The 115,343-nt window shown below is 41.4% G+C and carries 114 protein-coding genes and 3 pseudogenes (2 of these 117 running past the window's edge); 75 read left to right on the top strand and 42 right to left on the bottom strand.

Translation table 11 applies throughout. The features are described 5' to 3' along the window. The 3 genes from dacB to NST01_RS09350 all read left to right on the top strand — a co-directional run. Positions 1-1,186: the 3' portion of a D-alanyl-D-alanine carboxypeptidase/D-alanyl-D-alanine endopeptidase gene (gene dacB / locus NST01_RS09360; protein WP_341041823.1), read on the top strand. 299 nt of this gene lie to the left of the window's left edge; the window shows 1,186 of its 1,485 coding nt (coding positions 300-1,485); its start codon lies off the left edge, out of view; its stop codon occupies positions 1,184-1,186. Between the two features lie 19 nt (positions 1,187-1,205). Further along, positions 1,206-2,573, top strand: a complete 1,368-nt coding sequence (locus NST01_RS09355; protein ID WP_017358860.1) for an MATE family efflux transporter — start codon at positions 1,206-1,208, stop codon at positions 2,571-2,573. A 64-nt stretch (positions 2,574-2,637) separates the two neighbouring features. Next, complete coding sequence (locus NST01_RS09350) at positions 2,638-3,198, top strand: CatB-related O-acetyltransferase (protein ID WP_008346603.1); 561 nt, start codon at positions 2,638-2,640, stop codon at positions 3,196-3,198. 31 nt (positions 3,199-3,229) lie between these two features. On the opposite strand, the gene NST01_RS09345 is transcribed toward NST01_RS09350, so the two are convergent. Beyond that, positions 3,230-8,935 (bottom strand): BclA C-terminal domain-containing protein, encoded by a 5,706-nt coding sequence (locus tag NST01_RS09345; protein WP_445662195.1) that lies wholly within the window; start codon positions 8,933-8,935, stop codon positions 3,230-3,232. A 184-nt stretch (positions 8,936-9,119) separates the two neighbouring features. Between NST01_RS09345 and NST01_RS09340 the strand changes: the two genes are divergently transcribed. Next, a complete protein-coding gene (locus tag NST01_RS09340) occupies positions 9,120-10,139 on the top strand; it encodes an LLM class flavin-dependent oxidoreductase (protein ID WP_039963626.1) in 1,020 nt (339 codons plus the stop codon). A gap of 38 nt (positions 10,140-10,177) precedes the next feature. Here NST01_RS09340 and NST01_RS09335 read toward each other — a convergent pair whose 3' ends face one another. Continuing rightward, positions 10,178-10,798, bottom strand: a complete 621-nt coding sequence (locus NST01_RS09335) for an acetate uptake transporter (RefSeq protein WP_007499188.1) — start codon at positions 10,796-10,798, stop codon at positions 10,178-10,180. A 148-nt stretch (positions 10,799-10,946) separates the two neighbouring features. Between NST01_RS09335 and NST01_RS09330 the strand changes: the two genes are divergently transcribed. Next, the gene (locus tag NST01_RS09330; protein ID WP_017359503.1) at positions 10,947-11,768 is read left to right on the top strand and encodes a uroporphyrinogen-III synthase; all 822 of its coding nucleotides are present in this window, start codon (positions 10,947-10,949) and stop codon (positions 11,766-11,768) included. Between the two features lie 39 nt (positions 11,769-11,807). Here the strand turns inward: NST01_RS09330 and NST01_RS09325 are convergent, their stop codons facing one another. The 3 genes from NST01_RS09325 to NST01_RS09315 are packed head-to-tail and all read right to left on the bottom strand — an operon-like array spanning position 11,808 to position 13,769. Further along, on the bottom strand, positions 11,808-12,410 hold the full coding sequence (locus NST01_RS09325; RefSeq protein WP_007499192.1) for a DedA family protein: 603 nt from the start codon (positions 12,408-12,410) through the stop codon (positions 11,808-11,810). 53 nt (positions 12,411-12,463) lie between these two features. Next, positions 12,464-13,345 (bottom strand): UTP--glucose-1-phosphate uridylyltransferase GalU, encoded by an 882-nt coding sequence (gene galU / locus NST01_RS09320; RefSeq protein WP_017359504.1) that lies wholly within the window; start codon positions 13,343-13,345, stop codon positions 12,464-12,466. 4 nt (positions 13,346-13,349) lie between these two features. Then, the gene (locus NST01_RS09315) at positions 13,350-13,769 is read right to left on the bottom strand and encodes a GtrA family protein (protein ID WP_341041817.1); all 420 of its coding nucleotides are present in this window, start codon (positions 13,767-13,769) and stop codon (positions 13,350-13,352) included. A 155-nt stretch (positions 13,770-13,924) separates the two neighbouring features. On the opposite strand from NST01_RS09315, the gene NST01_RS09310 reads away from it, so the two are divergent. Continuing rightward, positions 13,925-14,155, top strand: a complete 231-nt coding sequence (locus NST01_RS09310; protein WP_341041815.1) for an excisionase family DNA-binding protein — start codon at positions 13,925-13,927, stop codon at positions 14,153-14,155. Between the two features lie 43 nt (positions 14,156-14,198). Here NST01_RS09310 and NST01_RS09305 read toward each other — a convergent pair whose 3' ends face one another. The 6 genes from NST01_RS09305 to NST01_RS09280 form a co-directional block, all read right to left on the bottom strand. Beyond that, the gene (locus NST01_RS09305) at positions 14,199-15,299 is read right to left on the bottom strand and encodes a Ger(x)C family spore germination protein (protein ID WP_341041813.1); all 1,101 of its coding nucleotides are present in this window, start codon (positions 15,297-15,299) and stop codon (positions 14,199-14,201) included. A 10-nt stretch (positions 15,300-15,309) separates the two neighbouring features. Further along, positions 15,310-16,395 (bottom strand): GerAB/ArcD/ProY family transporter, encoded by a 1,086-nt coding sequence (locus tag NST01_RS09300; RefSeq protein ID WP_341041811.1) that lies wholly within the window; start codon positions 16,393-16,395, stop codon positions 15,310-15,312. 12 nt (positions 16,396-16,407) lie between these two features. Continuing rightward, the gene (locus tag NST01_RS09295; RefSeq protein ID WP_144741037.1) at positions 16,408-17,895 is read right to left on the bottom strand and encodes a spore germination protein; all 1,488 of its coding nucleotides are present in this window, start codon (positions 17,893-17,895) and stop codon (positions 16,408-16,410) included. Positions 17,896-17,973: 78 nt separating this feature from the next. Beyond that, complete coding sequence (locus NST01_RS09290; protein WP_019743947.1) at positions 17,974-19,320, bottom strand: (Fe-S)-binding protein; 1,347 nt, start codon at positions 19,318-19,320, stop codon at positions 17,974-17,976. Then, a complete protein-coding gene (gene glcD, locus NST01_RS09285; protein ID WP_019743948.1) occupies positions 19,317-20,726 on the bottom strand; it encodes a glycolate oxidase subunit GlcD in 1,410 nt (469 codons plus the stop codon). Before glcD ends, NST01_RS09290 begins: the two co-directional genes overlap by 4 nt. A gap of 77 nt (positions 20,727-20,803) precedes the next feature. Beyond that, positions 20,804-21,937, bottom strand: coding sequence for a CdaR family transcriptional regulator (locus NST01_RS09280; RefSeq protein ID WP_046527664.1), 1,134 nt, complete (start codon positions 21,935-21,937; stop codon positions 20,804-20,806). A gap of 125 nt (positions 21,938-22,062) precedes the next feature. Between NST01_RS09280 and NST01_RS09275 the strand changes: the two genes are divergently transcribed. Beyond that, the gene (locus NST01_RS09275; RefSeq protein ID WP_017367394.1) at positions 22,063-22,617 is read left to right on the top strand and encodes a hypothetical protein; all 555 of its coding nucleotides are present in this window, start codon (positions 22,063-22,065) and stop codon (positions 22,615-22,617) included. Positions 22,618-22,651: 34 nt separating this feature from the next. Here NST01_RS09275 and NST01_RS09270 read toward each other — a convergent pair whose 3' ends face one another. Together NST01_RS09270 and NST01_RS09265 are read right to left on the bottom strand one after the other, a co-directional pair. Beyond that, entirely contained in the window at positions 22,652-23,041 is a 390-nt protein-coding gene (locus NST01_RS09270) for a tautomerase family protein (protein WP_341041809.1), read from the bottom strand. A 122-nt stretch (positions 23,042-23,163) separates the two neighbouring features. Then, the gene (locus NST01_RS09265) at positions 23,164-23,916 is read right to left on the bottom strand and encodes a DeoR/GlpR family DNA-binding transcription regulator (protein WP_017359514.1); all 753 of its coding nucleotides are present in this window, start codon (positions 23,914-23,916) and stop codon (positions 23,164-23,166) included. A gap of 90 nt (positions 23,917-24,006) precedes the next feature. Here NST01_RS09265 and NST01_RS09260 point away from each other — a divergent pair, with 90 nt between their 5' ends. The 10 genes from NST01_RS09260 to NST01_RS09215 all read left to right on the top strand — a co-directional run bounded on the left by NST01_RS09260 (position 24,007) and on the right by NST01_RS09215 (position 36,213). Continuing rightward, entirely contained in the window at positions 24,007-24,894 is an 888-nt protein-coding gene (locus NST01_RS09260) for a tyrosine-protein phosphatase (protein WP_017367392.1), read from the top strand. A gap of 24 nt (positions 24,895-24,918) precedes the next feature. Beyond that, a complete protein-coding gene (locus NST01_RS09255; protein ID WP_341041807.1) occupies positions 24,919-26,454 on the top strand; it encodes a glycoside hydrolase family 10 protein in 1,536 nt (511 codons plus the stop codon). A gap of 159 nt (positions 26,455-26,613) precedes the next feature. Then, positions 26,614-27,756 carry an acyl-CoA dehydrogenase family protein gene (locus NST01_RS09250; protein WP_008346640.1) on the top strand — a complete coding sequence of 381 codons (1,143 nt, stop codon included), beginning with the start codon at positions 26,614-26,616 and terminating at the stop codon, positions 27,754-27,756. Positions 27,757-27,798: 42 nt separating this feature from the next. Next, positions 27,799-29,436: an AMP-binding protein gene (locus NST01_RS09245; RefSeq protein ID WP_341041805.1), complete on the top strand. Its 1,638-nt coding sequence runs from the start codon at positions 27,799-27,801 to the stop codon at positions 29,434-29,436. Between the two features lie 8 nt (positions 29,437-29,444). Continuing rightward, on the top strand, positions 29,445-30,794 hold the full coding sequence (locus tag NST01_RS09240) for an acetyl-CoA carboxylase biotin carboxylase subunit (RefSeq protein WP_008346644.1): 1,350 nt from the start codon (positions 29,445-29,447) through the stop codon (positions 30,792-30,794). Beyond that, positions 30,791-31,006, top strand: coding sequence for an acetyl-CoA carboxylase biotin carboxyl carrier protein subunit (locus NST01_RS09235; protein ID WP_008346646.1), 216 nt, complete (start codon positions 30,791-30,793; stop codon positions 31,004-31,006). Before NST01_RS09240 ends, NST01_RS09235 begins: the two co-directional genes overlap by 4 nt. Before the next feature lie 12 nt (positions 31,007-31,018). Continuing rightward, positions 31,019-31,924, top strand: a complete 906-nt coding sequence (locus tag NST01_RS09230; RefSeq protein ID WP_008346649.1) for a hydroxymethylglutaryl-CoA lyase — start codon at positions 31,019-31,021, stop codon at positions 31,922-31,924. 15 nt (positions 31,925-31,939) lie between these two features. Then, positions 31,940-32,722 carry an enoyl-CoA hydratase gene (locus NST01_RS09225; protein ID WP_008346651.1) on the top strand — a complete coding sequence of 261 codons (783 nt, stop codon included), beginning with the start codon at positions 31,940-31,942 and terminating at the stop codon, positions 32,720-32,722. An 18-nt stretch (positions 32,723-32,740) separates the two neighbouring features. Then, complete coding sequence (locus NST01_RS09220) at positions 32,741-34,264, top strand: acyl-CoA carboxylase subunit beta (RefSeq protein ID WP_341041803.1); 1,524 nt, start codon at positions 32,741-32,743, stop codon at positions 34,262-34,264. 14 nt (positions 34,265-34,278) lie between these two features. Continuing rightward, entirely contained in the window at positions 34,279-36,213 is a 1,935-nt protein-coding gene (locus tag NST01_RS09215; protein ID WP_341041801.1) for an AMP-binding protein, read from the top strand. A gap of 27 nt (positions 36,214-36,240) precedes the next feature. On the opposite strand, the gene cysI is transcribed toward NST01_RS09215, so the two are convergent. From cysI to NST01_RS09200, 3 genes are all read right to left on the bottom strand, one after another. Then, positions 36,241-37,959: an assimilatory sulfite reductase (NADPH) hemoprotein subunit gene (cysI, locus tag NST01_RS09210; RefSeq protein ID WP_017359524.1), complete on the bottom strand. Its 1,719-nt coding sequence runs from the start codon at positions 37,957-37,959 to the stop codon at positions 36,241-36,243. 33 nt (positions 37,960-37,992) lie between these two features. Then, positions 37,993-39,804: an assimilatory sulfite reductase (NADPH) flavoprotein subunit gene (locus NST01_RS09205; RefSeq protein ID WP_041092786.1), complete on the bottom strand. Its 1,812-nt coding sequence runs from the start codon at positions 39,802-39,804 to the stop codon at positions 37,993-37,995. Positions 39,805-40,017: 213 nt separating this feature from the next. Then, positions 40,018-41,445, bottom strand: a complete 1,428-nt coding sequence (locus tag NST01_RS09200; protein ID WP_008343682.1) for an aldehyde dehydrogenase family protein — start codon at positions 41,443-41,445, stop codon at positions 40,018-40,020. 212 nt (positions 41,446-41,657) lie between these two features. Between NST01_RS09200 and NST01_RS09195 the strand changes: the two genes are divergently transcribed. The 3 genes from NST01_RS09195 to NST01_RS09185 are packed head-to-tail and all read left to right on the top strand — an operon-like array spanning position 41,658 to position 43,290. Further along, entirely contained in the window at positions 41,658-42,083 is a 426-nt protein-coding gene (locus NST01_RS09195; protein ID WP_008343684.1) for a DMT family transporter, read from the top strand. Positions 42,084-42,096: 13 nt separating this feature from the next. Further along, a complete protein-coding gene (locus tag NST01_RS09190; protein WP_025207452.1) occupies positions 42,097-42,783 on the top strand; it encodes a Crp/Fnr family transcriptional regulator in 687 nt (228 codons plus the stop codon). A 21-nt stretch (positions 42,784-42,804) separates the two neighbouring features. After that, positions 42,805-43,290 (top strand): DMT family transporter, encoded by a 486-nt coding sequence (locus tag NST01_RS09185; RefSeq protein ID WP_046343697.1) that lies wholly within the window; start codon positions 42,805-42,807, stop codon positions 43,288-43,290. A gap of 12 nt (positions 43,291-43,302) precedes the next feature. On the opposite strand, the gene NST01_RS09180 is transcribed toward NST01_RS09185, so the two are convergent. Continuing rightward, on the bottom strand, positions 43,303-44,709 hold the full coding sequence (locus NST01_RS09180; RefSeq protein WP_241511930.1) for a phospholipase D-like domain-containing protein: 1,407 nt from the start codon (positions 44,707-44,709) through the stop codon (positions 43,303-43,305). 160 nt (positions 44,710-44,869) lie between these two features. Between NST01_RS09180 and NST01_RS09175 the strand changes: the two genes are divergently transcribed. From NST01_RS09175 to NST01_RS09155, 5 genes are all read left to right on the top strand, one after another. Continuing rightward, positions 44,870-45,646 (top strand): MurR/RpiR family transcriptional regulator, encoded by a 777-nt coding sequence (locus tag NST01_RS09175; protein ID WP_007499235.1) that lies wholly within the window; start codon positions 44,870-44,872, stop codon positions 45,644-45,646. Positions 45,647-45,776: 130 nt separating this feature from the next. Further along, on the top strand, positions 45,777-46,691 hold the full coding sequence (gene pfkB, locus NST01_RS09170) for a 1-phosphofructokinase (protein WP_056703182.1): 915 nt from the start codon (positions 45,777-45,779) through the stop codon (positions 46,689-46,691). Between the two features lie 12 nt (positions 46,692-46,703). Then, positions 46,704-48,119, top strand: a complete 1,416-nt coding sequence (locus NST01_RS09165; RefSeq protein WP_035704496.1) for a PTS fructose transporter subunit IIC — start codon at positions 46,704-46,706, stop codon at positions 48,117-48,119. Positions 48,120-48,134: 15 nt separating this feature from the next. Beyond that, positions 48,135-48,593 carry a PTS sugar transporter subunit IIA gene (locus tag NST01_RS09160; RefSeq protein ID WP_025207448.1) on the top strand — a complete coding sequence of 153 codons (459 nt, stop codon included), beginning with the start codon at positions 48,135-48,137 and terminating at the stop codon, positions 48,591-48,593. Positions 48,594-48,595: 2 nt separating this feature from the next. Then, on the top strand, positions 48,596-49,465 hold the full coding sequence (locus NST01_RS09155; protein ID WP_073414085.1) for a class II fructose-bisphosphate aldolase: 870 nt from the start codon (positions 48,596-48,598) through the stop codon (positions 49,463-49,465). A gap of 43 nt (positions 49,466-49,508) precedes the next feature. On the opposite strand, the pseudogene NST01_RS09150 reads toward NST01_RS09155, so the two are convergent. After that, positions 49,509-51,030, bottom strand: a pseudogene (locus tag NST01_RS09150) (MDR family MFS transporter); the annotation flags it as partial. A gap of 119 nt (positions 51,031-51,149) precedes the next feature. On the opposite strand from NST01_RS09150, the gene NST01_RS09145 reads away from it, so the two are divergent. The 4 genes and pseudogenes from NST01_RS09145 to NST01_RS19365 all read left to right on the top strand — a co-directional run. Beyond that, complete coding sequence (locus NST01_RS09145) at positions 51,150-51,620, top strand: MarR family winged helix-turn-helix transcriptional regulator (RefSeq protein ID WP_074042006.1); 471 nt, start codon at positions 51,150-51,152, stop codon at positions 51,618-51,620. A gap of 35 nt (positions 51,621-51,655) precedes the next feature. Beyond that, positions 51,656-51,791: pseudogene (locus NST01_RS09140) on the top strand (DUF6262 family protein); the annotation flags it as partial. 118 nt (positions 51,792-51,909) lie between these two features. Next, positions 51,910-52,383 carry a GNAT family N-acetyltransferase gene (locus NST01_RS09135; RefSeq protein WP_017359536.1) on the top strand — a complete coding sequence of 158 codons (474 nt, stop codon included), beginning with the start codon at positions 51,910-51,912 and terminating at the stop codon, positions 52,381-52,383. Between the two features lie 143 nt (positions 52,384-52,526). After that, a pseudogene (locus tag NST01_RS19365) lies at positions 52,527-52,628 on the top strand (contact-dependent growth inhibition system immunity protein); the annotation flags it as partial. A gap of 39 nt (positions 52,629-52,667) precedes the next feature. Here NST01_RS19365 and pdxR read toward each other — a convergent pair. Next, entirely contained in the window at positions 52,668-54,044 is a 1,377-nt protein-coding gene (gene pdxR, locus NST01_RS09130; RefSeq protein WP_056703187.1) for a MocR-like pyridoxine biosynthesis transcription factor PdxR, read from the bottom strand. A gap of 108 nt (positions 54,045-54,152) precedes the next feature. Between pdxR and NST01_RS09125 the strand changes: the two genes are divergently transcribed. From NST01_RS09125 to NST01_RS09050, 16 genes are all read left to right on the top strand, one after another. Continuing rightward, on the top strand, positions 54,153-54,596 hold the full coding sequence (locus NST01_RS09125) for a GNAT family N-acetyltransferase (RefSeq protein WP_008343718.1): 444 nt from the start codon (positions 54,153-54,155) through the stop codon (positions 54,594-54,596). A 199-nt stretch (positions 54,597-54,795) separates the two neighbouring features. Next, positions 54,796-55,236: a hypothetical protein gene (locus NST01_RS09120; protein ID WP_008343720.1), complete on the top strand. Its 441-nt coding sequence runs from the start codon at positions 54,796-54,798 to the stop codon at positions 55,234-55,236. Positions 55,237-55,520: 284 nt separating this feature from the next. Further along, positions 55,521-57,593 (top strand): BglG family transcription antiterminator, encoded by a 2,073-nt coding sequence (locus NST01_RS09115; RefSeq protein ID WP_282900616.1) that lies wholly within the window; start codon positions 55,521-55,523, stop codon positions 57,591-57,593. A gap of 15 nt (positions 57,594-57,608) precedes the next feature. Next, entirely contained in the window at positions 57,609-57,875 is a 267-nt protein-coding gene (locus NST01_RS09110; protein ID WP_017359544.1) for a PTS sugar transporter subunit IIB, read from the top strand. Between the two features lie 26 nt (positions 57,876-57,901). Further along, a complete protein-coding gene (locus tag NST01_RS09105; RefSeq protein ID WP_135227035.1) occupies positions 57,902-59,164 on the top strand; it encodes a PTS ascorbate transporter subunit IIC in 1,263 nt (420 codons plus the stop codon). A 17-nt stretch (positions 59,165-59,181) separates the two neighbouring features. Further along, positions 59,182-59,874, top strand: a complete 693-nt coding sequence (gene alsE / locus NST01_RS09100) for a D-allulose 6-phosphate 3-epimerase (protein ID WP_008343724.1) — start codon at positions 59,182-59,184, stop codon at positions 59,872-59,874. 183 nt (positions 59,875-60,057) lie between these two features. Beyond that, positions 60,058-61,098, top strand: coding sequence for a LacI family DNA-binding transcriptional regulator (locus NST01_RS09095; RefSeq protein WP_008343725.1), 1,041 nt, complete (start codon positions 60,058-60,060; stop codon positions 61,096-61,098). Between the two features lie 217 nt (positions 61,099-61,315). After that, complete coding sequence (locus NST01_RS09090; protein ID WP_326114526.1) at positions 61,316-62,572, top strand: ABC transporter substrate-binding protein; 1,257 nt, start codon at positions 61,316-61,318, stop codon at positions 62,570-62,572. A 30-nt stretch (positions 62,573-62,602) separates the two neighbouring features. Continuing rightward, a complete protein-coding gene (locus NST01_RS09085; protein ID WP_116306933.1) occupies positions 62,603-63,535 on the top strand; it encodes a carbohydrate ABC transporter permease in 933 nt (310 codons plus the stop codon). Then, positions 63,535-64,365 (top strand): carbohydrate ABC transporter permease, encoded by an 831-nt coding sequence (locus NST01_RS09080; protein WP_216895934.1) that lies wholly within the window; start codon positions 63,535-63,537, stop codon positions 64,363-64,365. Before NST01_RS09085 ends, NST01_RS09080 begins: the two co-directional genes overlap by 1 nt. Before the next feature lie 31 nt (positions 64,366-64,396). Further along, the gene (locus NST01_RS09075) at positions 64,397-65,728 is read left to right on the top strand and encodes an alpha-glucosidase/alpha-galactosidase (protein WP_007499268.1); all 1,332 of its coding nucleotides are present in this window, start codon (positions 64,397-64,399) and stop codon (positions 65,726-65,728) included. Positions 65,729-66,100: 372 nt separating this feature from the next. Beyond that, positions 66,101-67,561, top strand: a complete 1,461-nt coding sequence (locus NST01_RS09070) for a CoA-acylating methylmalonate-semialdehyde dehydrogenase (RefSeq protein WP_249476589.1) — start codon at positions 66,101-66,103, stop codon at positions 67,559-67,561. 223 nt (positions 67,562-67,784) lie between these two features. After that, a complete protein-coding gene (locus tag NST01_RS09065) occupies positions 67,785-69,329 on the top strand; it encodes a glycoside hydrolase family 43 protein (protein WP_249476590.1) in 1,545 nt (514 codons plus the stop codon). Positions 69,330-69,370: 41 nt separating this feature from the next. Then, entirely contained in the window at positions 69,371-70,636 is a 1,266-nt protein-coding gene (locus tag NST01_RS09060; protein ID WP_081038966.1) for a glycoside hydrolase family 30 beta sandwich domain-containing protein, read from the top strand. Between the two features lie 131 nt (positions 70,637-70,767). Continuing rightward, complete coding sequence (locus tag NST01_RS09055) at positions 70,768-71,475, top strand: response regulator transcription factor (RefSeq protein WP_008343743.1); 708 nt, start codon at positions 70,768-70,770, stop codon at positions 71,473-71,475. A 2-nt stretch (positions 71,476-71,477) separates the two neighbouring features. Continuing rightward, entirely contained in the window at positions 71,478-72,881 is a 1,404-nt protein-coding gene (locus tag NST01_RS09050) for a sensor histidine kinase (protein WP_326114522.1), read from the top strand. Between the two features lie 54 nt (positions 72,882-72,935). Here the strand turns inward: NST01_RS09050 and NST01_RS09045 are convergent, their stop codons facing one another. Beyond that, positions 72,936-73,244 (bottom strand): DUF4870 domain-containing protein, encoded by a 309-nt coding sequence (locus tag NST01_RS09045; RefSeq protein ID WP_007499277.1) that lies wholly within the window; start codon positions 73,242-73,244, stop codon positions 72,936-72,938. 374 nt (positions 73,245-73,618) lie between these two features. On the opposite strand from NST01_RS09045, the gene NST01_RS09040 reads away from it, so the two are divergent. The 6 genes from NST01_RS09040 to NST01_RS09015 all read left to right on the top strand — a co-directional run bounded on the left by NST01_RS09040 (position 73,619) and on the right by NST01_RS09015 (position 80,164). After that, the gene (locus tag NST01_RS09040; RefSeq protein WP_341041794.1) at positions 73,619-74,461 is read left to right on the top strand and encodes a PRD domain-containing protein; all 843 of its coding nucleotides are present in this window, start codon (positions 73,619-73,621) and stop codon (positions 74,459-74,461) included. A 118-nt stretch (positions 74,462-74,579) separates the two neighbouring features. Further along, positions 74,580-76,472, top strand: coding sequence for a beta-glucoside-specific PTS transporter subunit IIABC (locus NST01_RS09035; protein WP_048001469.1), 1,893 nt, complete (start codon positions 74,580-74,582; stop codon positions 76,470-76,472). A gap of 14 nt (positions 76,473-76,486) precedes the next feature. Continuing rightward, entirely contained in the window at positions 76,487-77,962 is a 1,476-nt protein-coding gene (locus NST01_RS09030) for a glycoside hydrolase family 1 protein (protein WP_048001470.1), read from the top strand. A 235-nt stretch (positions 77,963-78,197) separates the two neighbouring features. After that, positions 78,198-78,599 (top strand): MerR family transcriptional regulator, encoded by a 402-nt coding sequence (locus NST01_RS09025; RefSeq protein WP_017359557.1) that lies wholly within the window; start codon positions 78,198-78,200, stop codon positions 78,597-78,599. Positions 78,600-78,625: 26 nt separating this feature from the next. Then, positions 78,626-79,552, top strand: coding sequence for an alpha/beta hydrolase fold domain-containing protein (locus NST01_RS09020; protein WP_008343757.1), 927 nt, complete (start codon positions 78,626-78,628; stop codon positions 79,550-79,552). A 189-nt stretch (positions 79,553-79,741) separates the two neighbouring features. Further along, entirely contained in the window at positions 79,742-80,164 is a 423-nt protein-coding gene (locus tag NST01_RS09015; protein WP_008343759.1) for a cytidine deaminase, read from the top strand. Between the two features lie 43 nt (positions 80,165-80,207). Here the strand turns inward: NST01_RS09015 and NST01_RS09010 are convergent, their stop codons facing one another. From NST01_RS09010 to NST01_RS09000, 3 genes are all read right to left on the bottom strand, one after another. Further along, positions 80,208-80,975, bottom strand: coding sequence for a pentapeptide repeat-containing protein (locus tag NST01_RS09010; protein WP_019744143.1), 768 nt, complete (start codon positions 80,973-80,975; stop codon positions 80,208-80,210). 93 nt (positions 80,976-81,068) lie between these two features. Beyond that, positions 81,069-81,236, bottom strand: a complete 168-nt coding sequence (locus tag NST01_RS09005) for a YdhR family protein (RefSeq protein WP_341042548.1) — start codon at positions 81,234-81,236, stop codon at positions 81,069-81,071. Between the two features lie 108 nt (positions 81,237-81,344). Next, positions 81,345-81,533 carry a hypothetical protein gene (locus NST01_RS09000; protein WP_191219239.1) on the bottom strand — a complete coding sequence of 63 codons (189 nt, stop codon included), beginning with the start codon at positions 81,531-81,533 and terminating at the stop codon, positions 81,345-81,347. A 256-nt stretch (positions 81,534-81,789) separates the two neighbouring features. On the opposite strand from NST01_RS09000, the gene NST01_RS08995 reads away from it, so the two are divergent. The 6 genes from NST01_RS08995 to NST01_RS08970 all read left to right on the top strand — a co-directional run bounded on the left by NST01_RS08995 (position 81,790) and on the right by NST01_RS08970 (position 86,390). Then, positions 81,790-82,959 carry an FAD-dependent oxidoreductase gene (locus NST01_RS08995; RefSeq protein WP_341041789.1) on the top strand — a complete coding sequence of 390 codons (1,170 nt, stop codon included), beginning with the start codon at positions 81,790-81,792 and terminating at the stop codon, positions 82,957-82,959. 63 nt (positions 82,960-83,022) lie between these two features. Continuing rightward, on the top strand, positions 83,023-83,682 hold the full coding sequence (locus tag NST01_RS08990) for a TetR/AcrR family transcriptional regulator (RefSeq protein ID WP_034646467.1): 660 nt from the start codon (positions 83,023-83,025) through the stop codon (positions 83,680-83,682). 162 nt (positions 83,683-83,844) lie between these two features. Continuing rightward, positions 83,845-84,495 (top strand): helix-turn-helix transcriptional regulator, encoded by a 651-nt coding sequence (locus NST01_RS08985; RefSeq protein WP_017359563.1) that lies wholly within the window; start codon positions 83,845-83,847, stop codon positions 84,493-84,495. 11 nt (positions 84,496-84,506) lie between these two features. Continuing rightward, a complete protein-coding gene (locus NST01_RS08980) occupies positions 84,507-84,881 on the top strand; it encodes a RidA family protein (protein ID WP_017367342.1) in 375 nt (124 codons plus the stop codon). A gap of 72 nt (positions 84,882-84,953) precedes the next feature. Next, a complete protein-coding gene (locus tag NST01_RS08975; RefSeq protein WP_341041785.1) occupies positions 84,954-86,057 on the top strand; it encodes a threonine synthase in 1,104 nt (367 codons plus the stop codon). 78 nt (positions 86,058-86,135) lie between these two features. Next, positions 86,136-86,390, top strand: a complete 255-nt coding sequence (locus NST01_RS08970; RefSeq protein ID WP_039963535.1) for a hypothetical protein — start codon at positions 86,136-86,138, stop codon at positions 86,388-86,390. A 62-nt stretch (positions 86,391-86,452) separates the two neighbouring features. Here NST01_RS08970 and NST01_RS08965 read toward each other — a convergent pair whose 3' ends face one another. Next, a complete protein-coding gene (locus NST01_RS08965) occupies positions 86,453-86,797 on the bottom strand; it encodes a winged helix-turn-helix transcriptional regulator (protein WP_007499303.1) in 345 nt (114 codons plus the stop codon). A 123-nt stretch (positions 86,798-86,920) separates the two neighbouring features. On the opposite strand from NST01_RS08965, the gene NST01_RS08960 reads away from it, so the two are divergent. Next, a complete protein-coding gene (locus tag NST01_RS08960; protein ID WP_017359568.1) occupies positions 86,921-87,502 on the top strand; it encodes an NAD(P)H-dependent oxidoreductase in 582 nt (193 codons plus the stop codon). A 364-nt stretch (positions 87,503-87,866) separates the two neighbouring features. Here the strand turns inward: NST01_RS08960 and NST01_RS08955 are convergent, their stop codons facing one another. Then, the gene (locus tag NST01_RS08955; protein WP_039167767.1) at positions 87,867-88,454 is read right to left on the bottom strand and encodes a TetR/AcrR family transcriptional regulator; all 588 of its coding nucleotides are present in this window, start codon (positions 88,452-88,454) and stop codon (positions 87,867-87,869) included. 225 nt (positions 88,455-88,679) lie between these two features. Between NST01_RS08955 and NST01_RS08950 the strand changes: the two genes are divergently transcribed. The 7 genes from NST01_RS08950 (at position 88,680) to arsC (ending at position 94,353) form a co-directional block, all read left to right on the top strand. Continuing rightward, positions 88,680-89,324, top strand: coding sequence for an NAD(P)-dependent oxidoreductase (locus tag NST01_RS08950; protein ID WP_046343647.1), 645 nt, complete (start codon positions 88,680-88,682; stop codon positions 89,322-89,324). Between the two features lie 127 nt (positions 89,325-89,451). Further along, positions 89,452-90,072, top strand: coding sequence for an FMN-dependent NADH-azoreductase (locus tag NST01_RS08945; protein WP_058337567.1), 621 nt, complete (start codon positions 89,452-89,454; stop codon positions 90,070-90,072). A gap of 125 nt (positions 90,073-90,197) precedes the next feature. Next, positions 90,198-90,911 carry a DsbA family oxidoreductase gene (locus NST01_RS08940; RefSeq protein WP_341041784.1) on the top strand — a complete coding sequence of 238 codons (714 nt, stop codon included), beginning with the start codon at positions 90,198-90,200 and terminating at the stop codon, positions 90,909-90,911. A gap of 201 nt (positions 90,912-91,112) precedes the next feature. Then, a complete protein-coding gene (locus NST01_RS08935; RefSeq protein ID WP_017359572.1) occupies positions 91,113-91,565 on the top strand; it encodes a VOC family protein in 453 nt (150 codons plus the stop codon). Positions 91,566-92,260: 695 nt separating this feature from the next. Next, positions 92,261-92,608, top strand: a complete 348-nt coding sequence (locus tag NST01_RS08930; protein ID WP_017359573.1) for an ArsR/SmtB family transcription factor — start codon at positions 92,261-92,263, stop codon at positions 92,606-92,608. 12 nt (positions 92,609-92,620) lie between these two features. Further along, a complete protein-coding gene (locus NST01_RS08925) occupies positions 92,621-93,919 on the top strand; it encodes an arsenical efflux pump membrane protein ArsB (protein WP_017367334.1) in 1,299 nt (432 codons plus the stop codon). 14 nt (positions 93,920-93,933) lie between these two features. Next, positions 93,934-94,353 (top strand): arsenate reductase (thioredoxin), encoded by a 420-nt coding sequence (gene arsC, locus NST01_RS08920; RefSeq protein ID WP_326114504.1) that lies wholly within the window; start codon positions 93,934-93,936, stop codon positions 94,351-94,353. Between the two features lie 210 nt (positions 94,354-94,563). On the opposite strand, the gene NST01_RS08915 is transcribed toward arsC, so the two are convergent. Beyond that, positions 94,564-95,118, bottom strand: a complete 555-nt coding sequence (locus NST01_RS08915; RefSeq protein WP_048001478.1) for a sugar O-acetyltransferase — start codon at positions 95,116-95,118, stop codon at positions 94,564-94,566. A gap of 2 nt (positions 95,119-95,120) precedes the next feature. After that, complete coding sequence (locus NST01_RS08910; protein WP_056703236.1) at positions 95,121-96,284, bottom strand: isocitrate/isopropylmalate dehydrogenase family protein; 1,164 nt, start codon at positions 96,282-96,284, stop codon at positions 95,121-95,123. A gap of 77 nt (positions 96,285-96,361) precedes the next feature. Here NST01_RS08910 and NST01_RS08905 point away from each other — a divergent pair, with 77 nt between their 5' ends. From NST01_RS08905 to NST01_RS08895, 3 genes are all read left to right on the top strand, one after another. Continuing rightward, positions 96,362-97,534 (top strand): MFS transporter, encoded by a 1,173-nt coding sequence (locus NST01_RS08905; RefSeq protein ID WP_056703239.1) that lies wholly within the window; start codon positions 96,362-96,364, stop codon positions 97,532-97,534. A 195-nt stretch (positions 97,535-97,729) separates the two neighbouring features. Then, positions 97,730-98,077 carry a hypothetical protein gene (locus tag NST01_RS08900; RefSeq protein ID WP_048001481.1) on the top strand — a complete coding sequence of 116 codons (348 nt, stop codon included), beginning with the start codon at positions 97,730-97,732 and terminating at the stop codon, positions 98,075-98,077. Positions 98,078-98,106: 29 nt separating this feature from the next. Beyond that, positions 98,107-98,232, top strand: a complete 126-nt coding sequence (locus NST01_RS08895) for a hypothetical protein (RefSeq protein ID WP_008343787.1) — start codon at positions 98,107-98,109, stop codon at positions 98,230-98,232. A 52-nt stretch (positions 98,233-98,284) separates the two neighbouring features. On the opposite strand, the gene parC is transcribed toward NST01_RS08895, so the two are convergent. The 3 genes from parC to NST01_RS08880 all read right to left on the bottom strand — a co-directional run bounded on the left by parC (position 98,285) and on the right by NST01_RS08880 (position 103,525). Next, positions 98,285-100,726 (bottom strand): DNA topoisomerase IV subunit A, encoded by a 2,442-nt coding sequence (gene parC / locus NST01_RS08890; protein WP_159145707.1) that lies wholly within the window; start codon positions 100,724-100,726, stop codon positions 98,285-98,287. A gap of 2 nt (positions 100,727-100,728) precedes the next feature. After that, positions 100,729-102,696, bottom strand: coding sequence for a DNA topoisomerase IV subunit B (gene parE, locus NST01_RS08885; RefSeq protein WP_007499323.1), 1,968 nt, complete (start codon positions 102,694-102,696; stop codon positions 100,729-100,731). Between the two features lie 415 nt (positions 102,697-103,111). Continuing rightward, the gene (locus NST01_RS08880; protein WP_017359577.1) at positions 103,112-103,525 is read right to left on the bottom strand and encodes a CoA-binding protein; all 414 of its coding nucleotides are present in this window, start codon (positions 103,523-103,525) and stop codon (positions 103,112-103,114) included. Positions 103,526-103,679: 154 nt separating this feature from the next. Between NST01_RS08880 and plsY the strand changes: the two genes are divergently transcribed. Beyond that, entirely contained in the window at positions 103,680-104,261 is a 582-nt protein-coding gene (gene plsY / locus NST01_RS08875; RefSeq protein WP_019744131.1) for a glycerol-3-phosphate 1-O-acyltransferase PlsY, read from the top strand. Positions 104,262-104,357: 96 nt separating this feature from the next. Next, the gene (locus tag NST01_RS08870) at positions 104,358-104,645 is read left to right on the top strand and encodes a HesB/YadR/YfhF family protein (RefSeq protein WP_008343795.1); all 288 of its coding nucleotides are present in this window, start codon (positions 104,358-104,360) and stop codon (positions 104,643-104,645) included. Between the two features lie 41 nt (positions 104,646-104,686). Here NST01_RS08870 and NST01_RS08865 read toward each other — a convergent pair whose 3' ends face one another. The 7 genes from NST01_RS08865 to acnA all read right to left on the bottom strand — a co-directional run bounded on the left by NST01_RS08865 (position 104,687) and on the right by acnA (position 109,479). After that, a complete protein-coding gene (locus NST01_RS08865; protein WP_019744130.1) occupies positions 104,687-104,995 on the bottom strand; it encodes a hypothetical protein in 309 nt (102 codons plus the stop codon). Positions 104,996-104,998: 3 nt separating this feature from the next. After that, positions 104,999-105,421, bottom strand: coding sequence for an acyl-CoA thioesterase (locus tag NST01_RS08860; RefSeq protein WP_008343800.1), 423 nt, complete (start codon positions 105,419-105,421; stop codon positions 104,999-105,001). A 103-nt stretch (positions 105,422-105,524) separates the two neighbouring features. Then, the gene (gene tlp, locus NST01_RS08855) at positions 105,525-105,767 is read right to left on the bottom strand and encodes a small acid-soluble spore protein Tlp (RefSeq protein ID WP_017359579.1); all 243 of its coding nucleotides are present in this window, start codon (positions 105,765-105,767) and stop codon (positions 105,525-105,527) included. Positions 105,768-105,782: 15 nt separating this feature from the next. Continuing rightward, entirely contained in the window at positions 105,783-105,926 is a 144-nt protein-coding gene (locus NST01_RS08850) for an acid-soluble spore protein N (protein ID WP_008357830.1), read from the bottom strand. Positions 105,927-105,977: 51 nt separating this feature from the next. Further along, on the bottom strand, positions 105,978-106,103 hold the full coding sequence (locus NST01_RS08845; protein WP_003211002.1) for an FbpB family small basic protein: 126 nt from the start codon (positions 106,101-106,103) through the stop codon (positions 105,978-105,980). Positions 106,104-106,179: 76 nt separating this feature from the next. Next, the gene (locus tag NST01_RS08840) at positions 106,180-106,683 is read right to left on the bottom strand and encodes a TlpA family protein disulfide reductase (protein WP_008343807.1); all 504 of its coding nucleotides are present in this window, start codon (positions 106,681-106,683) and stop codon (positions 106,180-106,182) included. A gap of 66 nt (positions 106,684-106,749) precedes the next feature. Then, positions 106,750-109,479, bottom strand: a complete 2,730-nt coding sequence (gene acnA / locus NST01_RS08835; RefSeq protein WP_008343808.1) for an aconitate hydratase AcnA — start codon at positions 109,477-109,479, stop codon at positions 106,750-106,752. 220 nt (positions 109,480-109,699) lie between these two features. Between acnA and sspO the strand changes: the two genes are divergently transcribed. The 4 genes from sspO (at position 109,700) to NST01_RS08815 (ending at position 111,189) form a co-directional block, all read left to right on the top strand. After that, positions 109,700-109,846: a small acid-soluble spore protein O gene (gene sspO / locus NST01_RS08830; RefSeq protein WP_008343809.1), complete on the top strand. Its 147-nt coding sequence runs from the start codon at positions 109,700-109,702 to the stop codon at positions 109,844-109,846. A 17-nt stretch (positions 109,847-109,863) separates the two neighbouring features. Next, positions 109,864-110,010, top strand: a complete 147-nt coding sequence (locus NST01_RS08825; RefSeq protein WP_003211331.1) for a small acid-soluble spore protein P — start codon at positions 109,864-109,866, stop codon at positions 110,008-110,010. Between the two features lie 102 nt (positions 110,011-110,112). Next, positions 110,113-110,502, top strand: coding sequence for an Hsp20/alpha crystallin family protein (locus NST01_RS08820; protein ID WP_008343811.1), 390 nt, complete (start codon positions 110,113-110,115; stop codon positions 110,500-110,502). 258 nt (positions 110,503-110,760) lie between these two features. Next, a complete protein-coding gene (locus tag NST01_RS08815) occupies positions 110,761-111,189 on the top strand; it encodes a DUF2621 domain-containing protein (RefSeq protein ID WP_007499335.1) in 429 nt (142 codons plus the stop codon). Between the two features lie 21 nt (positions 111,190-111,210). Here NST01_RS08815 and NST01_RS08810 read toward each other — a convergent pair whose 3' ends face one another. Next, positions 111,211-111,693 (bottom strand): CcdC family protein, encoded by a 483-nt coding sequence (locus tag NST01_RS08810; protein WP_056703240.1) that lies wholly within the window; start codon positions 111,691-111,693, stop codon positions 111,211-111,213. 94 nt (positions 111,694-111,787) lie between these two features. Beyond that, a complete protein-coding gene (locus NST01_RS08805) occupies positions 111,788-112,495 on the bottom strand; it encodes a cytochrome c biogenesis CcdA family protein (RefSeq protein WP_008343813.1) in 708 nt (235 codons plus the stop codon). Between the two features lie 208 nt (positions 112,496-112,703). Here NST01_RS08805 and NST01_RS08800 point away from each other — a divergent pair, with 208 nt between their 5' ends. Continuing rightward, complete coding sequence (locus NST01_RS08800) at positions 112,704-112,877, top strand: aspartyl-phosphate phosphatase Spo0E family protein (protein WP_369810454.1); 174 nt, start codon at positions 112,704-112,706, stop codon at positions 112,875-112,877. A 268-nt stretch (positions 112,878-113,145) separates the two neighbouring features. Here the strand turns inward: NST01_RS08800 and NST01_RS08795 are convergent, their stop codons facing one another. The 3 genes from NST01_RS08795 to tkt form a co-directional block, all read right to left on the bottom strand. Beyond that, positions 113,146-113,364 carry a YneF family protein gene (locus NST01_RS08795; protein ID WP_003212379.1) on the bottom strand — a complete coding sequence of 73 codons (219 nt, stop codon included), beginning with the start codon at positions 113,362-113,364 and terminating at the stop codon, positions 113,146-113,148. A gap of 84 nt (positions 113,365-113,448) precedes the next feature. Beyond that, positions 113,449-113,895 carry a sporulation inhibitor of replication protein SirA gene (gene sirA, locus NST01_RS08790; RefSeq protein WP_007499339.1) on the bottom strand — a complete coding sequence of 149 codons (447 nt, stop codon included), beginning with the start codon at positions 113,893-113,895 and terminating at the stop codon, positions 113,449-113,451. 198 nt (positions 113,896-114,093) lie between these two features. Beyond that, on the bottom strand, positions 114,094-115,343 hold the 3' portion of the coding sequence (tkt, locus tag NST01_RS08785; RefSeq protein ID WP_025207397.1) for a transketolase. The gene runs 754 nt beyond the window's last position; the window shows 1,250 of its 2,004 coding nt (coding positions 755-2,004); its start codon lies beyond the right edge, outside the window — the gene reads right to left on this strand; it ends in the stop codon at positions 114,094-114,096.

Here is a 115,343-nt window from a genome sequence, read left to right as displayed (position 1 = left end):
ACACACTTTTCCAACAGACGTTTGGATAGATGGTTCAATTCACAAAAAAACATTGCACGGCAATCTTTATCTCCGAGGCTCTGGAGACCCGACATTGTTAGAAAGCGATTTTGCCGCATTAGCCAAACAAGTCAAAAAGGCCGGAATACATACGATTCGTGGACAGCTTGCAGCTGATGATACTTGGTTTGATGACACAAGGTATTCCATCGATCTGCCGTGGAGTGATGAAGATCAATATTACGGCGCTCAAATATCTGCTCTTACTGCTTCACCGAATGAGGATTATGATGCAGGGACGATCATTCTCGAAGTTAAGCCGGGAAAGAAAGCAGGGCAGAAGGCCAGCTATGAGATGATCCCGAAGACTGACGTCGCTCAAGTTGTCAATCAAGTGAAAACTGTGCCAGAAGGCGGAAAGAAGAAAATATCTTTTAAACGCTCTCACGGTACAAACAAAATTACACTGACTGGAACGATTCCGCTAAAAGCATCCTCGTCTAAACAATGGGTCGCATTATGGGAACCGACAACGTATGCTTTAGACTTAATGAAACGAGCATTAAAGGCTGAGGGGATTGAGCTGAAAGGATCACTTAAAACAAAACAAGTTCCTAAAAAATCGAAAAAAATCGCTTCCCATTCATCAATGCCTTTATCCGATCTTCTTGTTCCGATGATGAAATTAAGCAACAATACACATGCAGAAATTCTGTTAAAAGAACTTGGGAAGCGGGTAAAGAACAAAGGGAGTTTTGACAAAGGGCTTGACGTGCTGAATGAACGTCTTCCTGCCTATGGCATAGATGCATCTATGACTGTGTTGAGAGACGGATCAGGCATATCACCGATTAACCTTGTTTCTGCAAATCAATTCACGTTATTTTTGACAAACATTCAAAAGGAAAAATGGTTTAACACCTATGTCCATGCACTTCCGTTAGCTGGGGCAAGTGAGCGTATGGTGGGAGGTACATTAAGAAATAGATTGAAAGAACCAGCTACACTAGAAAAAGTGCGTGCAAAAACAGGTACACTATCAACGGTCAGCACACTATCTGGATATATTGAAACGCAGAGTGGAAAAACGCTTGCTTTTTCCATCTTATTGAATCATCTCGTTGATGACGAAAAAGGAAAAGAGATAGAAGACCGAATTGTCAGCATGTTAGCTGAGGATCTTTAGACAGAGAAGGAGAACCATCATGACGTTAGATAATAATCAATCTTTAGTAAAAACCATGTCGATCTTTCTAATTCCACTTTTATTAAGCAATATTTTGCAATCAATTGGACAGCTTGTTTCCATTGTGCTTGTCGGTAGATGGATTGGAGAGGATGCAGTAGCTGCGATTTCGGCATTCTTTCCACTTTTCTTTTTACTTGTTTCTTTTTCCATTGGGATTGGATCAGGGAGCTCGATCCTGATTGGACAAGCATACGGAGCAAAAAATGAGCAGAGGTTAAAGGAAATTATCGGTACAACGCTTTCGTTCACCTTTTTAATCGGACTTTCTTTAGCTGTCATTGGAGGTTTTTTTGCCACAGATATTTTACATTTGATGGGGACACCTGCAAATATTGTGGAGGAAAGTGCGGCATATGCCAGAATCCTATTCATCTCCATGCCCATCTTATTTCTTTATTTTGTCTATACAACTTTTTTACGAGGAACAGGAGATTCGAAAACTCCATTTTATTTCTTAATGATTAGTACAGGAACAAATATTTTACTGCTACCGATCTTATTATTCGGCTGGCTTGGTTTACCGGCATTTGGTTTATATGGTGCTGCGTATTCTTCTGTGATTTCTACAATCGTTACGTTTATCATTCTTCATATCTACCTTTATAAAACAAAGCACCCGCTGCGCATTGATGCGTCGGTTAGAAAGCATCTATTGATGAAAGGGGATTTATTAAAAACGCTATTAAAGTTAAGTATCCCTTCTAGTATTAATATGATTCTCATTTCTTTATCAGAAATTGCTGTCATTTCTTTTGTCAACGATTATGGATCACAGGCGACCGCAGCTTATGGCGTTGTTAACCAAGTCGTAAGTTATGTACAGATGCCCGCAGTGAGCCTTGGTATTGCTGTTTCTATCTTCGCCGCACAATTCATTGGCGCAGGAAACATGAATCGTTTGAAAGATGTCATTAAAATTGGGCTGGGGCTAAACTTTGCGATAGGCGGATTGATTATTATTTTCGTCTATATTTTCGCACCACAAATTTTATCTATCTTTTTAACAGATCCTGCAACAATTGATGTTGCATATAGTTTGGTCGTGATCACCCTATGGAGCTATCTCATTTTTGGAACAGCACAAATCGTTGCAGCCACAATGAGAGCAAGTGGCACAGTTCTATGGCCGACCATCTTTAGTATTTGTTCCATTTGGCTTGTTGAAGTACCAGTGGCTTATGTGCTATCACACCATACATCGCTTGGGATCAAAGGAATATGGATAGGATATCCTGCAGCCTTTTTTGTAAACTTATTGCTCCAATACGGCTATTATCGACTGGTATGGAAGAAAAAGCAGATCGTTGCACTTGTCCAATCATAATGTGAGCCTATCATCTGGCATATACATACGAAGATCGATTACTTTGTAGGGGGTCTGATCTTCTATGTTTTTAAATCAAAGAAGTGAGCTCAGTTCGTATGATATCGGTGACTTCACTTATGCCGGACCAGATTTTCAAGTCTTGACGTGGGGAGAAGGAACAACGCTGAATGTAGGGAAGTTTTGTTCCATCGCAAACGAAGTAAAAGTTTTTCTTGGTGGTGAACACCGAACAGATTGGGTCACCACATATCCCTTCAATCAAATTTTCACAGATGCTGCCCATATTAAAGGACATCCACGATCAAAAGGGGATGTGTGTATAGGGCACGATGTTTGGATTGGATATGGAGCAACAATCATGTCAGGAGTACAGATAGGAAACGGGGCAGTCATTGGAGCAAATAGTCTGATTACAAAAGATGTGCCTCCATATGCGATTGTCGCAGGGAACCCGCAGCGGCTCATGAAATATCGGTTTTCTTCGGATATCATTGAAAAACTTCAGTTATTAGAATGGTGGAATTTAGAGTTTTCTTTCATACAGTCTATTTTTCACCTTTTGCAATCTCCTGATATTGACCATTGTATAAGCGTAATTGAAGATAGAAAAAAGAAAGGCTGACAGAGCCTTTCTTTTTTTATCTTCGTCTCACTTAGCTGAGTCTAATGATGGTAAGCGATGCACCGGTTGCACCACCACCTATTAGAATGGCTGTTACAACCGCTCCGAAAAATTGTAATGAAATTGTATTTCCTGCTGTTAAATTGACAATAACTGTATTGCTCATAAAAGTTGTGGATACGGCAGAGGACTGAATTGAACCTGGAATAGCAGTTGATCCATTCAACCATAGCCTTGTGCTCACTAAAAGTGCAGTAGTGGTATTTACTTGATATGTGATATAGTATTTACCTGTTTGCTGGACTGTGAATGTATCATTTGAACCATTCGGCGTAAATCCATTAATATTTTGATTACTTGGTAAAGCAATGTTCGTACCACCAGCAATAGTAATGATTGTAGGACCTGTTGTATTTCCAGCATAAAGTGCCGTATCAGTTGGACCGCTAGCTCCAGTGGCACCAGTGATTCCGGTAGCTCCAGTTGGACCGGTGCCTCCAGTGGCACCAGTGATTCCGGTAGCTCCAGTTGGACCGGTGCCTCCAGTGGCACCAGTGATTCCAGTAGCTCCAGTTGGACCGGTGCCTCCAGTGGCACCAGTGATTCCAGTAGCTCCAGTTGGACCGGTGCCTCCAGTGGCACCAGTGATTCCAGTAGCTCCAGTTGGACCGGTGCCTCCAGTGGCACCAGTGATTCCAGTAGCTCCAGTTGGACCGGTGCCTCCAGTGGCACCAGTGATTCCAGTAGCTCCAGTTGGACCGGTGCCTCCAGTGGCACCAGTGATTCCAGTAGCTCCAGTTGGACCGGTGCCTCCAGTGGCACCAGTGATTCCAGTAGCTCCAGTTGGACCGGTGCCTCCAGTGGCACCAGTGATTCCAGTAGCTCCAGTTGGACCGGTGCCTCCAGTGGCACCAGTGATTCCAGTAGCTCCAGTTGGACCGGTGCCTCCAGTGGCACCAGTGATTCCAGTAGCTCCAGTTGGACCGGTGCCTCCAGTGGCACCAGTGATTCCGGTAGCTCCAGTTGGACCGGTGCCTCCAGTGGCACCAGTGATTCCGGTAGCTCCAGTTGGACCGGTGCCTCCAGTGGCACCAGTGATTCCGGTAGCTCCAGTTGGACCGGTGCCTCCAGTGGCACCAGTGATTCCGGTAGCTCCAGTTGGACCGGTGCCTCCAGTGGCACCAGTGATTCCGGTAGCTCCAGTTGGACCGGTGCCTCCAGTGGCACCAGTGATTCCGGTATCACCAGTTACACCAGTCGCACCGGTAGGCCCAGTATCACCAGTTACACCAGTAGGACCGGTATCTCCAGTAGCTCCAGTAACTCCGGTGGCACCAGTAGGACCGGTATCACCAGTTACACCAGTAGGCCCGGTAGGACCGGTATCACCAGTTACACCAGTAGGCCCGGTAGGACCGGTATCACCAGTTACACCAGTAGGCCCGGTAGGACCGGTATCACCAGTTACACCAGTAGGCCCGGTATTACCAGTTGCACCAGTATCACCTGTTGGACCAGTAGGTCCGGTATCACCAGTTACACCAGTGGCTCCGGTAGGTCCGGTATCACCAGTTACACCAGTGGCTCCGGTAGGGCCAGTATCTCCAGTTACTCCAGTCGCACCGGTAGGACCGGTATCACCAGTTACACCAGTGGCACCGGTAGGCCCAGTATCTCCAGTTACTCCAGTGGCACCCGTAGGCCCAGTATCACCAGTTACACCAGTGGCTCCGGTATCTCCAGTATCTCCAGTAACTCCGGTGGCACCAGTAGGCCCGGTATCACCAGTTACACCAGTAGGTCCGGTATTTCCAGTGGATCCAGTAACTCCGGTGGCTCCGGTAGGCCCAGTATCACCAGTAACTCCGGTGGCTCCGGTAGGCCCAGTATCACCAGTAACTCCAGTCGCACCGGTTGGACCAGTAGGTCCGGTATCACCAGTTACACCAGTCGCACCGGTTGGACCAGTAGGTCCGGTATCACCAGTTACACCAGTCGCACCAGTAGGCCCAGTATCACCAGTTACACCAGTGGCTCCGGTAGGCCCGGTATCACCAGTTACACCAGTAGCACCTGTTGGACCAGTATCACCAGTAACTCCAGTCACACCAGTAGGTCCGGTATCACCAGTTACACCAGTGGCACCAGTAGGCCCGGTATCTCCAGTAGCTCCAGTAACTCCAGTAACTCCGGTGGCACCAGTGGCACCAGTAGGTCCAGTATCTCCAGTTACACCAGTCGCACCGGTAGGCCCGGTATCACCAGTTACACCAGTAGCACCTGTTGGACCAGTATCACCAGTAACTCCAGTCACACCAGTAGGTCCGGTATCACCAGTTACACCAGTGGCACCGGTAGGCCCAGTATCTCCAGTTACACCAGTGGCACCAGTAGGTCCGGTATCACCAGTGGCACCGGTAGGCCCACTATCTCCAGTTACTCCAGTCGCACCGGTAGGTCCGGTATCACCAGTTACACCAGTGGCTCCGGTAGGGCCGGTATCACCAGTTACACCAGTGGCTCCGGTAGGCCCAGTATCTCCAGTTACACCAGTGGCTCCGGTAGGCCCAGTATCACCAGTTACTCCAGTGGCTCCGGTAGGGCCAGTATCTCCAGTTACTCCAGTGGCTCCCGTAGGGCCAGTATCTCCAGTTACACCAGTAGCACCGGTAGGTCCGGTATTACCAGTTGCACCAGTCGCACCGGTTGGACCAGTAGGTCCGGTATCACCAGTTACACCAGTGGCACCAGTAGGTCCGGTATCACCAGTTACTCCAGTGGCTCCGGTAGGGCCAGTATCTCCAGTTACTCCAGTCGCACCGGTAGGTCCGGTATCTCCAGTTACACCAGTGGCTCCGGTTGGCCCAGTATCTCCAGTGGATCCAGTAACTCCGGTGGCACCGGTAGGCCCAGTATCACCAGTAACTCCAGTCGCACCTGTAGGCCCGGTATCACCAGTTACACCAGTAGCACCGGTATCTCCAGTTACTCCAGTATCTCCAGTTGATCCTGCTGCAGCCAGTAATGTGTAGTCTGGGGAAGTATCTGGTGTACCTGTCGGTGGTGCAGTATTTACTACATACGTACTGCCATTAAAGGTCACTACTTGCCCTACCGGGTAAGTAGGACTTACTACCGGATCAAACGCTTCAATTCCTGTTAATCCTACACCGGTATCTCCAGTAACTCCAGTCGCACCAGTAGGACCGGTATCACCAGTTACACCAGTAGCACCGGTAGGCCCAGTATCTCCAGTTACACCAGTGGCACCGGTAGGTCCAGTATCTCCAGTTACACCAGTGGCACCGGTAGGTCCGGTATTACCAGTTGCACCAGTATCACCGGTTGGACCAGTATCTCCAGTTACACCAGTGGCACCAGTAGGACCGGTATTTCCAGTTACACCAGTATCACCGGTTGGACCAGGTCCGGTATCACCAGTTACACCAGTAGCACCGGTAGGTCCGGTATCTCCAGTTACTCCAGTATCTCCAGTTGATCCTGCTGCAGCCAGTAATGTGTAGTCTGGGGAAGTATCTGGTGTACCTGTCGGTGGTGCAGTATTTACTACATACGTACTGCCATTAAAGGTCACTACTTGCCCTACCGGGTAAGTAGGACTTACTACCGGATCAAACGCTTCAATTCCTGTTAATCCTACACCAGTAGGCCCGGTATCTCCAGTGGATCCAGTAACTCCGGTGGCTCCAGTAGGCCCAGTATCTCCAGTTACACCAGTGGCACCGGTAGGTCCGGTATCACCAGTTACACCAGTAGGCCCAGTATCTCCAGTTACACCAGTGGCACCAGTAGGCCCGGTATCTCCAGTATCTCCAGTAACTCCGGTGGCACCGGTTGGACCAGTAGCTCCAGTTACTCCAGTAGCACCAGTAGGCCCGGTATCTCCAGTCGCACCAGTCGCACCGGTTGGACCAGTAGGCCCGGTATCTCCAGTAACTCCGGTGGCACCGGTAGGCCCAGTCGCACCAGTTACTCCAGTAGCACCAGTAGGCCCGGTATCTCCAGTTACACCAGTCGCACCCGTAGCACCGGTAGGCCCGGTATCTCCAGTATCTCCAGTAGCACCGGTAGGTCCGGTATCTCCAGTTACTCCAGTATCTCCAGTTGCACCAGTATCACCGGTTGGACCAGTAGGTCCGGTATCACCAGTAGCACCAGTGGCTCCGGTATCACCAGTTACTCCAGTATCACCGGTAGGACCGGTATCTCCAGTTACACCAGTCGCACCGGTAGGCCCAGTATCTCCAGTGGATCCAGTAACTCCGGTGGCACCGGTTGGACCAGTCGCACCAGTTACTCCAGTAGCACCAGTAGGCCCGGTATCTCCAGTAGCACCAGTTGCACCAGTGGCTCCGGTAGGCCCGGTATCTCCAGTTACTCCAGTCGCACCAGTAGCACCAGTAGGCCCGGTATCACCAGTTACACCAGTAGGCCCAGTATCTCCAGTTACACCAGTGGCTCCGGTAGGCCCGGTATCTCCAGTGGCACCAGTAGGCCCGGTATCTCCAGTTACACCAGTCGCACCGGTAGGACCAGTATCACCAGTTACACCAGTAGCACCGGTAGGTCCGGTATCTCCAGTTACTCCAGTATCTCCAGTTGATCCTGCTGCAGCCAGTAATGTGTAGTCTGGGGAAGTATCTGGTGTACCTGTCGGTGGTGCAGTATTTACTACATACGTACTGCCATTAAAGGTCACTACTTGCCCTACCGGGTAAGTAGGACTTACTACCGGATCAAACGCTTCAATTCCTGTTAATCCTACACCGGTAGGCCCAGTATCACCAGTCGCACCGGTAGGTCCGGTATCTCCAGTGGCTCCGGTAGGCCCGGTATCTCCAGTTACACCAGTCGCACCGGTAGGACCAGTATCACCAGTTACACCAGTAGCACCGGTAGGTCCGGTATCTCCAGTTACTCCAGTATCTCCAGTTGATCCTGCTGCAGCCAGTAATGTGTAGTCTGGGGAAGTATCTGGTGTACCTGTCGGTGGTGCAGTATTTACTACATACGTACTGCCATTAAAGGTCACTACTTGCCCTACCGGGTAAGTAGGACTTACTACCGGATCAAACGCTTCAATTCCTGTTAATCCTACACCGGTAGGCCCGGTATCTCCAGTAACTCCAGTCGCACCAGTAGGCCCGGTATCTCCAGTGGATCCAGTAACTCCGGTGGCACCGGTAGGCCCAGTCGCACCAGTTACACCAGTCGCACCAGTAGGCCCGGTATCTCCAGTAGCTCCAGTAACTCCGGTGGCACCTGTTGGACCGGTATCACCAGTTACACCAGTGGCTCCAGTAGGCCCGGTATCTCCAGTGGATCCAGTAACTCCGGTGGCACCTGTTGGACCAGTAGCACCTGTTACACCAGTGGCACCAGTTACTCCAGTATCTCCAGTCGCACCAGTAGGCCCGGTATCACCAGTTACACCAGTCGCACCCGTAGCACCGGTAGGACCAGTAGCTCCAGTAACTCCGGTAGGCCCAGTATCACCAGTAGAACCTCTTTTTACAATCTTATTATTTGCTTTTTTTCGTCCTTTTGCTTTAGCACAAGTGCTGTGATGTTTAACAACTTTTTTCTTTTTACATTCTCGTTTAAGAAGAGGGCAATCATCAAATGTAGGTCTATCGTGACGAGATTTTCTGTAATGAGGTTGCCAATCATGATTTTTTCCGCAAAAGGGACATTTGTTATCGTACTGGTTATACAAATTCCCCATCTCCTAAAAGTTAATATTTTATTCTATGTGGAAATTTAAAAAGCGGAATTGAGCTTAATGATATTTTTTAGTTCGAAGTTCATCGAATCAAATCATTTAAAAGTTAAATCGTTTTATGTTATGGTGTTGAAAGAATGAAACTAGTATGATTTTTGAAAGAAATGGGGCAGCATGTATGAGTCAATCAGTTTTACAACACACAGCATATTCCGTGTTAAATTTATCCTCTGTAACAGAGGGGGGCACAATTAAAGAATCATTTGAGCATAGTATGGATTTAGCAAAAAAAGCTGAGAAGTGGGGCTACCATAGATATTGGCTTGCGGAGCATCATAATATGGAAGGGGTTGCGAGTTCAGCAACATCCGTCTTGATTGGACATATTGCTGGAGGGACTGAAAAGATCCGGGTTGGTTCTGGGGGGATTATGCTTCCAAACCATTCTTCACTCGTCATTGCAGAACAATTTGGAACACTGGAGACTTTGTATCCAGGGAGAATTGATTTAGGTCTTGGCAGGGCACCAGGAACAGATCAGTTAACGGCAAGGGCACTTAGACGTAATCTTCATAATGGTGAGGATTTCCCTGAGCAGCTTGAAGAACTTCGGCAATATTTCAAACCGACTGGTCAGATCAAAAAACATGTAAGAGCCGTTCCGGGAGAAGGATTGGATATCCCGATTTGGCTTCTTGGTTCAAGTGGTTTTAGTGCAAGGCTTGCAGGAGAACTGGGACTGCCATTTGCCTTTGCGGCACATTTCTCCCCTAAAAATACCATTCCTGCTTTAGAATTATACAGACAGTCATTTCAACCTTCAGATGTGTTAAAAGAACCTTATGCGATGGTTGGTGTGACGGTTTTTGCTGCTGATCAAACAGAGCGGGCTGAATATTTGGCGACGTCTCATTATCAGCGCTTCTTGAGCCTCATTCGCAATACACCAGGAAAACTCAAAGCCCCTGTTGAAAGTATGGATGGGTTATGGAGTCCATATGAGAAGGCGATGGTGGACGAACAATTAAGTTCGACGATGATCGGGGATAAACAAAAGGTGAAAAAAGAGTTAGAAGCCTTTATTGAGGCGACTCAAGCAGATGAAGTCATGATTAATTCTGATATGTTTGACCATCAAGAAAGAATGCGTTCTTATGAAATCATTGCAGAGATATTTCAAGAGGAACAAGAAAAATAAGAATAAAAAAAGAACTGCCAAGAGCAGTTCTTTTTTATTTATGCTTTAGTAAACACGCGAAATGGTTGTCCAACTGGCAGTACTGTACGACCAAAATGTGTATTCAGCACAACAGCTGCAGAACCATAAAATGAAAGAAGAGAAATAATCAATTCTGCAATACCAGCCATCGTATGAGTCACATCGTACATCACACCAAACGAGCTTAGGGACAGGCCAATGAATAAGAAATCAATAAAGACGAAAATCAAAAACAATACTTTATGTGTTTCCATTGCACCGATCGTCATAAATAAGCTGAAAATCAAATAACCAATAAAAGCAAAACCTAGTTGTTTTGGGTCCGCAGCTCCCGCAAGCGTTTTCCCAAAAACGCCAGCTTGAATGAGCCAAGTGGTTCCAACACCCATCCAAAAAAGACCGAATGCGCCGAAGGCAGTGGCTCCAAAAATATTATGATGCTTTGAATCTTGTATGGACGCGATCAGCTGCGCGATTCCTCCAAGGAAGATAGCCCAAGGTAAAATAAGAGATGTGCCATCTGTGATTCCTAGTTTTTGTGAAGACGCAACAAGCGTCACCATTGCTAAACCAAACAAACCAAGTGGTGTTGGGTCAGCGATTGATAATCGAATTGCTTGAACATTCTGTTTTTCCATAATGACCTCCTACAATTTGCACTTACAAAAGATACTCGAATTCGATAGAAACGTCAAGCTCTTTTTTAGTAGACACTTGCAACGTCTTCCAAATAAATCTATATTTAATACAATACATCATACATGTGATAGAAAAAGAGGGATGAGAATGAGTAAAGGCTTAGCTGGAAAGACCATTGCCATATGCGGAACAAGAAAAACAGAAGAAATGCGTACACTTGTTGAAAAGCAAGGAGGACAAGCTGTTATTCGTTCTCTTCAGGGCACTGTATTTTTAGCCAAAGAGGAATTGAAGCCAGGCATAGAAACCTTTGTAAAGAAGGGAGCTGACTGGGTCATTTTAACAACGGGTATCGGCACAGACACATTAATTGAAAGTGCAGAAGAGCTCCAGCTTGGAGAAGCATTTATGAACATTTTATCAAGTGCCCATATCGCTTCAAGAGGATACAAAACGTTTGCGGCTCTAAAAAAACACGGCATTCAGCCAGATGTTTCTGATGAAGATGGAACCGTTCGTGACCTCATTTCAAAGTTAGAAGACAAAGAACTTCAAGGTAAACGGGTCATGGTACAGCTTCACGGCGAAAATGCACCAGCTCTCATTGATTTTTTACATCACAAGGGAGCAGACGTTTTGCAGCTCATGCCATATCAGCATACGCCCCCTGAACCAGAGGCGGCGGACACTTTGCTTCAAGAAATGAAAGAAGGGAAGGTCCATGCCGTTTGTTTTACAACTGCTGTTCAGGTTCATGCCTTTTTCAAACTAGCAGAAGAATGGGGCAAAAAAGAAGAACTGCAACTTCTATTCGAGCAGCATGTATTAGCTGTAGCTGTTGGAAAAGTCACAGCTGAAGCTTTAAAAGAAGAGGGGATAAGCCGAATTCTAGCCCCTTCACTTGAAAGAATGGGTGCAATGATTATGGAATTATCTCAATATATGAAAAAACAATCGACGCACGCATAGAAAAAACGCCTTTCACATGACGAGTGAAAGGCGTTTTCGTTAGATTGTCCGTTTTCGATTTGTGCGAATTTTTTTCAAAACGAAATACAGTACGATGAGAACGATGGCAATGACCATAATTGGTGTTGTATACGTGTGAGCGACACTTTGAATGTGGTCCCATTTTGTCCCAAGCTGCATTCCAAGGTAAATAAATAGGATGGACCAAGGGATGGCGGCTAATCCGGTCAAAAGAACAAATTTGAGAAATGGCATCTTTGCAATACCAGCTGGAATTGAGATCGCGTGGCGCACGACTGGGATAAAACGAGCTGTAAATACGACACCAGTTCCATATCGGTCAAACCAGCGTTCTGCCGTGGCAATATGATGCTCATGGATGAATAAATACTTCCCATACTTTGTTAAAAAAGGTCTTCCGCCGTAAAGGCCGATCCAGTAAATAAAGCACTGGGCAAGTGTTCCTCCAATCACCCCAGCGATGACGGCTCCAACAAATCCTATGCTTCCTGTTGACACCATATATCCGCCGTAGGCAAGTACAATTTCACTCGGGATAATTTCAATCATCAGTCCAAGTGCAACACCTGCGTAACCAAGGCTTGTCAGCCAGGTTAAAATTTCATTAAACAAGGTTCCCATTCATTTCACTCTGCCTTTAAATACGAATTTTCTTCAAGCATCCTTATAAGAGCCTATGCTTGTTTTGCTTCTCTCATGAGTATGCTTTGCATATATGCTAGCATGGCTGTCCGCATATCATGACGCATCAATCCAATTTCAGCCGCTGCCTTAAATGAGCCCAGCTTATCACCAACGTCAAATCTCATCCCATCTAATTGTTTTGCATAAATGGGTGATTCATGTGCAATGATTTTCAGCGCATCTGTCAGTTGGATTTCGTTCCCGGCACCTCTCTCAATTCCTTGTAGAATAGGAAAAATCGATGGTGTTAACAGATACCTGCCCATCACGGCTAAATCGGAAGGAGCTTCATGAATAGCTGGCTTTTCCACTAAGTCTGTGACTTCAAACACTTGACCGTCTACTCTAGCTGGTCTTATCATACCATACTTACTGACATCTAGACGATCCACTTGCTGGACGCCAATGACCTCTCTTTGTTTGTCTTCAAAGACTTCCATGAGCTGAGAGAGTGCAGGTCTTTCTGACACCATGACATCATCACCTAAAAGGACCGCAAAAGGATCATTGCCAGTAAAATGACGTGCACATAATACCGCATGTCCAAGACCTAAGGGCTCCTTTTGACGAATATAATGAATATTGGCCATATCCGCAATATGTTTGATTTCAGCTAACTGTTCATTTTTCCCTTTTTCAAGCAACGTGTGTTCTAGCTCAATCGAACGGTCAAAGTGATCTTCAATCGATTTTTTATTTCTTCCTGTGATAATTAGTATATCTTCAATGCCTGATTGAACAGCCTCCTCAACTATGTATTGAATGGCGGGTTTGTCGATAATCGGCAGCATTTCCTTTGGCTGTGCTTTCGTTGCGGGTAAAAAACGTGTGCCTAATCCGGCTGCTGGTATAACGGCTTTTTTGATATTCATTGAATCATCGCTCCATTTCTGATGGTTTATTTTCTGATGGAAACACCCATAGGCGGCTTCCAGTAAAAGTGATCATCATGCCAAGAAGGGTACCAATCGCTTTACTAATGAATAATGAGAAGCCTGCTTGCTGCATGACATATAAGACAACATAGGTGAGGAGACACGCGACGCCGTTGACTGTGGCCCACTTGATCCATTCCCACCTATCCGCTTTCTTTTTTACTTGGAACGTCCATTTTCGATTCCAAACATAACTGTTCAGCATTCCTGCTGTATAGGACAGGCACTGTGCAAGAAAAGAGGGAACAAAGCAAGCAGTGAAAAAAAAGAAGAACAGAAAGTCAATCATCGTATTGCTTGCGCCTATAGTTAAAAATGTGACATAGGTCCGAATATTTTTCTTTGTCATGCGAAGGATCATCACCTCCTAGTGTTTGAGTGGGTGTATGAATACTGTACAAAAGCGAGTTGACGAATCAGTGAAGAAAAGATGAAAAAAACATGAACAAGCGATATCTGTTTTTTCACCAGCTCGTGATATAATTTGTAAGATGAAACGAACGGTGGTGCACATGCATGTATTTAACAATTGGAGAAACAGCTGAATACTTAGAAGTATCAGAAGCATATGTTGAAAAATTAATCCAGCAAAAAAAGATTCGTTACGTATTTGACAGGGAATCGTATCTCATTTATCAAGGGCAGTTTCAAACCCATATGAAACAGCTAGAACAATATAAAGAGCTCATTCAAGACATCTTAAATGAACCAATCCCTGAGGACCCGGACGTAAAAGATGAAGATTAAAAAAGACTGTACGAGAAGGGAGAACCTTTTCATACAGTCTTTTTTATTGGCTGACACCCGTTTGAACAATGTTCATATGACAATTCACTTGAACATCTGCATCTGGGTAGAGTTTTTGCCATTTCTCCGGTGTCATGGCTTTATCTTTAGAGCGATATCTCAAACCAAGTCCAAGTGGATCAATTTTTTGCTTTTTAAAGGATTGAACAAGGTCTCTTCCTTGCTGGGCCACACGCTTCTCCACTTCTTTTTCAACATGCTGCAAGATAGAAGGCGTATCGATTTTTTTTGATTTCATAAATTCTTTTAACTCACCTTTCAGCTTGATATCAATGGTGATATGAGGCTTTTTTGAAAGGTTTTCAGTTGGTTTAATGTGATAAGACACATGTGATTTGATATTTTCAATGACAACATGGGTTTTCTTTGTGTCATTAAATCGAAACTCATAAATCCCATTTTTATGATTTTCAATCATCGCTTTAAACGTAAATGTATCTTCCCCTGGAATATGCCCAACCATTTTTTCTTGATCAAAAAGAGCGACACCTGACACTTTAATAGAGTTGCTTGTATTTTTAATGTAAGGGAGGTAGGCATCCACGCCTTTTGCCATCATCTGATTCATAAAAATATGCTGATTGGTCACAGGTTGATTGCCATTTCGCATGTTTTGGGCCAGCAAATCTGAAAGATATACACCGATATTTAAGTTGGTTTGATTCATCTTTGTATACAACAAATTTTCAACTTCTCCGCCTACTATGGCAAATACTTGACGGGACCCAATGATCGGATCACGATAAATGTAATTCATCAAATCAATCATACCCACTTCTTTCGCCAGCTTTTCACTTATTAAAATCACGAGTACTTGTCCCATGACAACGGGGAAAGGCGATTTTTCCGACACAAGAAACTGAATATTACTAATGGTATTTGACTTAGCACTTACAATTTGGTAACTGCCTTGTTCTTCGCTTTTAAAAACAGGGAAAACAAAGAAGCCCTTCATTTCTCCATCATCCAATAAGTCAAATCCCGCTGCCTGCGAGATACTTAATTCATCTAAGAGACGAGGCTGTGCACAGCTCGTTAAGAAAAGGCTCAATAACATGAGACACACGAGAATATAATGTTTCATGCGCGTTTTTTCACCCACCTTTTTTTAGCAGCAGCCCAATGATCATACATCCAGTCAATCCATATATGAGGATATATCCGCTATATTCCACCCATTTATTAAACGTCTCAAAAGAGGTGGCCTCGATCAAAAATGAAAACATGACGAGAATGAGAAGGCTGAGAACAATTAACGTCATGCGTTGGCTCGTGTGAAACACTTGTTTTGCCATTCTACTGGCTGCCCATAATGGAATGGCGATATTTGGAACGATAAGCAAAAGCCATAGGGACACTTCAATAAATTCAAAGCGCTGGATAAACGGAAGTTTGACAATGCTGGTTAATGTCAATGTTGGCCATTTCGTTAGTTCGAGCTGAGCACTTGAGTAGTACGCTATAGAGACGAGAAATACAAGCAAATTCAGGCATGTAGTCAGCAACACTCCCATATGTGCAAATTTTTGCGACGTTTGTGCTTTTTTAATAAAGGGATAATAGACAAGCAATGTTCCAAAACCAAACATGGATAAAGAGGCATCTTTGACCCCCATCATGAGTTGTGAAAATGAATGATCAAACATGGGGAACATAAAGCGGATGTGACTATATTTCATGACATAAAAGCAGATAAAGGTCATCCAGTACGTTAGGACAATGCTAAAGAATGCCCAGCCAGCGATTGTTCTAAATCCGCCTGTGTGAATGTAATAGACGAGGATGAGCAGCACTGATGCAAATAGAAGACCGGGAATTTCTTTAAACAGCCAAACATGGATTACATCCATATAATGAACAAGCACAATCAAAGATAATGAAGAAAAATACAAAATGTAGAGAATGTTGATGAATTGTCCAAGCCATTTACCAAACACAGATTGCGTAATGTCACTAAATTCGTCAGTAGGTGCTTTTTTAAACAAAAAGTAAATGAGGAAGATCATCAAATTGACGCTTGCACCAGCAATTAAAATGGCGATCCACCCATCATTATTAATCGTCCGGACCAGATTCGTCTGGAAATTTAAAATACCAACACCAACTTGATTGGCATTGATCAGAAAAAACACAAAAAAAGGGGATACTTGAAATTTTTCTTTCACAGAAGAAGAGCTCATGCCTTCACTTCCTTATTCATAAAAATCATTTTTCCCCTTACGGCCTTGCTTTGGCTTTTGGCGGTGTATCGTTTCATTTTGCGGCCGTAAATTTTCTGGACGTTTTTTCAAAAAGCGGAGCTGGGGACGAATCAAACTACCCTTTAAATCGGCCAATCGAAGTGGAAAGATTGGCTCTAAGTAAGGTTGTCCTATAGACGTTAATTTCATTAAATGTGTAAGAAGAAAAGCCCCCATTAGCGAAATCCCTAGCGCTCCCCACACTTGTGCAGCAAAAAGAAATGGGAAACGTAAGAGACGAATGGTCGTCCCCATTTTATATATAGGGGTGACAAAAGAGGCAAGAGCTGATAATGCGACAATAATGAGCAGGATATTACTTGTTAATCCCGCTGCAACCGCAGCCTGTCCGATCACAATACCTCCAACAATCCCGAGCGTCTGTCCGACTTTTGCAGGAAGGCGAGATCCGGCTTCCCTAAGTAGCTCAATCGATATCTCTAAAAATAATGCTTCAATAATAGGCGGAAAGGGCACGAGATAGCGTGATGCTACGATCGTTTCTAATAAGTCCTTAGGAATCAGTTCATAGTGAAACGTTAAAACAGCTACATACAAAGGGGTTGCAAAAATAGAAAATATCACAGCAAAAATGCGTAACAGCCGAAAGGAGGATGCTGCGATCCAAGACATGTTATAGTCTTCCATTGTTGAAAAATACTCGAGTAAAATTGTAGGTGCAAGCAGGGTATGAGGCGAACCGTCAACCATAATGGCTATTTTTCCTTCCGTTAAACCTGAGGAAACCCTGTCTGGTCGTTCTGTATTTAAAAACAATGGAAAGATTGTATTGGACACATCATAAAGCATTTGCGCAAGATAATTAGAATCTAGAATTTGGTCATAGTCAACATCTTGAATCCGCTGAAGAACGGTTTCAATGTTTTGCGGGTTGGCGATATCCTCTATGTATACAACGGCTACTTTCGTTAGAGAAAGGGTACCGACTGTGTGTTCAACTACTTTAAGGTCAGGAGTGGGCAGCCTGCGTCTGAGCAAGTTTAAGTTTGTGTCCAGCCCTTCCACAAAGGCTTCCTGCGCACTGATAATCCCGAATTCAATCTCAGGTTGGCTCACTTGTCTGCCTTTCTTTTCTTCAATCGGCAAAAGGAGCGCTTTGCCCCAGTCTGTCTCAATTCGAACAGCAATACTGCCTCGATGAAGAGCTTCTTCCACTTTTTGAAGGTCCCTCGTAATCACAGCTTGTTCAATTGGGATGTGTTCTTTCAGCTCTTCAAGGGTGGGGGTTAGATGCAATTGCTGAATAAAAGGCAAGATTTGTTCATGAAGGAGATTGCCATTAATTAAAGATCGAAAAAAAGAAATTCTGTAAAGAAAACCTCCGGAACTTGATAATTCATTGATAAAATCAGAAGAGCGCGATAATGCTTCAAATACTGAATTCGGGTCTTTCTGTTTTGATTTGTTTTTCTTCAGCACTTGAACCATCTCCTTCCGCGATTTGCCTCTATTATCCAACCGATCTTCTGAAGATATGCATAAAAAAAGCGTTCAGCTTCATGAACTGGACGCTTTTTTTCCATATTGAACGGCTTCTAATAAAAAGTCAGCCAGATGAATCGCTCTCATGCTAGGCATATGTCCTGCCTTTTTGACGCCTGCTGCCATTTGTAGTTGACAGCCTGGATTCGACGTCACAATGGCAGCTGCAGCTGTGTTGTTCGCTTCCGTCATTTTATGATCTAAAATTTGCATCGACATGTCTGGCTGCAAGATATTGTAGATTCCTGCAGATCCGCAGCAGCGGCCAGCATCTTTCATTTCTTTAAACGTTACCCCTTGAATGGCTTTCATGAGCACCCTCGGCGCCTGTTGTACATTCATCCCATTTCGTAAATGACAGGAGTCTTGATAGGTGATCACTTGCGCTGGCAAAGCCAGTGGCAAGTGGCGGTGAAATTCCAGCTCTACAAGGATGCTTGAAATATCGGTTATTTTCTGTGAGAAGGCTTTACTTCGTTTTTGAAAATCTGGGTCATCCTGAAGCAAATGACCGTAATCACTTAAAAAGGCGCCGCAGCCGCCCGCGTTCATGACAATCGCATCGGCATCTGTTTCCTCGAATGCTTCAATATTCCGCTTGGCTAACTGTTTTGCTTGGTCTTTTTCTCCGCTATGACCATGTAGCGCGCCGCAGCACGTTTGTATAGGAGGAACGATCACATCGCAGCCTGCCAGCTGTAAGAGATGAATGGTCGCTTTGTTTGTGTTTGAGAAAACTGTATCCATTAAACAGCCAGTAAAAAACGCCACCCGTTTTTTTGCCTGACCAATGGCTTTATATTCATTCAAACGTTTTTTCTTTTTCTTTTGAGGCGGCACCTTTGGAAGTGCCTGTTCCATCAACTGTAAATGGGAGGGAAGCACCTTCAGTATGCGCGTCTTTCTGGCGGCTGTTTGCAGACCAGATGTTTGATAAAATCGAAGAAAACTAGCAGCTTGTCGCATACGACTTTGTGACGGAAAGAGACCTTTAAACACAACACGTCTCATCAATTTGACGGGAAACGATTGTTTTTTATGTTGTTGAATAATGTCTCTTGCATCTTCTAGCAGCTGTCCATACTTGACGCCAGAAGGGCAGACTGGTTCACATGCACGGCAGCCAAGACAAAGATTAAGGGAATGTTCAACATCTTCATCTGGCTCAATGACGCCATCTCTTACAGCTTTCATTAACGCAATTCGGCCCCGAGGGGAGTGCGTTTCTTGTTGTCCAGATTCAATATAAGTAGGGCAGGAAGGGAGGCAGAATCCGCAGCGCATGCAATTAAGCAGCTCCTTTTCATCCATTTGCTCCTGAAACTGCTGCTGGATCTCTTTTTGCTTAGAAGAAGAACTCATGAGACCACCACTCGCTTTCTTGAGGCTTTTCCAAACACTTTATCTGGGTTCATGATATGTGCAGGGTCAAGTGCCTGTTTAATCGCCTTCATGGCAGCGATTCCTTCTTTTTTGACCTTCAGCTCCAAATAGGGCGCTTTCATAAGACCCACGCCATGTTCGCCTGTAATCGTGCCGCCAAGTGCAACGGCTTTTTCAAAAATGGCCTGAAAGGCAGCTTCTACCCGTTTCATTTCTTCTTCATTTCTTGCATCTGTCGCACAAGTGGGGTGTAAGTTGCCATCACCTGCATGACCAAACGTACAAATGTTCACCTTATACTTTCGTGCAATGTCTTCAATTGCACGAACCATATTGGCAATTTCAGACCGGGGAACGGTAGCATCTTCTAAAATCGTTGTAGGACTTAATCGAGCGAGGGCAGATAAAGCAGAGCGTCTCGCTGTTAAGAGAGCACTTGCCTCTTCTTCTGAATGTGCAATCTTGACGCTTGTAGCCCCGTGTTGCTCACAGACTTCTGCGATTTTTTGGATATCACGAGAAACAGCTTCAGGGTTGCCGTCCTGTTCAATTAATAACACAGCTTGAACGTCAGTAGGCAGGCCGATGTTTGCAAAATCTTCAACGACTTCAAGGGTCGGCTGATCCATAAATTCTAATGTAGCAGGAATGATACGCTCAGCAATGATGGCCGATACAGAAGTCGCAGCTTCTTCAAGGCTTTCGTATAAACAAAGCATTGTTTGTTTCGTTTCTGGGAGCGGTAGGAGCTTTAGCACCGCTTCTGTGACAATCCCGAGTGTTCCTTCTGAACCAACGAACAATCGAGTCATATCATATCCAGCGACATCTTTTGCAAGCTTTCCGCCTGTTTTGATGATGTCACCGTTTGGCAAAACCACTTCAAGCCCAAGGACATAATCCCTTGTCACTCCATACTTTAATCCCCGCAGTCCCCCTGAATTTTCGTTAATATTGCCGCCTAATGTGGAAATTTTCATAGAGCTTGGGTCTGGCGGGTAGAAAAGACCTTTTTCCTCTACTTGATGAATCAATTCCTGCGTAATTAAACCAGGCTGCACCGTTGCGGTTAAATTTTCTTCGTCTATTTCTAATAATTGATTCATTCTAGTAAAGAGAATTACCAATCCGCCCTGAGTAGGGCATGTTCCTGCGCAAAGATTCGTCCCTGAGCCTCTTGGGACGATCGGCACCTTGTATGAGGCGCACAGTTTCACAATTTGCTGCACTTCTTCAGCCGTGTGAGGCCGCACGATCGCATCTGGCATCTGTTGAAAATTTGGTGTCGCATCATAAGAGTAGGCAAGACGATCCGCCTTGCTGTCTTGGACATTGGGCGCACCGACAATCTCTTTTAATTGATTTGAAAATTCTGAATCTAGCATATACAATCACTCCCGCTCATTTAACAACTCGTTTCTACCAGTATAAAAAAAGAACCGTCACATGACTATAGACGATTCTACAAAATATCAGGCTGTTTTATCGTATTTTTTGTATCATGATCTAAAAGCAGCAAGGCCAAATAAAAAAGCATCGCATCTTGCATACGCTTTGGATCAAGTGTCGTTAAATCCTGGATTCGTTTTAATCGGTAATGAAGTGTATTAATATGGACATGCATGGCTTCCGCTGTATGTTTCAATGAGTAATCCGAAGCGATGAGTACCCGCAATGTTTTCACTAGTTCAGGATAGGGGAAAAGGGACGCAATCGTTCGATCAAGAAACGCATCTTTTGTTTCCTGACTGATTTCCTCCATAAAAAGTTCAAGCGTCAAATCTTCATCAAACACAATGGGTGTTTCAGCATGCGCCAATTTTAAAGCGCGAAAAGCTTGATGAAAGGACTGCTTCATGACATGAGAAGCTGCTGGTTTTCCTGCCCCCATTAAAATCCTCGATGGTGACAGCGCTGTGAGCGCAGCATGAATATGGAACAAGCGCTTGTGCCATGTATCACGACCATCTGGTGTGGCTTGTAGCATGAGCAAAAAACGTGCATGCCCCCAGCGCACAATGATCTCCTGATTGGTGAGTTGCAATTTGTCCTTCATCAGTTTGTATTGATCCTGCTTCATAAACGATTCGTCTTGACAATCAATGAGAATAGCGACACGCTGCTTGTTGACATCAAGGCCAAGCCGCTGCGCTTTCTCGGTCATATCAACCGCTGTCTCTGGCAGATGAAGCCAGTCGAATACAAATGCTTCAAGCTGCCGTTCATCTGTTTCCGTTTCTTGAAAAAATTCATGTTCTTGAATGAGCAGCTCCGTCATTTTACGTAAAATGTCGCCAAAAGGGGAGACATGCCTAGGATCACCTGTCATTCCAATGACCCCAATGACTTCTTGTTTAAAATAAATAGGCAGATTGATACCGGCTTTGACGCCTTTCATCTGCAGCACATCATCCTTTGTGAGAATTCGTTTCTGCCCTTCTAAGGATGTGACATATGCTCCTTCATGAAATTGACCAATGCGTGCTGGATCTGTTGCAGCAATAATGGTACCGTTTGTTTGTGTGATGATGATTTCTTCCGTCAGTACCTTTTTGACCTCATCTACGATTTTTTCTGCCAGTGTCATTGTGAGCAAAACGGTCCCCTCCGAGATGTTTCTTTTTCCACTATCATACCATCATATGCTCAGGCATATCTTTCTTTTCATGTGTTATGCTAAAATAAAAAACGCATATGAAGTAGATGAAAGGAGATACAGTCATGTCACTGCAAAATCGCTTACAAGATTTATTGAAAGAAGGGCAGGCGCTCACCGACTTTGAATATAACAAAGCCGCAAGTCAAAATTGGCCGCTAGAAGGGGCAAAAATGACAGAAGAAGCACGCTTTGCTGATGTTTATATAGAACGTGTAGACAAGGAATCGGAGGAAATGATCCAAACAGAAAATGCTTCCTTTTTAAATACACCTCTTACATACGTAAAAAAACAACAAAAAGAATTCATTTACATCGAGTCGAAGTGGTTTGATGTGGTGAGAGCCGACGGACTTGCCATTGAATGGGATGAAGTATTTCAGACGTATACCGTGTTATTCGGATTGAAGCGTCCTAAAAAAGATACTGGATTACTAAAAGAGATGCTCTCAACATTAAATGGTGCTCAGCTTCAATTTAATGGGCAAGACGGGTTATTTGATATCAACATTCCGCTTCTTGAACTAGAGGACATCAAAGAAGATACACCTTTGATTGGTGTGATCTCAGCAGTGTACCGCTATTTATTCAACTTGCTCATGCAGCTTGAAAATGAATGAATCAAAAAACGGCTCACATTCCTGAGCCGTTTTTTTAGAGCCATCCTCTTATGAATTGAGCCTCACCCATCCCGAAGCTCCAATCGGCGTCTCCATTTTCCACGATGGAGATCATCACATCCGTCTTGGCAACCCCGCATTCTTTTTCTATACGTTCTGCGATTTGTGCATAAAGCTGTTCCTTTTGCTCTTTCGTCCGCTTTTTACTGACAACACTAATGACAACAAGATCCTTTGTTCTCGGATAACCAAGCCCAGTGTCTTCAATCATCATCTCTTCAGGGCGGTGCTGATGAACAATTTGATAGCGATCTCGTTCAGGTACCCCAAAGGCATCAACCATTGCTTCATGGCAGGTGTCCAGCAGTTTTTTTAATTCCTCTTTTGAACGGCCTTCTATCACGTCAAATCGTAACAACGGCATCAGGTCAACCTCCAAATATGTGTTTAATATACAATCATAATGTAACCAACACTTCGCCGTTTCACTCTTTTGCGACATAAGAAAAAAGCCAAAACATTGGCGCTTGGCTTTTTCGCTCTGGATTAAGGCGTGACAAACTTCACATCATGCTCTTTTCCATATTGAAGGTAATCTTCATTTGGTTGTTCATTCGTCACGACGATGTCTATGTCTTTTAAGTCACAAAACGTGGTCAAGGCATAATGGTCAAACTTACTATCATCGACTAATAAAAAGGTTTTGGCGTTTTTTTCAACGAGCGTTTTTTTAATATCTGTCTCAAGCGGGGAGGAATTCGTGACGCCATGATCAATGGATAAACCAGTTGATGCAATAAATGCTTTATTGACATTGTATGCTTTGAGACGCTCAACACTTTGATAACCAACGAAAGAATTTGTTTTTCGCTCTAGCATACCCCCGGTTGAAAAGATGGTGAGGTGTTCATAAGGCATAGCCTGTGTAATGAAATCCACGTTATTTGTCACAACGGTAATCCGTTTCTCCTTCAAATAGGGAAGCATCTCCAGTGTCGTTGTACCAGAATCAACAAAAATCATATCACCATGTTCAACAAAAGCGGCGGCAGCCTGTCCGATCAATTGTTTTTTACTCAGCTGACGAGTCTTTCGCTCCTGATACACCACCAATGTTGAGTGATTCACAGCGACGCCGCCGTACACTTTCTTTAGCACGCCGGATTCTACCAATGCTTGTACATCTCGGCGTATGGTGTTTTTTGAGACGCCAAAATGCGTCACAAGCTCATCAAGAGAGGCAGATTCCCGGTCAAATACATACTCTTTTATTTGCTGAATACGTTTTGTTTTTATCATGCTACAATCTCCAATCAATACGAATATGCTGATTCTATTATAACAATAATTCCACGTAAAAGATGTCACTGATCAACATGGGAGAATCGAATGATCTTTTTCTCTTATCTTTTCTCATTTTTCATAAAAGCGTATGATAGAGAAAAGAGGATAGAAAGGATTTTCACTTCTATGAATCAGCACAACATACAATTTTCAAAGCTTGCAAATTTTAGAGAAGTAGGGGGACTCCAAACAACGGATCAGATGGTCATCAAACAAGGAATGATTTATCGATCTGCCGATTTATCACGTCTCACGAAGCAAGACATATTGACGTTCTCAACACTTGGAATTCAAACGATTTGTGACCTGCGTACAAGCTCAGAACGAAAATCACACCCGCCAAAGATCATGGAGCATGACAAAATTGTTCATATCCCTATGCAGCCTGACAGCATGATGCCTAGCAAATGGACCATGTTTCGTATGCTAATAGCAGAAGGAAAATCTCTATCCTTTACACCGATCATGAAAGAAGTATATCAAAGCATGCTCTATGAGCGAAAAAAAGAGATTCAGCAATTGTTTACATTACTGTCCGATGAAAAAAATTATCCGCTTATGCTTCACTGTACAAGCGGAAAAGACCGTACAGGCTTTTTATCTGCTCTTATTCAATTAGCAGCGGGTGTGCCGGTGCATACCGTTTTAAGTGAATACATGCGTTCCAATGAAGGCGTGAAAATGCTAGTGAAAAGACAAGAACGATTTGTTCGCATGATGAGTTTATATCGGGTGTCAAAAGAACAAATTCAGCCCCTGCTCGGTGTGCAGCAAGATTATCTTGAAGATGTACTGAATGAGATGATGGATACATACGGAAATGCAGAGCGGTATTTAGTAGAAGCCTGCGACGTCCCTAAAGCTCAGCTGCTTAAAGTAAAAAACATCTTGCTTACACCATCTGCTGGCATTCCATCACAAAACGCAGAATAAACTTAATATGAGGTGATGCAAAACATGCTGAAAAAGATCAGTATGACGGTTCTGACACTAGTTTTCATGGGTGTCTTCTTATTGATTCCGTCTAGCAGTCTAGCTCGTTCGATGCCAAAAGGGAAGCTTGAGAGCACAAGAGAGATGCGTGCAGTGTGGGTCGCATCAGTTTATAACTTAGATTGGCCTTCAAAGAAAGGACTGCCCGCAGATGAGCAGAAACAAGAGTTCATTCAACTGTTAGACGATATCAAAGCGATGAATATGAACGCCGTCATCATGCAAATTAAACCAACAGCAGATGCCTTTTATCCATCGAAATTCGGGCCATGGTCTGAATATTTGACTGGTACACAAGGGAAAGACCCTGGATATGACCCGCTTGAATTTATGATAGAAGAAGCACATAAACGCGGTCTTGAATTTCATGCTTGGTTTAACCCTTATCGAATCACTATGAATCATACCGATCTCAACCGGTTATCAGCCGATCATCCTGCAAAAGCACACCCTGAGTGGACCATCGCCTACGGAAATCAGCTTTACTTTAATCCAGGCATTCCTGATGCTCAGGACTTCATTGTTGACGGGATAGAGGAAGTAGTGAAAAACTACAATATTGATGCGGTGCATATGGATGATTATTTTTACCCGAATAAAATCGCTGGTGTGCCATTTCCAGATCAAGAAACGTATGAAACTTACGGGAAGAAGTTCACTCATATAGAAGATTGGCGAAGGGATAATGTGAACGAGCTAGTGAAGCAGATCAATGACACCATTAAGAAAGAAAAACCGTATGTGAAATTTGGCATTAGCCCATTTGGTGTATGGCGCAACATAAAAGATGACCCAACCGGTTCAAACACAACTGCAGGGATGACCAATTATGATGATTTGTATGCTGATACAAGAGAGTGGATACAGCAGCACCATATTGATTATATCACCCCGCAAATTTATTGGAGTATCGGCTTTCAGCCCGCTGCCTATGATGTGCTGACGAAATGGTGGTCAAATGAAGTGAAGGGGCAGCCTGTTCACTTGTACATTGGTCAAGCGACGTATAAAATCAATCAAAACAGTGATCCTGCTTGGTCTGATCCTGAGGAGTATTTTCGCCAGATCGAGCTGAACAGGCAGTCACAGCTCGTACAAGGAAGCATGCATTTTAGTCTGAAAGATATCAATCGGAATCCCTTGAATGTAAAGAAACGATTAATAGAAGAAACCTATAGCAAACCGGCTCTCATACCAGAGGTGCCATGGCTTCATCAAAAAGCGCCAAAAAAACCAATCATTCAATCTGTGAAAAAGACAGAGGATGGTGCAGTTTTACAGATACAAAATGATCCGCACTCTAGTGCATCCTATTATGCAGTCTATCGCTTGTCGAATAAAGGAACATACGAATTTGTGCAAACGGTCAGAAAAGAAACAGGTTCCTTCACACAAACGAAAGACATTTTAGCCAATCAAAAGAAGAGCTATACCTATAAAGTGACGGCACTCAATCGCCTTCATCATGAAAGCAAACCTTCTACAAAAACAGTAAAATAACAAAGACAGCATAAATGAGGGTTTTCCTCCATTTATGCTTTTTTGCTTTCTCTATTTTTCTACTATTTTTATTTTAATTTTCTGAATTCAATCAAGCTTGGCATGAAGCAGCTATTTCAATAATAAATATGATAGAAAAGCGCCAAAGGGGGAAGCAAAATGGATTTTGAATTAACGAAAGAGCAGCAAATGATCCGTCAGATGGTCAAAGAATTTGCAAAAACAGAAATTGCACCGCACGCTCAAACTGTTGATGAACAGGCAGCATTTCCCGTAAAAACATTTCAAAAAATGGGGGAGCTCGGTTTTATGGGTATACCCTTTCCAGAGAAATATGGAGGATCTGGAGGAGATACGATCTCGTATGCACTGGCAGTCGAGGAAATTGGAAAACAGTGTGCGAGTACAGGTTTAAGTTATGCCGCAGCGGTTTCCTTAGGCGCAAGTCCACTTTATTACTTCGGGACGGAGGAGCAAAAGATGGACCATCTTGTTCCATTAGCCTCTGGAACAGCGCTTGGCTCCTTCGGATTAACAGAACCAAACGCCGGATCAGATGCAAAAGGAACAAAAACAAAAGCCATTCAAGACGGACAAGAATATGTCATCAGTGGGGAAAAGTGCTGGATCACAAATGCCAATTATGCCAGAACGATTATTGTCACCGCTGTAACAGATCATGATGAAAACGGACGTCCAATCATCTCTGCCTTTATTGTGGAGAAAGGGCAAAAGGGACTGTCGATTACAAATCCATATGACAAAATGGGGGTTCGCGGTTCAGATACGGCTGAAATCATTTTAGATGAAGTGCGTGTACCAGCGCATCATATATTAGGAGACAAATCGAAAGGATTCAAGCAATTTTTATATACATTAGACGGCGGACGAATTTCCATTGCAGCCTTATCTGTCGGAATTGCGCAAGCGGCACTTGATGCTTCACTTTCCTATGCAAAAGAAAGAAAGCAATTTGGAAAGACGCTCTCATCCTTCCAGGCCATTCAGTTTAAGCTGGCGGATATGGCGATGCAAATAGAGCTTGCAAGACAAATGGTCTGGAAAGCCGCTTGGCTGAAAGATCAAGGCAAACCATTTACAAAAGAAGCGGCCTATGCCAAACTGTTTGCTTCAGAAATGGCCACAAAAGCAAGTCTTGATGCGGTCCAAATTCATGGCGGAACAGGCTATATGAAAGAATGCGGTGTTGAACGGCTTGTAAGAGATGCCAAGCTGATGGAAATCGGAGAAGGAACCTCTGAAATTCAGCGGCTCGTGATCGCAAGACAGCTGTTAGCGTAATACCTTAATGAAAACGCTTACTAAACATAAGGGAGGAAAGCAATGATGTCGATTCACCCGCAAACGATTGGCTCCCTATTAAGAGAAAAAAAAGAACAGCATCCAGCACATGAAGCCATTGTTTACCCAGAACGTTCTTTACGTTATTCGTACGAAGCGTTTTATCAAGAGGTCAAGGCAACAGGTAAAGGTCTCATGGCATTAGGGGTTCAAAAGGGAGATCACATCGCCATTATGGCACCAAATATACCTGAATGGCTCATTCTTCAATTTGCCTGCGCCTCCATTGGTGCTGTTCTTGTCACTGTGAATACCAATTTTCAATCACAGGAACTCGCCTATTTACTCAAGCATTCTGACAGCAAAATGTTGTTTATTGTAGACGGCTTTAAAGAAACGTCCTATGTCAACATGCTTGAAGAGCTGATTCCAGAACTTCAAACCGCTCATCAAGAGGAGATCACTTCCACACAATTTCCTTATTTAAAAAGATGTATCTATATCGGTCAGCATGTACCAAACGGCATGCTCAGCTGGGATCGTCTTCAAGTGGCAGCCAAAAGAACCGAAGAGCTTGAATGGGAGAAGCGAATGAATGAGCTCACGCCTGATGACCTTATTAATATGCAGTACACTTCAGGCACAACCGGCTATCCAAAAGGCGTCATGCTCAGCCACACAAACATCGTCTGTAATGCGAGTCAGATCGCAGATTGTATGAAATTAACAGAGCAGGACCGTATGTGTATCCCAGTGCCGTTCTTTCATTGCTTCGGCTCTGTTCTTGGTGTACTTGCTTGTCTCACAAAAGGGGGAACGATCATTCCACTTGAATCATTCCATCCAGAACGAGTCCTTCAAACAGTAGAAAAAGAAAAATGCACCGTTCTTCACGGTGTACCAACCATGTTCATCGCGGAGCTCGATCATCCAAATTTCCACTCTTATGACCTGTCCACATTACGAACGGGCATTATGGCCGGTTCACTCTGCCCATCCCATGTCATGAAAGCAGTCATTGAAAAAATGGGACTTAAAGAACTCACGATTGCCTATGGTCAGACCGAAAGTTCACCGGTCATTACCCAAACAAGAACCGATGATTCGTTTGAAAGACGAGTTCAAACGGTCGGACGTGCGCTTCCTCAAATTGAAGTCAAAATTACTTTACCAGGAACGTCAGAAGAAGTGCCAAGAGGACAGCAAGGGGAGCTTTGTACAAGAGGCTATCATGTCATGAAGGGCTATTATAAAAACGAAGAAGCAACAAATGAAGTCATTGATGAGGACGGATGGCTTCATACAGGGGATTTAGCTGAGATGGATCATGACGGTTATGTGAAAATCACAGGCCGGCTCAAAGATATGATCATCAGAGGCGGAGAGAATGTATACCCAAAAGAGATTGAGGATGTCTTATACACTCACCCTGCCATTCTTGACGCACAGGTCGTTGGTATTCCCGACGAGACATACGGCGAGGAAGCAGCCGCATTCATTCGGCTGAAACAAGGGAAGTCGGTCTCAATTGAGACATTAACGAGCTATTGTCAGTCGCAAATGGCACGCTACAAAATCCCGAAATACTTTTTCATTACAGATGAGTACCCAATGACCGCCTCAGGCAAAATTCAGAAATTCCGCTTGAAAAAGCAGGCGCTTGATCTAATAAAGGAGTGAAGGCAGCGATGTTTGAACAAGTATTGATCGCCAATCGAGGCGAAATTGCCCGTAGAGTGATTCGGACATGTAAACGGCTCGGAATCAAAACCGTTGCCGTTTATTCAGAGGCTGATCAGCATGCACTTCATGTGCAAGAAGCAGACAGCGCCTATTATATCGGCGGCGCTAAAGTTTCTGAAAGCTATTTAAACATGGAAGCGATCATTAAGGTTGCCAAACAAACAAATGCTGATGCTATCCACCCAGGGTATGGTCTTTTATCAGAAAATGCGGCATTTGCTGAGCGCTGCCGGAGCGAAGGCATTGCCTTTATTGGACCATCTGCACAAGTCATTCAGCGGATGGGAAATAAAATTGAAGCGAGAAAAACGATGGAACAAGCGGGCATCCCAATCGTTCCTGGTGTTTCAGCCCCACTCCATGATGCAGACGAAGGGGTTCATAAAGCACAGACACTCGGCTATCCCATTATGCTAAAAGCATCGAGCGGCGGCGGCGGGATTGGTATGCAGCTCGTCCGCAACGATGAAGAGCTGCATCGAGCGTTTGAAGGAAATCAAAAAAGAGCACAAAGTTTCTTTCAAGACGGTACTTTATACATGGAAAAGGTGATTGAACACGCACGGCACATCGAAATTCAAGTTCTTTTTGATTCGTTCGGTCACGGCGTTCACTTATTTGAAAGAGATTGTTCACTCCAAAGAAGACATCAGAAAATTGTTGAAGAGGCACCAGCCGTCTGTCTTGAAGAAACGGTGAGACAGCAAATGGGACAGATGGCCGTCAAAGCTGCCAAAGCGATTGGGTATGAAAATGCGGGCACGATTGAATGTTTAGTCGATCAAAACCAGCAATTTTATTTCTTAGAAATGAACACGAGATTGCAAGTAGAACACCCTGTCACAGAAGAAATTACCGGGATTGATCTTGTCGAGGAGCAGCTGAAAGTTGCAGCATTAGAGCCCCTGTCCTTCAGTCAAAAGGATATTCATCAAATTGGGCATGCGATTGAAGTTAGAATATACGCTGAAGACCCTGTGACATTTTACCCTTCGCCAGGCACGATCACTCGGCTTTCTACACCTGATGCCCCATATATCCGTCATGAGTCAAGCGTAACGAGCGGAAGTGTCATTACCCCATTTTACGATCCAATGATTGCGAAAATGATTGTGTACGGTGATACTCGAAAACTCGCCATAGAACGATTAAAAGCAGCATTACAAGCATATGAAATAGAAGGGATCAAAACCAATGTACCGCTTTTAAAGGAAATGGCCGAATCAACTGCCTTTTTACATGGCAGCATCACAACCGATTATCTGATGAAAAAAAGGGAGGAAAACCGTTCATGAAAACTGTCACGATACAAATGGCCGGAAACTTATGGAAGCTTCTTGTGAAACAGGGTGATGACGTGCAAAAAGGACAGGAAGTCGCCATCTTAGAATCCATGAAAATGGAGATTCCCATTGTTGCAGAAGAAGCAGGTGTGATCAGTAAAGTGTATAAGGCGGAGGGGGACTTTGTTGACGAGGGAGAGGTACTTTTGGAGCTGACAGAATAGGGGGAAAGCCGCATGGCATTACCAAAAAACGTGCTCATTAGAGAGGTCGGCCCGCGCGATGGCCTGCAAAATGAATCCGTTTGGCTGGACACAATGGAGAAGCGAACATGGATCCATTTACTCGAAGAAGCCCATCTTCCTTATATTGAAGTCACCTCATTTGTTCATCCGAAATGGGTTCCAGCCTTAAAAGACGCCAAAGAATTAGCCCAATCATTAAACAAAAAAGATGATCTCACCTATGCCGCACTCATCCCAAATGAAAAGGGGTTAGCTCATTTTTTTGAAGCAAACCTTGAGGTAGGGGCTATGTTTATCTCAGCGAGTGAGACACATAACAAAAAGAATATGAATCGATCTATACAGGAAACACTGCCTGTGATCAAACAAATGACAGCCGATTTAAAAGCAGAAGGACGGCAAACGCGGGCCTATATTTCAACCGTGTTTGGATGTCCTTATGAAAAACAAGTGCCGATGGACCAAGTGCTGCGATTAACGGAACAGCTGCTCTCCTTCGGCATTGATGAAATATCACTCGGGGATACCATTGGGGAAGCCCATCCGCTACAAGTAGAAAGACGGTTAGACCTTTTACTTGAACGCTTTCCTGCTGATAAAATTGCGCTTCATTTTCATGATACGAAAGGAATGGGGCTTGCCAATATTTATACAGCATTAAAAGCCGGCATCACCATATTTGATGCCTCTAGCGGGGGGCTTGGCGGCTGTCCTTATGCACCTGGCTCCAGCGGAAACGTGGCGACAGAAGACGTGGTGCACATGCTTCACAAACTCGGGATCGAAACAAATGTCGACCTCCCTCGCTTGATCAAAGCGGCTGAATGGATTGAAGCAAAAGTGGATCGAACCCTGCCAAGTCACTGTTTACGCGCTTTTCAGTCTCACACTACTTGATAAAGGGTGAATCACATGACTTCATTGGTCCATTTTTCAATACAAGATGATCACATTGGCATCATGACCTTAAACAGACCAGCACAAGCCAATGCTCTATCAGCTGCTATGCTAGAGGAAATCAATCAAACGATTCAAGGAATCGAACATGATGAAAACATCCGCTGTTTGCTCATGACAGGAGCTGGCGCTAAAGTTTTTTGCGCAGGAGCAGACTTAAAAGAACGGCGATTGATGACAGAACAAGAAGCCAAAGAAGCCGTTCTGACCATTCAGCAAACCTTTACAGACATTGAATCTTTGCCTGTTCCTGTCATTGCCGTGATAAACGGACACGCACTTGGCGGAGGTCTTGAGCTCGCGCTCGCCTGTGATCTCCGCATCGCAAGAGCGGGTGCAGCGCTCGGCCTGCCGGAAACAGGACTAGCTATCCTGCCGGGAGCAGGGGGCACACAAAGACTTCCGCGCCTGATCGGACCCGGGAAAGCGAAAGAAATGATCTTCACAGGCACTTCTTTACGAGCAGAAGAAGCCGTTCAAATCGGGCTGATTGAACGTATCTCTACAGTCGATTCACTGATGAATGATGCCATCACACTCGCAAAACAAATCACCAAGAATGGACCGATTGCTTTAAAAGAAGCAAAACAAGCCATTCAATCCAGCCTTGATCACGATTTGCAAACAGGGCTGACGAAAGAATACGAAGCCTATCTTCGGCTAATTCATACAGAAGATCGACTAGAAGGTCTCAAGGCTTTTCAAGAAAAACGAACGCCTCATTACATTGGCAAATAGCAAGAAAGGGGAATGTTTATGATCGAAGAATATGAATTTAAAAAACAACGAATTGAAAAGGGCGGGGCAGAACGCTACCATCAAAAAAACAAAGAAAAAGGAAAATTATTTGTCCGTGATCGGCTTCATTTGCTATTAGATGAGGATTCTTTCATTGAAGATGCCATGTTTGCAGAGTGCAAAGATGAACATTTACCAGCAGATGGTGTCGTCACAGGAACCGGGCGTATGAATGGGCAGACTGTTTGTGTCATGGCAAACGACTCTACGGTTAAAGCAGGATCGTGGGGCGTCAAAACAGTAGAAAAAATCATTCGAATTCAAGAAACGGCCGAGAAGCTCAATTGTCCAATGCTGTATTTAGTCGATTCTGCGGGTGCAAGAATCACCGATCAAATCGCAATGTTTCCAGGCAGAAGAGGAGCAGGGCGAATTTTTTATAACCAAGTCAAGCTGTCTGGACGCATTCCTCAAATTTGTTTACTATTCGGTCCTTCTGCTGCCGGTGGTGCGTATATCCCTGCTTTTTGTGACATTGTCGTCATGGTCGAAGGAAATGCATCCATGTATTTAGGGTCGCCGCGAATGGCTGAAATGGTGATTGGTGAAAAAGTATCACTTGAGGAAATGGGCGGTGCGAAAATGCATTGTAGCATTTCTGGATGCGGAGATATATTAGCCAAAACAGAGGAAGAGGCCATTCAAATTGCACGTGATTATTTAACCTATATGCCTGCCAACTATATGGAAAAACCAAAAATGACAGCAGCAAAAGCACCTAAACCATCTAACATCACCATCCAAGACTTAATTCCTAAAGGCCAGAATACCCCATTTGATATGTATCAACTCATCGATTTACTGATTGATGAAGGGTCATTTTTTGAAATCAAAAAACTGTTTGCCGCAGAGTTAATCACCGGCTTTGGCAGAATGAACGGTCAGCCTGTCGGTCTCATTGCCAATCAGCCAAGGGTCAAAGGCGGCGTATTATTCCACGACTCAGCTGATAAAGCCGCCAAGTTTATTCAGCTCTGTGATGCCTTTCATATCCCGCTGCTCTTTCTTGCGGACATACCAGGATTTATGATTGGAACAAAAGTGGAACAAGCCGGCATTATTCGTCATGGGGCAAAAATGATCTCCGCTATGTCAGAGGCGACCGTTCCGAAAATATCCGTCATCGTCCGTAAAGCATACGGAGCAGGACTATATGCAATGGCAGGCCCTGCTTTTGAGCCAGACTGCTGTCTCGCTCTTCCATCGGCGCAAATCGCTGTGATGGGTCCAGAAGCCGCTGTAAATGCCGTCTATGCAAATAAAATTGCAGAACTCCCGCCCGAAGAGAGGGCTTCATTTATACAAGAGAAACGGAAGGAATACCAGGAAGATATGAATATCTATGAGCTTGCCTCTGAAATGATTGTCGATGGCGTCATCCCATTTGACCGTCTAAGAACGGAACTTTGTCATAGATTACTAGCCTATTCATCGAAAGACATGACATTTACGAAACGAAAACATCCGGTCTATCCGGTCTAAAGGGGGCAGACCTCATGATCAACCTGAAACCAGAATGGATACCGGAAGAAAAGCAGAGCCAAAAAACACGTTTGCATCAGTGGATGAAATCTCTTGGTTTTTCTACGTATGACTCATTCTATCAAGCCAGTATTGCACGCACAGACTGGTTTTGGAGAGAAGCGGAAAAGGCGGTTGGCATTCAGTGGAAAAAACCATATGAAGCGGCATTAGGTCACCACTCATTGATGTGGCCGAAATGGTATCAGGGCGGCACACTTAACATCACCGAAACGGCTGTGGACAAATGGGCAGAAAAAGAAGAGACGAAGCATCAGCCCGCCATCATTTGGAGCAATGAAGCCGGTGAAGAAAAGAAATGGTCATTTCTCGAACTTCAAGAGAAAGTGAGCCGTCTTGCAGCTGGCTTTTTGAAAGAAGGACTTCAAAAAGGGGATGTAGCCATCATCTATATGCCAATGCTTCCAGAAACGGTCGCCGTCATGCTTGCCTTTGCAAAGATTGGTGTTATTTTCAGCCCAGTCTTCTCAGGCTATGGAAGCGAGCCACTCGCTGTACGCATTCGTGCGTCAGGCGCATCCATTGTCGTCACAGCGAATGAAATGATGCGGCGAGGGAAAACGATCAACATGCGGGAATGTGTGGCGGATGCCATCAACAAAACAGCAACTGTGCAAAAAGTGATTGTGCACACTTCCTCTCATACCGGATATCAGGGCGATGTCCTGCTGAATGATTTGTTACAAGAACAGCCGATCACCGGCGCAACCTATGTCACAAATGAAGATCCGCTGATGATCTTGTATACGTCAGGCACAACCGGCACACCAAAGGGAGCCGTTCATACACACGCAGGCTTTCCGATAAAGGCAGCTTTTGATGCCGGGCTATGTATGGATGTGGCAAAAGGAGACCGGTTGTTTTGGCTGACTGATATGGGCTGGATGATGGGGCCATTCCTCGTCTTTGGCGGCTTGATCAATGGAGCTGCCATCGTTTTATATGACGGCGCTCCCGATTATCCAGATGAGCAGCAGCTCTGGTCATTCATCCATCAGAAGAAAGTCACTCATTTTGGGCTTTCCCCTACATTTGTTCGTTCTGCGATGCAGCAAACGATTGATGGGGTCGAGCTATCGCATGTCAAAGCCATTATTTCTACAGGGGAACCATGGAATGAAGCTCCGTGGCAATGGTTATTTCACACCATTGGTCAAAAGAACATTCCAATCTTAAATTATTCAGGAGGAACCGAGGTTTCTGGTGGCATTGTAGGCAGTACGCTGCTTCGTCCCATCAAACCGATTCTCTTTAATGCGGCGATCTTAGGAATGGCGGCAGATGTATACAATAAAGCTGGGCAAAGCGTGATGAATGAAGTAGGGGAGCTTGTGGTGAAAAAGCCATGGGTCGGCATGACATGTGGTTTTTGGAACGAACCGGAGCGTTATGAAGATACGTATTTCAAACGATTTGATGGTGTATGGACACACGGAGATTGGGTCATGCAAACAGAGGACGGAGAATTCCACATCACCGGCAGATCGGATGATGTCATTAATACAGGAGGTAAACGCATCGGGCCAGCTGAAATTGAATCCATCCTTACCTGGCATCCTGCCGTGCATGAAGCCGCTGTGATTGGGGTAAAGGATGAGGTGAAAGGGGAGGCGCTCGTCTGTTTCATCGTGACCAGTCCGCATGCTTTTGAAGAAGCAGCCCTTATCCAAGAACTTTCAGCCCATGTTGGTTCACATGCCGGAAAAGCGCTCACACCAAAAGAAGTTCATCTCATTTCAGCTTTGCCGAAAACAAGGAATGGAAAAATCGTACGACGTTTACTTAAAGGGGCGTATGAAGAGCAGCCTTCACCCGATCTATCTTCATTAGACAATCCAGATGTATATAAGAGTCTGACCGAATACTTGAATAAGAGACAGAAAAAATAAAAAAGACAGGATAATTCCTGTCTCTTTTTATTGCACATGAAAATTCGTTCCATCTGTTGTCTCTTTCACAATCCCTGCACGAATGACAAAATCGCCGAAATGTTCATGTTCTTCTCGTTCTTTTGCGTAGCGGGGGAGAATAGAGCCAAGTTCTTTTAGAATGTCTTCCTCACCCACATTTTCACGGTATAATTTACTTAATCTGCTGCCATCAAATGCGGCACCAAGATACATATTATACTTACCAGGTGATTTTCCGATAAATCCAATCTCTCCAAGCGCATGACGAGCACAACCATTTGGACAACCAGTCATTCGAATGGTGATTTCTTTATCACTTAATCCGTTTTCTTCAACGATGTCTTCGATTTTATCAATCAATCGTGGAAGGTAGCGCTCTGCTTCAGCCATCGCTAAACCGCAAGTTGGCAAAGATACACAAGCCATTGAGCTGCGGCGCAGGGCGGAATGCTGCTGGCCGTCTGATAAACCAAACTTCTGAATGAGCTGTTCGATTTGTTTCTTTTTATGAGTTGTCACATTCCCAATGATTAAATTCTGATTGGCGGTTAGACGGAAGTCACCTGTATGAACTTTGGCGATTTCGCGGATGCCTGTCATCAGCGGATAATCATTATAATCTGTGATGCGTCCGCCTTCTACAAACATCGTATAATGCCATCTGCCATTAATGCCTTTTACCCAGCCATAACGGTCACCGTTATGATCAAAGTGATAGTCCTTTGCCTCTAAAAGAGTAAACCCAAGACGGCGCTCAAGTTCTTCTTTTACATTCTCAAGACCAAGGCGGTCCACCGTATATTTAAAGCGGGCATTTTTTCGCACGGAACGGTTTCCGTAGTCACGTTGAATGGTGATGACTTGTTTGGCAATTTCTACGACTTGTTCAGGTGTACAAAAGCCGATGACCTTTGCAAGCTGCGGATAAGTCGCTGTATCACCATGCGTCATACCCATTCCGCCGCCAATTGCGACATTAAAGCCGACCAGTTGATCGTTTTCGATAATGGCAATAAAGCCTAGATCCTGCGAAAAGACATCAATGTCATTAGCAGGAGGGACGGCCACGCCAATTTTGAATTTCCTTGGCAAATAAAGCGGACCATACATCGGTTCAACTTCCTTATCTGGCGTTGCCGCAACCTTTTCCTCATCAAGCCAAATTTCGTGATAAGCTCTTGTTTGCGGGAGCAGGTCATCACTTAATTTTTTCGCCAGCTCGTATACATCATGGTGCACTTCTGATTGATAGGGGTTTGAAGTACACATGACATTCCGGTTTACGTCGCCGCAAGCTGCGATCGTATCAAGCATAGTAGAATGAATGTCTTGAATGGTCTTTTTCATGTTCCATTTTAAAATACCGTGAAGCTGAAAGGTTTCACGAGTAGTCAGCTTTAACGTACCGTTTCCGTATTTGTGAGCAAGCTCATCCATCACAAGCCACTGCTTAGATGTGGCGATTCCGCCAGGCAGACGGACACGCAGCATAAATTGATAGGCAGGCTCAAGCTTTTGTTTTTGTCGTTCATTTCTCAGATCACGATCATCTTGTAAGTAGCTGCCGTGATGCTTCATCAGACGGTTGTCATCATCCGGAATTCCCGCTGAAATCGGATCAAGCATCACTTCTTTTAACGTACCCCGTAAATAATCACTTTTTTCTTTGATTTCCTCTACGTCGCTCGGAGGTCCATCCGGCGCTGTTAATGCTGTCTTCACCATGTAAGTAAAAGCTCCTTTCTTTCAAGCATCAAATCAATAAACGTCACGCTGATAGCGTTTTTGTTGCTGTAAGTTGGCAAGATAGCTTTCTGCTTTTTCTTTGCTCATCGCACCTTCTTCTTGAATGATGGATAGAAGGGTATTGTGAACATCATGCGCCATATGCTTTTCATCTCCGCAAATATACACGTAAGCACCTTGCTCAAGCCATTCAAATAATTCTTTGCTTTGTTTCTTCATTTGGTGCTGGACATATACTTTTTCCTCAGTATCTCTTGAAAAAGCCACGTCCATTTTCGTTAAGACGCCATCCTTTAACCACTTTTGCCATTCCGTTTGGTATAAGAAATCCGTCACAAAATGCTGATCACCGAAGAATAACCATGACTTTCCGTTTGCACCCATTTCCTCACGCTCCTGCATAAATGAACGGAAAGGGGCGATGCCTGTGCCTGGTCCTACCATAATGATCGGTGTATCTGGATCTTGAGGAAGCTTAAAGTTTTGGTTGTGCTGAATATAAACAGGTAACGTATCACCTGGCTGCAGGCGCTCTGCACATAAAATCGAACAGACACCTTGGCGTTCTCTGCCGTGCGCATCATATCTGACAGCCCCTATCGTCAAATGAACCTCTTCGTCATTTGCTTTGAGACTGCTTGCAATGGAATAAAGGCGTGCAGGGATTTTTCTTAAAATGGACGTGAATTCTGCGGCGGTTCCTTCAAAAGGACCGAAATCACGAGCCGCATCTACTAGGTCCCGGCCTGCGATATATTCTTTCAGTTTTTCTTCGTTTCCTTCTTCTAAAAGGGCATGCAAGGATTCGCTTTTTGTCAGTGCAGCGATCTTTTGAAGAAGTGGTTTTGTTAAAACCGTAATCTCAAAATGCGAGGTGAGTGCTTCTTTTAAAGGGAGAGTGTCTCCGTTTTTATGAACGGTGACGGATTCTTCTGCATTCCATCCGCATGTTTGAATCAGTTCATCGACAAGTGCAGGATTATTTGTCGGGTAAATGCCAAGGCTGTCACCTGGCTCATACACGAGGCCTGATCCTTCAAGAGAAAGCTCTAAGTGACGTGTTTCTTTATTAGATCCACGCCCATTTAGGTTGATATTTTCAAGAACTTCAGCATAAAAAGGATTCGTTCTTGAATATTCAGAAACGGCTTGATTGTTGACTCCCGCTGATTCTTGCGGAATTGATACAGCTTCACCTTCACTCAAAGAGGAGGCAACACCTTGTAGCCATTCTGAAAACGGCTCATCATAATCAAGGTCGCAGTCCACTCGGTCAAAAAGACGTGTGCCGCCAAGCTCTTTGAAGCGTTCGTCAAATTCTTTTCCTGTCTGACAGAAGAATTCGTATGAGCTGTCACCTAATGAAAGGACAGAAAAGCTTAAATGATCGAGCTTTGGCGCACGTCTGCCGTGAACATATTCATGGAACGAAAGGGCATTATCCGGCGGATCTCCTTCGCCATGTGTGCTGACAATGACTAGTAAATTGTTTATTTTTTTCAGATTATTCGGTTTAAAATCGGACATAGAAGAGAGCGTCACTTGAAAGCCTTTGTCTTCAAGATGCTGGGCTGTCTTTTTTGCTAGCCCTTCGGAATTGCCTGTTTGCGACCCATAAAGCACGGTCACATCTTTGCTCACAGGCTGTACAGCTGCTGCGGCAGAAGGCGCCGGAGCGACAACTTCTGAGCCGGCAAGGGTTGCCTGTGCTGATAAATAACCAGTAAGCCAAATTTTTTGCTGTTCTGTTAAAGTCGGAAGCAGCTGATTGAGTAACTCTGCCTGCTCCTGGCTAAACGGACTGTTCAATACATGAAGTTGCAACAATATCCACCTCACAAGGAATATAAACATAGATTAATTCGATAGGAATTATATATATAGGTTCAATTTGAACTTTACCGAAAGTTTGCCATTAAGTAAAATATATAATATTGATTGTCATGATTAAGATTTCTAATGACAAAACACGGATGAATAGGGGAGAGGGCACAAAAAAAGGAAAACGGATCACCGTTTTCCTCTTTTTCGCCTGCCTTACGCCGTTGGAAGTCCCATCACAGCTTTCACTTCTAAATATTCTTCGATACCGAAGTCTCCCCATTCTCTTCCGATACCAGACTGCTTAAAACCGCCAAATGGGGCAAAGTAATCTGTTTCAGCATTGTTAATGGTGATTTGACCAGCACGAATATGTTCAGCGACATATTTTAATGTTTTTTCATCTTGACCAACAACATACCCGGCAAGACCATACACTGTATCGTTGGCGATCTCAAGGGCATGATCGAGGTCTTGATACGTGATCACACTCATGACTGGCCCAAAGATTTCTTCTTGCGCAATGGTCATATCATTTTTCACATTGGTGAAAATGGTATGCTTGGCGAAATATCCTTTATCGATTCCGTCTGGCTTTCCAGTTCCCCCAGCAAGAAGGGTAGCACCTTCTTCGATTCCTTTTTCAATATAAGATTGCACCGTATCCCACTGCTTTTTAGAAACAAGCGGGCCAGTAGCGTGATCTTCTCTTGGATCACCAACTGTAAACTTCGGCAGGGCGTTCAGCAGCGCTTTTTCAAACTTGTCTTTCATTGATTCTGGAATCAGCACACGTGTAGCTGCAGAACACACTTGACCTGTATTCATTGCAATATGATGAATGGCTGTTTCTGCTGCTTCGTCCACATCTGCATCGTCTAAGACGATAAGAGGGGATTTTCCGCCAAGCTCAAGTGCTACTTTCTTCACATTGTCCGCTGCGTTTTCCATAATTTTAGAGCCGACGGCACCTGATCCTGTAAATGAAACGAAGTCAATATCAGGATGTGAGCTAATGCCGTCACCAATCACGTCACCCGTTCCGTTTACTAAGTTGAAGACTCCTTTCGGTACACCTGCTTCATCAATAATTTCTGCAAGAATCATCGCAGCAAAAGGGGTAATTTCCGCTGGCTTTAAGACAACTGGTGAACCTGCCGCAATGGCACCCGCAATTTTAAGAGATGTCTGATTCGTCGGGAAGTTCCACGGTGTAATCAATCCACTGACACCAATCGCCTCTTTTATAATCGTATGTCCACCACGATCTTCGGTAAATGTATAAGATTTCAGTGCTTCCGCTGCTTTAGAAAAATGTTCATAACCCATTTTGTAATGAACTTCTTCGGACACTTTCAGCGGTGCACCAAGCTCTTTTGTCATCACTTCTACAAGTTCATCCTTGCGTTTTTCGTACCCGCGCACAATGTTTTCCAGCATTTCTACTCGTTCATTTCGAGATGTTTTTGAGAAAGAAGGGAAGGCGGCTCGGGCTGCTTTGACTGCCTTATCTAAATCTTCTTTCGTTCCTAAACTAATGGTGCCAATGACTTCCTCTGTCGCAGGGTTAATGACCTCCGTCGTTTCGTTTCCTGTTGATGCGACCCATTCTCCATTAATAAAGTGTTTCTCTTGATTTCTCATTCTGACATGTCTCCTTTTTATATGTGATTCAATCCAATATTCTGTTTTCAGCTGATATAAAACTGTACCCACTGTGAAAAATCTAAAACAGAGAAACTGCATGAGAAAAAGTTTCTGATATAATACGCAAAGTGGGACATATGTCCTTTTCAACATGAGGGCATCTATCATTTAATGGAACTAGACTGAAAAAAGAAGGAGCTTTTGAACGAATGAAAGGTGTTATTTTCGCATTATTAGGAGGCGCTTGTATTACACTGCAAGGCGTAGCCAACGCCAGAATTAGTCAAGATATCGGGACGTGGCAGGCGGCAACGATCACGCAGTTGACAGGGTTTATCATCTCTCTCGTCATTTTACTCATCGTACGGGATGGCCACTTTAAGGAATACAAAAAAGTGCAGCCTCTTTATTTAATTGGAGGTGCATTTGCAGCCATTATTATCTTTAATGAGGTCACTGCCATTCAAATCATTGGTGTGACACTCACCATCGCTGCTTTACTTATCGCACAGCTTGCGTTTACCTTTGCCATCGATGCAAAAGGATGGTTTGGTGTTCAGAAGAAAAAAATGAAATGGCCCCATTATGCAGGCATCTTTTTAATGATTGCAGGCGTCATCATCTTAAAACTATAAAGGAGGGCATCAGATGGAGGAGCTGCATGATGAATCTCTTTTTTCCTCTTATATGAAGATGCATCAGTTACAGAATGTCTTTCATCAAAAACTCATCTCACATGTGAGCTTGTGGCGTTATCAGCAAGGTGAGCTGATTTGTTCAAAAGGGGATAAAAGGGAGTATATGTACTTGCTGGTGAAAGGAAAATTAAAGATTTTCACCACCACAAAGGAAGGAAAAACATTTATTCTTTGCTTTAAAAACCCACTTGAAGCAATTGGAGATATTGAATACGTTCAGCAGACAGATATGGTCAATACAGTTGAAGCCGTTACAGAAGTACATATGCTGAGGATTTCTCATCAAGCCCTCATGCGGCATGCAAAGGACGATCCACGAGTTTTAGCCTTTTTGCTCAAGGGCATCACCAACAAATTTTATACAAAATCAAATGATTTAAGCTTCCACCTTTTATACCCTGTAGAGGTCAGGCTTGCAAGCTATTTATTGTCTGTTTTAACAGGTGATGATGACGCGCACGCACGCACGCTTCGCCTCACGGATGCAGCGAGCTTAATTGGAACAAGCTACCGCCATATTAATCGGGTCATTCAGCAGTTCCAAGAAAAAGGGCTGATTGAAAGGCGAAGAGGAAAGATTACGATTTGTGATCAAAAAGGGCTTTTAGAAATAGCAGAACACAACATTTATGAATAGAAGAAACGAAGGGACTTATATATGATCATAGGAATAATATTAGCTGTCACTGCTGGGGCACTTGTCAGCTTACAAACCATTTTTAATAGTAAAGTCAATGAGCATACAGGCTCTTGGTCAACAACGACGCTAGTTCTAGGAATGGGCTTTATCGCTTCACTTTTGATGGGTCTTTTGTTAGAAGGAACCGGCATGTTTCAATTAAGGCATATGGAAGCCTGGTACTGGATAAGCGGAGCCATCGGGGTAGGCGTTGTCATCTGTCTTGTTCAGAGCATCAAACGTCTCGGTCCCACTTATGGAATCTCGATTGTTCTCACCTCCCAGCTAGGTTGTGCGCTTCTATTTGATTCGCTTGGCTGGCTTGGGTTAGAAAAAGTAACATTTTCTTTTACAAAATTATTAGGTGTACTTGTCATTGTGGCAGGAATCCTCGTATTTAAGTTAACCAAGCTTGAACCAGTAGAAGAGGAGCAGTCAAAAGAAAAAGGGCTGCCACAAAAGTAGCTGCCCTTTTATTTAAATCAACCGCCGCCATAAAACCGTTATGGTAGATAAACCAGTTAAAAGGAGCCTTTTCATGAAAGGCTTTTTTTTCTGTCCATAGTCGCTTGCTTTATATTCTGTTCGATCTTTCGCTACGAGAACACTATAAGCGATTTTTCGTTCGATTGCTTCCGTAAGAGATAACGCAAATGGTGCACTATCAATCACCAAAATCGATTCAGTATTTAAAAAGCTGGATCTTGCATCTAGATTATATGTTCCAATAATACTTAAGTTATCATCAATGACCATTGATTTCGCGTGAATTGAATACGGACCTTGATATTCATACAAATGAACACCCGTTTTCATGAGTTCCTTTTTCGTGCTTAAATATCCTGCAAATGCTAAAGGGTTTGGTGTCGCTGTAAGAGAATTCGTCACGATCGTCGTTTGAATATCATTTGGTAATGGCGTGAGTCCGTCTTTCATTGGCCGTGTCGGTATGACATAAGGCGTCTGGATCAGAACCGAACGCTTTGACCGCTGTGCGAGATCGTTTAACTTTTTCAAGACGAGCGGACGTTTATTTAAGCGTTCCACTGGATTTGTGAAAAATGCAATCTGCTTTGCACGAATGGCGTCTTTTGCCCAATCATATGTGGACGTGACAAAGGGTTCTTTTGTACGAATGGCTTCCTGATAAGATCGAAGTAGCTGTTTTCTTAGCTTTTTTCCTTTTTTCGCTTTTGCCTTGGAAAATACATCTTTTGTTCTTTTCGTAAAATCATGATTCCACAAATAAACGAAATACTGCTCCATTTCATCTAATACTTTTCCTTTTTTGGCGTTGTACAGCAGCACATCTCGGTCATACGCAAAGTCTTTCGGCGGCTGATCTGCAAAGTATTTATCACCAATATTTCTGCCGCCCATGACAGCGACCCTGCCATCTGCCAAAAGAAGCTTATCGTGAAGGCGGTTATGCCACGTCCATGGCTTGAACAAACGAAAAGGCTCATAAAAACGAATGGCCATATTCGGGTGATTCGCCACAGCATAACGCAAATGCTTCAGCGGTCCACGCAGGCTATGGCAAATGCCATCTAACAACAGCTGAACTTTTACTCCTCGATCAGCCGCTTCCATTAAAGCACCAAGCACCCATTCGGCGGTTTTTCCTTTTTGAATGGAATAATAACTCAAACGAATGTTCTTTTTAGCCTCTCGAATCATTTGAACTCTCACTTGACCCGATTCAAACCCGTCATCAAGCAGCATGACTTGATTTATGCCTTGGTCGTCTCCTGAGATGGAAGAAGCTTTATAGATGCAATGTTCTTTACAAGTTTTTTGAAACGGTAAATAAAACAAGACAAATGCGGTCAAAAATACATACACCACATATAAAAGGATCAGAAAAAACAAGAATTGCAGCACAGTGATCAACTCCTTTCACACAAACCGTTCTTTTTCTTAGCTTATGTTAAAAACAAAATTTCACTCATTCAGCTTTCTAATGAAAAATACAGGATAAAAGAATCACCTTGTTTTCATAGGGCATTTAATTATAGTATGAAATGAGTAAGGGGGAATCGCATTGAATGAACCATTATTTAATATACCAAGTGATGTGTATCAAACGTTAAGTGAAACAGAACGTTATTTACTGCATTATATTCACCAGCATTTAGAGGATATCTCCACCTTATCCATCGTCACATTAAGTGAAAGAGCCAACGTGTCGACAGCGACCATTGTCAGACTGATGAAGAAAATCGGATACAATGGCTATACATCCTTTAAATATCGATTGAAACAAGAAAAGAAAATGACAGATGATAGTGATCAACTAAAAAATATTGACGAAGACATCAAACTAGCCATTCGAAAAAATGAAGAAGAGGTCTTAAAGACGATTCAACTGCAAAGTATTGGGCAAATTGAGGATGCAGTTCAAAAAATCCACGATGCGGACAAAATTTATATTTTTGGCAGAGGCTTCTCAGAGATGATCGCCAAAGAGATGACCATCAAATTGCAGCTCATCGGAAAAACATGTGAAGTTCATGACGACCCGAATATCATTCGGCTCAAATCGCGTGACATTGATAAAAACGAACTTGCCATCTTTGTTTCATTAAATGGAGAAACCTCGGAACTAGTAGAAGCCTGCCAAAACCTCAGTATGAAGCAAGTCACGACCATTACGGTCACAACTAGAATTGATTCTACATTAAGTAAAATATCAGATATGACACTCGTCGGATATAAAGGGGAACAATCATTCTTCCCAGATTACGAAGTCAGGTCCCGCCTGTCCCTTCATGTCATTGCCCGCATTTTACTAGACGCCTATGTGATTCGGATGAAATAAACACTCAAAAAGCCTTCCACACTTTATGATGGGAGGCTTTTTACCGTGAAAACCTTTACACAATCTGAAAACATTTTCACTGAATCGTATGAGATACTTTCTTTAGAGAAAAGAAAGAAGGTGAAACCAATTGATTTATACCTGCACCTTAAATCCTGCTATTGACCTATATATTGCATTAAAAGAAATGCGGGCAGATACAGTCAACCGTACGGAAGATGAAGATTATCAGCCGAATGGAAAAGGTGTTAATGTCTCCATTATGCTAAAGAAATATGGCTTCACCAGCACTGCATTAGGATTTATTGCTGGGTTTTCAGGTTCATATATTGAACAATCGTTAAAAGATCTTTCCATTCAAACCGATTTTATCCCAGTGGATGGGATTACACGCATTAATGTATTTATTAACACAACAGAAGAATACAAGCTTGTGAATCAAGGACCTGCTATTGAGGCAAAAGCGCTTAATGCCTTTCGCGAAAAAATCCCGACCATTCCAAAAGGCAGCATCTTCATTATGTCAGGCAGTCTGCCTAAAGGCGTTCCTGCTAGCATTTTCTCAGAGATAGCCGCTATTTGTCATCAAAACAACGTGAAATTTATTTTAGACACAAGCTCTAAAGCGGTTTTAGAAACACTTCAATACAAACCATATTTACTAAAACCAAATGAAGAAGAGATGGCCGCATTTTTTGGAAAAACCCACCGTTTATCAGAAACAGAACTCGTTGAATCAGGGCGAAAGCTGATCGAGATGGGTGCAGAGCAAGTACTCATTTCCCGAGGAGGGGAAGGAGCACTATTCCTTACAAATGAAGCCGTATTAAAAGGAAATGCACCAATAGGAACGGTCGTAAATACGGCTTGTTCTGGTGATGCCATGCTCGCTGCATTCCTAAGTAAACAGCTGGAAGGACAACCTTCGGAAGAATGCTTACGCTACGGCATTGCAACAGGGGCATCTACCGCCTTTTCAAAAGGGTTAAGTGATTTACATGACATTGATTCATTAATTGAGCAAATACACATTCAGAACATATAAGGGGGAGTTCACATGAGCCGTAAGAAAATTGTCGCTGCCACTGGCTGTCCAACAGGCATTGCACACACATTTATGGCAGCTGAGGCATTAAAAATCGCAGCTGAGCAATTAGGGGTCGACATCAAAGTTGAAACGCATGGTCAAGTAGGAATTGAAAACGCTTTAACGGATCAAGACATTTTGGAAGCAGATGGCGTTATTGTTGCAGCGGACAAAGATGTGAATACAGATCGTTTTCACGGCAAACCACTCATTGAAGTGCCTGTAGCAAAGGGTATCCGCACACCAAATGAACTGATTCAAGGCATTATCAATGGAGAAGCCCCCGTTCATCAAGTGAAAGGAAGAGCTTCTGGAACAGAAAAACCATCTGCGCCTTCATTAGCTCAACAAAAGTCAGCGAATAAGTGGATACACACCATCTATAAGCATTTAATGAACGGTGTATCACACATGCTTCCATTTGTTGTTGGGGGCGGGGTCTTAATTGCTTTATCTTTTCTATTCGGTATTTACTCAGCTGATCCTCAGCATGAAACGTATCATCCGTTTGCTGCCTACTTGAAAAACATTGGCGGACTCGGCTTTAGCTTAATGGTGCCTATTTTAGCAGCATTTATCGCTGATTCAATCGCGAAACGCCCAGGGATGGTTGTCGGATTTATCGGTGGCTTGCTTGCAAACGATGGAGGCGCTGGATTCTTAGGTGGTATTATCGCAGGTTTTGCAGCAGGGTATATCATCGTACTTCTTCAATTCCTGCTTCAAAAATTACCAGCATCACTTGACGGATTAAAATCAATTTTCATCTATCCTGTTATCGGTATTTTCTTAATTGGGGCTGTCATGACCCCGCTATTAGTTCCAATCACAGGGCTAAATCATTCATTAATGGATTTTCTCTCATCAGTTCAATCCACAAATCCATTGCTTTTAGGTTTAATTGTTGGAGCCATGTGTGGATTTGATATGGGAGGACCTTTTAACAAAGCAGCCTATGTCACAGGAACGGCTTTACTCGCAGAAGGTAACCTTTACTTCATGGCAGGGGTGTCAGCAGCATGTATCACACCACCGCTTATCATTGCGATTGCCACAACGATTTTCCGAAAACATTTTACACCACAAGAACGAAATGCTGGGATGATCAACTATATTCTCGGAGCGACTCATATTACCGAAGGAGCCATTCCATTTGCAGCAAAAAACCCAGTCGTTGTCCTGCCAATTATCATGTTTGGTTCCGCCATCTCTGCTATATTGACGTATCTCTTTGGCGTACAGGTTCCTGCTCCGCATGGTGGATTCCTTGTCCTTCCAGTCGTCACAGGCGCATTTCAGTGGGTGCTTTCCATACTCATCGGCTCACTTGTAGGTGCGATTCTATACGGACTTTACCGCAAGAAAATAGACAAACCCGCAGTTTAATAGGGAGGAAGAGAAATGATGGAACATATTTATATGAATCTACATGAAACAGCTTCTTCACAGGCTGGCGTTTTCGCAGCCATAGCTGACATTGCCGCTGAAGCAGGTATTTCTACATCTCCTGAGGCAGTCAAAAAAGGACTAGCTGAAAGAGAAGCTCTGAGTACAACCGGCTTTCAAGATGGATTTGCCATTCCGCATACACAGTCAGACGCCATCACAAAACCGGCACTCGTCATCGTCCGTACAGAAACCGGAATCGAATGGGACGCTTTTGATGGGAAGCCTTGCTTTTTCTTCTTATCCTTGCTCATTCCAAAAAGTGAAGCAGGAACCACTCACTTACAAGCACTTTCTGCTCTTTCACGCGGATTAATGGATGAAATGAAACGGCAAAAACTGCTCGAAACAAGAACAAATGAAGAAATGCTCGCTGTATTAAAAACAGATATTTTGACGAGAGAGGATGTTTGACCATGCCTTTACTTTCCACAACACCTATGCTTGAAGCAGCAAAAAAAGAAAAATACGGAATTGTCGCATTCAATGTACATTCCTTTGATAGTATTTACTGGGTACTTGAAACGGCAGCTGAATTAAAATCACCTGTCATTTTGCAAACAACGGTTGGCACGGTCCAATCGCTTGGCGCAAAAGCCATTGCAGATACAGTAAAGGCGGCAGCTGATCAATACCAAATACCAATCGGCCTTCATCTCGATCATTGCACTGATTTTGATGTGATTCTTACTTGTATACGAGCAGGATATACATCCGTGATGATCGATGCTTCCATGCATTCATATGAAGAAAATGTACGCCGCACAAAAGAAGTGGTTGACCTTGCCTTAAAAGTAGGTGTGAATGTAGAAGCCGAGTTAGGCAAGGTAGGCGGGGTAGAAGATGATATTGTCGTGGATGAAAAAGATGCTGAAAAAGCCATTCCATCAGAATGCCGTCAATTTGTAGAAGAAACTGGTGTACCTACTTTAGCACCTGCGATCGGCACGGCCCACGGCATCTATAAAGGGGTGCCGGATATCGACTTTGAGCGCATTGAACAAATTGCAGCTCTTGTCGATGTGCCGCTTGTCCTTCATGGTGGTTCAGCTGTACCAGATGAGGATGTCAAAAGATGTGTTGCACTCGGTATGGCAAAGGTCAATGTGTCCACTGAACTGAAAAATGCATACTCTGAAGCGATTCGTGATCATTTCTCAAACGAACCTGAAAGCTTAGATCCGCGTATGTATTTACAAAAAGCAAAACAAGCAGCCAAAGACATGGTCACATCTAAAATAAAGATCGTTGGCAGTGAAGGAAAAGCCCAACTTTTATATCAATAAGATGAAAAAAAGCAGAGCCGCATCGCTCTGCTTTTTTCACATTATTCGCTTTCTTTCATTTCATTTGATGTACGTACTCGTGCATTTCCCATAAATACGACCGTAATCGCCGCAAGTGCAATCGGGAATAAAGCAATCATAAATACATACGTAATACTTTGTGACATCGCATCAATCACTTTATTTAAAATATCAGGCGGAATTTGTGAGCGTGCCCCCTCTTGGAAAATGGCTTGTGGATCACCAACTTGAGAAGAAGCTCCTTTCATTCCGCTAAAAGCATCTGCTAAACGATTTGTCAGGACATTGGTTTGAATCGTTCCAAAAATCGTCACGCCTAAAGTCATCCCAAGTGATCTCATGAACGAATTGGTAGAATTAGCACTGCCGCGGTAGCGCGGAGAGAGATCATTCATTGAAGCAGATGGCAGAAGGGAGAAGCTAAATCCAACGCCAAAACCTGAAATCATCATAAAGAGCGTAAGCCACAATCTTGCTGTATCAGGCGACATATTGGCAAGCAGCAGCATCCCAGCAAAAAATGAAATCACAGAGATGGTCATTAATCGTCTAAAAGGTACTTTCGTCTGCATCGTTCCACCAATCATACTGCCAATCACGGACCCAATCATCATCGGTGTTAAAATAAACCCAGCACTTGTTGCAGATTCACCGTACACTGCCTGGACGAAGATAGGAATAAAGACAGCTAGAATAATAAACGTCCCGCCATATAAAAACGCCAAAATTTGAGATGTCGCAAACAGACGATTTTTAAACATCCAAAATGAAATAATCGGTTCTTCTGCCTTCCGTTCAACAATGAAGAAGATGGTGCCGAAGACAACAAACACAGCAAATAGTGTCAAGATTTGAACAGAATCCCATGCATACGATTTACCGCCAAGCTCAAGGGCGAACATTAAACTGACAACCGCAACGACAAGTGTAATGGCACCTGACCAGTCAATTTTCTGCTTACGATGCTCGAGCGATTCTTGATAAAATTTGGCGATCAAGAACACACTGACGATACCAATTGGTACGTTAATATAAAACACCCAATGCCAGCCGATCGAATCCGTAATAATTGCTCCTAACAGCGGTCCTAATACACTGGATAGACCAAAAACTGCACCAAACATACCGGACATTTTCCCGCGCTTTTCTGGCGGGAAGATATCAAAGATAATCGTGAAAGCGATCGGAAGAAGAGCACCGCCTCCAAGTCCTTGAATCGCACGGTAAATAATAAGCTGATCCATCGTTTGTGCGATGCCGCACAGCGCAGATCCAATTAAAAAGAAAATAAGTCCAAACAGAAAAAAACGCTTTCGACCATACATATCTGAAAGCTTTCCATAAATCGGCATACCGGCCATCACTGCCACCATATAAGAAGCAGTCACCCAAGCAAATTTATCAAAACTGCCCAAATCGGCGACGATGCTTCCCATTGCTGTTGCGACAATGGTGTTGTCCATCGCTGCCATAAAAATCCCTAACAGCAAACCGATGACAACAAAGCGAGTGGATGCCTTGCCTTTATGATCCACGTTATTCATTTCATTTACCTCCTGCTTACGTTCTCTTCACTTTTTTGCTATGATCAAGTTAATTATAAAGTAAGAGAACATTTATCTTGATGATCAAGATAAATTGATTTTAAAGGGAGGAGAACAAGTTGTCAACAAAGAACGAGGCAGAAGATCGAGCGGACCAGATCATTCATACGATGAGACGCCTTGCTACACGAACAGTCCTATTTCACCAAGCAGCCGCTCAATCGCTCGGCCTTTTCCCAACAGATCTCAAATCAGCAGATTTGTTAAACGAACTTGGACCACTCACAGCAGGTGAATTAAGTGAAAAAACCGGTCTTAGCTCAGGTGCGGTAACCGCTCTCATTGACCGGTTAGAAAAAGCAGGCTACGTCAAAAGGGAGAAGGACCCAAAAGACAAGCGAAGAGTCATCATTGTTCCATTAACGGCTGGGAAATCACAAGTGAAGGAACTCTTTCAATCTTTATCGGCATCCACCAAAAAACTCACAAATGAATACAAGCCAGAAGAATTGGATTTAATCATTCAATTTATTTCAGAAGCAGCTGAAATCATGGATCAAGAGCTGCAATTGCTTAAGTCTAAATCGTAAGAAAGCACACTGATGCGTTAACTACACCGAAATAAGTAAAGCGAGAAATGAACGAAAACAACAAAGATGCTCTCATTGCATCTCTAAAAAAACAAAAAGTTGGAAGAGGAAAATAGGCAATTAAGAGAGCAACTGAAAGTAGCATATGCAGATGTCTATAAAAATTTATAAGAGAGAACAACGTTCACCCTCCTTCAACTAACGGAGCAGTATAGCGCAAGAAGAAGTTGCTGAAATAATGATAAGTATATTAGGATGCTTATCCTAAAAAGGGGAGGTATAACAGAAAGTGGAGATTATAAAGTTTAAGGAAACTGATACAAAAGAGATTATTTCATTGTTTTATGAAACAGTTCATTCCGTAAATTCAAAAGATTATTCCCAAGTACAATTGGATGCTTGGGCACCAAGAGATGAAAAAGAATCTAAAATGAATTCTTGGAAGGAATCATTGAGTCAAAATATAACATTTGTTGCTAAAGTGAATGGTAAAGTTGTTGGTTTTAGCGATTTAACGCATACCGGGTACTTAGATAGACTATTCGTTCATAAAGATTATCAAGGACAAGGTATAGCCACAGCTTTAGTTGATATGCTCGAATCTGAGGCAAAGAAACTAAAGCTTTTAGAAATTGATACCGAAGCAAGTATTACAGCTAAGCCATTTTTTGAACATCTAGGTTACAAAATTGTTTGTTCACAAACTGTGGAAAAAAAGGGGGTTAAGTTGGCTAATTTTAAAATGCTAAAAAAAATAAAATAATCATTTTTTTGTTATGCTAACAGGTGCGTTAGTTTAAAAAGAAAGGGTATAACATATTCGTCATATAAAATATGTTATACCCTTTTATTTATTTAACTTTTTTCAATAGTAGAAAAGATATAATACATTGCAGAGGTGATTCAATGAATGATAGGTCCAGTTATTTAAAGAAGTTAGAAGATTTTTTAGGTGGGACATTTCATCAAGATATTGATTCGCCAGAGGAAGCGTTAGATGAGTTTATCCATCTAAGTTACAAAAAAACCTCCAATGAACCACCAATCTTATTCCCATGCTTCTTTTAATAAACAAATACCTCTTTCGATTTGTTCAAGAGAAAGGTTTGCGAAACCGAGCAGTATGTGCGGTTGTACAGGTGGATTTTCGATAAATAAATGACTTGTTGGATACACTTTAACATGCTGTTGAAGAGCTTTTTCAATTAATTCTTTTTCGGAATAGGGAGTGTGTATACGTAACATGATATATAACCCTGCATTGTCACCAATGATCTCAATTTGTTTTCCAAATAAATGTTGAACTTGTTGTACCAATAAATTCATTTTCCTTTTATAAGTATTGCGCATACGCTTAATATGTTTTGTCCATTCACCACTTTTCATAAATTCAGTCATGGTCAGTTGGTGCAATAACGAAGCATTATGTTCGAAATGTTCAAATTTGCTCATATAGATATTGATTAATGAATCAGGTAACACCATATATGCTAATCGTATAGCTGGTAGAAATGCTTTTGAAAACGTACCAAAATAAATGACATGTGCAGCATCTAAAGAGGCTAAAGCAGGAAATGGTTTTTGTCCATATCGAAATTCTCCATCGTAATCGTCCTCTAATAAGAAACCGTTATTTGATCGTACCCATTGAATCAATTCAATTCTTTGTTGAATCGATAGTGCAGTACCAGTAGGATATTGATGTGAAGGTGTTATGTACAATAATTTCCCGCTTTTATTTACGAGTGAGTCCAATAATACACCTTGTTTTGATGCAGGAATACTTTCAATCTCAAATCCATGTAAATGACAGACCTCACGTACACCGCTATAACCAGGGTTTTCAACAATCATACTAGAAAAACGTTCTTTTAATAGAAATCCCAAATACAACAGTAGTTGCTGTGTATTACTTCCAACGATCATATTTTTGGGGTTAATGATCATACCTCTGGCTTGAAATAAATAATCAGCCAGTTCTTGTTTAAACCCCGGTTCTCCAAAAGGATCTCCGTATTGAAAGCTAATGGATTGCTGCAGCACTTTGTTGGAAATTTGCCGCCAGACTTTTAAAGGGAATTGTTCCTCATCAACAGTACTTGCTTTGAAATCAATGAAATCGATCAATTGTATTGGTTCATTTCTAGGTACTTCTGGAATAGAGGTTTGAAGAAATATCGGTTCAAATTCATTGACACTATAGCTTTTACGCTCATTGGCTTGAATATATCCTTCAGCTAATAATTGATCATATGCTTGTAGTGTAGTGTGGCGACTAACACCTAGGTCATTGGCTAGTGAACGAATGGAAGGAAGATTTTCTCCTGTTTTTAACTTTCCCTCCTCGATTAATTTTTTAAATTGCTCATAAATTTGTTTATATTTTGGTTGATTGGCACTGAAAGGGAAAATATAATGTTTCATTTCTTCATTCCTCCCTTCTGACATTTAATAAAGTATAAATCTGTACATTTTTACATGTCAGAATATCAATTATTATACTACTAATTGATATGAAAAGGGGATAGAAGAGTGGATATAGTAAGAGCTCATGAAAATGATTTAAAACAAGTTTCGGTTCTATTTGATCAATATCGCCAATTTTATAAACAGACTTCTAATATAGAAGGTGCTTATCATTTTCTAGTGGAACGATACCGTAAACAAGAGTCTATTTTGTTTGTTGCAAAGCAAGGTGAACAATATGTAGGATTTGTACAACTGTATCCCACATTTTCATCTGTTGCGATGAAAGATGCGTTCATTTTAAATGATTTGTTTGTTATAAACGATTTTCGTCAAAAGGGGGTAGGTAAGCAATTGATGAAAAAAGCATTTTCATTTGCAAACGATAAAGGAGCCAGATTTATCTGTTTAGAAACAGCGACTTCTAATATAAAAGCACAACAATTGTATGAAAAAATGGGCATGACAAGCGATTCTTCAACTCAGCACTATATTTATTATTGGGATTGAACACAGAAGAATGAAGTTTTGGTATGGCAGAAAATTCAATATAACTCGGTCAAAAAAAGATGAATATGCTTTGTCAGAGACGGATCAGCAAGCTACAATGGCATTGTACACTGAATTGTTTGCAACAAAATGACGAAACAGCGATTCCTATGGATTTTGTCAAGAAAGACTTTAAAAAACACAAAGGGGGGTAATTTTATTGAATTCTTATGATGAAGATCTAATAAAGGATTTGGAATTAAAAGACCTTCTTAAATATGTCAAAGTACATAAAAATCCAAAAATTTATTTAGACTTAATAGAACAAAAATTTGATTTTGCTGGTTCAAAAATAGATTGGTTACAAACCAATAAACATTATAGTAAGAGCTCAAATCATGAATCGTTACTTTCTGATGCTCTTCTCTTTATAACTGAATTAAAAGAAAAATATTTAGATAATAACTTACAAGTAATTTACATAGGGGATAACCTTACAGAGTTTGGGTACCAGTTTGAATTAAAACATCTAGAAGAGTTACTAGTCTATTTTTTAGATATCCCACAGCACCACTACTTTATATCATTAGAAGGTGATTGGAGTATTTGTATTTCATTTGAAAACGATTTGGATTTCGGATTTAGTTTAAACAAAAAATAATTTTAAGCGTCACATATAGGAAAAATAAAAGATGAATAAGAAGTGAAAAAACCTTGACTGGCTTTATACCATTCTAGGTTTTTTGCGTTTATTCGTCCTCAAACACGTAAAAGAAGACAAAGAGCTCTTTGTATACAAGTCTGAAAGCACACTCAATCAGTGTGTTTTTCTTATGAAAAGAGCACACAATCGCTGCAAAGCACGTGCTGAAGACATTTGGGCTTCTTTGATGCAGGTGAGTTGATTAGACTTATAACCAAAGGGAAAGAAAGGAGGAATTCCAACTGTACTTAACCAAAAGGGGTACTACTTTGCTATCTATGCTGCTTCATACGACATCTTATTTATCAATAGAAGATTTACAGAATCGAATGAATGTCTCGACTCGAACCGTTTATGCTGAAATCAAACGAATGAACAGCTGGCTGGAAACTCATCAGCTTAGTGGTGTGCAGCGAAAAGGCCAACTTGGCTATTATTTAAATCCTCATGAAAAAGAAGTCATTATTCAAAAAGCTGACACCATGCTTATTGGTCAAGATTATGAACCATGTGTAAAGGAACGAAGGGCCATCTTGCTTTTATCCATTGCATGTAGCGAGCATTGCCTAAGAATTGATGATTTTATGAAGATAACAAAGGTAAGCCGCAATACACTGCTTGAAGATATGAAACAACTAAAAGAAGCACTTTCAAAACAGCAGCTTACACTTCACTATCAGGCGGCTAGCGGCTATTTAATTTCAGGAGAAGAAAGAACAATTCGATTAGCGCTGAAGCCTTATATTCATTTCATTCGCACCATGATAAAAAATGAAAAAACGTTTCCATCGGTTTGGTTAAAGGGTCCTATTTCATATAAGAGAATACATGCTCTCCTTCAACAGTCCGAACAAGATCTGAAGCTTGAGTTTGCAGATGACATGCTGGATCAGCTGTCTATGGATCTCTTTTTCTACTTTAAACGGATGAAGCTAGGACGTGCTGTACACATTTCAACAGAAGAAAAACGGACATTGCAGGAAACAGATGAATGCTTGGCTGCTATTCGTTTCATGGCGCAAATTCAAAAAGAAACCAGTCTTTTGGTTCATGATGATGAAATCTATTTTCTTAGTACGCTATGGCTCAGTGCCAAAAAACAAAAACTCCCAACAAGTCAAAAACCAGAAGAACATCTCATTCGAACCATTGCGAGACAAATGATCATTGACTTTCAGCGTTATGCGTGTATTTCCTTCCAGGAAGTAGAAGTCTTGGAACAAAACTTAACCATGCATTTAATTCCGGCCTATTATAGGCTCATCTATCACATTGAGATCATCAATGAATTAACAGATTCCATGAAACATGCACAGCCAGAGGTGTTTGACATCACACAAAAGGTTGCTTGCCATTTAGAGAAGGCGGCCTGTTCAAAGATGAGCGATCATGAAATTGCCTATGTGGCGATGCATTTTGGCGGCTGGATGAGAAGAGAAGGGATTTCATCGATTGCGAAACGTTCTGTTTACATTGTCTGCGGAGAAGGAATTGGCACAAGTCACATGCTGAAAACGCAGCTTCTTGAATTAATCGGCTACATCGACATACGCGGACTGTTATCAAAACGTTCATATGAAGAATTAACATCCATTGATGCCGACTTTGTTGTGTCAACGACACCTATTTCGTTTAAAGGAAAACCTGTTCATCTCGTTCACCCTATTCTCACTGCTTATGAGAAAAAAACATTGCTTCAATATGGAGAAGGCTCAGAACCTAAGCTTGATGAGCACCATGTGAATGCTTTATTCAATATCATTCAGCAGCATACCATCGTTCAAAATGAAAAAGCATTGCTTCATGACCTGAAGGAGCTGCTTCATCCCACATATGTATCACACCAGAAAGGGTGGAAACCAGTGTTAAACGATTTATTAACAGAAGAAACCATTCAGCTCCAGCAAACAGCAGACACATGGCAGGAGGCCATTACAAAAGCAGCGCAGCCTTTGCTTGATCAACAAGCGATTCAGGAAAGTTATGTGAAAGCGATGATCCAGTCTGTTCATCAAAATGGCCCTTATATTGTGATTGCGCCACAAGTGGCGATTCCGCATTCCAGACCAGAGGATGGCGTGAACAAATTAAGCATGTCACTTATGTCATGTCATCAGCCCGTTTCCTTTTCAAAGGATGGAAAAAAGCAAGTTCGTCTCATCATTGTATTAGCTGCCATTGACAGTATGACCCACCTGAAAGCACTCAAACAGCTGACGATGCTGTTAAGTGAAGAAAAACGGGTGAGACAATTGATTGAAGCAGAGGAATTAGCAGCCATTCAACAACTAATCAATCAATTTTCACAAGTATAAAGGAGGAAAAAGAAGATGAAAAAAATTCTAGTTGTATGCGGAAACGGTTTAGGAAGCAGCTTTATTGTTGAAATGAATGTCAAAAAGGCATTAGAAGAATTAGGACTTTTAGCAGAAGTAGATCACACCGATCTCAGTACAAGCAAAAATGAACAAGCAGACCTCTATATTGGCGCAACAGATATTATCGATCAGCTGGATGACGGCACAAGAAAGGTCGCTGGATTAAATAACTTGTTAGACCAGGAAGCCATTAAAGACGTCCTTCGTAAACACATATAATCGACGGAAAAAGGGGGATTCACATCATGATAGAACTGATCATGAACGATATATTGGGCACACCCGCAATTCTCATCGGTTTGTTTGCACTCGCTGGTTTGCTTTTGCAGAAAAAGTCAGCTGCCGATACTGTATCAGGCACCTTAAAAACAACAATGGGTTTTTTAATATTAGGAGCGGGCGCCACAGTCGTATCTGATTCACTTGGGGTTTTCAGGAAGATGTTTGAAGCAGCCTTTCACATTCAAGGGGTTGTCCCAAATACAGATGCCATGGCGGCCATTGCCCAAAAGGAATTCGGTACACAGACAGCGCTCATTATGATTTTTGGTATGTTGGTCAATTTGCTTTTGGCAAAATTCACACCCTTTAAATACGTCTTTTTAACTGGTCATCATACGCTATATATGGCGGCTATGCTTGCAGTTGTTCTTTCAACAGCCGGCATGCAAGGGACGCTGCTGATCACCACTGGTTCAATCGTATTAGGTGCAGCGATGGTCATTGCTCCCGCAATCCTTCAGCCGTTTACAAGGAAAGTCACTGGAAGTGATGATTTGGCGCTCGGTCATTTCAGTACGTTCGGCTATTTTACAGCGGGAATGATCGGCAAATGGGTCGGGCGCCCAGAGAAATCAACGGAAACCATTCAAGTGCCTAAGTCACTCGGCTTTCTAAGAGATACATCGGTGGCCATCTCCATTACGATGGCTTTGCTTTTCTTTGCGATTGCACCGTTTGCGGGAATTTCATTCATAGAAAACATTAGTGGTGGTACGAACTTTGCTATCTTCATTCTCATTCAGGCCATTACCTTTGCTGCTGGGGTGTACATTATTTTAGCAGGTGTACGGATGGCAATCGGGGAAATTGTGCCTGCTTTCAAAGGGATTGCCGATCGTTTCGTCAAAGGGGCAAAGCCAGCACTTGATGCGCCAACTGTTTTCCCATTTGCTCCAAATGCAGTGATCATCGGTTTTTTATGCAGTTTTGCAGGAGGCATCGTGTCTATTTTCCTTCTTCCTTTGTTTGGTTTAACTGTCATTGTTCCTGGACTTGTGCCACACTTTTTCTGCGGTGCGACAGCGGGGGTATATGGCAATGCAACGGGGGGAGTGAGAGGTGCAGTCGCCGGTTCCTTTGTGAATGGAATACTCCTTTCATTTTTACCAGCTTGTTTACTCCCTGTGTTAGGCACTCTTGGCTTTGAAGGGACAACATTTGGCGATACAGACTTCGGTATCATCGGAATATTGATTGGATTGATCAAATTTTTATTTCATCTTTAAAAAGGAGGCATTTCAGGATGACAGCTATTTTCTCACCTTCATTGATGTGCATGGATTTAACACACTTCCGTGAACAAATTCAGCTTCTGAACACAAGGGCAGACCGTTATCATGTCGACGTCATGGATGGTCATTACGTAAAAAATATGACCTTATCACCCTTTTTCATTGAACAACTTCGGAAACTGACAGACGTTCCGATTGATGTTCATCTAATGGCCGAACAGCCTCAGGAATTTTTAATTGATGCATGTATTGATGCAGGCGCAACGATGATTTGTTTACATCCAGAAGTGGTGCAAAAAGACGTTTTTCGAATCATTCGGCATATTCACGAAAGAAAGTGTGAGGTCGGCTTTGTTCTCAATCCCGCCACACCAGTTGCAGCATTAGATGCTTTTATTCATTTAATAGACCGGGTGACGATCATGACAATTGATCCAGGGTTTGCGGGTCAGCCTTTTATCAAAGAAATGCTTCCGAAAATGAAAGAGGTGAAAGAAATCAAAGAGAAGGGGGGATACTCATTTTCAATTGAGGTAGACGGCTCTTGTAATGAAAGCACGTTCCGGTTGCTTGCTGAGGCAGGAAATGAAATTTACATCATCGGCACCTCAGGTTTATTTGGACTTCACGAAGAATTAGATAAAGCATGGGAAATAATGAAGCAATTGTTCGCAAAAGAAACAGCCACAATGAAATCACCTTAGTAAAAAGGAGGATGAAGCCCATCCTCTTTTTTACGCAAGTTTACTAAACAACCTATCTCCTTATCAAAACATACTCAAAAACTTCATAAAAACATAAATTTATAATTGAAAGCGCTTTATTTATGTGTTATTCTTCAAATATCTTTAGTAAACATTTAGTCAAAAATGATGAGGAGTTTGCCTATGACTACACTCAAAGATATTGCTCATGATGCAAAAGTATCTGTCTCTACTGTATCCCGTGTGTTAAATGGCGACCAAACGCTTGCCGTTTCACACGCAACAAGACAAAACATCCTCGACATAGCCAAGAAATTAAACTATACCCCAGTCAGAGCAAGAAAAGCCGATCAAGCAGAAGTAAAAAGCCCACCCGCATCCCCAGTCATCGGTGTCGTTGTCGCCCAATCCATTGACGAAGAATTAAATGATCCTTTTTTTTCATCGATTCGAAAAGGAATTGAAAAAGAATATGCCAAACGAGGTCTGTCCACTCTCCATACTTTTCGCCTAAGAAACATGGATAAAGGGGCGATACTAAAGGATATTGACGGTTTGATCGTCATTGGACGAATCAGCCCTGATACGGTTGAAAAGATGACAAACCGAATGGAACATATTGTGTTTATCAATCATTATGCGGATGAAGATTTGTATGATTGTGTACATGTGGATTTTGTCAGAGCGGCAGATCGTGCCATTCGTCATCTGCAATCTCTCGGCTATACACATCTAGGCTATATTGGCGGGAAAGAGAGGGAGCATTATTTCGAAGGAAATGCTGTGATTGAGGACGAAAGACAAACAACGTTTATCAAAAGAATGCAAGAAGCGGGAACTCTTCATATGAATGACATCCACATAGGCGAATATTCGATGCAAGAAGGCTACTCACTTATGCAAAAAGCCATTCAAAAAGGAAAGCTTCCAGAAGCCTTTTTTATCGGAAGTGATTCTATGGCAATAGGCGCTATGCGTGCGCTACATGAAGCCGGTCTTCGTGTACCTCAAGATGTCTCAATCGTGGGGTTTAATGATATCGAAGCCGCTTCCTTTTCAAGCCCGCCGCTCACAACGGTTAAAGTATATACAGAACAAATGGGGGAAGTAGGTCTAAAGCTTTTGCTTGAGCGGATAGAAGGAAGAAAGCTTCCCCTAAAAGTCGTCGTGCCAACAAAGCTCATGCAAAGAGGCAGCACATGCCCAATCCATGAAAGGGGGTGAACGAGCATTTCAGCAAACAAAAAAGAGACAAAAAAGCAGGAAGGGAGCTGCTGAGCATGATGGCCAGATCATGCTGAAAACAACGCAGTTCACCCAATTGCTCTCTTATCTCTTTGAAAAGAATAGAATTCCAGTATAATGGACTTCTTTTGTTTCCGCAACTGCATGAATTCTACCGATAATCGTCTGAATTTTCAGTGATCAAAAGGAGGAAACGATGAATAAAAAAATTTTGATGCTGTGTGCAGCTCTAGTTTTGTCGATGATCTTGTCTGCTTGTGGCAATAACGGTGCGTCTGAAGCAAACGGGAAAGTGACCTTGACTCTATTCTCCACAATGAGCAACAGCGGGGAGAGAAAGGCATTTGAAGAAGTGATCCGTGACTTTGAAAAAGAACATCAAAACATCCGAATTGATGCCAACTTCCCTGGCAACAGCTATGAAGATATGATACGCGTCAAAATGGGCGCAAACGACATGCCAGACCTATTTGATACACACGGCTGGGCCAAGCTGCGATATAGCGAATATGTGGCTGATCTAAAGGAAATGGACTGGGTAAAACAACTCGATCCTTCACTCGATCAAATTTTAAAAGACAAAGATGGCAAAGTCTATGCCTTTCCGCTGAATCAAGCAAAAGACGGACTTAGTTTTAATGCCAATCTATTAAAAGAATATGGCATAAAAGTTCCTAAAACACTGGATGAACTGAGAAGTGCTTTACAGACTGTCAAAGAAAAAAGTAAAGGAGACGTTGTGCCGCTCTGGATCCCAGGAGGCGATAATTCTAATATTGCCCAAGTCTTTGATGAGCTGGCAACGCCTTTACTCATTACCGATCAAAAACATCAATACGGAAAAGACCTTGAAAATGGATCATTTGATTGGTCTCACTATACACCGCTTGCACAGTTTATGAAGGAGCTGAAAGATCAAGACCTTTTAAACAAAGATGTACTCACGGCGAAACTATCCCAAGCACCTGAGCTGATGGCACAAAACAAAATTGCTTTCACCTTTGTGGGAGGATCTTTAGGACCTGAGGCGACTGAACTCAATCAATCGATCAAAGTAGGCACCATGCCCGTACCAGCTATTCATGAAGGAGATGAGCAAAGCTGGATTGGCGGGGAACGCTTTACTGTTGCGGCATGGAAAGACTCAAAGCATCTAAAAGAAGCAAAACAATTCATTGACTTTTTAGCAAAGCCTGAAAACGCAAAAAAAATCGCAGAGGGCACTTCCTCTGAAACGGCCTTAAAAGAAGTCAAAGCCAAAAACTATTACTCTACATTTTACGAGCAATATGAAGATATTAAGATTGAACCATATTTTGATCGAAAATACTTACCGAGCGGCATGTGGGCTGTCATGGCAACGACCGGTCAAGAATTATTAGCAGGCTCCATCACACCGGAACAACTATCGAAGAAAATGGAAGAGGAATATAAACGTCTGAAAAAACAATAGCAGGCTCATGCTGAAACAGGAGTGAAGCCAATGAGTGACATCACAAAAGAAAACCAGGCGGCGACATTTACCTCTTTTCCAAAACAGAAGATGAAAAATAGCCAAAATTCTTCACTTTGGTGGATGTATCTGCCTGCTGTTCTCGTTGTCAGTGCCTTTATCATTTATCCCTTTTTTAACGGGATTCAGCTCTCTTTTACAAATTGGAACGGTTTCTCACAACAGTATGAGTGGATCGGACTGGATCAATACAAACGATTGCTGCAAGATCCAACTACATGGCTTGTTGTGAAAAATACCCTTCTTTACGGCATCGGGAGCACCATCTTACAAAATATGATTGGTCTTGGATATGCACTCTTATTAAATCAAAGTTTAAAAATGAGAGCCATCACAAGAACCGTGATCTATCTACCCGTCATGATCAGCCCGATTGCTATGGGCTATATTTGGTATTTTGTCTTTGCGTACCAAGGTGGTGCTTTAAACGACGTTGTTACCTTTTTTGGATTTGATCCAATGAACGCACTTGGTAATCCGCAGCTAAACACTTGGATCATTGTGTTTGTGAATACGTATCAATTCGTCGGGATTGCCATGATCATTTATTTAGCAGGACTCCAAAGCATACCTAAAGATTATTATGAAGCAGCACAACTCGACGGAGCTTCAGGTCTTCAGCAATTTTGGCGAATCACATTACCGCTTTTAATGCCATCTATCACCATCAATGTTGTGCTCAATGTGATCGGTGGACTTAAATTATTTGATGTCATTGTCGCCCTCACTGGCGGAGGACCCGGAGATTCCTCGCAATCGATGTCGACTTTTATGTACGATCTGTATTTCAAACGGCAGGATGCAGGCTATGCAGCGACGCAAGGTGTCTTCATGGCTGTCATCATCCTTGTCGTTAGTGTCGCAGCGCTCATTTATTTCAAACGAAAGGAGACCGAGGTGTGATGGATAACGCCTATAAACGAAAGAAAAGATGGTACTCCATACTCGCCCTTTCGATTACATTGCTTCACCTGATTCCATTTTATATTTTAGTCACGACATCTCTAAAGGGGATAGGAGATTTCAGCTCAAAATGGCTGTTCCCATCAACGCTCCATTTTGAAAACTTTCGGATGGCATGGACAGATGCTCAGCTGGGCCAGTCCTTTTTGAATACAGTGATCATTACGTTCAGCTCCGCTGCCCTACTCATCATCTTTGGATCACTTGCCGCCTATCCGCTTGCAAGAAGAGGAACAAAGCTGAATCAAGCGGTGTATCTCTTATTCATTGCCATTATGGTCATACCGCCGCTCACAGCCCTTGTCCCTTTATACAAAATGGTTGTACAAATTGGCATGATGAATACTTATCAAATCGCTATTTTAAACAATGTCGCTGCTTTTTTGCCACTGACGATTTTTCTATATGCCGGTTTTATCCGGTCGACGATTCCAAAGGAGCTTGAAGAAGCCGCTCGTATTGATGGCGCGGGAACACTCAGAGTCTTTTTCACCGTCGTTTTTCCGCTACTGAAGCCAATTACCGCTTCTGTTTTAATCATTGCCTGTGTGTATATTTGGAACGACTATCAATTTGCCATCTTCTTCTTGCAAGATAAAGAGATGCATACACTTACAGTCGCCTTATCCAATTTCTTTGGTCAAAATCAACACCAGCTCCAGCTCGTTGGCGCCGCTGCTCTCATTGCGATGCTGCCAATGGTCACGATGTTTTTACTTTTGCAAAAATACTTTATCGCGGGGCTGTCTCAAGGCTCTGTTAAAGGGTAATCCAACCTTGATGTAAAAAGGAGTGTCGTCTATGTCTAAAATTACATTTATCGGTGCAGGAAGTACCGTGTTTGCTAAAAATATATTAGGAGATTGTCTGTTCGTTCCCGCACTTGCCGGCTTTGAATTTGCGTTATATGATATCGACCACAACCGGCTGAAAGAATCAGAAACGATGCTGCGTCACTTAAAAGAGAACTACGGTGCACATGTGACCATTCAGTCGTATCACAACCGGAAAGAAGCCTTAAAGAATGCGAAATATGTCATCAATGCCATCCAGGTGGGAGGCTATCAGCCAAGCACTGTCATTGATTTTGAGATTCCAAAAAAATATGGATTAAGACAAACGATTGCGGATACGGTTGGCATCGGCGGCATTTTCCGTTCACTTCGAACCATTCCTGTGATGCTGGACTTCGCAAAGGATATGGAAGAGGTATGTCCACACGCTTTATTGTTAAATTACACGAATCCAATGGCCACACTGACTGGCGCTATGCTGCGTTATACTCGGGTTCAAACGGTTGGTCTTTGCCATAGCGTACAGGTGTGTACGAAAGATTTATTTCAATCACTTGAAATGGACCATGAAGGCATTGAAGAAAAAATTGCCGGCATTAATCACATGGCATGGTTATTAGAAGTGAAACGGGACGGTCAAGACTTGTATCCAGAAATCAAAGCAAGAGCAAAAGAAAAACAAAAAACGCGGCATCCTGATATGGTTCGTTTTGAACTAATGGATAAATTCGGCTACTATGTCACCGAATCCTCAGAGCACAATGCAGAATATCATCCGTATTTTATCAAATCTCGTTATCCAGAACTGATTGGACAGTTTAACATTCCGCTCGATGAATACCCAAGACGCTGCGAGGAACAAATCAACAATTGGAATACGATGAAACATGACCTTGTGGGAAACACACAAATCACGCATACGCGCTCTAAAGAATATGGTTCACGTATCATTGAAGCGATTGAAACGAACGTTCCCTTTAAATTTGGTGGAAATGTACTGAACACAGGAGGACTCATTCACAACCTTCCTGAAAAAGCCTGTGTGGAAGTGCCATGTGTTGCAGACCGGAGCGGTATCATGCCATGTTATATCGGAGAGATACCTGAACAATTGGCTGGACTCAACCGGACCAATATCAGCTCACAGCTCATGACGATTGAAGCTGCAATCAGCGGCAAAAAAGAACACATTTACCAAGCAGCATTATTAGACCCGCATACAAGTGCTGAATTATCAATTGATGACACCATCAAACTATGTAATGAATTAATTGAAGCACACGGGGAGATGCTCCCGGCTTATACAGAGCCGAGTCAATACGCAATTTCTTCTAAATAACTAACATAAACAGTCTTAGCCTGATGCACTTGGCATCAGGTTTTTTAGATCAACAAACTGGTCATTGACTGAAAGCGTTTTTAATATTATGATTTTTCTAAAGTTAACCAACAGTTAACCAAAAACATATCATCAATTAATTAACATGATCATGCCACATGACACACAGACAAAACGACCTAAAAGGGGGACAGATCTGCGGAACCAAAGAAGCTGAAAGGTAGAGACTTCACATGTATTATCAGAACGTAAAGCAAAACTGTGGTTTCATTTGACAAAGAGTGTATACAGATGAAGACCCCTTAGATGAGACAATGACGATAAATCAACACACGATTGCATCACAATCCAAACAAAGAGGAGAGAGGGAACATGACCAAAACAGATGTACAAACGTTGAAAAATTATATTGATGGACAATGGGTGGACGCCGAAACGAACCAAACGGAAGCTGTTTATAATCCAGCTACTGGCGAAGTCATCGCAGAAGTACCGCTTTCTACAAAAACGGATGTAGAACATGCAGTCCAAGCAGCACAAGAAGCGTTCACCACTTGGTCTAAAACAGCTGTTCCCCGGCGCGCACGTATATTATTTAAATACCAACAGTTACTCGTTGAGAAATGGGATGAGTTAGCTGAACTCGTCACGTTGGAAAACGGAAAAAGTGTAACAGAAGCAAAAGGAGAGGTGCAGCGAGGAATTGAATGTGTGGAATTTGCCGCTGGTGCACCAACCTTAATGATGGGGAAACAACTACCTGATATTGCGACTGGTCTAGAGTCTGGCATGTACCGCTACCCAATTGGCGTCATCGGCGGCATTACCCCTTTTAACTTTCCGATGATGGTCCCATGCTGGATGTTCCCGCTTGCCATCGCTTGCGGAAATACATTTGTTTTAAAGCCTTCAGAACGGACGCCAATCCTTGCTGCACGGTTAGCAGAACTATTTGAAGAAGCAGGACTTCCAAAAGGTGTGCTTAACATTGTCAACGGCGCTCACGATGTAGTAAACGGTCTGCTTGAACATGAAAAGGTAAAAGCCATTTCGTTTGTCGGCTCTCAGCCAGTCGCAGAATACGTCTATAAAAAAGGGACAGCACATGGTAAACGTGTACAAGCACTTGCCGGTGCAAAAAATCACTCCATCGTCTTGAAAGATGCTGATTTAGAATCGGCCACAAAACAAATCATTGGCGCTGCTTTTGGATCAGCAGGTGAACGCTGCATGGCAGCAGCCGTTGTCGCAGTGGAAGAAGACGTGGCAGACGACTTGATTCAACAATTGGTCGATGAATCCAACCAGCTTGTCATAGGAAACGGAATAAATAAAGATGTCTTTCTCGGACCAGTCATTCGGAAGGAGCATAAAGAACGAACTCTTCAATATATCCAATCAGGAATTGAAGAAGGCGCAAGCCTGATTCGTGATGGCAGACAAGATAAAGAAATAAATGGAGAAGGGTATTTTGTCGGACCAACGATCTTTGATCATGTCACAAATCAAATGAAAATTTGGCAGGACGAGATTTTTGCCCCAGTCTTATCCATTGTCCGTGTCTCATCACTCGCAGAAGCAATCGACCTGTCCAATCAATCAAAATTCGCAAACGGTGCCTGCCTATACACAGACAGCGCTTCAAGCATAAGAGAATTTCGTGAAAACATCGAAGCCGGCATGTTAGGCATTAACATTGGTGTCCCTGCTCCAATGGCTTTCTTCCCATTTTCCGGCTGGAAAGATTCCTTCTACGGAGACTTGCACGCCAATGGAACAGACGGAGTAGAGTTTTACACGAGAAAGAAAATGGTGACCGCTCGGTATATGTAGCGTACATTTATTGAACATTGAGAAAGAATGCAGCTCCAAAATCGAGACTGCATTTTTTTGTTGTCTTCTAGTTAAAAAGTAAGGGTTTTCATCGCACTCTTTACAGGGTTTCACAGGGAGAAATCATTCTTTGTATTCATTCTTCATCACGAAACATCAACATAATTTGAAATTGGGCCTAAACCCCAATATCAGGAAGATGAAAACAGGAGGAAATGACACGATGAGGACGAGGATGAAGTGCAGCGTTTGTTTATTGATTTTCACTTTGGTACTGAGTTGTTTGCCGGTATATGAAGCGAATGCGGCAAGCACTCCTATTGCCAAGCAAGTAGGAAATGCAAACCCGCTCATTGACCATCACTTAGGAGCAGACCCGTTTGCGCTTACCTATAACGGAAGAGTGTACCTTTATATGTCGAGTGATGACTATGAATATCAAAGCAACGGAACGATTAAGGACAATTCATTTGCGAATCTGAATAGAGTTTTCGTCATCTCTTCGGCGGATATGGTCAACTGGACCGATCACGGAGCGATTCCAGTAGCAGGGGCAAATGGGGCAAATGGCGGCAGAGGCATTGCCAAATGGGCAGGCGCTTCTTGGGCTCCAGCCGCTGCTGTAAAGAAGATCAATGGAAAGGATAAATTTTTCCTTTATTTCGCTAACAGCGGCGGAGGGATAGGTGTCCTTACAGCAGACAGCCCGATTGGCCCATGGACTGATCCAATTGGAAAAGCGCTCGTTACGCCAAGTACACCTGGCATGTCCGGAGTTGTATGGCTTTTTGATCCGGCCGTATTTGTAGATGATGACGGTACTGGCTATCTATATGCCGGCGGAGGCGTTCCAGGCGGTTCCAATCCAACGCAGGGACAATGGGCAAATCCTAAAACAGCAAGAGTTCTCAAGCTAGGTGCTGATATGACAAGTGTGGCCAGTAGCGCATCCACCATTGATGCTCCTTTTATGTTTGAAGATTCGGGGATGCATAAGTATAACGGAACCTATTACTATTCCTATTGCATCAACTTTGGCGGCTCTCATCCTGCTGATAAACCACCTGGTGAAATCGGCTATATGACGAGCTCAAGTCCGATGGGACCCTTCACGTATAAAGGACACTTTCTAAAAAATCCGGGTGCTTTTTTTGGTGGCGGCGGTAACAACCATCATGCGGTGTTCAATTTTAAAAATGAGTGGTATGTGGTGTATCATACGCAAACCGTTAGCTCTGCTTTATACGGGGCCGGCAAGGGTTACCGCTCTCCACATATTAATAAGCTTGTGCATAATGCAGATGGCTCTCTTCGAGAAGTAGCAGCCAATTATGAAGGAGTGAAACAGCTATCTAATCTGAATCCATATCAACGTGTTGAAGCTGAAACATTCGCTTGGAATGGACGCATTTTGACCGAAGCCTCGTCAGCACCAGGAGGACCAGTGAATAACCAGCATGTCACCAACATTCAAAACGGCGATTGGGTGGCTTTAGGGAATGTAGACTTTGGTTCAAATGGCGCTAGAACATTTAAAGCCAATGTCGCATCGACAGTAGGCGGGAAAATAGACGTACGCCTTGGCAGCGCAAACGGCAGACTGGTCGGTACACTTGATGTTCCTTCCACCGGTGGAACACAAAACTGGCGGGAAATAGAAACATCGATTAACGGCGCATCCGGAGTGCACAACGTATTTTTTGTCTTTACCGGAACAGGCGGGGGAAATCTATTCCAATTTGATTCTTGGCAGTTTACTCAAAGGTAGCGAATAAAGGTGCTTAAATGTTTGATAGAGGAGTGGGAAATTTGATGTCATGTATAAAAAAACCAATGCTTGCTTTATTGGTGTGTTTCACCATGCTATCTGTCATGTTCATAGGCCCCGGAGTAGCTGAAGTATCAGCAGCTGACGCAAACATTAACCTTAATGCAGAAAGACAAGTGATTCGTGGTTTTGGCGGAATGAACCATCCAGCTTGGATTGGTGATTTGACAGCGCCACAAAGGGAGACTGCCTTTGGCAATGGACAAAATCAGTTAGGGTTTTCCATTCTTAGAATTTATGTAGACGAAAACAGAAACAATTGGAGCAGAGAAGTCGCGACGGCCAAACGAGCGATCGAGCATGGTGCTCTAGTCATTGCTTCCCCTTGGAATCCTCCAAGCAGTATGGTTGAAACATTTAACCGGAATGGATCACCTGCCAAGCGGCTTAAATACAATCAATACGCAGCATATGCTCAGCATCTGAATGATTTTGTCACTTACATGAAAAACAACGGAGTCAATCTTTATGCCATTTCTGTACAAAACGAGCCTGATTATGCGCATGAATGGACATGGTGGACACCTCAGGAAATCCTGCGATTCATGAGAGAAAATGCCGGCTCCATTAATGCACGTGTGATTGCACCAGAATCGTTTCAATACCTTAAGAATATCTCAGATCCTATCTTAAACGATCCGCAGGCGCTAAGGAATATGGACATTCTCGGCGCTCATCTATACGGAACCCAAATTAGCCAGCTTCCGTACCCTCTTTTCAAACAAAAAGGGGCAGGGAAAGAGCTATGGATGACAGAGGTCTACTATCCGAATAGTGATAACAATTCAGCGGACCGCTGGCCTGAGGCATTAGGGGTATCAGAGCATATTCACCAATCAATGGTGGAAGGGGACTTTCAGGCGTATGTGTGGTGGTACATCCGGAGATCATACGGTCCTATGAAAGAAGATGGAATGATTAGCAAGCGCGGATACAACATGGCGCATTTCTCCAAGTTTGTGCGTCCAGGGTACGTCAGAATTGATGCAACGAAAAGCCCTGAATCAAATGTTTTCGTCTCAGCTTATAAAGGAAACAATCAGGTCGTCATTGTGGCGATTAATAAAAACAATGCAGGGGTCAATCAACACTTCGTCGTGCAAAATGGCTCTGTTTCTCAGGCGTCTAGATGGGTGACGAGCGGCAGCAGCAACCTTCAACCTGGAACTGACTTAAACATATCAGGAAATCAATTTTGGGCTCATCTCCCTGCTCAAAGTGTGACAACATTTGTGGTCAAACGCTAGAGAAACACGAAAAGCCAATTTTCTCATTAAAAAAGAAAATTGGCTTTTTTCTGTGTAAATAGTAAGTTGATTTTTCACGACGTCAACACTTTGGGTATAATAATAACAATGACTTCAGGAGAGTGATCATTATGCCAAAGGTTCAAAGCAAAGTATTGATTATAGATGACGAAAAAGAAATTTTAGAATTAATCCATACCGTATTAACAAGAGAAGGCATTGACCAGGTGTTAACAGCTTCAACTGCCCGTGATGGGCTCACGCAATTTCATCAAGAACAACCAGATCTCGTCATACTGGATATTATGCTGCCAGACGGAGAAGGCTACGATATTTGCAAACAAATCAGAGATGTCTCACATGTTCCGATTATCTTTTTATCAGCAAAGGGAGAGGAATCAGACAAAATTGTAGGACTTGCCATTGGCGGCGATGATTACATTACAAAACCGTTCAGTCCAAAAGAAGTCGCCTACCGGGTAAAAGCCCAGCTAAGACGGTCATCCTACTTACAGCCTTCTCAAGCGGAGCCCGTGATCAAAAAAGGACCATTTGAGTTAAACGAGCAGCAAGCCGAACTGACGAAAAACGGTGCGGCAATTGAACTCACACCGAAAGAACTTATGTTGATGACTTATTTCTTGCAGCATCCGAATCGCGTCATCAGTAAAGAAACGCTTTATCAAACGGTTTGGGGAGAGGATTTCTTCGGTTCTGATAATACGGTAATGGTTCATATACGAAGACTGCGGGAAAAAATAGAACATTCCCCATCTACACCAGAATTTCTCGTGACGGTCAAAGGACTTGGCTATAAATTTGTTGTAAAGGATGCGTAAAGATGAAATGGCGATTAACAGGCAGATACATGGTCTCTGTCATTATCGTGACCATTATCACGGTCTTTATTAACTTATTTGGATTCATGATATGGCTTGTACTACAAGCAAGCAGTCAGCAAAACGAAGAAAATACGCCGGAAACCTTCACAAGAACATTTGAACAATACATCACCTTGTCTAATCAAAATATCACTGTGAGTAAAGAAGGACAGCAAGCCTTAAAACAACAAAATGCGTGGATTCAAATATTAGACGAAAATGGACAAGACGTCTATCATGCACTAGCACCTAAAGGCTTAAAAAGCAAATACACACCTATAGAAATTGTAAACTTACATAAATATAAAGATAAGCAATTGATGTCGACGATCTATGCTGGCGGGAAAAATGGAAAGGGTAAGGAATACAGCTACTTCATCGGATTTAAGGACCCTTCCATCGGAAAATATTTATTTTCTTTTGATACGAAAGAATTAATATCGCAATTCAATATCGGGACGATGATTTTATTATCGATTGATGCCATCATTGCCTTATTCATTGGATACTTATTCAGCCGGCAACTCATCAAACCGCTCGGCCGTGCCATTTATGGCATCCAGAGGCTCGCAAACGGAGATTATACGACGAAACTGCCAACGAAGGGGATATATAAAGATGTGTTCTATAATGTCAATCACTTATCAGAGCAGCTCGCTTCAAGCCAAAAAGAAAAAGACAAATTAGAGCAAATGCGGGAAGAGTGGATCAGTCATATTTCTCATGATATTAAAACACCATTATCCTCTATTCAAGGCTATGCAGAAATCATGAAAGATCCAAATTATCCTCTTTCAAATCAAGACATTAGACATTATGCCAGCATCATAGAGAATAAATCACTGTACATCAAAGATGTGATGGAGGATCTAAATTTAACAACAAGGCTGAAAAATAACGACGTGATGCTGCATAAAGAACTGGTGAACATTGTGCCATTGCTGCGTGAAACGTTAATTGATATCCTCAACGATTCGAGATATGCAGATCAGACCATTGAGCTGCAAACGAATGTAGACAAGCTTATGCTGAATATTGATACGATCCTCATAAGAAGAGCGGTCACCAATCTCATTTTAAATGCCCTTGTTCACAATGATGCTGATGTGAAAATCATTGTACAGCTTGAACAAAAAGAACATACCCACATCACCATTCAAGACAACGGCAAAGGAATTGAAGAGGCAGAGCTAGAAAAAGTGTTTGACCGCTACTATAGAGGGACGAATACAGGAGAGACACATGCAGGCTCAGGTCTTGGAATGGCGATTGTAAAAGATATCATCCAAAAACACGGGGGAGATATTACAATACAAAGTATGATAGGAGAAGGAACAACGATTGATATCCAATTACCCGCTTAAACGGACATACAAAAAAACGGTTCTGCTCAATCACAGAACCGTTTTTTCTAACTCTTATTCTGAAAACACTTTTATGCCTTTCACAATGTTCCAAATGAAGAAGTAGATCGCCACAAGGAATGTCACAGCATATGTTGCAATTAAGAACGGACCAGCATGACTGATATCGTTCATGCCAAGTAAACCTGAACCGGCAATACCAAGACCGAAAATCAAATAAGGAATAATATGTGTCCATAGTGATTTTTTCGCATGGTATTTCACTTCGTCTTTTCCTAAGAAATAAACGATAATCGGAAATAGAAACGGTGCAAAAAAGATACTGAAGTAACATAATGAAGACAAAATTTTATTTTCTCTCAAAGCTTTTCACCTCTATGATTGATTTAGAAGAGGGGACCATTTGACTCATCCCTCAATTCCTTACAAACCCATTGTACAACCTCAACCTTAACTCGTATTAATCCGAACCTTACAGCAACCTTAAATATGTTAAACTGTAAAAAGACAAGGAAAGATAAAATGATTCTGGGTATTTCAATCTATTTTTTCAGAAAAAAATAGTTGACTTTGGTCATTCCTCTATTTAAAATAAAGTCGTAACCGATGCAGGAGTGTTACTGATATGATCAGGCACCACCAAGTCAGGTAAACAGATTGTACATTTGTACGTTGTTTGCTGAGATTTTGGTGTTTTTTTATGCTTTTTTTAGCATTTTAGGTAAGGTGGGATGAGGATGTTCACCGTCGTTAAAGTTTTAAATAATAATATCGTATTAGCTCTAACAGAGGCTCAAAATGAAGTCGTTGTGTTTGGAACAGGAATAGGTTTTAAAAAGAAGAAAGGTGATACACTTGATGAGAGCGCTGTCAGTAAGACATTTTATTCTGATCAGACGTCTCCATTAGAATCTCAACTTGCCGCTATCCCAACTGATATCCTTTTATTAACTGAAAAAATCATTCGCGTAGGCGAAGAGATGTTGAATAAGAAGTTAGGTTCCAGCGCGCTCTTTTCGCTATCCGATCATCTCACCTTCACTATTCAAAGGCACGAAGAAAAAATGGCGTATGAAAACCCCATTGTGTGGGAAATTCCACATCTCTATTTTCAAGAATATCAAGTCGGGAAAAAAGCACTGACAATTATTCAAAAGATGATGGGCATTTCTTTTGAAGATACTGAAGCTTCACTCATTGCCCTGCATTTTGTAAACGCTCAAATAGATGGTCAGTCTATGGGAGACACCATTAAGATGACTCACCTCACGAAAGAAATCGTCAAAATCATTCAAAATATTTTCGAGATGATATTGGATAAATCATCCATTAATTATTCGAGGTTTATTACCCACTTGAGATATTTTATTGTCAGGCAGGAAACCAATCAACCACCGCAGCAGATGGATGACTCGTTAAAAGAATTAATACAGGATCGTTATATGAAGAGTTATGCCTGCGGATTGATCATCAAAGAAATGTTAAAACGAGAATTCAATTGGAATGTGACAGAAGACGAACTTGTTTTTTTAGTCATCCATATTGAGAGAATCACAAAGGAACACCAAAAAAATAAATGATTTCTTTTAGGCGTGTTATGAAAAAGCATTAACCTAAACAAATCTCCATGAGAAAGAATGATCTTTTCTATGGTGGATTTTGTTTAGGTTTTTTTTGTGAAAATGAAGGGGTGAAAGCATGGAAAACAAAGAATTGGCTGGAAAAATTGTGAAATTAATTGGTGGAACCGAAAATATATCTCAAAGTTGGCATTGTATCACACGGCTAAGATTTAATCTCAACGATGAAAGTCAGGTAAAAGTAGATGAGCTGAAAACATTAGATGGTGTTTTAGGTGCTCAATTCCAAAGTGGACAGTTCCAAGTCATTATTGGAGCAAAGGTAGCAGAGGTTTATGAGGAAATCGATCATCTGGCCGGTCATAGTAGCAATGATTCTGCTCCTGTTAAAAACACGTCAAAGATGAACCCAATTGAAGTCGTATTCGATGTGATCAGCGGGATTTTCACACCTATTTTGCCAGCGATTGTTGGTAGTGGATTGATCAAAGGAATCATGGCACTGTTCGTTAGCTTAGGGTGGCTGACGGAGACAAGTTCTACCTATCAAGTACTTCAAATTTTTTCAAATGCTGTCTTTTACTTTTTACCTTTCCTCATTGCTTATTCGGCAGCGAAGAAATTTAAAACGCGAGAATCTCTTGCGCTCGCATTAGCAGGGATTTTACTATATCCAACGATGATCGAAGGTGCAGCAAAAGGAGCAGACCCGTTAAGTTTTTTAGGGTTAAGTATTCCACTAAATAATTACACATCTTCTGTATTACCAATTATATTAGGTGTGCTATTACTAAGTTTTGTCGATAAGTGGATAACAAAAGCGATCCCAAAATCCTTAAGTATCGTATTTACACCGGTACTGAGCCTGATGATCACGGCTCCTCTTACACTGGCTTTTATCGCTCCTATTGGGAACGTTTCTGGGCAATATTTAGAAATCTTTTTCACTTCATTGTTCAATTTCGCTGGTCCGATTGCCGGTTTATTAATGGGGGGCCTTATGCCACTCATTGTGTTAACTGGAATGCATTACGCATTCTTCCCAAGCACGTTAGCCAGCTTTGAAAAAGTGGGTTACGATATCATGCTGCTTCCAATGAATTTCATTGCGAATATGGCACAAGCAGGCGCTGTGTTAGGTGTCATCATCCGCACCAAGCGGGTAGAAACAAGGTCTTTAGCGCTTTCAACATTGCTTCCTAGTTTCTTCGGGATCACAGAACCAGCCATTTATGGAGTCACACTTAGACTAAAAAAACCTTTTTATGCTTCATTAATTGGCGGCGCAGTCGGTGGATGTTTTTACGGTTTATTTTCAGTTAAAACGACAGCCTTTTCGATCCCAGGCATTACTTCACTGCCAACTTACATTATGAAAGGGACAAATAATTTTCAGCTGGCTCTGATTGGAATCGCCCTTAGCTTCATCGTGTCACTTCTCATCACCATTCTCCTTGGATTTCAGGAGTCTGTAACGGCTTTTAACGAGCAAGCTGCAGAAAAGCCAAATCACACTGAGAGTACAGAGAATCAACAAATGTCTAAGCAAACAAACCCTTATGAAGTTCAAGCACCTATGAGTGGAAAGGTCATTCCTTTATCTGAAGTGAATGATTCCGTGTTCTCAAGTGAAATGATGGGGAAGGGAGTCGCAATTTTGCCTGATAAGGGGGTGGTACAAGCACCGTTCTCAGGAAAAGTAGTGACTGTTACACCTACTAAACATGCCATCGGACTCGTTTCAGATGATGGGATTGAATTATTGATCCACGTGGGGATTGATACGGTCAGCCTAAACGGCCAATTCCTTGATGTACTGGTAAAAGAGGGCGATAAGATAAAGACGGGGGATCATTTATTATCGTTTGATATAGAAGGCATTCAATCAAACCATTTAGATGTAGTGACACCTATTATCGTCACAAATTCAACGCAATATCTTGATGTGATTCATACAGGTGACGCTCATGTCACCGCAGGTCAAAATAAGCTCTTAATGCTTATTCACTAATATAAAGAGAAGGGATGATTGAAATGAAAGAATTAAAAAAAGGATTTTCAGATGATTTTTTATGGGGTGGCGCAACTGCTGCCAATCAAATAGAGGGCGCATACTTAGAAGGTGGCAAGGGCCTGTCGACGTCAGACTTTGCTGCATATAAAGATCCTTATGAAAAAGGAAAAGTGAACAACTTTACTTTCGATGTGAGTTCAGCTGAATTAACAAGATACAAGGAACAACCCGATGAATTTGATTTTCCGAAAAGACGCGGAATCGATTTTTACCATCGATATGAAGAGGATATTGCACTATTTGCAGAGATGGGCTTTAAAGTGTTTCGCTTGTCTATTTCATGGGCAAGAATCTTTCCAACTGGTTTAGAAGACAAGCCGAACGAAGAAGGATTGGCTTTTTACGATAACGTATTTGATGAGTGTGCGAAATATGGAATTGAACCGCTAGTCACGATGTCTCATTACGAAATGCCGATTACTTTAACAGAGAAATATAATGGCTGGATGAGTAGAGAGCTTGTCCCGTTGTTTGAAAAATATGCCCGTGCCATTTTAGAAAGATATAAAAATAAAGTGAAGTATTGGATTACATTCAATGAAATGAATATGAACCTCAACAGCCTTTACACCGGTGCTGGAATTTTAGAGGACCTAGTAGACCATAAATTACAGGCTGCGTATCAAGCATCACATCACCAATTTATCGCCAGCGCTCTCACAGTGAAGGCTGCAAAAGAAATCATTCCAAATGTCCAAATTGGCTGTATGATAAACCAAATTGAAGCCTATGCAAAAACAACGAAACCAGAGGACCAGCTGCAAGCGGTAAAATCGAACCAATTGAATATGTTCTATCCGGATGTTCAAGCTAGAGGTGAATATCCAACATACATGGTGAAATATTTTGCTGACAACGACATCAAACTTGATATCGAAGAGCAGGATGAGCAAATTTTGAAAGAGGGCATCGTTGATTTTGTGGCGATCAGCTACTATATGTCCCACGTAGCAGAAGCCCGAGAAGATGCAGCCGAGCTAGCGGGTACATTTGATAGTCCAATTAAAAATGAGCATTTGGAGTTATCACAATGGGATTGGCCAATTGATCCAATGGGTCTGCGCATTTCATTAATTAAACTGTATGACAGATACCAAAAACCTTTATTTGTTTGTGAAAACGGACTTGGCGCAAGAGATACATTGACACCAGACAAAGAAATTCACGACGATTATCGAATTGATTATTTAAAACAACATATTGAACAGATGAAAGAAGCAGTCAAAGAAGGTGTCGACTTAATGGGGTATACACCATGGGGTTGTATTGACTTAATTAGCTGCGGAACATCTCAAATGAGTAAGCGCTATGGTTTGATCTATGTAGATCAAGACGACAGAGGGAATGGTTCATTAAATCGTTACAAAAAAGATTCCTTCTACTGGTACAAAAAAGTGATTGCAACAAATGGGGAAGATTTATCATAATCCAGATGGAATGATGATGACACCATTGCATCCGCCTTAATTGGCCGGGTACGATGGTGTTTTTTTGTTTACCGAAAAGTAACCTCAATTATGTCATAGCAAGCACTAGAGATCTCTTTGCTACAATCATTTGATAACAAAAGTTGGCCGAAAAATGTTTCACCTTGACCTTGAAGTATAGTTCAACCTTTATAATGTACATATAGTAAAACAAAATAATAAAAAAGGAGTAACGATGGAGTTGATGACTAGAGGAGAACTTGCCAAAAAAACAGGAGTAAGTCCTGCCGCAATTCGTTACTATGAAGAACACAACATATTACCTGCTCCAAGACGACGTTCAAACGGTTACAGACTCTATACAGACGACTATGTTGTGAAAATTCAATTGATCAAAGATGCGAAAACGCTCGGTTATTCATTAAAGGAAATAGCAGAAATTATGGACATGCTAAGTCAAGACATAGACCTTGATACCCTAAGACAAATTGTCCATCTTAAACATGAAGAAATTGAAAAGAAAATTAAAAGCCTTCGTCTCATTCAAGACCTTTTATCTAACTTATTAAAAACCCCTGAAAAAAAAGTACAACTCTACCTGGAATCATTTCGTGTTCCAAAGCAGGATGATCAATAAACCTATTGGGTGAAGGAGAGAAAAAAATGAGTGTAGAAATGTATCATGGTGAACGTTCTAAAGAAAGTATTCAATTTGAAACATTATTCGCTTCGCAAAGTAATAAAGAGAGTTTTTCCAGTATCGAACAGACAAAAAAATTCCTCGAGCAAAAAGGAATTGAAAATACGCAGCCTTATGCCATTGGGGATGATGTGAAGTTAATCAGTGAGGTACAAGAGCAGACTTTCGAAGGCATGCAAGTTTTCACATTGAATGAACAATCATCACAAAATCAAAAAGTCATTCTCTATCTACATGGTGGCGCGTGGACAAATCAGCCTTTGAATGTCCATTGGTGGTTCATGGATAAAATGGCGCAATCACTAGGTGCGAAAGTAGTCGCTCCTATTTACCCAAAAGTACCTCATTATAGCAACCAGGATACATATCCGAAAATGCTTAACCTATATAAAGACCTTCTGAAAACTGCCGGAAGTGCCAATCAATTGACGATCATGGGAGATTCAGCTGGCGGAAACATCTCACTTGGTCTTGCGCATCTTTTAAAGAAGGAAGATCTGCCGCAGCCAAAGGATATCGTGTTACTATCTGCGTGTGTTGATATGAGTATGAGCAACCCTCTCATTTTTGAATATGCAAAAAAGGACCCGATTCTAGGTCATGAAGGAATGGAAGTCATCACAAAATTGTGGGCAGCTGATCAAAGTCTCACAGATCCATTGATCAGTCCCATATACGGCGACTTCAAAGGACTAGCGAAGATCACTCATTTCATTGGAACACATGATATGTTATATCCAGATGCCATCAAGCTTGATGAAAAATTAACAGCACAAGGAATAGACATCAAAACCTTTGTTTATCCTGAAATGCTGCATGTGTTTGTTGTCATGCCAATTCCAGAAGCGGCAGATGCTCTGAAGAAAATCATTCAAGTGATCAATCGTTAGGCATTCAGTTCACACGTAGAAAGGGTACATGTTCTGATGTAAATAAGGGAAAAGGTTGCTTACTTGAAAGCAGCTTTTTTCAATAGATTAAACGGTCTTTTGGCTGGTTAGTAAAGGAGAGTGAAGTTCAGTTCATCACCTCATGTTTGGTATAATACATACGAGCAGTGAGGCGAAAGGGGAAACGCGATGAAAACGTTTGATCTATCACAAGATGATATCGAATTAATAGACGAAGCAAAAAAGAGGATTATCAGTCTTTATGAAGATGACAAGCATCATGTAGGGGCAGCGATCCGCATGAAAACAGGAGAAATCATATCAGCTGTCCATATAGAAGCCTATATCGGACGGGTAACTGTTTGTGCAGAAACCATTGCGATTGGTAGCGCTTTATCGAATGGATACAAAGATTTTGATACAATTGTTGCAGTGAGACACCCTTATTCAGATGAAGAAGATAGAAGAATTAGGGTAGTCAGCCCTTGTGGCATCTGCCGAGAGCTCATTTCAGACTTTGGACCAACATGTTTTGTCATCCTTGATATGGATGGGGAGCTGGTCAAGGTGAAAATCGAAGAACTCATTCCGCTCAAATATACTCGAAACTGATGTACCACATAAAGATAAAATAGGAAAAGGGATGTAGCAAACGTTACATGTGATCCTTGCTACATCCAAGATGACTGAAAAAGCGTTCAACAAAAGCGGCCCCATGTATGTTCTCCATATATTTCGTGTTAAAAATATACTGTTCCATTTGTTCAAGCTTCCGCAGACTCCGCACTAGTATTTTCCGATCATGATCAGACAGAGTAGGATCATCATCTATCTTCTCTAAGGCCTTTTTCACACGTGCAGATACATGTTCAACATATAAATGGTTTTTGGATGCTGGCGGAATACATGCCGCTAGGTCACAGCCTATAAAACGAACACCATCAAGGGTGCAGTTTTCAAAATTGGCGATCAGCTTTTGTTTGCCATTTCCCTCAAACGTTATATCTATTAGCTTACCAGCAAAGGTACAATTGACGATGTTCGCTGCCTGTAAAACACGGTCATTGAATCTACAATTAGAGAAAGTACAATCGATAAACGTAGCATTCTCCAATGTCATTCCCCTCATATCGCAGGAAGAAAATTCGCAATTGGTGAAGACAGCTTCGTTTTTGCCAATGCCCACAGAGCGCAAGTCTGAATGACTAAAAGTACGATGATCAATCGTACTACCGGCAAAAAATCTCGCATTCGTCAGATCACACGTATCAAATACAAGATGATCCAAGTGACAGCTCCAAAAAATAGGAGAACGAACATTTGAGTTGATGATTGTCGTTCTGCTAATTTTTTCGTTTTCATATCTGGCAACATCAGAAAATGTTTCGTTGTCTACTGATATACCAGACTCAAGTCTTCTCATCGCTATCACCCTATCATTTCTTCAGAATTTTTCACAGTCATGATGTCCATTCAGCCAGTTCATTTTCTCTTAGCGCTTGTCTTTGACTCAAGATTATATCACAAAACGATATGCGATTAATGGACCTTTTGTGATATGAGGAATGTCAGAATTAATATCAAAGATTTTCGCATTGATGTCTATTATGCCAAAGCTAGTGATTCGTTTAGAGTGCATATCGTGATATGTTTCAGCGGTTTCTTTTGTTTTGAATAAGTAGATTCCCTATCGGGGTCAGCTTGTATACATTCTTTGACTGAACACTAAGGTAAATCACAAAAACCTAAACAAAATCCACCGTCATAAACAATGGGTATTTGTTTAGGTTTTTTAGCAATTGAATCGTTTTCGAAGAACTAGGCATGAGACAGCAAATACTGCGAAAGCGCCCGCTGATCCAGCAGCAAACACCAGCTCAAATTGTTCTGGTTTCTGTTTGAATAACAAAGGGACTGAAAGAATGAGCGCAGCACCACTAAAGCCTAATCCTAATATCAACATGGCAAACAATTTATTCATAGAAACACCTCTTACACTTAGAGTGAGAACACTGGAGACCTACTGATCTAAGTATCATTGTTATGATTCGACAACCTTTAACCTTCCTAGATGGAGTGTATCATATGAGGGTGGGCGATGGGTTTCTTTTCATGAAAACAAAATCGTACAACAAACGATTTTAAACGAACACTGTTCTTTACGAACGATGTTCGTTATAATATAAATGAAATGGAATTTAAAACGATTTCCACAAAGGGATGAGGAGATGCAGAAGATGACGTCATTATCTAAGAATCAAAAGCAAATCGCTATCATCGGAGGAGGACCTGGGGGACTAACACTTGCCTTAATTTTGCAAAATTACGGTATACAAACAACCATTTATGAACGAGAGATGCATGACAAGAGCCTTGAACGAGGCGGCTCACTGGATATTCACGAAGAAACAGGTCAAAATGCCTTAAAAGAAGCAGGAGTTTATGAGAAATTTCAAAAGAACGCCCGCTATGAAGGGGAAGATTTCCGATTACTTGATAAATCAGGAAGAATTTATTTAGATGAAGAAACGGAATCAGATCAAACAGGTACTCGCCCGGAAATTGATCGTGGTGTGTTATGTGAACTACTGTTAAAACAAATTGATGCTGAAACCATCAAATATGGGTATAAACTAGAAAGATGCGTTTCATTAGAAAGTGGTATGACAGAGCTTCATTTTGAAAACGGAGTTGTCGAAACAGTTGACCTTTTGATTGGGGCTGATGGTGCTTTTTCTCGTGTGCGTCCTCTGTTAACAGATATTGAGATTGAATACTCTGGGCTCACGATGCTAGAACTGAATGTCTTAAGCGTAGAGGAGAACCACCCTGATTTAGCTGAATTTAATAAACGAGGTAAGATGTTTGCTTTGGCAGACCACAAAGGACTGATTGGGCAGTTAAACGGAGATGGCCGAATCAAAGTGTATGCAAGCCTTATGGTAGAACGCAACTGGATCGAGACTTGTGGTATACCGTTTCATCAAGTGAAAGAAGCAAAAGAACAATTATTAGCGTTATTTAGTGATTGGGATGATCAGCTGAAAAATTATATTCGTTATGCAGAAGATACCATCATTCCAAGACGGATTTATACGCTTCCTGTCGGTTTCAAATGGAATCGTCATAAAGGAGTAACGCTTATCGGTGATGCAGCTCACGTCATGTCGCCATTCGCAGGCGAGGATGTGAACATGGCGATGTTTGATGCAAGGGAGCTAGCACTTGCTATTGTCCGGCATCCTCATCATTTTGAAAAGGCGATTGAAGAATACGAAGACATGATGTACGAATATTCATCGAAAAAAGCTAATGAATCGGAGAATAGTTTAAAACTGTGTTTTTCAAAAGACGCTGCGGTCAAGCTTGCAGATATGATGAATTCTTTTCAAAAGGATGATGATTGATGCTCAATTTACTATTTTACTTTGACATGTTATAAAGAGAGTATGAACAATTCAAATCGTCGTATGATCAGTCGCCGGTCTCGGCCGGCTAAAGAACCCTTAAGCCGTGAGCTTATTGTGAAAACGGCCTATGAGCTTCTTAAGGAGCATGGGATAGAGGGCATGAGTATGCGTAAGGTGGCTAAAGCACTCGATACGGGACCTGCATCCTTGTATGTCTACGTGAACAATGTTCAAGAACTCAGTGCTTACGTATTGGATTATGGTCTCGGACAAATGGTCTATCCAGATTCAAAGGATAGCACATGGAAAGAACAGTTATTCGACCTATTGCATACTTATTTCCTCCTGCTATTCGAAAAACCTGGTCTCGCTGAAATTTCTCTTTCCACCATTCCACAAGGAACGAACTTTATTCAGTTGACCGAACATCTTCTCGCTGCATTGCATGAAGGCGGGATCAAATCTACATCCGCAGCATGGGGAGTAGACCTATTGCTGTTATACGTATCTTCTGTAGCATACGAAAAGGTCTCTTGGAAGAAACAAGGCTCTTCACAGATTTCAGACACAAAAAAAGCATTTCTTCAAGCAGACAAAACGCAGTTTCCTTTCATTCATCATGTAAAAGAAGAAATGTTTGCAGGTGATACCGTATCAATGGAACGGTTCCGATGGGGAATTGACGTCATTTTGTATGGCATCCAGCAGGAAGACAATTAGAAAGGAGCACAAGCAAAAAGCAGTCAATGGCTGCTTTTTTTATATGGTGATTTTCATATTTGTGATCTTGTGAGCATTACAATATATAAATAAATCTATATATTGTTTTTATATATAAAAAATTATATAATCTAGTGGAATAAAAAAATGAGGTGCTTAGGCATGGAACATATTAAAAAGTTATTAGAGAGTTATATTCCTTTAGCAAAATCTACTGCAAAAATGTTTGGACCAAATTGTGAAGTGGTGATTCATGATTTAACGAATCCTCAAGCATCTGTCATGTTTACAGTAAATAACCATGTGACAGGAAGAGAAATCGGCCAATCATTTGATCATCTAGTCAAGACTGTATTACAATCAGAAGATTTTAAAGAAGATTATCTGGCTGGTTATACATTTGTAACAGAAGATAAGCGTACGATTCGTTCTTCGACTTCATTAATACGTGATTCAAAGCAAAAAGTGATCGGAGCTTTCTGTATCAATTTTGATGTTGAAGCACTGAATCAAATGCAGCAATTTATGGACACATTTCTTTCTACACAAGTGGAAGCTCAAGAGAAAGAAACAACATCAAATGATGATCTTGAAAATGTGGAAGAAATCGTCGATCAATTGATTCAACAAATCATTCAAAACAGTGTTCATCCAGTCATGAAACGCCATGAAAAAATTGAACTAATCAAATTTATGGATGAAAAGGGCATTTTTTTAATGAAAGGATCTGTTGAGAAGGTCGCATCTATGTTAGGCATTTCCAAAGTAACCGTCTATAGCTATTTGGATGAAATCAAAAATAAATCGAGGTAAGGAGTGTCAAAATGGAAAGCATACTCGAGGTAGGAAATCTAAAATCAAACGGACACTATGCCTTCGCAACCATTCATCAAAACACGGTCTATGTGTCGGGACAATTTGCCATCAATCCTGAAACGACAGAAAAAGAGTTCGGCCCCATTGAAAAAGAGACATTACAAGCGCTTAAGAATGTAGAGATGATTGTAGAGGCTGCTGGAAGTCAAAAAGAAAAGATTTTGCGCATGACATTATACATTTCAGATATTGAATTATGGGACAAAGTAGATGCGGTTTATACCGAATTTTTCGGTGAACATAAACCAGCTCGTACGATTGTACCAACGAATGAATTACATTTTGGTTTCAAAATTGAAATGGATGCCATTGCATATATTTAGAATATTTTTTTGACCACCCTATATAAAAAATTATATTTTGTATAAAAAAATATTCAAAGGGGCAGATGAAGAATGAATCAATTAATTTGTAACCATTGCGGAGAAAAATATGAGATGACACCAACTCTATGGAAATGTGATTGTGGTGGAGTATTCAATCTAGTGAAAGATACCCCGAAAATAGACGTCACAGCTTGGGATCACTATCCAAATTCATTATGGCGTTATGTTGAAACCATGCCATTTCCAAAAGGTTCTAAGACGTGGGAAACTGTGACAATGGGCGAGGGCCAATCTCCTTTAATCGTTCTAGATCCTAATGAGCCAAACACATATGTAAAAGTTGATTATATGATGCCTACACTATCGTTTAAAGACCGTGGAGCAGCTGTGTTAATGACAAAAGCTAAGGAATTAGGGGTAACAAAAGTCATTGCTGATAGCAGCGGTAATGCAGGAACGGCAATTGCTGCGTATGCGGCGCGTTGTGGTATTGCCTGTGACATCTATCTAAGTGATCAAACATCACCTAAAAAAGTCGCTCAAATAAAAGCCCACGGAGCAACGATTAAAGAAATTCATGGTACACGAGAGGACATTGCAGCTGCGGCCCAAAAGGCAGTAGACGAAGAAAACGTTTTTTATGCAAGCCATGTCTATAACCCTTATTTTTTCGAAGGTACAAAAACATACGCCTATGAAATCTATGAGCAACTAAAAGGAGCACCGGATGCTTTAATTATTCCGGTTGGAAACGGCACTCTGCTGCTCGGTGCGTATTATGGCTTTAGAGAGTTATTCGAAAATGGTCTCATTCATAAAATACCGAAAATTATTGCCGTACAAGCAAAGAACTGCGCACCACTTGTGAAAGCTTTTCAACATGCGGAGGAATCAGCAACGCCTGTGACAAATAAAGGGACTGTAGCAGAAGGGATCGCTATTGCTGCCCCGGCGCGTTCTAAACAAATTTTAGAAGCTGTATACAAGACGAATGGTACGTTTATTGATATTGAAGAAGAAGAAATTCTACATGCACGCTCTAAACTAAGTGAGAAAGGATTTTATGTCGAAGTGACATCTGCCATCAATTTTGCTGGCTACATGAAATATCAAAAGGAACCAGAAGAAACCATTATCATTCCTCTTTGTGGTGCAGGGATTAAATCAACATAACCTTAGGACTCTGGTAGAATAGAGCGTTGCGTGCCTCGTTGTCCTATTATAGGTTCAATCAGGAGTAATATTTGCGAAATGAATTTAGATGATATGGAGGGTTTTGGCGGGGACATACCATTTGAGAACTATACAGATGACATCATTCCTTTGCTGAATCTTTCGGATTCTGATAGTTACTTAATGCCAGATGTTTGTAAGACCGTTGCAGTTAGATTACGTCAACTGATCCACAATTGGCCTGATGATGATATAGATAAGAAGAACGCTCTCTATCTGGCAGAAGAAATGGAGTTAGCGCATCAACAAAATGAGCCAATCGGATTGATATAAGATGAGAAGAAAGCTACTTTAAAAAGCATGTTTAAACCGTAGTAGCTTTCTTTCCACTCTACCTAATTATTTTTCATTTGTTTCTCTCCCCAATAACATATCTCATCTAATACAGGCATCAGTGATAAACCCTTTTCAGATAAACTATATTCTACTTTTGGAGGCACTTGGGGATATTCTTTACGATGAATTAAGTGATCCGCTTCAAGCTCTTTTAGTGTATTGGTTAATGTTTTAAAAGAAATCGTTCCGAGCTTACGTTTCAGCTGATTATAGCGGACAGGACCATCGTTTGAATATAAAGCATACAGAACTGGCATTTTATATTTCCCACCAATTAATGACAAAGTATACCCAAAACCAGTATCTTTTAGCTCAGCTTTCGTCTGGAAGGACTCCTCATTCATTTTATACTCTCCTTTGGATTAGTATCGCACTTTGATTACCGTACTTGTAGTATGTTATAGCACATAATAAAATGAATGTACATCAAAAAATGATACAAAACTCAGAAAAAGGGTGAATGAATAATGAAAACGATTGTCTATGCACATCCTTGGGATGGAAGCTATAATCATGCCATTTTGACTTCCATAACAGAAAAATTAGAAACAAAGAGAGAACCGTTTCAAGTAATCGATTTATATAAAGATGGATTTAATCCTGTGTTTACAGCTGAAGAATTAAAGCATTTTCATAAAGGAGAAACGCCTTATTCATTAGTGAAGGATTATCAAGAAAAATTAAAACAGTCAACAGAATTGGTATTTATTTTCCCAGTCTGGTGGTGGGATCTACCTGCTATGTTAAAAGGATTTATTGATAAAGTGATGTTAAGCGGTTTCGCATTCATTGAAGATCAAAACACTGGTACTTTGAAAGGTTTATTGACAAATATAAAAAAAACAACCGTGATCTCAACATCTACAACAGATAAGGATTATATTGAATCTGAAGCTGGAAATGCTATTCAAAGCGTTTTTATTAACAGAACGCTAGCTGATTTGGGATTGAAAAATGAATCCACGAAATGGATTCATTTTTCTAGAGTGAACTTAACAACAGATGAAAAGAGAAAGCAATTTTTAAAAGAAATATCCCAGATTATTTGATTTACAGTACAACAAATAAGGCCCATCTTCTACGACCGATTTAATTTATTGAGAAGGTCGTAGAAGTTTTGAAAAACAAAAGGATAGACTTGTACAAGAAGGTAAATGTAGATCCATTGTATGATCTGATAAACAATAGCCGTATAAGAATCCCACTATTTAAAGTAAAGCTTTATAACTTTAGTGCTACACGTTTCAGCAGACTCTTTATCACCAGTCATTTAAGCAACAACAAATCGAGCCTGCCTAATTGACCTCTTGCACTCCCCCAAATACCCCATTATTTAAATCCATACCATTTCTGTGTTTTTTTAATATTTCTTTTAGCACTGCCGGCTCAAGCAGATTGTTAACATCATTTTCATTAAAAATAATACTGACTCATACCATTTCTAAAGATAGGCAGGGTCTTAGTCACTAGCTCTTCTGATGAAATAAGTCTTCCATCCTTATTCCATGTGTATGCAGCTCCGTATATCCCCCAACTTAGCATAGTAGATAGGGTTGTTACCATTTGTTTATCCTCTAATTCGATGATGTTTTTAGTTCCTTTTAGCATAAGATCAGCTATTAGTTTCTGTAACTCCTCTTTAATTTTACTTTCGATAATAGTTCCTAAAGAATGATAACCTTTGGGACATAGGTCGCTTATCTCTTTATGGTGATCACACATGGCTAGAAAAATATTTGCAATGACTTTTTCATTGAATCCATCGTGATCATTGAGTCTTTTTTTCAATTTGTCTGTAAATGTATTGGTGATTGTAGAATGTAACAAATCAAATTTATCGTCAAAGTGCGCATAAAATGTAGCCCGGTTAATAGTAGCCTTTTCTGTGATATCACGTACCGTGATATGGTTGAAATCTTTTTCACTAGCTAACGAAAGAAAAGAGTCTACAATCAATTGTCTTGTACGAAGTATTCTCGGATCTTTTTTAGGCATAATCATTTTTTCTTCTCCTTTTAGGGTTCATCATCTTGTCTAAAAACGACAATACATTAGAAGTGTTGCGTAAACTACATATTGGCTATTTTGGTTATTGTTTATTATTCTTTTTCATCTTATCATCAATTATACAACGCGCGTTGCTTAAATAACACATGTTATTACGAAAGATTTTTGATCAAGGAAATCATTGTGATCATTCTGAATAACAAAAGGAGATAGACGACCATGAACATCACTATTTTTGGTGCAACTGGTGCAATCGGTCAACTTTTAACACAGTTTGCATTAGAAAACGGAGATTTCGTTACGGTATATGTTAGAAACCCTGAGAAAATCAAGCAAAAGCATTCGAATTTACGCATTGTAAAGGGTGAACTAACGAACACTTCAGCTATTGAAACGGCAGTTTCAGAAGCTGATGTCGTGATAAGCACCTTAGGTCCCGGCATTGATTTGTCTCGAAAACAAAAGGGTACACCGATCGCCGACGGACATAACCGAATTGTCAAAGCGATGAAGAAATTCACAAAAAAAAGGTTGATTACACTCGCGACGCCAGCCTTGCAGTCTGAAGACGATAAGAAAAGCTTATCGACGATATTGCCAAGAATATTGCCTAAACTTCTCATGCCAAATGGTTATGCCGAAATGAAGAAGATGGGAGAACTGATTAAACAATCGAACCTGGATTGGACAGTCGTTCGAATTATTAATCCTAATATCAAATACAACGGGCAATCTTACGGTTATTCATTCGGCGATCAGCCAGCTAAAATGTCCGTATCTAGGGAAAATGTCGCTAAACTCATGTATGACGCTGCTAGGCAACACCAATTAATCGGAAAAATGCCCATTGTTTATAATGATTAAATCAGCTTTTTGTATGAGGTTGTTGATTCAGCAGAAATTATAGGAATCATTTAGAGTCATACCAAAACATTGCGTGTGAATTCTTTTTATAAGTATTCAAAATCAAAATCATAAAGGGGAAATGATCATGTCAAAAGTATTATTTGTTAAAGGAACACCTCAAAGTGAGGAACAATCAAGAAGTACGCAAGTTGCTAGAGCATTTATCAATGAATATAAGGAAGTAAATCCAACAGATGAAATAATAGAAGTAGATGTCTATTATGCAAATGTGCCATTAATCGATGCTGATTTTTTAACTGGACAAAAGAAGTTAAGAAGTGGGGAAGTGCTAACAGATGTTGAAGCACAAAAAATAGAAGCAGTGAATGCATTCACAAAGCAATTTATGGAAGCAGATAAATACATCATTCAGTCTTCAATGTGGAATTTAGGAATCCAACCTTTATTAAAAGCCTATTTTGATACAATCATGAGTGCTGGAAAAACGTTTAAATATACATCAGAAGGTCCAGAAGGATTGATGAAAGGGAAAAAAGCAATCCATATTCATGGAATGGGAGGATTTTATTCGCAGGCAATTGGAATGGAACATTCTGATTCTTACGTAAGAGGTGCGCTAAAGTTTGTAGGAATTGAAGTGGAACCAACGATTTTTGTTGAAGGTATTGACTATGATCCAACTAAAGAAGAAGAAATTGTTACTTCAACAATTGAAAAAGCAAAAGAGGTAGCACGAACGTTTTAAAAAAAGCTTTGGTGGGATTAGTTAAAAAGATTTTAATTAACATCATCCCACCTCGCACGTTCAAAAGCGTAATAAAGAAGAATAGACAAAATACATTCATCAAAATCATAAAGGGGGAACATATGATGAAAGTAGAAATTTGGTCTGATTTTGTTTGTCCGTTTTGTTATATTGGCAAACGTCAATTTGAAATAGGGTTAGAACAGTTTGAACATAAAGAAGAGGTCGAAGTCTTATTTCGTCATTTTCAATTAGATCCATATGCGAAAAAAAATACAGGAATGGATATCCATCAAGTAGCATCTTCCAAGCATGGTATTCCATATGAAAAAGCAAAAGCAAGAAACAATCAATTGAAACAGAAAGCAAAAGAGATTGGGTTAGATTATCAATTTGATACAATGATTCCTACGAATTCATATGATGCACTTCGTCTTTCTTATTATGCAAAAGAGAAAGGGAAGATACGGGAGTTTATGGAGCGTATTTTGAAAGCTCATTTCACGGATTCACTAGATATCGGTGATCACGCAACACTTGCTCAACTTACAAGTGAAATAGGTCTTGATGGCAACGAAGCCTTGGATGTTTTAGCAAATGATCAATATAGCGAGAATATTGCAGCTGATAGAGCCGAGGGATCAAAAATTGGGATTCAGGGCGTGCCCTTTTACGTTGTGAATGATAAATATGTCATCTCAGGAGCACAACCTAGCGAAGTGTTTTTAGAAACATTACAACAGGTATGGAAAGAAGAGTACGCGAATCGTATGGTTGAAGAGCATAAATTAGAGTCGTCGCTCGATGATGATTGTTCAGATGGAACATGTAAATTTTAATGGATATTCAAAAAAGATTCAGAAATCACAAAAGAATATTATAGTATTTCAAGGCTCAGGTATTGTTGTTCTAAATCTTGCAGTAGTGCCAACATCACTTGACTTGTATTGAACCTAATTGGTGCTCGTGTGATATAGCTGCTTTAAATACCACTTTATTATGAATCATTTACTTCCAAAAAATCAAAGGGGTTTAGCGATATGAAAAATACAATTTTCCAAGGCACAATCGAGCATTCAGGATTTGTAGTACCCGATATCGAAGTAGCAGTTGAATTCTTCACTCATATTTTGGGTTTTGAAGTCTTGTTCCGGCCAGGACGGATGCAGTTTGAAGACGATAGTTTAAAAAGATACTTTGGGGTTCACGAACATTCAGTTGTAGAAGGGGCGGCATTTTTGCAATATGGCGGTAGAAAGATTGAACTGGTTCAATGGTCGACGCCAGATCAACAGAATGTTCACCTAAAACCCAGTGATATCGGTGTAGCCCATCTAGCTATTACAGTCACCAATATAGAAGAGGCTTTAAAATATTTTGCAGAACAGTCTGATGTTAAAGTTAGAGAGCTGAGCCCTCTTGGATTTTTCTATATCACAACTTCATGGGGAATGGAGATTCAAATAATGGAATTACCCCAAAAACCTTTATGACCTATCTAATTTGTACCAAGACAAGAACAAGGGTCCTTTAATTAGTTGAAACAATAACTGTATCTTTATTAATGGACCCTCTTTCTCCTTCTGATCAAAGGACACCAAGAGGGGTCCTTTCCATCTAGTTGACCTCTTGCAGGCAATTGATCATTGTTTTCTCCTCTTAATACCTCACTAATATCCTGCTTTCTTAAAATCCATATCATTTCTGTGCTTTTTGATGTCTCTCTTTAGCTTTGGCAGCTCGAGCAAAGTGTTAACAGCAGAATGCCCAATGCCAACTACTGCAATTCTGATACCGAGTCAGATCGCGATTTAAAATATCAGGAATACCATTCGATTGTTCATTTTCTGTCATAATCCCTTCAGCATTTATTGGGTTAGGGTTTTTCCACGTACCAGTGGCATGTATAACCGCCTTTGCTCGTAAGTTTTTTCTTCTTGATTATTTAATTTCACTCGAATGATAAAAGGCACAAGACCTCTGTCTTTTGTTTTTATCAACACCTTTTTGCCAATTAGGAGGACTGGGCTATTTAAATAACTATGTGGTTTCATTTAAAGAAGAGAAGTGGGTATTTAAATCAATCATTTTCACACGAATGAATCTTTGTTTGAATTCATATAATCAATTGATTATATAAGTTTTCAGTTATATACTATTGAAGGAGTTGAAAAGAGGGGGAATCATTGTGACTACAGATGTTTCAATTGGTGTGACACATATGTCGAATTGTTTAAAAACACTCAGTGATCAAACAAGACTGATCATGATGAAATTGTTTTTGGAGAAGGAATATTGTGTGTGTGAACTGGTAGATATGTTCGAAATGAGTCAACCAGCGATTAGTCAGCATTTACGAAAATTAAAAAAAGCTGGATTTGTTCAGGAGAACAGAAAAGGGCAGTGGCGTTATTATTCAATCAATACACTGTGTCCAGAATTTGAGACGATTCGGATCATCTTAAATCAAATTGATAAAGAAGACGACCTTATAAAAAGTATACAACATAAAGCAACAAACATGTCTTGTTCGTAAGGAGGGATGGGTTTGAGTTTTGCCGTTTTATCATTAATCATATTTTTGTTCACTTTGGTATTGGTTATTTGGCAGCCAAAAAATTTATCCATAGGGTGGTCCGCTTGTGGAGGAGCTATTTTAGCATTAATCGTAGGTGTTGTGAATGTTGACGATGTGATCACCGTGACAGGCATCGTTTGGAATGCTACTTTAGCTTTTGTCGCCATTATCGTCATTTCACTCATACTTGATCGAATCGGCTTTTTTGAATGGGCAGCATTGCATATGGCAAAGGCTGCAAAAGGCAGTGGGCTACGTATGTTTGTGTATGTGACCATCCTTGGGGCAATCGTCGCTGCTTTATTTGCAAACGATGGTGCAGCACTTATTTTGACACCCATTGTTTTAGCCATGGTCAGAGCATTACACTTCAATGAAAAAATTGTATTCCCTTTTATTATCGCGAGTGGGTTTATTGCAGATACAACGTCGCTCCCTCTTGTCGTAAGTAATTTGGTGAATATTGTAACAGCCGACTATTTCAACATTACATTTATTGAATATGCATCCAGAATGGTTGTTCCAAACCTTTTTTCATTGCTAGCGAGTATCACTGTGCTGTACCTTTTCTTTAGAAAGAGTATACCAAAACGCTATGATATGACTGAGTTAAAGCAACCTAGGGAAGCAATAAAAGATCCAAAGATGTTTAGATTATCTTGGTATATATTAGCTTTTTTGTTGATTGGTTATTTTGCAAGCGAATTTTTATCTATACCTGTATCGGTCATAGCTGGAGTGATTGCCATTTTATTCTTGGTCATTGCACAAAAAAGCCCTGCTGTTCAAACAAAAAGCGTTCTAAAAGAAGCTCCCTGGGCGATCGTTTTCTTTTCCATAGGTATGTACGTTGTTGTCTATGGCATGCGAAATGCAGGGCTTACTGATGCTCTTTCAAGCGTGATTCAAGCTGTAGCAGATCAAGGTTTATTAGCAGGGACTCTTGGTATGGGATTTATAGCAGCGATTCTTTCATCTGTCATGAATAATATGCCAACGGTCATGATCGATGCATTGGCCATATCTGGCACCGATACACAAGGAATGATGAGAGAAGCGTTAATATACGCAAATGTCATTGGTTCTGATTTAGGACCAAAAATTACGCCCATTGGCTCCTTAGCAACACTACTATGGCTCCACGTCCTTTCTCAAAAAGGTGTGAAGATTTCCTGGGGGACATATTTCAAAATAGGGGTCATTTTAACTGTACCAACACTATTCATCACACTTTTAGCGTTGTATTTCTGGCTAATGATTATACATTAAAGGAGACGATCAACATGTCAAAGAAAACAATATACTTTTTATGTACCGGTAATTCTTGCCGCAGTCAAATGGCTGAAGGTTGGGCTAAAAAATATCTTGGAGATGAGTGGAAGATCTATAGTGCTGGTATCGAAGCTCATGGATTAAATCCGAATGCTGTAAAAGCAATGAAAGAAATAGGGATTGATATTTCTCATCAAACGTCTGACCTGATTGATCAGAAAATATTGCATCACGCTGACTTAGTCTTAACACTATGCGGTGACGCAGCTGATAAATGCCCGATGACTCCTCCTCATGTCGAACGTGTCCATTGGGGCTTTGATGATCCAGCAAAAGCAGAAGGAACAGAAGAAGAGAAGTGGTCATTTTTCCAAAGGGTAAGAGATGAAATTGGAGATCGATTGAAACAGTTTGCTGAGACTGGAAAATAGTGCTGCGTTTGAGTCAATTGAATATAAAATCTAATAATAAAGAGGATCAAGTCAAAGATTCTCTTTTTGCATTAATTAATATCTAGTTTACATAATATATATTCTAGGAAGTTAAACAACAATTGAATTTTCTTTGTCTCATTATTAAGTATACTTATCTTATTGAGATAAAATAAAAAATGAAAATCCAACGGTTGATTCGTCAGATTTTCATTCCTCTAAATGTTTTAAGATTTTTGCAGGATTCCCGCCAACAATCACATTTGACGGAACATCTTTTGTCACAACGGATCCTGATGCAATGACAGCATGATCTCCGATTGTCACACCTGGATTGATAATGGCACCACCGCCAATCCATACATGATGTCCAATTGTGACTGGTTTGCCGAATTCAATACCTGTTTGACGTTCTTCTGGATTTAACGGATGTCCAGCTGTATATATATGTACATTCGGACCTAACAAACAATGATCTCCAATTGTAATCTTGCAAACATCTAATAACACAGCATCAAAATTCGCAAAAAAATGCTCACCAACCTCGATATTGTATCCATAATCACATTGTATTCTGCCTTCAAACACCACATCTTCTCCGCAAGCGCCTAAAAGCTCCTTTAAAATGGCCTTTCTCTGTGATGGCTCATTTGTTTGCTGATAGGCAAATGTCAATTGTCGCGCTTTTGCTCGATCTGCCATCAATGTGTGGTCATTTGGATGATAGTATTCTCCCTTGATCATCTTTTCTTTTTCTGTTTTCATGTTCATCTCCCTTTTATTGAAACTTCATTCATCGTTTGAATGAATGCCTCGGTGAATTGTGTCGTCGTCTCATTTCCTCCTAAATCCTTCGTTTTCAAGTTCTTTTTTAAGGTCTCACCAAGAGTATGTTCGATCAGACTGGCTGTCTGTTTTAATCTTTCATCTTGATATTTCACATGTAGCCAGTTACAAAGCATCACTGTAGAAAGAATCATGCCCATTGGATTGGCGATATTTTGACCAGCAATATCCGGTGCTGAACCATGTGCCGCCTGTGCCATCGCTTGATTTTCGTTACAATTTAATGAGGGTGCCATTCCTAAACTGCCGACTAGTTCCCCTGCAAGATCAGATAATATGTCGCCAAACATATTTTCTGTCACAATCACATCAAAATCACCTGCACGTCTCACTAAATGAGCAGCCATCGCATCAATATGAATATCCTCAACCTCCACTTGCGGATATGCTTTCGCTACCTCTTGACATGTTCGTAAAAACAAGCCAGATCCTAATTTGATCACGTTCGCTTTATGAACAATGGTGACTTTCCCCCTCCTCTCCACTGCACGTTGAAAGGCCGCGTGGGTAATACGGGTAATTGCTTTTTTTGTAAACACACCTGTAGATATGGCGACATCTGGTGTAATCATCCACTCTCCTGTCCCCTGATACATATTCCGGTCTGGATAAAAGCCTTCTGTATTTTCTCGAAAAATGACAAGGTCGACGCCACTGGCAACGCTTTTCACACCTGGTAGCGATTGCGATGGACGAATATTTGCAAATAAATCAAATGTATGACGCAGTTCTCCACTTGGATTTCTTCTTTCTTTCAATTGATCAGGATATGAAGCTGAATCATGAGGTCCTAATATCCAGCCATGGCATTTTTTCAAGGCGGCTATCGTAGAAGCTGGCACTGGATCTTGATGAGAATGAATGGCTTCAGCACCGATAGGACACTCTACAAATTCCACAAATGGTTCATTGAACTGTGACAGCGCTGTCTTAAAAATACGCATACTAGAATTAACAATTTCCGGTCCAATCCCGTCTCCCTTTAAAACACCTATTCGATATGACATATGTATCGCCCCTTTTGTCTTTATTCTATCAAAGAATGATGAAGTTGGAATATTTTCTTCATGATGATCCTCCCTCATGTTATTTACGAATCAAGAAGTCTCCTTTATAATCGAGTAGATTTGTTCTGTAAGACTACATAGATATGAGGGATTAGATGAAATTAAAGTGGTATAAAGCGATCATTGTTATTTTTACGATGTCTGGGATCTCCATCTCCACTTGGTTTTCAAGGACACCAGAAGTGAGAGATTTGTTGCAAGCAGATACAGGCACAATGGGACTCATTTTACTCGGCCTATCTGTAGGTTCCATTGTCGGGCTGATTCTTTCCAATGTATTCGTTCGCAAAAAAGGCGGCCGAGTGGCGATTGTGGTCAGCGCTTTTTTGATGTTTATTGGATTCTCAACCCTTGCAATCGGCGCCGCCCTCTCTTCTACGCTGATTGTCACTGCTGGTCTTTTTCTTTTTGGTTCAGGCTCAGGCATGTGCAATGTAGCCATGAACTTAGAAGGAACGGAGATTGAGTATCAGATCAAGAGAACGATCCTGCCGATTTTGCATGCTTCTTTCAGTATTGGAACGTTAATTGGTGCAGGTGCCGGAATACTCTTTATTTATTTAGGTGTGTCTGTCTTCATTCACCTTCTCACCATTGCACTCCTTTTCTTTCTCAGCATCCTGATTTGTACACGGTTTATTCCGCACGGGACAGGAAAAGATCCGGATAAGACGCAGACAGAATCAGTTGAGGCTTCTCAAACATCATGGCTGAACAAACGGACGATCTCATTAGCGATGATTGCCTTATGTCTCGCATTTGTAGAAGGTTCTGCAAATGATTGGATTCCACTAGCAATGGTTGATGGCTATCAGGTTTCTCATTCAATGAGTACGGTCATCTATGCATTATTTTTGTGCGGGATGATTAGTGGCAGATTACTGAGCGGACGTTTCATTGATCGCTTTGGCAGGGTGCTGTTGCTAAGAGTCGCGATCTTATCTGCTGCCGCCGGACTATTCTTGGTGATTTTAAAGATTTCACTCGTCGTGTGTATGATATCTATCTTTTTATGGGGACTTGGCGCGTCCTTAGGCTTCCCGCTGACCATTTCAGCAGCTGGTGATGATAGCCGCTATGCTGTCAAACGTGTCAGTATCGTCACTTTATCTGGGTATACAGCCTCTCTATCAGGGCCTCCTGTTTTAGGACTGCTCGCCAATCAAGTCGGTCTGCTTCATGCGTTTATTTTTGTTCTGTTTGCCATTTGTATTGCAGGAATCTTTACAAAAGCTGTTGCAAAACCGACATCAATACATTCTTTTTGAAAAGTGCCAGATCTTTGATCTTGGTACTTTTTTTAAATTTAATAAATAAAATTGAAACCTTTCATGAAGTGAAACAGTCCTATAGATGTCTTGATGTTTATCGCTTTTTTAAAGAGGGAAAGTAAAAAAATAAGACTTTTCAAATAACTGAAAACGTGGTAAGATCATGAAAATAAACAGGAAGGGGTGAGAAAAATGAAAAAAAATATGCTGTTAAAATTAGCAGTCTTATTCATAGCACTTGCAAGTTTTCATTTGTTCTCAATGCCTCATTCCGTTCAGGTATACCATCATGCAAAGGTGGTTGCTGATCAAGAATCACATGAAATGAAAATCGTTCAGACAGCAGGCGATGAAAAGAAACAAAAACATGTGAACGCAGTATTTGCGGCATTTACAGCACTGCTAGTCATTGGCAGTATGGCAGCTGGATTTGCACGCATCACTTATACTGATCGATTTGACCGGAAAAAGAAGCATTTACTTGCAGTGTTCTACCAGTCTTCGAATTTCCGAGTAGCTCGTGTTAACCCAATCATTTAAATCAAACAAAAATTGGGAGGTTTTACACGATGTTATTTTTCTTAAGAGTATTCATTCTAGGTCTATTCTCTGTCACTTCACTTTCTCTTTTCGTTTACCAAGGAATTGAAGTAGTGCATGCCATCACAAGCATGTTTGGCAATCACGAGAGTTAAATTGACCTCATCATAAAAACCCCCTGCCTTACGCAGGGGGTTTTCGTTTTGCTTATTTATTGTCATCTTGGTCAGATGCAGCAGGTGATAAAAGAACTTGAGTTACTTCTCCCTGCTCTTCCTCATCTAAAATAAACGATCCATTGCTATAACGATCATTTGCCCTTAGTGTGGAAATATCGAGCGGGATCGTGGCACCCTTTTCCGTATCAATCTCAAGTGTATCGTGCAGTGAAGCAGCAATCACAGCAACAATTCTGTGAGGGTTTTTCTTTAATTCTCTTAGCATGATCACTCCACGTTTTGCTCTTGATGTCTTATCAAATTCAGAGAGGTTCATCCGCTTCACAGCACCTCTTTGTGTCGTGAGAACAAGCACATTGTTCTTCGGATCAATGATTTGTCCAGAGACCACCTCGTCTCCGTCCTTCAAATTGATGCCTTTCACACCAGCCGCTCTCGGACCGACCACACTCACTTCTTCTTCATCAAACCATAATCCATAGCCATTTTTCGTTGCAATAAACAATTCTTGCTGACCTGTTGTAACATGAACATCTACAAGTTCATCATCACCTTTTAAATTCAAGGCGACAAGCGGTTTTGAATAGCGCTGCGCTTTATATTGGAGAAGCTCTGTTTTCTTCACCATACCGCCTTTTGTGAAGAACAAGAGATACGATGATTCATCGAATTCTTTAATTGGGATCGCTTTTTGAATGGATTCATCCCGATCAATCGAAATAATATTCGTAATGTGCTGCCCCATGTCTTTCCAGCGTATATCTGGCAACTGATGAACTGGACAGTAAATGTAGCTCCCTTTATTCGTAAATAGCAGAAGAACATCTGTTGTATTCATTTCAAACTGGTGAATCAGTCGGTCTGTATCCTTCATACCGAAGTCCTTACCATTTGATGCAGCATAGGAACGCTGGCTTGTCCGTTTGATGTATCCATCTTTTGTGACTGTGACGTACACGTCCTCTGATGCGATCATCACTTCAAGGTTAATCTTAATTTCTTCAATTTTTTCCTCAATGACGGATCGTCTTTCATCAGCATACGTCTTTTTCAACTTCTTCAAGTTGTTCGTAATGACTTTAAACAGCTTCTTCTCATTCGCTAAAATGTCTTCAAGCTCTGCAATTCGCACGTCAAGCTCTCTTGCTTCGTCTCTTAGTTGGGTGATATCTGTATTTGTTAAACGATATAACTGGAGAGAAACAATCGCTTCTGATTGAGCTTCTGTAAAATCATATTTCTCCATCAAATTGTTTTTCGCATCACGCTTATCATTAGACGAACGAATCGTCGCAATGACTTCATCTAAAATGGAAAGAGCTTTAATTAATCCATCTACAATATGATGACGTTCTTTTGCTTTTCGAAGTTCGTATGCTGAGCGGTTCGTCATCACTTCTTTTTGATGAGCAATGTAAGCGTCTAGTACAGTTGTAAGCGTCATTAAAGTCGGTCTTCTGTTATGTATCGCGACCATATTAAAGTTATAAGGGATTTGCAGATCAGAATTTTTATATAAGAAATTCAAGACACCATTCGCATCCGCTTCTTTTTTCAGCTCTACAACAATCCGAAGGCCGGTACGGTCCGTCTCATCCCGAACTTCAGAAATCCCTTCTACTTTTCTTTCAATGCGGAACTCGTCCATCTTTTTGACAAGATTGGCCTTATTCACTTCATAAGGAATTTCTGTGATCACGATTTGCTGGCGTCCACCGCGGATGGTTTCAATCTCCGCTTTTCCGCGAATCATAATCTTTCCTTTTCCTGTTTCATATGCCTTCTTAATTCCATCCACACCTTGAATGATCCCGCCTGTTGGGAAATCAGGCCCTTTGATGACTGTCATTAAATCTTCAACCGTACAATGCGGCTGTTCAATTCGCTTAATCACGCCATCAATCACTTCTCCTAGGTGGTGCGGTGGAATATCAGTCGCATAACCGGCTGAAATCCCTGTTGACCCGTTCACAAGAAGGTTGGGAAACATCGCTGGTAAGACAACAGGCTCTTTGCTTGTATCATCAAAGTTCGCGACAAATTCGACCGTCTCCTTGTCGAGGTCTTTTAAAAGCTCTGATGCAATTGCAGAAAGCCTTGCTTCCGTATAACGCATGGCAGCAGGAGGATCTCCGTCGATACTCCCGTTATTTCCATGCATCTCAATCAGCACATTTCGCACTTTCCAATCCTGGCTCATTCTCACCATTGCTTCATAAACAGAAGAATCACCATGCGGATGATAGTTACCAATGACGTTACCGACTGTTTTGGCAGCTTTACGGAAGTTTTTATCTTGTGTATTTCCTTCCGCATACATTGCATATAAAATTCTTCGTTGTACAGGCTTTAATCCATCACGTGCATCTGGAAGTGCACGATCTTGGATAATATATTTACTATAGCGACCAAAACGGTCCCCAATCACTTCTTCTAACGGTAAATCATGAAATCGTTCTTGTTGTGCCATGTTTAAACCTCCTCAGCTAGCGACAAGTTTTCATTTTCAAGAATGTTGCTTTCCTCATCAAGTCCAAAGGCGACATTCTTTTCAATCCATTTACGGCGTGGTTCTACTTTGTCACCCATCAGTGTCGTGACGCGGCGCTCCACCCGTGCAGCATCATCGATCTTCACCCTGACAAGCGTTCTCGACTCTGGATTCATTGTCGTTTCCCATAGCTGGTCGGCATTCATTTCACCTAAACCTTTATAGCGTTGAATCGTATATCCTTTTCCAACTTTCTTTAGTACATCATCCATTTCTTCATCAGACCAAGCATATTCAATGACTTCTTTCTTCCCTGAGCCTTTGCTAACTTTATATAAAGGCGGAAGGGCAATGAATACTTTGCCATGCTCAATCAGCGGCTTCATATAGCGGTAGAAGAATGTAAGCAATAGAACCTGAATATGCGCGCCATCTGTATCAGCATCTGTCATGATGACAATTTTGTCATAATTGATGTCTTCTACATTAAAATCGACACCAACCCCACCGCCAATGGCATGGATAATGGTATTGATTTCTTCGTTTTTGAAAATATCTGCAAGCTTTGCTTTCTCTGTATTAATGACCTTCCCTCGAAGCGGCAGCACCGCTTGGAATTTCCGATCACGCCCTTGCTTGGCTGATCCACCCGCTGAGTCACCCTCTACTAGATACAGTTCATTTCTTGCCGGGTTTCTAGATTGAGCAGGTGTTAATTTTCCGCTGAGTGTTGCTTCAGATTTTTTCCGTTTCTTGCCGCTCCTCGCTTCTTCTCTTGCTTTTCTAGCCGCTTCTCTTGCCTGCTGCGCTTTAATCGCTTTTTTCACAAGCAGTGTTGCCGTTTCGCGGTTTTCTTCAAGGAAATAAGCCAATTTTTCAGAAATTACGGCATCAACAGCTGACCTTGCCTCACTCGTTCCAAGCTTTCCTTTTGTTTGTCCTTCAAATTGAAGAAGCTCTTCAGGAATTCTGACAGAAATAACAGCTGACAGACCTTCACGAATATCCGTACCTTCTAAATTTTTGTCTTTTTCTTTTAAAAGGGTCACTTTGCGTGCATATTCATTAAAGGCTCTCGTCATGGCTGTTTTTGCACCAGACTCATGCGTACCGCCATCTTTGGTTCTTACGTTATTGACGAACGACAAAATATTTTCTGAATATCCGTCGTTAAATTGAAAGGCAAAATCGACTTCAATGGACTGATGTTCGCCTTCAAACGAAACGACTTCACTAAGTACATCCTTTTCCTCGTTTAAATAAGCAACGAACGCTTCAATACCTGTCTCATAATAAAAGGTCTCCTGCACATCATGGCGCTCATCAATCAGCTCTATTTTTAGCCCTTTTAATAAAAAGGCTGATTCTCTTAAACGCTCTGATAATGTATCAAAATTATAGGTGGTGACACTGAACATCGTTGGATCTGGCTTAAAATGAATCAGTGTACCGGTCTTTTTCGTTTTCCCGATTTTTTCAAGTGATGTGACTGGCTTTCCGCCATGTTCAAAGCGCTGGTGATAAATAAATCCATCGCGTTCTATCGTCACGGTGAGCCACTCTGAAAGTGCGTTCACAACGGACGCCCCAACCCCGTGAAGTCCACCACTTGTTTTATAACCGCCTTGACCAAATTTTCCGCCTGCGTGCAGGACAGTTAAAATGATCTCTGGTGTCGGTTTTCCAAGCTTATGCATACCAGTAGGCATTCCGCGCCCTTTATCTTGGACGGAAATGCTGTTATCTTTATGTATTTTGACAATGATATGATCTCCATGGCCAGCGAGCACTTCATCGACAGAGTTGTCTACAATCTCATAGACAAGGTGATGAAGACCGCGTGAATCCGTCGATCCAATATACATCCCTGGGCGTTTACGGACCGCTTCAAGCCCCTCTAGCACCTGAATAGAATCATCGTTATAATCTACTTGCTGCTTTTTAACCAAATGCTTAATCCCCTTTCACTAACAAACATAACCGGCTAATCATCAATGATCTCTCTAGATTTTAATGATGATCATGCTGCTCATTACTGTCCACTTTAATAAGCTGCATCATCACCATGCATGTGTGATTCAGCGATACATGCTCTTTTGCACGGTTATGAGAATGTTCTACATTCTGCAATCAGAACTAGAAGTCCATTATAAACAAGACTGTTTCATAAGCCAAATGCAATCATATGATGGTTTTAGCAAAACAGAACAAATGTTCTATATTTATCTTATCGCTCTTTTTCTCGATATGCAAGGTCACCGATAGGTCCCTGTCGCCTTATTTTATCGCTTTCTTCTAGAATCGCAAATATATTTCTGCAACAAAAAAGCAAAAATCCTTGAAAAACCAAGGATTTTTGACGATTTAATGAGTTTTTGTCATCGCATGAGCCACTTTGATACATAAATCCATGATGGCGACCTTGCCATTTTCCTCAATCAGCCTTTTTGCCTCTTCATGATATACGCCTTGCTGCGCCCAAAAAACAGGTGCGTCTATTTCAAGAAATTCTTTCGCCACCTCAGGCAAAAACTCAGAACGTCTAAAGACATTGACGATATCAACAGGCCCTTCTATGTCTTTTAAAGAGTCGACCGCTTTTACCCCAAGTGCTTCATCAATCGTTGGATTGACAGGAATGATGTCATAACCGGCATCTTGCATGGCTTTTGAAACCATATAGGACGTTCGGTGCGGCTGATCTGACAAACCAACAACCGCAATTCGCTTACTGCTTTTTAATATACGCCCAATTTCTTGTTTTGAAGGATGATTCATCCAGACACTCCTTTTCTTCTATTTTAGCGAATTTCTTGTTAAAAACAAAGCTGAATTCATCGGCCATCGTTTTTTTCAAAAAAAGATCGCCATGTTTTTCATAAGATCATGTTAAAATGTAAGACAAGAGGGAGAATATAAAGGAGTTATGCAGATGTTAATTGCTTTGATGTTTATTTTGGCTTATCTTCTCGGCAGTATTCCATCAGGTCTCATTGTCGGGAAAGCTGCAAAGGGAATCGATATCCGTGAACATGGCAGCGGGAACCTAGGTGCGACGAATGCATTCCGTACGTTAGGTGTGAAAGCAGGGTCCATCGTTATCACTGCTGATATTTTAAAAGGGACTCTTGCTTCGGCTTTACCGTTTTTCATGCAACTGGACATTCATCCCTTATTAGCAGGAGTTGCTGCTGTTATCGGTCACAGCTTTCCTGTCTTTGCAAAATTTAAAGGGGGAAAAGCGGTCGCTACATCAGGCGGCGTGCTGTTATTTTATGCCCCGTTCTTATTTATCACGATGATCGCTGCTTTTTTCTTATTTTTATACATTAGTAAATATGTTTCATTATCATCTATGCTGACTGGGATCTACACATTCATTTACAGCATATTCACCCAAGACGTATTTTTAATTATTGTTGTTGCTGTTCTTGCTGGTTTTGTGATCTTCAGACACATCGCCAACCTCAAACGAATTCTCAACAAAACTGAACCGAAAATCAAATGGCTTTAGCCGTTTCATCAATTTAAATATGTGGTAAAAGTAAAGAAAAGCTGTTTTTGCATCCTGCATTTAAAAACAGCATGACTTCAAAAAGGGGCGATCACATTGAAATTAACGATAAAAGATGATGCACTCAATTGGTACAAGAATGAACTGGATTTAGAAAAAGGTGATCATGTTCGCTTTTTTGTCAGATATGGCGGGTGCAGTAATGTACAAAAAGGCTTTTCTCTCGGCGTCGCAAAAGATGAACCTCAAAATGCCGGCGCAACCGCTGAAGTAGAAGGCATTACTTTCTTTGTGGAAGAAAGTGATATTTGGTATTTTGACAACCATGATCTGCATATTGATTATAACGAGTCCGTGAAAGAACCAGAATTTCATTATGAATAAACAAAAAAGATACCTCATCCCTCGGGTATCTTTTTTGTTTATCACTCAATATAAAGTCCATACTCCTGAATGTTTCCTAACGACCGCTCTTTTTGCAAAATCCGTTTTTGCGAATCACCGATGAGATCAAAATGAGGAAAACCTTCGCGAACATGGATCCATTCTTTCTTTAATCCATGCTTTTGTCCCCAAGCGATTAATTGCTCCATATCCTGACAGGCTGCCTTTGTGACAGTATTCGCATGCGGAAAACGGTCATCAAGCCAATAGTGTGTCAAAAAGGCCACATTCCCTTGCCGAACAGCTGATTTCCAAGCATTCAAATCTCTTCTTTTAATTCCAAAGGCCATGAATCAAACCTGCTTCTTGGACTGTTCGTATACGCTGTGCCATGCAGGGAAAGCTTTTCTAAATTGAATCGGTCTAAAGGTTTCTTTGTCCACACAAATATGTGAGGTGGTCCCTGTAATAGCCGTTTGTCCATCAGGTTTTTGTATTTCATAGCCATACACTGTTTTCACGCCGTTATATTCTTCTATCCATGTGTGAACTGTAGCCGTTTCACCGTACAGTAGTGGTTTCTTATATTGAACCTGAAGATCGACAACAGGTGCAAGGACACCGTCTGCCTCTAACTGGGCATAGGAAAAGCCTAATTCTTTAATTAATGCTGTTCTGCCGACTTCCATCCAGATTAAATAGTTGGCATGATACACAATACCCATTTGATCTGTTTCTGCATAACGGACTTCTATTTCTTTTTTAGATACATACACGTTTTCATCGCTCTCCTATCAAAACCTAACGTCTCTGACATTTTACCACATTCCAAATGGTTCTTCTAAAAAGAGGCAATAAAATAAACCAGGAATCCCTGGTTTATTCAGTGTAACCGCTCTTTCTTGCTGCTTCCTCGTCCTTTATTTCAGAACGCATTGCGTCAATACTTGTTCTACGGTTTTCATTTTTTTGCTTGATCATCTGCTTTTCTTCCTCTGTTGAAAGACCCATTGCTGCTTCAGATTCATCAATATTTTCAAGTGTGTTTTCGATCATATCCTGCAGCTTCTCAACATTATCAGAACGATCATCTGGATTGGATTGATATGACTTGTCATTCATCATGCTTCCCTCCTATTATTCGCCCTTCGTCTGTATCACATCAGGCTGTTCATTCGATTTATTATGCATCTTTTTGCCTTTATTTCGTTTGTATGCTACAGGTTTTGTCCCTAAATGGTCTGGTGTAAACTGCGCTTGTTTATCATGCTCTCTACCCATCATTCACCCCTCCCTCTTCTTTAGGATGAACGAAAAAGGACAAATCATAACTTATTTCTGTCTAAATCGCTCTTCCAACTTTTCTTCAAGCTGGTTTAAAAATTCCTCATTGCTTAATAATTCTTTTTTATTTTCAAGCACAAGTTCTTCAAATGTACGGCGCTTTCTTCTTCTCATGTCTATCACCACCTCCACTCTGTTCATACCATTTTCGCCAAAACATTTAGAAAATAAGCAAAAAAGAGCTGAATCATTATAGATCCAGCTCTTTTTCAATTTCTTTTTTTGTGAGCATTTGATGCTTTACAGACAGGATACGCCCTTTTTCATCTAGTATGTATGTCGTCGGATATGAAAGTACCTGATATCTCGCTTGAATACCTTTTTGATCTAATAAAACAGGAAAACTGACCTTAAGTTCATCAATAAAAGATGCGACGTGATCCACACTCTTTTCAGTGTTCGTCAAATTCACCGCTAGTACCTCAACTTGGTCATTTTCACTTCTAATTGCATCTAGATCTGGCATTTCTGTTCGGCAAGGCTTACACCATGTCGCCCAAAAATTGAGAAGTACTTTTTTACCTCGATAATCAGATAAAGATGCCGTTTTGCCATCAAGGGTTTTGAGCTCAAAATCAGGGGCTTTGTCCCCTGTTTCAAGACCGATGGCGGGTTCTTTTGGTCCGAATACATTCCATGCAAGTAAACCAATCAACACAAGTAAAACAGCGCTTGCCATTCCTTTTTTCCACATGATTGATCCTCCACTATGTTAAAAAAGAAGAGAAAGCTATCTAAGCGCCTTCTCTTCTTTGCTTTATTAGTTGCTTGCCAATTTTTCACGCAATACCATTTGAAGGATACCACCATGACGGTAGTAGTCAATTTCGACTTCACTGTCAAAGCGAACAATTACTTCAAATGTTTTCTCGTTGCCATCTGTATCAATTGCTTTTACAGTGACAAGGTCACGCGGACGAACTGTTTCATCAACATCTACTTCGAATGTTTCTGTTCCTGTTAGTCCATAAGTTTCTGCACTTTCTCCATCTTTAAACTGTAAAGGAAGTACACCCATGAAGACAAGGTTACTTCTGTGGATACGCTCAAAGCTTTCCGCAAGAACGAATTTAATTCCAAGAAGATTTGTTCCTTTTGCAGCCCAGTCACGTGAAGAACCCATTCCGTAGTCTTTGCCTGCTAAGATCGCAAGACCAGTTCCATCTTCTTTATAACGCATGCATGCATCATAAATGGATGTCACTTCACCAGTTGGCCAGTACGTTGTATACCCGCCTTCTGTTCCTGGTGCGATTTGGTTCTTAATGCGGATATTTGCAAAAGTACCTCTCATCATTACATGGTGGTTACCACGACGTGATCCATATGAGTTAAAGTCTCTTGGCGAAACGCCTCTTTCTTGCAAGTATTTACCTGCAGGCGTGTCTTTACCAATTGCTCCAGCAGGAGAAATATGGTCTGTTGTGACAGAGTCACCGAACTTAGCCACTACGCGCAATCCTTTAAGTGGTTCAACTTTACCAGGTTCAACTGATAAGTTTTCAAAAAATGGCGGGTTATCAATGTATGTGGAATTTTCATCCCATTTATACAATGCATCATCCGTCGTTTTAATTTCATTCCAGCGGTCATTGTTGTCAAAAACAGTTTCATACTCTGAGCGGAATAGCTCAGGTGTGACAGTGCTTTTCACGACGCTGTTGATTTCATCCATTGATGGCCAAATGTCATTGAAATAAACGTTCTCGCCATTTTTATCGACACCGATCGGATCTTTTGTTAAATCAATATTCACCGTACCAGCAAGTGCATAGGCCACTACTAATGGTGGAGATGCAAGGTAGTTTCCTTTTACAAGCGGGTGGATACGCCCTTCAAAGTTACGGTTACCTGATAAAACAGAAGTGATCAGCAGATCATTTTCAGAGACAGCATCTTCAATTTCTTTTTCAAGCGGTCCTGAGTTTCCGATACATGTTGTACAGCCATACCCAACGATGTTAAACCCAAGGTCTCTTAAGTATGGAAGAAGTCCTGAGTTCACGAGGTACCCTGTTACAACTTTAGAACCCGGTGCTAGTGACGTTTTCACGTAATTTGGCACCTTCATACCGAGCTCACTTGCTTTTTTCGCAACAAGACCTGCTCCGATTAAGACGTATGGGTTCGATGTATTCGTACAGCTCGTAATCGCTGCAATCGCAATCGCACCTGTCTTCATCACAGCCTTTTCACCATTTGCTAGATCAAATTCGATTTGTTTGTCTAGCTCTGATTTTTCTAAGCCAAAACCTTGGTTACCAGCTGGGCTTTCGATGTGTTTATGGAACGTCTCTTTCATTTGAGAAAGTGGAATCAAATCTTGTGGACGTTTAGGACCAGATAAGTTTGATTCAATTTGAGAAAGATCAATTTCCACAACATCTGTAAAAATTGGCTCTTCTGCATCTGGCGTATAGAATAAGCCATTTGCGCGAGAATATTCTTCAACGATATTAATTTGCTCTTCATCACGTCCAGTAAGGCGAAGGTAAGCTAGCGCTTCTTCATCTACTGGGAAGAATCCGCAAGTAGCACCGTATTCTGGCGCCATGTTCGCAATTGTTGCACGATCTGCTAACGGCAATTGTGCAACACCAGGTCCGAAGAACTCGACGAACTTGTTCACTACGCCTTTTTCACGAAGAACTTGTGTCACTTTTAAGGCAAGGTCAGTTGCAGTTGTTCCGTTTGGAAGCTCTCCAACTAATTTAGCACCAATAACTTCTGGTACTGGGAAGTATGAAGGCTGACCAAGCATACCAGCTTCTGCTTCGATACCGCCAACGCCCCATCCAAGTACACCGATACCGTTAATCATTGTTGTATGTGAGTCAGTACCAACTAATGTATCTGGGTAAGTGATGATCTCGCCATCTTCTTCGATTGCATGAACAACACTTGCAAGATACTCTAAGTTCACTTGGTGAACAATCCCTGTTGCAGGCGGAACAGCTTGATAATTGTTAAACGCTTTCTTTGCCCAGCTAAGGAAGTTATAACGCTCTGCGTTACGTTCGAACTCTAAATCCATGTTAATGTTTAATGCATCTTCAGTTCCAGCTTTATCGACTTGTACAGAGTGGTCAATGACCAGGTCAACTGGAATTTCAGGGTTGATTTTATCTGGGTCTCCGCCCACATCTGCCATTGCTTTTCTTAAAGAAGCAAGGTCAACGACAGCTGGCACACCCGTGAAGTCTTGTAAAATAACACGAGAAGGTTTAAATGGAACATCAATTTCTTTTACCTCGGCAGTTCCCCATTTTGCCAAGTTCTCAACGTGTTCCTTTTTGATCACTCTACCGTCTACTTGGCGAAGCACTGATTCTAACAGTACCTTAATGGAATAAGGCAATTTAGAAACATTTCCGATTCCTTGTTTCTCGAGTGCTTCTAACGAATAATAGTGATACGTTTTCCCATTTGTCGAAAACGTTTTTCTAGATTGAAAAGCGTCTTGTTTAGCGACTTGCTGCTGTTTCGACATGTCCAAAATCCCCCTTTTGATGATCAAGATCAATTTCAATTCTCAGAAAAATCGTCGTATTTCACCACAATTTTCTCACAATTTCATCTTAAAACAAATTCATACATAAGTAAATAACAATGCTTTTATTAAATTCAATAAGTTTAGCTTATCATGAGGAAATGATTACTCTTCATAAACTGAGCAGCACGGGTTCATACTAATGCTGAGGTGATAGAACATGACAAAAAGAAAAGCAAATCATGTAATTGAAGGCATGAACGCAGCCAAAAGCCAAGGAAATGGTGCAGGCTATATAGAAAATGATCAGCTCGTTTTAACAGAAGAACAAAAGCAAAATAATAAAAAGCGTAAAAAAAACCAATAAGAAAGGAGTGAGTAATGATGACGAACAAAAACACCGGGAAAGACATACGTCAAAACTCTCCTAAAGAGCATCAAGGCGGGCAGCCTGAGCCACTATCAGGCAGTAAAAAAGTGAAAAACCGCAACCATACAAGACAAAAGCACAATTCACATCATGATATGTAAACATTTTCTCTTAAGCCCGTGACCAAACGGGATGTTTTAGGTCTTTCACACATTTCAGCTTTCATCATATGATTTATTATGAGATGTGATGGAGGAGTGTTTATGGAGAATGAAAAGCAAGTGAATTCCTCTGATTTTCTTGAAATAGATGATTGGCTGAGTGTATTAATGGATGATCCTTTTGCATGGTATGACGAACAGCTCCCAATAGATCTTTACGAAACGAGCCGTGATTATATTATTGAGATCGACCTCTCCACCCTATCGATCACTGATTTAAAACTGACCTTTTCCGGATGTGAGCTCATCCTCGCTTATTTGATTGATGAAAGAGAACAGCCGATTGAAAAAAGTGTCATGCTCCCTTTTTATTTGAATGACAAAGACATTGATACAGATTACGAAAACAGAATCATATCAATAAAAATCAAAAAAGAAACCCATCGTCAAGACGGAGCATTTTCCTTTCAAATGCCACACTTCAAACATTAAGAGCCCGCCTGTATACAGGCGGGCTCTCTTCCGTTCGTTTCAAGTCAATACCTTTTGCGAACCACCATGGCCAAATAGTAGAGTCGCTATACAATAATGTATTCCTTTTCTACTAAATGGTTTGGGTCATTCTAGTAAATGGGCGCCTCTTGATCAAAAAAGGCGTTTATAGAAAAAAACACATACATTTTTGTTATTTTCTTCTACCTTCCCTTCATGTAAAATAGAATAGAGAGAAGGGATATAGGGAGTGAGAACATGTTAAGCGGCTGGTTTTTGTGGTTCATTTTATTTTGGGGTACAGTGATGATTGGATTACTAGCAATCGGTGGCTTTTTTATGTTTCGCAAGTTTTTAAAACGATTGCCGAAAGAAGACGGGAAATCAGAGCTTGATTGGCAGGATGAATATATTCAAAAGAGCCTGCACCTATGGCGCGATGAAGACAAACAGCTATTAAATGAGCTAGTATTACCGGTTCCAGAGCTGTTTAGAGACGTCGCCAAAGAAAAAATCGCCGGTAAAATTGGCGAGCTGGCACTTAAAGAACAAGCGGCCAGCATTAATTTAGACTTAATCATTCGCGGCTATATTATCGCTACACCGAAGCGGGATCATAAATTTCTACTAAAGCGCCTTCAAGAAAAAAAGATCGACCATTCGCCATATGAATCTTTATTAAAATAACCTCCTTTTTAAAAAGGAGGTTTAATTTATTTGGGCCTGCTGCAGATCTAATTGTTTAGACATCTTTCTAAACGACAAATACATCGCAATCCGCCAAGGGACAATCATGCCAAAGGCTAGAATCCAAAACATCCCGCTGAGCGCACCATAATCAATGGAAGAGCTTAAAATCGTCTTCATACCGATACGAAGGACAAGAAGTCCAATGAGAATAAACACAAATGCTTTTGAACGCTTCAAATAGATTTCATTGCCTCTAATTTCAAATTTCGATGTTTTAATTAAAAAGATAGAGAAAAACATCCCTACAGTAATCGCCTCTAAAAACTCAGCTCCAGTTACTTGAAACATTGGCACAAAAAACATCAGTGCACCAGTGCTCATAAAGATAGGAGGTAAAATAATTTTTTTCGCGGTTGCAGGTTTTGCAGATGATTTAATGCGAATAAACATGACGGCTACCGCCATACATACCGCCACTATAGAAGAAATTATGATCATCATATCAAATCATTCCTTTATTCTTTAAGGTCAGCCTATGTATAATATACTCCAATTGACGAAAAAAAACCATTCGCCGCGACTGTAGAAAACGATTTCAAAAACCAGTAAATCCTCCAAATAATGATGAGAACATAATAATGATCCACGTCAGAAGATCAAAGAACAGCAAGATTCCTACCACGATCATAATAATCCCGCCAGTTTTCATAATGAGCTGCTGACGCTTTCTGATCCAAGCCATTTTTGTGATGAAAAAGGAAAGAACAAAAAATGGGATAGCAAAACCTAATACATACGCAATCATGTAGGTCACAGCGGACTCTGGCTTGTTGCTGGCAAGTGTGATGACAGCTGATAAAATCGGGCCGGTACATGGTGTCCAACCAGCAGCAAAACCCATTCCGATGAGAATCGATCCAAAAAAACCGGCTGGACGATTTTTAAACTGCAACCTCTTTTCTCCCATTAAAAAAGAAGGCTGAAATACACCAAGAATCATAAAGCCAAAGAAAATAATGAGAATGGCACCAATTTGACGAATCGCATCTTGATATTCAATGAAAAACTTCCCAACAAACGATGTCCCAAATCCAATGGCAATAAAAATGAGAGAGAACCCAATTAAAAAGAATAATGTATGAAGAAGACTTCTTCTTCTCAGCATCACCTTCTCAGATTTCACTTCATCTATACTAACGCCCGTAATATAGGATAAAAAGGCTGGATAAAGTGGCAGACAGCACGGTGAGATAAAAGATAGAAACCCTGCTCCAAACGCTAAAAAGTAATTCAAATCTGACAAAAGAACACCCCCTTCTTACAATATACAATAAGAGATGACAAATTCATTTCATTTTTTTTACATCGCCTCAATAAAGATGGTCTAATCTCTTAAAACCTTATATAATTTAATTTGACATCAAGATACCAAACCCTTTAAATTTGAAAATAAACCTTAAAATGGATATAATAGAATCGATTCTTTTTATCAAGATTTGCATGAAAGGAACATGACTTTGGTAAAAACATCATTATTAACTCAAATTGAAGAAAAAAGAGAAGAGCTGATGAAAGTTGTCTTGCATAATGGGATGACATCAACAGTGACCATCGAACATAGCCAGCAGCTAGATCATCTCCTCTTACAATATCAACGACACTTACACTCAAACTCAGCCAACTAATGATATCTCAAGATAGAAACAAATGCCGCACGATTTTAGAAAAGTTGATATGTGTGACAATAAAAGAAACGAAAACCTCTGCTCACAGGGGTTTTTTGTTTTGTCTTTAACGGACGGTTCACGGCAAAATAAAAACCACTTTCCCTGCTTTATTCATGCAAGTACAGTGGTTTTATGCGTCTGATGAAGGTGACTTCAATAAAGAAAGGGCATCGCTTGTCCAATCTTTAGGGACCATGTTCCATCTATGATCATAATAACGTACGTATTATTTCGCTTGGTTGTTCATGGCTTTCATCATTTGATTGATTTTCTTTTGGGACGGTTTCATGCCCATTTGCATCATCATCATTCGAAGCATTTGTTCATTAATTGGTGGATTCTTTTTCAAGTAGCTCATCATATACTTACGAGCAATAAAGAATCCGAGTGCAACTCCTGCAAGCAGTGCAACAACGCCTACAAGGATGACAACCCATAAATCCATAATTCTTCCTCCTTCATGTTGTCTCGTATAAAGTGTACTAAACAAAAGGCTATTATACAACATTTCACGTTCAATTTTATTTTTTTAAACAAAATTCCTCACTTTTACCGGATTGAGCCACCCGTGCTTCTTTGATCCAAAGTCCATAGCCAGGAAACAAGGACTAATTTTTCTGAGTACTTCAAAAAACACCGCTTCTGCCTCATAACTGCCTGTGGCAGACATTTGAATGTAACGGTCTTTTATAATGAATGCGGCTGTGCCTTTTCCATCTGGCAGCGATGCACTGTATATTGAGCCTATTTGTGTATAGTGAATGTTGGTTAAATTGTTCATTAAACGCTGGTGCATATGAAAAGCAGGGATTCGTTTCGTTACATAATCCACTTGCTTAACAAGCATGACTAATTCGTCATCACTGCGGTTCGTCCAGTGTAACGATTCAAACAAATGAAACAAAATAGATTCTCTACCAAAATAATGATGAGCAAACTCATCCTCAATCCAATAAATATAATAATGGCGTTCCATGTCTATCCCTTCCTTTCACATTTCGTCAATCTCGCTTATTGCTTGTATTATACAAAAATGTGAAAGAAAGAATTGTCTATATATGAAGCAAGAAGAAACTAGTTTTGTCAAAAAAACAAGAAAAAAGAAAAAAGTTTGCAGAGCATAGTGAAAAGCTCTGCAAACCGACTGCAAAAAAGCATGATGCTTGGAGACTGATTATTTATTCAGCTTTGCTTTTACGCGGCTCACCACGTTGCTGACAGTGAAACCGTATTTTTCAATAATGGTTTCGCCTGGTGCAGAAGCGCCAAATTTATCAATCGCAATCACATCGCCATCAAGGCCAGTGTAACGTTCCCAGCCAAGTGAAGCACCCATTTCGATTGCAACACGTGCTCTCACTGCTTTAGGAAGAACGGACTCTTTGTATTCGTCTGACTGCTCATCAAAGCGATCCCATGCAGGTAAGCTCACGACAGAAACGCGAATGCCTTCTTTTTCAAGTGCTTTTTGCGCTTCAATGGCTAAACCTACTTCAGATCCTGAAGCAAGTAGAAGAGCTTCTGGCTGTGCATCAGCTGCTTCAACGACGACATATCCACCTTTTTCTACGCCTTCATACGCCTTCTCTGGTGATTGATCAATCGTTGGAAGGTTTTGACGAGTAAGAACAAGCGCTGTCGGTTTATTCGTTGAAGATACAGCAATTTTCCATGCTGCAGCTGTTTCGTTTCCATCAGCTGGACGAATAACAGAAAGGTTAGGCATCGCACGTAATGAAGCGAGCTGTTCAACTGGCTCATGCGTTGGTCCATCTTCCCCAACCGCAATACTGTCATGCGTAAATACATAAGTGACAGGAAGTCCCATCAATGCAGCAAGACGAATGGCAGGTCTTAAGTAGTCTGAGAAAACAAAGAATGTTCCGCCGAATACACGAAGTCCGCCGTGAAGTGCCATACCGTTTAATGCTGCACCCATTGCGAATTCTCTCACACCAAACCAAATGTTTCTGCCAGCGTAATTCTCTCTGCCAAAGTCAGTTGTATCTTTAATGGTTGTTTTATTTGATCCAGCAAGGTCAGCAGACCCGCCAATAAAGAATGGTACTTGTTTTGCAATGCCATTTAATACTTCTCCAGAAGAAGCACGAGAGGCAAGGCTTGAACCTGCTTCATAAACAGGAACCTCTTGATCCCAATTCTCAGGAAGTTTCCCTTCAATCGCAAGCTTCAGCTGAGCTGCTAGTTCTGGATATTCTTTTTCATATTGCTCAAACAGTTCATTCCACGCTGCTTCTTTTTTCTGTCCAGCGTCTTTAACAGCTGTTTTGAAATGATCGTACACTTCAGAAGGTACATGGAAATCTTCTTCAAACGTCCAAGAATAAGCTTCCTTCGTTAGCTTCGCTTCCTCACTGCCAAGCGGTGCACCGTGCACCCCAGACGTTCCCGCACGGTTTGGAG

The sequence above is a fragment of the Bacillus sp. FSL R7-0166 genome (assembly GCF_038008935.1).
GTDB classification, from domain to species: domain Bacteria; phylum Bacillota; class Bacilli; order Bacillales; family Bacillaceae; genus Bacillus; species Bacillus altitudinis.
This window is presented reverse-complemented; position numbering and strand designations above follow the sequence as displayed.

Bases quoted from the DNA above. Each gene is read 5' to 3' on its own strand.
- NST01_RS08815 (WP_007499335.1), top strand. From the start codon at position 110,761: ATGTTAAGCGGCTGGTTTTTGTGGTTCATTTTATTTTGGGGTACAGTG.
- NST01_RS08840 (WP_008343807.1), bottom strand. From the start codon at position 106,683: ATGTGGAAAAAAGGAATGGCAAGCGCTGTTTTACTTGTGTTGATTGGT.
- NST01_RS08905 (WP_056703239.1), top strand. From the start codon at position 96,362: ATGAAATTAAAGTGGTATAAAGCGATCATTGTTATTTTTACGATGTCT.
- NST01_RS09090 (WP_326114526.1), top strand. From the start codon at position 61,316: ATGAATAAAAAAATTTTGATGCTGTGTGCAGCTCTAGTTTTGTCGATG.
- NST01_RS09270 (WP_341041809.1), bottom strand. From the start codon at position 23,041: ATGCCGTTGTTACGATTTGACGTGATAGAAGGCCGTTCAAAAGAGGAA.
- NST01_RS08800 (WP_369810454.1), top strand. From the start codon at position 112,704: ATGACTTTGGTAAAAACATCATTATTAACTCAAATTGAAGAAAAAAGA.
- NST01_RS09190 (WP_025207452.1), top strand. From the start codon at position 42,097: ATGGAGGAGCTGCATGATGAATCTCTTTTTTCCTCTTATATGAAGATG.
- NST01_RS08965 (WP_007499303.1), bottom strand. From the start codon at position 86,797: ATGAATGAGGAGTCCTTCCAGACGAAAGCTGAGCTAAAAGATACTGGT.
- NST01_RS09290 (WP_019743947.1), bottom strand. From the start codon at position 19,320: ATGAGTTCTTCTTCTAAGCAAAAAGAGATCCAGCAGCAGTTTCAGGAG.
- NST01_RS09255 (WP_341041807.1), top strand. From the start codon at position 24,919: ATGCTGAAAAAGATCAGTATGACGGTTCTGACACTAGTTTTCATGGGT.
- NST01_RS09260 (WP_017367392.1), top strand. From the start codon at position 24,007: ATGATCTTTTTCTCTTATCTTTTCTCATTTTTCATAAAAGCGTATGAT.
- NST01_RS09155 (WP_073414085.1), top strand. From the start codon at position 48,596: ATGCCTTTACTTTCCACAACACCTATGCTTGAAGCAGCAAAAAAAGAA.
- NST01_RS09315 (WP_341041817.1), bottom strand. From the start codon at position 13,769: ATGATCCTTCGCATGACAAAGAAAAATATTCGGACCTATGTCACATTT.
- NST01_RS08960 (WP_017359568.1), top strand. From the start codon at position 86,921: ATGAAAACGATTGTCTATGCACATCCTTGGGATGGAAGCTATAATCAT.
- NST01_RS09300 (WP_341041811.1), bottom strand. From the start codon at position 16,395: ATGAGCTCTTCTTCTGTGAAAGAAAAATTTCAAGTATCCCCTTTTTTT.
- NST01_RS09350 (WP_008346603.1), top strand. From the start codon at position 2,638: ATGTTTTTAAATCAAAGAAGTGAGCTCAGTTCGTATGATATCGGTGAC.
- cysI (WP_017359524.1), bottom strand. From the start codon at position 37,959: ATGGTGAAGACAGCATTAACAGCGCCGGATGGACCTCCGAGCGACGTA.
- NST01_RS09095 (WP_008343725.1), top strand. From the start codon at position 60,058: ATGACTACACTCAAAGATATTGCTCATGATGCAAAAGTATCTGTCTCT.
- NST01_RS09230 (WP_008346649.1), top strand. From the start codon at position 31,019: ATGGCATTACCAAAAAACGTGCTCATTAGAGAGGTCGGCCCGCGCGAT.
- NST01_RS09215 (WP_341041801.1), top strand. From the start codon at position 34,279: ATGATCAACCTGAAACCAGAATGGATACCGGAAGAAAAGCAGAGCCAA.
- NST01_RS09335 (WP_007499188.1), bottom strand. From the start codon at position 10,798: ATGGAAAAACAGAATGTTCAAGCAATTCGATTATCAATCGCTGACCCA.
- NST01_RS08845 (WP_003211002.1), bottom strand. From the start codon at position 106,103: ATGAGAAGAAGAAAGCGCCGTACATTTGAAGAACTTGTGCTTGAAAAT.
- NST01_RS08900 (WP_048001481.1), top strand. From the start codon at position 97,730: ATGAAAAAAAATATGCTGTTAAAATTAGCAGTCTTATTCATAGCACTT.
- NST01_RS09110 (WP_017359544.1), top strand. From the start codon at position 57,609: ATGAAAAAAATTCTAGTTGTATGCGGAAACGGTTTAGGAAGCAGCTTT.
- NST01_RS09080 (WP_216895934.1), top strand. From the start codon at position 63,535: ATGGATAACGCCTATAAACGAAAGAAAAGATGGTACTCCATACTCGCC.
- NST01_RS09225 (WP_008346651.1), top strand. From the start codon at position 31,940: ATGACTTCATTGGTCCATTTTTCAATACAAGATGATCACATTGGCATC.
- arsC (WP_326114504.1), top strand. From the start codon at position 93,934: ATGTCAAAGAAAACAATATACTTTTTATGTACCGGTAATTCTTGCCGC.
- NST01_RS09040 (WP_341041794.1), top strand. From the start codon at position 73,619: ATGTTCACCGTCGTTAAAGTTTTAAATAATAATATCGTATTAGCTCTA.
- NST01_RS09200 (WP_008343682.1), bottom strand. From the start codon at position 41,445: ATGAGAAATCAAGAGAAACACTTTATTAATGGAGAATGGGTCGCATCA.
- NST01_RS09265 (WP_017359514.1), bottom strand. From the start codon at position 23,916: ATGATAAAAACAAAACGTATTCAGCAAATAAAAGAGTATGTATTTGAC.
- NST01_RS09035 (WP_048001469.1), top strand. From the start codon at position 74,580: ATGGAAAACAAAGAATTGGCTGGAAAAATTGTGAAATTAATTGGTGGA.
- NST01_RS09235 (WP_008346646.1), top strand. From the start codon at position 30,791: ATGAAAACTGTCACGATACAAATGGCCGGAAACTTATGGAAGCTTCTT.
- NST01_RS09250 (WP_008346640.1), top strand. From the start codon at position 26,614: ATGGATTTTGAATTAACGAAAGAGCAGCAAATGATCCGTCAGATGGTC.
- NST01_RS09025 (WP_017359557.1), top strand. From the start codon at position 78,198: ATGGAGTTGATGACTAGAGGAGAACTTGCCAAAAAAACAGGAGTAAGT.
- NST01_RS09105 (WP_135227035.1), top strand. From the start codon at position 57,902: ATGATAGAACTGATCATGAACGATATATTGGGCACACCCGCAATTCTC.
- NST01_RS09050 (WP_326114522.1), top strand. From the start codon at position 71,478: ATGAAATGGCGATTAACAGGCAGATACATGGTCTCTGTCATTATCGTG.
- sirA (WP_007499339.1), bottom strand. From the start codon at position 113,895: ATGGAACGCCATTATTATATTTATTGGATTGAGGATGAGTTTGCTCAT.
- NST01_RS08975 (WP_341041785.1), top strand. From the start codon at position 84,954: ATGAATCAATTAATTTGTAACCATTGCGGAGAAAAATATGAGATGACA.
- acnA (WP_008343808.1), bottom strand. From the start codon at position 109,479: ATGTCGAAACAGCAGCAAGTCGCTAAACAAGACGCTTTTCAATCTAGA.
- NST01_RS08850 (WP_008357830.1), bottom strand. From the start codon at position 105,926: ATGGGTAGAGAGCATGATAAACAAGCGCAGTTTACACCAGACCATTTA.
- NST01_RS08820 (WP_008343811.1), top strand. From the start codon at position 110,113: ATGGAGAATGAAAAGCAAGTGAATTCCTCTGATTTTCTTGAAATAGAT.
- NST01_RS09165 (WP_035704496.1), top strand. From the start codon at position 46,704: ATGAGCCGTAAGAAAATTGTCGCTGCCACTGGCTGTCCAACAGGCATT.
- NST01_RS09355 (WP_017358860.1), top strand. From the start codon at position 1,206: ATGACGTTAGATAATAATCAATCTTTAGTAAAAACCATGTCGATCTTT.
- NST01_RS08940 (WP_341041784.1), top strand. From the start codon at position 90,198: ATGAAAGTAGAAATTTGGTCTGATTTTGTTTGTCCGTTTTGTTATATT.
- NST01_RS08810 (WP_056703240.1), bottom strand. From the start codon at position 111,693: ATGATGATCATAATTTCTTCTATAGTGGCGGTATGTATGGCGGTAGCC.
- NST01_RS09075 (WP_007499268.1), top strand. From the start codon at position 64,397: ATGTCTAAAATTACATTTATCGGTGCAGGAAGTACCGTGTTTGCTAAA.
- NST01_RS09055 (WP_008343743.1), top strand. From the start codon at position 70,768: ATGCCAAAGGTTCAAAGCAAAGTATTGATTATAGATGACGAAAAAGAA.
- galU (WP_017359504.1), bottom strand. From the start codon at position 13,345: ATGAATATCAAAAAAGCCGTTATACCAGCAGCCGGATTAGGCACACGT.
- NST01_RS09330 (WP_017359503.1), top strand. From the start codon at position 10,947: ATGAGTAAAGGCTTAGCTGGAAAGACCATTGCCATATGCGGAACAAGA.
- plsY (WP_019744131.1), top strand. From the start codon at position 103,680: ATGTTAATTGCTTTGATGTTTATTTTGGCTTATCTTCTCGGCAGTATT.
- NST01_RS08970 (WP_039963535.1), top strand. From the start codon at position 86,136: ATGAATTTAGATGATATGGAGGGTTTTGGCGGGGACATACCATTTGAG.
- NST01_RS09160 (WP_025207448.1), top strand. From the start codon at position 48,135: ATGATGGAACATATTTATATGAATCTACATGAAACAGCTTCTTCACAG.
- parC (WP_159145707.1), bottom strand. From the start codon at position 100,726: ATGGCACAACAAGAACGATTTCATGATTTACCGTTAGAAGAAGTGATT.
- NST01_RS09000 (WP_191219239.1), bottom strand. From the start codon at position 81,533: ATGAATAAATTGTTTGCCATGTTGATATTAGGATTAGGCTTTAGTGGT.
- NST01_RS08880 (WP_017359577.1), bottom strand. From the start codon at position 103,525: ATGAATCATCCTTCAAAACAAGAAATTGGGCGTATATTAAAAAGCAGT.
- NST01_RS09010 (WP_019744143.1), bottom strand. From the start codon at position 80,975: ATGAGAAGACTTGAGTCTGGTATATCAGTAGACAACGAAACATTTTCT.
- NST01_RS08945 (WP_058337567.1), top strand. From the start codon at position 89,452: ATGTCAAAAGTATTATTTGTTAAAGGAACACCTCAAAGTGAGGAACAA.
- NST01_RS09195 (WP_008343684.1), top strand. From the start codon at position 41,658: ATGAAAGGTGTTATTTTCGCATTATTAGGAGGCGCTTGTATTACACTG.
- NST01_RS09020 (WP_008343757.1), top strand. From the start codon at position 78,626: ATGAGTGTAGAAATGTATCATGGTGAACGTTCTAAAGAAAGTATTCAA.
- NST01_RS09220 (WP_341041803.1), top strand. From the start codon at position 32,741: ATGATCGAAGAATATGAATTTAAAAAACAACGAATTGAAAAGGGCGGG.
- NST01_RS08825 (WP_003211331.1), top strand. From the start codon at position 109,864: ATGACGAACAAAAACACCGGGAAAGACATACGTCAAAACTCTCCTAAA.
- NST01_RS09245 (WP_341041805.1), top strand. From the start codon at position 27,799: ATGATGTCGATTCACCCGCAAACGATTGGCTCCCTATTAAGAGAAAAA.
- NST01_RS09070 (WP_249476589.1), top strand. From the start codon at position 66,101: ATGACCAAAACAGATGTACAAACGTTGAAAAATTATATTGATGGACAA.
- NST01_RS08795 (WP_003212379.1), bottom strand. From the start codon at position 113,364: ATGGATTTATGGGTTGTCATCCTTGTAGGCGTTGTTGCACTGCTTGCA.
- NST01_RS08985 (WP_017359563.1), top strand. From the start codon at position 83,845: ATGGAACATATTAAAAAGTTATTAGAGAGTTATATTCCTTTAGCAAAA.
- NST01_RS09185 (WP_046343697.1), top strand. From the start codon at position 42,805: ATGATCATAGGAATAATATTAGCTGTCACTGCTGGGGCACTTGTCAGC.
- NST01_RS09065 (WP_249476590.1), top strand. From the start codon at position 67,785: ATGAGGACGAGGATGAAGTGCAGCGTTTGTTTATTGATTTTCACTTTG.
- sspO (WP_008343809.1), top strand. From the start codon at position 109,700: ATGACAAAAAGAAAAGCAAATCATGTAATTGAAGGCATGAACGCAGCC.
- pdxR (WP_056703187.1), bottom strand. From the start codon at position 54,044: ATGAAACATTATATTTTCCCTTTCAGTGCCAATCAACCAAAATATAAA.
- NST01_RS09325 (WP_007499192.1), bottom strand. From the start codon at position 12,410: ATGGGAACCTTGTTTAATGAAATTTTAACCTGGCTGACAAGCCTTGGT.
- NST01_RS08980 (WP_017367342.1), top strand. From the start codon at position 84,507: ATGGAAAGCATACTCGAGGTAGGAAATCTAAAATCAAACGGACACTAT.
- NST01_RS08995 (WP_341041789.1), top strand. From the start codon at position 81,790: ATGACGTCATTATCTAAGAATCAAAAGCAAATCGCTATCATCGGAGGA.
- glcD (WP_019743948.1), bottom strand. From the start codon at position 20,726: ATGCTAGATTCAGAATTTTCAAATCAATTAAAAGAGATTGTCGGTGCG.
- NST01_RS09015 (WP_008343759.1), top strand. From the start codon at position 79,742: ATGAAAACGTTTGATCTATCACAAGATGATATCGAATTAATAGACGAA.
- NST01_RS09085 (WP_116306933.1), top strand. From the start codon at position 62,603: ATGAGTGACATCACAAAAGAAAACCAGGCGGCGACATTTACCTCTTTT.
- alsE (WP_008343724.1), top strand. From the start codon at position 59,182: ATGACAGCTATTTTCTCACCTTCATTGATGTGCATGGATTTAACACAC.
- tlp (WP_017359579.1), bottom strand. From the start codon at position 105,767: ATGAATGACAAGTCATATCAATCCAATCCAGATGATCGTTCTGATAAT.
- NST01_RS09340 (WP_039963626.1), top strand. From the start codon at position 9,120: ATGAGTCAATCAGTTTTACAACACACAGCATATTCCGTGTTAAATTTA.
- NST01_RS08915 (WP_048001478.1), bottom strand. From the start codon at position 95,118: ATGAAAACAGAAAAAGAAAAGATGATCAAGGGAGAATACTATCATCCA.
- NST01_RS09240 (WP_008346644.1), top strand. From the start codon at position 29,445: ATGTTTGAACAAGTATTGATCGCCAATCGAGGCGAAATTGCCCGTAGA.
- NST01_RS08955 (WP_039167767.1), bottom strand. From the start codon at position 88,454: ATGATTATGCCTAAAAAAGATCCGAGAATACTTCGTACAAGACAATTG.
- NST01_RS09310 (WP_341041815.1), top strand. From the start codon at position 13,925: ATGTATTTAACAATTGGAGAAACAGCTGAATACTTAGAAGTATCAGAA.
- NST01_RS08895 (WP_008343787.1), top strand. From the start codon at position 98,107: ATGTTATTTTTCTTAAGAGTATTCATTCTAGGTCTATTCTCTGTCACT.
- NST01_RS09305 (WP_341041813.1), bottom strand. From the start codon at position 15,299: ATGAAACATTATATTCTCGTGTGTCTCATGTTATTGAGCCTTTTCTTA.
- NST01_RS09275 (WP_017367394.1), top strand. From the start codon at position 22,063: ATGTCACTGCAAAATCGCTTACAAGATTTATTGAAAGAAGGGCAGGCG.
- NST01_RS09030 (WP_048001470.1), top strand. From the start codon at position 76,487: ATGATTGAAATGAAAGAATTAAAAAAAGGATTTTCAGATGATTTTTTA.
- NST01_RS08910 (WP_056703236.1), bottom strand. From the start codon at position 96,284: ATGAGGGAGGATCATCATGAAGAAAATATTCCAACTTCATCATTCTTT.
- NST01_RS08865 (WP_019744130.1), bottom strand. From the start codon at position 104,995: ATGGCCTTTGGAATTAAAAGAAGAGATTTGAATGCTTGGAAATCAGCT.
- NST01_RS08950 (WP_046343647.1), top strand. From the start codon at position 88,680: ATGAACATCACTATTTTTGGTGCAACTGGTGCAATCGGTCAACTTTTA.
- NST01_RS08990 (WP_034646467.1), top strand. From the start codon at position 83,023: ATGATCAGTCGCCGGTCTCGGCCGGCTAAAGAACCCTTAAGCCGTGAG.
- NST01_RS08935 (WP_017359572.1), top strand. From the start codon at position 91,113: ATGAAAAATACAATTTTCCAAGGCACAATCGAGCATTCAGGATTTGTA.